At 60.0% G+C, this 112,859-nt stretch carries 104 protein-coding genes, 10 tRNA genes, 9 pseudogenes and 1 riboswitch (1 of these 124 running past the window's edge); of the genes and pseudogenes, 80 read left to right on the forward strand and 43 right to left on the reverse strand.

Annotated features, from left to right (window positions below):
* Positions 1-157: 157 nt before the first annotated feature.
* Both TU82_RS02235 and TU82_RS02240 read left to right on the forward strand, forming a co-directional pair.
* On the forward strand, positions 158-1,021 hold the full coding sequence (locus TU82_RS02235) for a hypothetical protein (RefSeq protein ID WP_057721503.1): 864 nt from the start codon (positions 158-160) through the stop codon (positions 1,019-1,021).
* Between the two features lie 2 nt (positions 1,022-1,023).
* The gene (locus TU82_RS02240; protein WP_057721504.1) at positions 1,024-3,237 is read left to right on the forward strand and encodes a UvrD-helicase domain-containing protein; all 2,214 of its coding nucleotides are present in this window, start codon (positions 1,024-1,026) and stop codon (positions 3,235-3,237) included.
* A gap of 87 nt (positions 3,238-3,324) precedes the next feature.
* On the opposite strand, the pseudogene TU82_RS27515 reads toward TU82_RS02240, so the two are convergent.
* The 5 genes and pseudogenes from TU82_RS27515 to TU82_RS02260 form a co-directional block, all read right to left on the reverse strand.
* Positions 3,325-3,474, reverse strand: a pseudogene (locus TU82_RS27515) (HU family DNA-binding protein); the annotation flags it as partial.
* A 376-nt stretch (positions 3,475-3,850) separates the two neighbouring features.
* Positions 3,851-4,318, reverse strand: coding sequence for a metallophosphoesterase family protein (locus TU82_RS02245; RefSeq protein ID WP_057721505.1), 468 nt, complete (start codon positions 4,316-4,318; stop codon positions 3,851-3,853).
* Positions 4,319-4,634: 316 nt separating this feature from the next.
* A complete protein-coding gene (locus TU82_RS02250; RefSeq protein ID WP_057721506.1) occupies positions 4,635-5,240 on the reverse strand; it encodes a hypothetical protein in 606 nt (201 codons plus the stop codon).
* A 328-nt stretch (positions 5,241-5,568) separates the two neighbouring features.
* The gene (locus TU82_RS02255) at positions 5,569-5,781 is read right to left on the reverse strand and encodes a DUF6124 family protein (protein ID WP_057721507.1); all 213 of its coding nucleotides are present in this window, start codon (positions 5,779-5,781) and stop codon (positions 5,569-5,571) included.
* Between the two features lie 355 nt (positions 5,782-6,136).
* Entirely contained in the window at positions 6,137-6,493 is a 357-nt protein-coding gene (locus TU82_RS02260) for a hypothetical protein (protein WP_057721508.1), read from the reverse strand.
* Positions 6,494-6,616: 123 nt separating this feature from the next.
* Here TU82_RS02260 and TU82_RS02265 point away from each other — a divergent pair, with 123 nt between their 5' ends.
* Positions 6,617-7,180 carry a nucleotidyltransferase family protein gene (locus TU82_RS02265; protein ID WP_057721509.1) on the forward strand — a complete coding sequence of 188 codons (564 nt, stop codon included), beginning with the start codon at positions 6,617-6,619 and terminating at the stop codon, positions 7,178-7,180.
* A 115-nt stretch (positions 7,181-7,295) separates the two neighbouring features.
* Here TU82_RS02265 and chrA read toward each other — a convergent pair whose 3' ends face one another.
* Complete coding sequence (gene chrA, locus TU82_RS02270) at positions 7,296-8,474, reverse strand: chromate efflux transporter (RefSeq protein ID WP_156421626.1); 1,179 nt, start codon at positions 8,472-8,474, stop codon at positions 7,296-7,298.
* A 191-nt stretch (positions 8,475-8,665) separates the two neighbouring features.
* Here chrA and tspO point away from each other — a divergent pair, with 191 nt between their 5' ends.
* The 3 genes from tspO to TU82_RS02285 are packed head-to-tail and all read left to right on the forward strand — an operon-like array spanning position 8,666 to position 10,314.
* A complete protein-coding gene (tspO, locus tag TU82_RS02275) occupies positions 8,666-9,106 on the forward strand; it encodes a tryptophan-rich sensory protein TspO (RefSeq protein ID WP_057721511.1) in 441 nt (146 codons plus the stop codon).
* Positions 9,106-10,059 (forward strand): alpha/beta hydrolase, encoded by a 954-nt coding sequence (locus tag TU82_RS02280; protein WP_057721512.1) that lies wholly within the window; start codon positions 9,106-9,108, stop codon positions 10,057-10,059. The genes tspO and TU82_RS02280 overlap by 1 nt, the downstream gene beginning before the upstream one ends.
* A gap of 30 nt (positions 10,060-10,089) precedes the next feature.
* Positions 10,090-10,314, forward strand: coding sequence for a hypothetical protein (locus TU82_RS02285; protein WP_057721513.1), 225 nt, complete (start codon positions 10,090-10,092; stop codon positions 10,312-10,314).
* Between the two features lie 499 nt (positions 10,315-10,813).
* Here TU82_RS02285 and TU82_RS02290 read toward each other — a convergent pair whose 3' ends face one another.
* The 4 genes from TU82_RS02290 to TU82_RS02305 form a co-directional block, all read right to left on the reverse strand.
* On the reverse strand, positions 10,814-11,578 hold the full coding sequence (locus TU82_RS02290) for an ABC transporter ATP-binding protein (RefSeq protein WP_057721514.1): 765 nt from the start codon (positions 11,576-11,578) through the stop codon (positions 10,814-10,816).
* Entirely contained in the window at positions 11,575-12,579 is a 1,005-nt protein-coding gene (locus tag TU82_RS02295) for a FecCD family ABC transporter permease (RefSeq protein ID WP_057721515.1), read from the reverse strand. Before TU82_RS02295 ends, TU82_RS02290 begins: the two co-directional genes overlap by 4 nt.
* Entirely contained in the window at positions 12,576-13,586 is a 1,011-nt protein-coding gene (locus TU82_RS02300; RefSeq protein ID WP_057721516.1) for an ABC transporter substrate-binding protein, read from the reverse strand. Before TU82_RS02300 ends, TU82_RS02295 begins: the two co-directional genes overlap by 4 nt.
* A gap of 115 nt (positions 13,587-13,701) precedes the next feature.
* Positions 13,702-13,895: riboswitch (cobalamin riboswitch) on the reverse strand.
* A 121-nt stretch (positions 13,896-14,016) separates the two neighbouring features.
* Entirely contained in the window at positions 14,017-14,946 is a 930-nt protein-coding gene (locus TU82_RS02305; protein ID WP_057721517.1) for a DNA/RNA non-specific endonuclease, read from the reverse strand.
* Positions 14,947-15,081: 135 nt separating this feature from the next.
* On the opposite strand from TU82_RS02305, the gene TU82_RS02310 reads away from it, so the two are divergent.
* Positions 15,082-16,143: a M4 family metallopeptidase gene (locus TU82_RS02310; RefSeq protein WP_057721518.1), complete on the forward strand. Its 1,062-nt coding sequence runs from the start codon at positions 15,082-15,084 to the stop codon at positions 16,141-16,143.
* Between the two features lie 28 nt (positions 16,144-16,171).
* Positions 16,172-16,471 carry a protealysin inhibitor emfourin gene (locus tag TU82_RS02315; RefSeq protein WP_057721519.1) on the forward strand — a complete coding sequence of 100 codons (300 nt, stop codon included), beginning with the start codon at positions 16,172-16,174 and terminating at the stop codon, positions 16,469-16,471.
* Positions 16,472-16,631: 160 nt separating this feature from the next.
* On the opposite strand, the gene TU82_RS02320 is transcribed toward TU82_RS02315, so the two are convergent.
* Entirely contained in the window at positions 16,632-18,023 is a 1,392-nt protein-coding gene (locus TU82_RS02320; protein WP_057721520.1) for an aldehyde dehydrogenase family protein, read from the reverse strand.
* A gap of 104 nt (positions 18,024-18,127) precedes the next feature.
* Between TU82_RS02320 and ptrR the strand changes: the two genes are divergently transcribed.
* Positions 18,128-19,000, forward strand: a complete 873-nt coding sequence (gene ptrR, locus TU82_RS02325; RefSeq protein ID WP_057721898.1) for a putrescine utilization regulator PtrR — start codon at positions 18,128-18,130, stop codon at positions 18,998-19,000.
* A gap of 166 nt (positions 19,001-19,166) precedes the next feature.
* Here the strand turns inward: ptrR and TU82_RS02330 are convergent, their stop codons facing one another.
* Both TU82_RS02330 and TU82_RS02335 read right to left on the reverse strand, forming a co-directional pair.
* The gene (locus TU82_RS02330) at positions 19,167-19,376 is read right to left on the reverse strand and encodes a hypothetical protein (protein WP_057721521.1); all 210 of its coding nucleotides are present in this window, start codon (positions 19,374-19,376) and stop codon (positions 19,167-19,169) included.
* A 100-nt stretch (positions 19,377-19,476) separates the two neighbouring features.
* Positions 19,477-20,673, reverse strand: a complete 1,197-nt coding sequence (locus tag TU82_RS02335) for an amino acid aminotransferase (protein ID WP_057721522.1) — start codon at positions 20,671-20,673, stop codon at positions 19,477-19,479.
* Positions 20,674-21,015: 342 nt separating this feature from the next.
* Between TU82_RS02335 and uvrB the strand changes: the two genes are divergently transcribed.
* The 12 genes from uvrB (at position 21,016) to TU82_RS02395 (ending at position 30,830) form a co-directional block, all read left to right on the forward strand.
* Positions 21,016-23,031: an excinuclease ABC subunit UvrB gene (gene uvrB, locus TU82_RS02340; protein ID WP_057721523.1), complete on the forward strand. Its 2,016-nt coding sequence runs from the start codon at positions 21,016-21,018 to the stop codon at positions 23,029-23,031.
* Between the two features lie 206 nt (positions 23,032-23,237).
* Complete coding sequence (gene gltX, locus TU82_RS02345; protein ID WP_046068947.1) at positions 23,238-24,719, forward strand: glutamate--tRNA ligase; 1,482 nt, start codon at positions 23,238-23,240, stop codon at positions 24,717-24,719.
* Positions 24,720-24,866: 147 nt separating this feature from the next.
* Positions 24,867-24,942 (forward strand) — tRNA-Ala (locus TU82_RS02350).
* Positions 24,943-25,020: 78 nt separating this feature from the next.
* A tRNA-Glu gene (locus tag TU82_RS02355) sits at positions 25,021-25,096 on the forward strand.
* 49 nt (positions 25,097-25,145) lie between these two features.
* Positions 25,146-25,221: transfer RNA gene (locus tag TU82_RS02360), tRNA-Ala, on the forward strand.
* Between the two features lie 79 nt (positions 25,222-25,300).
* Positions 25,301-25,376, forward strand: a tRNA-Glu gene (locus tag TU82_RS02365).
* Positions 25,377-25,558: 182 nt separating this feature from the next.
* Positions 25,559-26,098, forward strand: coding sequence for a TetR/AcrR family transcriptional regulator (locus TU82_RS02370; RefSeq protein ID WP_057721524.1), 540 nt, complete (start codon positions 25,559-25,561; stop codon positions 26,096-26,098).
* Positions 26,099-26,113: 15 nt separating this feature from the next.
* Positions 26,114-26,947: an alpha/beta fold hydrolase gene (locus tag TU82_RS02375; RefSeq protein WP_057721525.1), complete on the forward strand. Its 834-nt coding sequence runs from the start codon at positions 26,114-26,116 to the stop codon at positions 26,945-26,947.
* Positions 26,948-26,986: 39 nt separating this feature from the next.
* Positions 26,987-27,421 (forward strand): acyl-CoA thioesterase, encoded by a 435-nt coding sequence (locus TU82_RS02380; protein ID WP_057721526.1) that lies wholly within the window; start codon positions 26,987-26,989, stop codon positions 27,419-27,421.
* 55 nt (positions 27,422-27,476) lie between these two features.
* Positions 27,477-28,436, forward strand: coding sequence for a tRNA dihydrouridine synthase (locus TU82_RS02385; protein WP_057721527.1), 960 nt, complete (start codon positions 27,477-27,479; stop codon positions 28,434-28,436).
* A 383-nt stretch (positions 28,437-28,819) separates the two neighbouring features.
* Complete coding sequence (locus tag TU82_RS02390; protein WP_057721528.1) at positions 28,820-29,791, forward strand: hypothetical protein; 972 nt, start codon at positions 28,820-28,822, stop codon at positions 29,789-29,791.
* A gap of 88 nt (positions 29,792-29,879) precedes the next feature.
* Entirely contained in the window at positions 29,880-30,830 is a 951-nt protein-coding gene (locus TU82_RS02395) for a hypothetical protein (RefSeq protein ID WP_231982764.1), read from the forward strand.
* 65 nt (positions 30,831-30,895) lie between these two features.
* On the opposite strand, the gene TU82_RS02400 is transcribed toward TU82_RS02395, so the two are convergent.
* Positions 30,896-34,174 (reverse strand): PAS domain S-box protein, encoded by a 3,279-nt coding sequence (locus TU82_RS02400; protein ID WP_057721529.1) that lies wholly within the window; start codon positions 34,172-34,174, stop codon positions 30,896-30,898.
* A 66-nt stretch (positions 34,175-34,240) separates the two neighbouring features.
* Complete coding sequence (locus TU82_RS02405) at positions 34,241-35,131, reverse strand: LysR family transcriptional regulator (protein WP_057721530.1); 891 nt, start codon at positions 35,129-35,131, stop codon at positions 34,241-34,243.
* 139 nt (positions 35,132-35,270) lie between these two features.
* Between TU82_RS02405 and leuC the strand changes: the two genes are divergently transcribed.
* From leuC to TU82_RS02500, 19 genes are all read left to right on the forward strand, one after another.
* The gene (gene leuC, locus TU82_RS02410; protein WP_057721531.1) at positions 35,271-36,689 is read left to right on the forward strand and encodes a 3-isopropylmalate dehydratase large subunit; all 1,419 of its coding nucleotides are present in this window, start codon (positions 35,271-35,273) and stop codon (positions 36,687-36,689) included.
* Positions 36,690-36,699: 10 nt separating this feature from the next.
* A complete protein-coding gene (gene leuD, locus TU82_RS02415) occupies positions 36,700-37,341 on the forward strand; it encodes a 3-isopropylmalate dehydratase small subunit (RefSeq protein WP_057721532.1) in 642 nt (213 codons plus the stop codon).
* A gap of 132 nt (positions 37,342-37,473) precedes the next feature.
* Positions 37,474-38,238, forward strand: a complete 765-nt coding sequence (locus tag TU82_RS02420; protein WP_057721533.1) for a class I SAM-dependent methyltransferase — start codon at positions 37,474-37,476, stop codon at positions 38,236-38,238.
* A gap of 52 nt (positions 38,239-38,290) precedes the next feature.
* Entirely contained in the window at positions 38,291-39,373 is a 1,083-nt protein-coding gene (gene leuB, locus TU82_RS02425) for a 3-isopropylmalate dehydrogenase (protein WP_057721534.1), read from the forward strand.
* Between the two features lie 64 nt (positions 39,374-39,437).
* Positions 39,438-40,550, forward strand: coding sequence for an aspartate-semialdehyde dehydrogenase (asd, locus tag TU82_RS02430; protein WP_057721535.1), 1,113 nt, complete (start codon positions 39,438-39,440; stop codon positions 40,548-40,550).
* 246 nt (positions 40,551-40,796) lie between these two features.
* Positions 40,797-41,807 (forward strand): aspartate-semialdehyde dehydrogenase, encoded by a 1,011-nt coding sequence (locus TU82_RS02435; protein ID WP_057721536.1) that lies wholly within the window; start codon positions 40,797-40,799, stop codon positions 41,805-41,807.
* Positions 41,808-41,968: 161 nt separating this feature from the next.
* Positions 41,969-44,503: a FimV/HubP family polar landmark protein gene (locus TU82_RS02440; protein ID WP_057721537.1), complete on the forward strand. Its 2,535-nt coding sequence runs from the start codon at positions 41,969-41,971 to the stop codon at positions 44,501-44,503.
* A gap of 168 nt (positions 44,504-44,671) precedes the next feature.
* The gene (gene truA, locus TU82_RS02445) at positions 44,672-45,496 is read left to right on the forward strand and encodes a tRNA pseudouridine(38-40) synthase TruA (RefSeq protein ID WP_057721538.1); all 825 of its coding nucleotides are present in this window, start codon (positions 44,672-44,674) and stop codon (positions 45,494-45,496) included.
* Between the two features lie 64 nt (positions 45,497-45,560).
* Entirely contained in the window at positions 45,561-46,193 is a 633-nt protein-coding gene (locus TU82_RS02450; protein ID WP_057721539.1) for a phosphoribosylanthranilate isomerase, read from the forward strand.
* A 245-nt stretch (positions 46,194-46,438) separates the two neighbouring features.
* Positions 46,439-47,359, forward strand: coding sequence for an acetyl-CoA carboxylase, carboxyltransferase subunit beta (gene accD, locus TU82_RS02455; RefSeq protein WP_005789754.1), 921 nt, complete (start codon positions 46,439-46,441; stop codon positions 47,357-47,359).
* Entirely contained in the window at positions 47,356-48,663 is a 1,308-nt protein-coding gene (gene folC, locus TU82_RS02460; protein WP_057721540.1) for a bifunctional tetrahydrofolate synthase/dihydrofolate synthase, read from the forward strand. Before accD ends, folC begins: the two co-directional genes overlap by 4 nt.
* Positions 48,647-49,309, forward strand: a complete 663-nt coding sequence (locus tag TU82_RS02465) for an SPOR domain-containing protein (RefSeq protein ID WP_057721541.1) — start codon at positions 48,647-48,649, stop codon at positions 49,307-49,309. Before folC ends, TU82_RS02465 begins: the two co-directional genes overlap by 17 nt.
* 255 nt (positions 49,310-49,564) lie before the next feature.
* Positions 49,565-50,122, forward strand: a complete 558-nt coding sequence (locus tag TU82_RS02470) for a CvpA family protein (protein WP_003234314.1) — start codon at positions 49,565-49,567, stop codon at positions 50,120-50,122.
* A 40-nt stretch (positions 50,123-50,162) separates the two neighbouring features.
* Positions 50,163-51,668 carry an amidophosphoribosyltransferase gene (gene purF / locus TU82_RS02475; RefSeq protein WP_057721542.1) on the forward strand — a complete coding sequence of 502 codons (1,506 nt, stop codon included), beginning with the start codon at positions 50,163-50,165 and terminating at the stop codon, positions 51,666-51,668.
* Between the two features lie 66 nt (positions 51,669-51,734).
* Complete coding sequence (locus TU82_RS02480) at positions 51,735-52,946, forward strand: O-succinylhomoserine sulfhydrylase (RefSeq protein WP_057721543.1); 1,212 nt, start codon at positions 51,735-51,737, stop codon at positions 52,944-52,946.
* An 11-nt stretch (positions 52,947-52,957) separates the two neighbouring features.
* Positions 52,958-53,722, forward strand: coding sequence for an SDR family oxidoreductase (locus TU82_RS02485; protein WP_057721544.1), 765 nt, complete (start codon positions 52,958-52,960; stop codon positions 53,720-53,722).
* 100 nt (positions 53,723-53,822) lie between these two features.
* Positions 53,823-53,898, forward strand: a tRNA-Val gene (locus tag TU82_RS02490).
* Between the two features lie 55 nt (positions 53,899-53,953).
* A tRNA-Asp gene (locus TU82_RS02495) sits at positions 53,954-54,030 on the forward strand.
* A 105-nt stretch (positions 54,031-54,135) separates the two neighbouring features.
* Positions 54,136-54,212: transfer RNA gene (locus TU82_RS02500), tRNA-Asp, on the forward strand.
* 157 nt (positions 54,213-54,369) lie between these two features.
* Here TU82_RS02500 and TU82_RS02505 read toward each other — a convergent pair.
* Positions 54,370-55,653, reverse strand: coding sequence for an NAD(P)/FAD-dependent oxidoreductase (locus TU82_RS02505; RefSeq protein ID WP_057721545.1), 1,284 nt, complete (start codon positions 55,651-55,653; stop codon positions 54,370-54,372).
* Between the two features lie 184 nt (positions 55,654-55,837).
* Here TU82_RS02505 and TU82_RS02510 point away from each other — a divergent pair.
* Positions 55,838-55,914: transfer RNA gene (locus TU82_RS02510), tRNA-Val, on the forward strand.
* Positions 55,915-56,023: 109 nt separating this feature from the next.
* Here the strand turns inward: TU82_RS02510 and TU82_RS02515 are convergent.
* Complete coding sequence (locus TU82_RS02515; protein WP_231982762.1) at positions 56,024-56,377, reverse strand: tyrosine-type recombinase/integrase; 354 nt, start codon at positions 56,375-56,377, stop codon at positions 56,024-56,026.
* Positions 56,350-56,871 (reverse strand): site-specific integrase, encoded by a 522-nt coding sequence (locus TU82_RS02520; protein ID WP_211269733.1) that lies wholly within the window; start codon positions 56,869-56,871, stop codon positions 56,350-56,352. The genes TU82_RS02515 and TU82_RS02520 overlap by 28 nt, the downstream gene beginning before the upstream one ends.
* On the opposite strand from TU82_RS02520, the pseudogene TU82_RS02525 reads away from it, so the two are divergent.
* The 5 genes and pseudogenes from TU82_RS02525 to TU82_RS28570 form a co-directional block, all read left to right on the forward strand.
* A pseudogene (locus TU82_RS02525) lies at positions 56,800-57,129 on the forward strand (DNA adenine methylase); the annotation flags it as partial. The gene TU82_RS02520 and the pseudogene TU82_RS02525 overlap by 72 nt on opposite strands.
* A 91-nt stretch (positions 57,130-57,220) precedes the next feature.
* Positions 57,221-57,367, forward strand: coding sequence for a hypothetical protein (locus TU82_RS28850; protein ID WP_162276143.1), 147 nt, complete (start codon positions 57,221-57,223; stop codon positions 57,365-57,367).
* 572 nt (positions 57,368-57,939) lie between these two features.
* A pseudogene (locus TU82_RS29430) lies at positions 57,940-59,025 on the forward strand (cache domain-containing sensor histidine kinase); the annotation flags it as partial.
* Positions 59,026-59,112: 87 nt separating this feature from the next.
* Positions 59,113-59,880, forward strand: a complete 768-nt coding sequence (locus tag TU82_RS29435; RefSeq protein WP_420893022.1) for a methyl-accepting chemotaxis protein — start codon at positions 59,113-59,115, stop codon at positions 59,878-59,880.
* A gap of 250 nt (positions 59,881-60,130) precedes the next feature.
* Positions 60,131-60,225: transfer RNA gene (locus tag TU82_RS28570), tRNA-Ser, on the forward strand.
* A 205-nt stretch (positions 60,226-60,430) separates the two neighbouring features.
* On the opposite strand, the gene TU82_RS28990 is transcribed toward TU82_RS28570, so the two are convergent.
* Entirely contained in the window at positions 60,431-60,745 is a 315-nt protein-coding gene (locus tag TU82_RS28990) for a hypothetical protein (RefSeq protein ID WP_197678324.1), read from the reverse strand.
* A 155-nt stretch (positions 60,746-60,900) separates the two neighbouring features.
* Here TU82_RS28990 and TU82_RS02540 point away from each other — a divergent pair, with 155 nt between their 5' ends.
* The 4 genes from TU82_RS02540 (at position 60,901) to TU82_RS02555 (ending at position 63,707) form a co-directional block, all read left to right on the forward strand.
* Positions 60,901-61,614, forward strand: coding sequence for a DUF969 domain-containing protein (locus TU82_RS02540; RefSeq protein ID WP_057721549.1), 714 nt, complete (start codon positions 60,901-60,903; stop codon positions 61,612-61,614).
* Positions 61,611-62,561: a DUF979 domain-containing protein gene (locus tag TU82_RS02545; protein ID WP_057721550.1), complete on the forward strand. Its 951-nt coding sequence runs from the start codon at positions 61,611-61,613 to the stop codon at positions 62,559-62,561. The genes TU82_RS02540 and TU82_RS02545 overlap by 4 nt, the downstream gene beginning before the upstream one ends.
* Positions 62,562-62,568: 7 nt before the next feature.
* Positions 62,569-63,198: a pyroglutamyl-peptidase I gene (gene pcp / locus TU82_RS02550; protein WP_057721551.1), complete on the forward strand. Its 630-nt coding sequence runs from the start codon at positions 62,569-62,571 to the stop codon at positions 63,196-63,198.
* A gap of 62 nt (positions 63,199-63,260) precedes the next feature.
* Positions 63,261-63,707: an anti-virulence regulator CigR family protein gene (locus tag TU82_RS02555; protein ID WP_057721552.1), complete on the forward strand. Its 447-nt coding sequence runs from the start codon at positions 63,261-63,263 to the stop codon at positions 63,705-63,707.
* 7 nt (positions 63,708-63,714) lie between these two features.
* Here the strand turns inward: TU82_RS02555 and TU82_RS02560 are convergent, their stop codons facing one another.
* The 3 genes from TU82_RS02560 to TU82_RS02570 are packed head-to-tail and all read right to left on the reverse strand — an operon-like array spanning position 63,715 to position 66,086.
* Positions 63,715-65,115 carry a heavy metal sensor histidine kinase gene (locus TU82_RS02560; RefSeq protein ID WP_057721553.1) on the reverse strand — a complete coding sequence of 467 codons (1,401 nt, stop codon included), beginning with the start codon at positions 65,113-65,115 and terminating at the stop codon, positions 63,715-63,717.
* On the reverse strand, positions 65,112-65,783 hold the full coding sequence (locus TU82_RS02565; protein WP_057721554.1) for a heavy metal response regulator transcription factor: 672 nt from the start codon (positions 65,781-65,783) through the stop codon (positions 65,112-65,114). Before TU82_RS02565 ends, TU82_RS02560 begins: the two co-directional genes overlap by 4 nt.
* A 42-nt stretch (positions 65,784-65,825) precedes the next feature.
* A complete protein-coding gene (locus TU82_RS02570) occupies positions 65,826-66,086 on the reverse strand; it encodes a DUF2790 domain-containing protein (RefSeq protein ID WP_057721555.1) in 261 nt (86 codons plus the stop codon).
* Between the two features lie 204 nt (positions 66,087-66,290).
* Between TU82_RS02570 and TU82_RS02575 the strand changes: the two genes are divergently transcribed.
* Entirely contained in the window at positions 66,291-66,986 is a 696-nt protein-coding gene (locus TU82_RS02575) for an HAD family hydrolase (RefSeq protein ID WP_057721556.1), read from the forward strand.
* On the opposite strand, the gene TU82_RS02580 is transcribed toward TU82_RS02575, so the two are convergent.
* Both TU82_RS02580 and csrA read right to left on the reverse strand, forming a co-directional pair.
* Positions 66,968-67,231: a hypothetical protein gene (locus TU82_RS02580; protein WP_057721557.1), complete on the reverse strand. Its 264-nt coding sequence runs from the start codon at positions 67,229-67,231 to the stop codon at positions 66,968-66,970. The two genes, TU82_RS02575 and TU82_RS02580, sit on opposite strands and share 19 nt — an antisense overlap.
* A gap of 205 nt (positions 67,232-67,436) precedes the next feature.
* Positions 67,437-67,631 carry a carbon storage regulator CsrA gene (csrA, locus tag TU82_RS02585; protein WP_003192511.1) on the reverse strand — a complete coding sequence of 65 codons (195 nt, stop codon included), beginning with the start codon at positions 67,629-67,631 and terminating at the stop codon, positions 67,437-67,439.
* Positions 67,632-67,891: 260 nt separating this feature from the next.
* Between csrA and TU82_RS02590 the strand changes: the two genes are divergently transcribed.
* Positions 67,892-68,257 carry an SPOR domain-containing protein gene (locus TU82_RS02590; protein WP_057721558.1) on the forward strand — a complete coding sequence of 122 codons (366 nt, stop codon included), beginning with the start codon at positions 67,892-67,894 and terminating at the stop codon, positions 68,255-68,257.
* Positions 68,258-68,288: 31 nt separating this feature from the next.
* On the opposite strand, the gene TU82_RS02595 is transcribed toward TU82_RS02590, so the two are convergent.
* The 3 genes from TU82_RS02595 to TU82_RS02605 all read right to left on the reverse strand — a co-directional run bounded on the left by TU82_RS02595 (position 68,289) and on the right by TU82_RS02605 (position 70,519).
* On the reverse strand, positions 68,289-68,978 hold the full coding sequence (locus TU82_RS02595) for an endonuclease (protein ID WP_057721559.1): 690 nt from the start codon (positions 68,976-68,978) through the stop codon (positions 68,289-68,291).
* Positions 68,979-68,982: 4 nt separating this feature from the next.
* Positions 68,983-69,234 (reverse strand): DUF1654 domain-containing protein, encoded by a 252-nt coding sequence (locus tag TU82_RS02600; RefSeq protein ID WP_173667473.1) that lies wholly within the window; start codon positions 69,232-69,234, stop codon positions 68,983-68,985.
* Between the two features lie 196 nt (positions 69,235-69,430).
* A complete protein-coding gene (locus tag TU82_RS02605) occupies positions 69,431-70,519 on the reverse strand; it encodes an asparaginase (protein ID WP_057721561.1) in 1,089 nt (362 codons plus the stop codon).
* Between the two features lie 451 nt (positions 70,520-70,970).
* Here TU82_RS02605 and TU82_RS02610 point away from each other — a divergent pair, with 451 nt between their 5' ends.
* From TU82_RS02610 to TU82_RS02640, 7 genes are read left to right on the forward strand one after another with little or no spacing between them, the layout of a single operon-like run.
* A complete protein-coding gene (locus TU82_RS02610; protein WP_057721562.1) occupies positions 70,971-71,930 on the forward strand; it encodes a sugar ABC transporter substrate-binding protein in 960 nt (319 codons plus the stop codon).
* A 57-nt stretch (positions 71,931-71,987) separates the two neighbouring features.
* Positions 71,988-73,541 carry a sugar ABC transporter ATP-binding protein gene (locus tag TU82_RS02615; protein WP_057721563.1) on the forward strand — a complete coding sequence of 518 codons (1,554 nt, stop codon included), beginning with the start codon at positions 71,988-71,990 and terminating at the stop codon, positions 73,539-73,541.
* The gene (locus TU82_RS02620; protein WP_003174987.1) at positions 73,538-74,515 is read left to right on the forward strand and encodes an ABC transporter permease; all 978 of its coding nucleotides are present in this window, start codon (positions 73,538-73,540) and stop codon (positions 74,513-74,515) included. The genes TU82_RS02615 and TU82_RS02620 overlap by 4 nt, the downstream gene beginning before the upstream one ends.
* 3 nt (positions 74,516-74,518) lie before the next feature.
* The gene (locus TU82_RS02625) at positions 74,519-75,541 is read left to right on the forward strand and encodes a LacI family DNA-binding transcriptional regulator (RefSeq protein ID WP_057721564.1); all 1,023 of its coding nucleotides are present in this window, start codon (positions 74,519-74,521) and stop codon (positions 75,539-75,541) included.
* Positions 75,542-75,564: 23 nt separating this feature from the next.
* Positions 75,565-76,482 carry a ribokinase gene (gene rbsK / locus TU82_RS02630; RefSeq protein WP_057721565.1) on the forward strand — a complete coding sequence of 306 codons (918 nt, stop codon included), beginning with the start codon at positions 75,565-75,567 and terminating at the stop codon, positions 76,480-76,482.
* Entirely contained in the window at positions 76,479-76,883 is a 405-nt protein-coding gene (rbsD, locus tag TU82_RS02635) for a D-ribose pyranase (RefSeq protein ID WP_057721566.1), read from the forward strand. Before rbsK ends, rbsD begins: the two co-directional genes overlap by 4 nt.
* Positions 76,884-76,909: 26 nt before the next feature.
* Positions 76,910-77,938 carry a nucleoside hydrolase gene (locus TU82_RS02640; RefSeq protein WP_057721567.1) on the forward strand — a complete coding sequence of 343 codons (1,029 nt, stop codon included), beginning with the start codon at positions 76,910-76,912 and terminating at the stop codon, positions 77,936-77,938.
* A gap of 31 nt (positions 77,939-77,969) precedes the next feature.
* Here TU82_RS02640 and TU82_RS02645 read toward each other — a convergent pair whose 3' ends face one another.
* Positions 77,970-78,176: a hypothetical protein gene (locus TU82_RS02645; RefSeq protein ID WP_057721568.1), complete on the reverse strand. Its 207-nt coding sequence runs from the start codon at positions 78,174-78,176 to the stop codon at positions 77,970-77,972.
* Between the two features lie 156 nt (positions 78,177-78,332).
* Between TU82_RS02645 and TU82_RS02650 the strand changes: the two genes are divergently transcribed.
* Positions 78,333-78,641: a hypothetical protein gene (locus TU82_RS02650; protein WP_057721569.1), complete on the forward strand. Its 309-nt coding sequence runs from the start codon at positions 78,333-78,335 to the stop codon at positions 78,639-78,641.
* Positions 78,642-78,786: 145 nt separating this feature from the next.
* Positions 78,787-79,107, forward strand: coding sequence for an I78 family peptidase inhibitor (locus TU82_RS02655; RefSeq protein WP_057721570.1), 321 nt, complete (start codon positions 78,787-78,789; stop codon positions 79,105-79,107).
* A gap of 72 nt (positions 79,108-79,179) precedes the next feature.
* On the opposite strand, the gene TU82_RS02660 is transcribed toward TU82_RS02655, so the two are convergent.
* Positions 79,180-79,392, reverse strand: a complete 213-nt coding sequence (locus tag TU82_RS02660; RefSeq protein WP_003234260.1) for a cold-shock protein — start codon at positions 79,390-79,392, stop codon at positions 79,180-79,182.
* A gap of 289 nt (positions 79,393-79,681) precedes the next feature.
* The gene (locus TU82_RS02665) at positions 79,682-79,996 is read right to left on the reverse strand and encodes a hypothetical protein (protein WP_082631949.1); all 315 of its coding nucleotides are present in this window, start codon (positions 79,994-79,996) and stop codon (positions 79,682-79,684) included.
* A gap of 365 nt (positions 79,997-80,361) precedes the next feature.
* On the opposite strand from TU82_RS02665, the gene thrS reads away from it, so the two are divergent.
* The 9 genes from thrS (at position 80,362) to TU82_RS02710 (ending at position 87,816) form a co-directional block, all read left to right on the forward strand.
* Positions 80,362-82,284 carry a threonine--tRNA ligase gene (thrS, locus tag TU82_RS02670; RefSeq protein WP_057721571.1) on the forward strand — a complete coding sequence of 641 codons (1,923 nt, stop codon included), beginning with the start codon at positions 80,362-80,364 and terminating at the stop codon, positions 82,282-82,284.
* On the forward strand, positions 82,284-82,835 hold the full coding sequence (infC, locus tag TU82_RS02675; RefSeq protein ID WP_169960276.1) for a translation initiation factor IF-3: 552 nt from the start codon (positions 82,284-82,286) through the stop codon (positions 82,833-82,835). Before thrS ends, infC begins: the two co-directional genes overlap by 1 nt.
* 59 nt (positions 82,836-82,894) lie before the next feature.
* Positions 82,895-83,089: a 50S ribosomal protein L35 gene (rpmI, locus tag TU82_RS02680; protein ID WP_002553160.1), complete on the forward strand. Its 195-nt coding sequence runs from the start codon at positions 82,895-82,897 to the stop codon at positions 83,087-83,089.
* A 29-nt stretch (positions 83,090-83,118) separates the two neighbouring features.
* Positions 83,119-83,475: a 50S ribosomal protein L20 gene (gene rplT / locus TU82_RS02685; RefSeq protein ID WP_003192488.1), complete on the forward strand. Its 357-nt coding sequence runs from the start codon at positions 83,119-83,121 to the stop codon at positions 83,473-83,475.
* 109 nt (positions 83,476-83,584) lie between these two features.
* Positions 83,585-84,601 carry a phenylalanine--tRNA ligase subunit alpha gene (gene pheS / locus TU82_RS02690; RefSeq protein WP_057721572.1) on the forward strand — a complete coding sequence of 339 codons (1,017 nt, stop codon included), beginning with the start codon at positions 83,585-83,587 and terminating at the stop codon, positions 84,599-84,601.
* A 26-nt stretch (positions 84,602-84,627) separates the two neighbouring features.
* Positions 84,628-87,006, forward strand: a complete 2,379-nt coding sequence (gene pheT, locus TU82_RS02695) for a phenylalanine--tRNA ligase subunit beta (RefSeq protein WP_057721573.1) — start codon at positions 84,628-84,630, stop codon at positions 87,004-87,006.
* Positions 87,007-87,009: 3 nt separating this feature from the next.
* A complete protein-coding gene (gene ihfA / locus TU82_RS02700; protein ID WP_002553164.1) occupies positions 87,010-87,312 on the forward strand; it encodes an integration host factor subunit alpha in 303 nt (100 codons plus the stop codon).
* Positions 87,293-87,649: a MerR family transcriptional regulator gene (locus tag TU82_RS02705; protein WP_003174972.1), complete on the forward strand. Its 357-nt coding sequence runs from the start codon at positions 87,293-87,295 to the stop codon at positions 87,647-87,649. The genes ihfA and TU82_RS02705 overlap by 20 nt, the downstream gene beginning before the upstream one ends.
* 90 nt (positions 87,650-87,739) lie before the next feature.
* A tRNA-Pro gene (locus TU82_RS02710) sits at positions 87,740-87,816 on the forward strand.
* Between the two features lie 232 nt (positions 87,817-88,048).
* On the opposite strand, the gene TU82_RS29440 is transcribed toward TU82_RS02710, so the two are convergent.
* The 4 genes and pseudogenes from TU82_RS29440 to TU82_RS02725 all read right to left on the reverse strand — a co-directional run bounded on the left by TU82_RS29440 (position 88,049) and on the right by TU82_RS02725 (position 93,077).
* Complete coding sequence (locus TU82_RS29440; RefSeq protein ID WP_425540422.1) at positions 88,049-88,930, reverse strand: methyl-accepting chemotaxis protein; 882 nt, start codon at positions 88,928-88,930, stop codon at positions 88,049-88,051.
* A pseudogene (locus TU82_RS29445) lies at positions 88,904-89,677 on the reverse strand (MCP four helix bundle domain-containing protein); the annotation flags it as partial. The pseudogene TU82_RS29445 and the gene TU82_RS29440, both read right to left, overlap by 27 nt.
* Before the next feature lie 382 nt (positions 89,678-90,059).
* Positions 90,060-91,844, reverse strand: coding sequence for an IlvD/Edd family dehydratase (locus tag TU82_RS02720; protein ID WP_057721575.1), 1,785 nt, complete (start codon positions 91,842-91,844; stop codon positions 90,060-90,062).
* A gap of 51 nt (positions 91,845-91,895) precedes the next feature.
* Complete coding sequence (locus TU82_RS02725) at positions 91,896-93,077, reverse strand: fumarylacetoacetate hydrolase family protein (RefSeq protein WP_057721576.1); 1,182 nt, start codon at positions 93,075-93,077, stop codon at positions 91,896-91,898.
* A 114-nt stretch (positions 93,078-93,191) separates the two neighbouring features.
* Between TU82_RS02725 and TU82_RS02730 the strand changes: the two genes are divergently transcribed.
* From TU82_RS02730 to TU82_RS02735, 3 genes and pseudogenes are all read left to right on the forward strand, one after another.
* The gene (locus tag TU82_RS02730; protein WP_057721577.1) at positions 93,192-94,142 is read left to right on the forward strand and encodes a LysR family transcriptional regulator; all 951 of its coding nucleotides are present in this window, start codon (positions 93,192-93,194) and stop codon (positions 94,140-94,142) included.
* Between the two features lie 134 nt (positions 94,143-94,276).
* A pseudogene (locus TU82_RS29065) lies at positions 94,277-94,399 on the forward strand (ketoglutarate semialdehyde dehydrogenase); the annotation flags it as partial.
* Positions 94,400-94,488: 89 nt separating this feature from the next.
* On the forward strand, positions 94,489-95,862 hold the full coding sequence (locus TU82_RS02735) for an MFS transporter (protein ID WP_057721578.1): 1,374 nt from the start codon (positions 94,489-94,491) through the stop codon (positions 95,860-95,862).
* Positions 95,863-95,965: 103 nt separating this feature from the next.
* Here TU82_RS02735 and TU82_RS02740 read toward each other — a convergent pair whose 3' ends face one another.
* The 3 genes from TU82_RS02740 to TU82_RS02750 form a co-directional block, all read right to left on the reverse strand.
* Positions 95,966-96,685 (reverse strand): type 1 glutamine amidotransferase, encoded by a 720-nt coding sequence (locus TU82_RS02740; RefSeq protein WP_057721579.1) that lies wholly within the window; start codon positions 96,683-96,685, stop codon positions 95,966-95,968.
* Positions 96,686-96,781: 96 nt separating this feature from the next.
* Positions 96,782-97,669, reverse strand: a complete 888-nt coding sequence (locus tag TU82_RS02745) for a dihydrodipicolinate synthase family protein (protein ID WP_057721580.1) — start codon at positions 97,667-97,669, stop codon at positions 96,782-96,784.
* Between the two features lie 37 nt (positions 97,670-97,706).
* Positions 97,707-98,489, reverse strand: a complete 783-nt coding sequence (locus TU82_RS02750; protein ID WP_057721581.1) for an aldolase — start codon at positions 98,487-98,489, stop codon at positions 97,707-97,709.
* Positions 98,490-98,624: 135 nt separating this feature from the next.
* Between TU82_RS02750 and TU82_RS02755 the strand changes: the two genes are divergently transcribed.
* Positions 98,625-99,161, forward strand: coding sequence for a helix-turn-helix domain-containing protein (locus TU82_RS02755; RefSeq protein ID WP_057721582.1), 537 nt, complete (start codon positions 98,625-98,627; stop codon positions 99,159-99,161).
* Positions 99,162-99,225: 64 nt separating this feature from the next.
* Here TU82_RS02755 and TU82_RS02760 read toward each other — a convergent pair whose 3' ends face one another.
* The 5 genes from TU82_RS02760 to TU82_RS02780 are packed head-to-tail and all read right to left on the reverse strand — an operon-like array spanning position 99,226 to position 106,942.
* Positions 99,226-100,455, reverse strand: coding sequence for an alginate lyase family protein (locus TU82_RS02760; protein ID WP_057721583.1), 1,230 nt, complete (start codon positions 100,453-100,455; stop codon positions 99,226-99,228).
* Positions 100,452-103,520 carry an efflux RND transporter permease subunit gene (locus tag TU82_RS02765; protein WP_057721584.1) on the reverse strand — a complete coding sequence of 1,023 codons (3,069 nt, stop codon included), beginning with the start codon at positions 103,518-103,520 and terminating at the stop codon, positions 100,452-100,454. The genes TU82_RS02760 and TU82_RS02765 overlap by 4 nt, the downstream gene beginning before the upstream one ends.
* Positions 103,517-104,635 (reverse strand): efflux RND transporter periplasmic adaptor subunit, encoded by a 1,119-nt coding sequence (locus tag TU82_RS02770; RefSeq protein WP_057721585.1) that lies wholly within the window; start codon positions 104,633-104,635, stop codon positions 103,517-103,519. Before TU82_RS02770 ends, TU82_RS02765 begins: the two co-directional genes overlap by 4 nt.
* A gap of 16 nt (positions 104,636-104,651) precedes the next feature.
* Positions 104,652-105,464, reverse strand: coding sequence for a MipA/OmpV family protein (locus TU82_RS02775; protein ID WP_057721586.1), 813 nt, complete (start codon positions 105,462-105,464; stop codon positions 104,652-104,654).
* On the reverse strand, positions 105,461-106,942 hold the full coding sequence (locus TU82_RS02780) for an efflux transporter outer membrane subunit (RefSeq protein ID WP_057721587.1): 1,482 nt from the start codon (positions 106,940-106,942) through the stop codon (positions 105,461-105,463). The genes TU82_RS02775 and TU82_RS02780 overlap by 4 nt, the downstream gene beginning before the upstream one ends.
* A gap of 366 nt (positions 106,943-107,308) precedes the next feature.
* Between TU82_RS02780 and surE the strand changes: the two genes are divergently transcribed.
* The gene (surE, locus tag TU82_RS02785) at positions 107,309-108,133 is read left to right on the forward strand and encodes a 5'/3'-nucleotidase SurE (protein ID WP_057721902.1); all 825 of its coding nucleotides are present in this window, start codon (positions 107,309-107,311) and stop codon (positions 108,131-108,133) included.
* On the opposite strand, the gene TU82_RS02790 is transcribed toward surE, so the two are convergent.
* Positions 108,109-108,540: a MarR family winged helix-turn-helix transcriptional regulator gene (locus TU82_RS02790; RefSeq protein ID WP_057721588.1), complete on the reverse strand. Its 432-nt coding sequence runs from the start codon at positions 108,538-108,540 to the stop codon at positions 108,109-108,111. The genes surE and TU82_RS02790 overlap by 25 nt on opposite strands.
* A gap of 342 nt (positions 108,541-108,882) precedes the next feature.
* On the opposite strand from TU82_RS02790, the pseudogene TU82_RS29450 reads away from it, so the two are divergent.
* The 5 genes and pseudogenes from TU82_RS29450 to TU82_RS02805 all read left to right on the forward strand — a co-directional run.
* Positions 108,883-109,392: pseudogene (locus TU82_RS29450) on the forward strand (MCP four helix bundle domain-containing protein); the annotation flags it as partial.
* A gap of 603 nt (positions 109,393-109,995) precedes the next feature.
* Positions 109,996-110,523 (forward strand): annotated as a pseudogene (locus tag TU82_RS29455) (methyl-accepting chemotaxis protein); the annotation flags it as partial.
* 228 nt (positions 110,524-110,751) lie between these two features.
* A pseudogene (locus TU82_RS29460) lies at positions 110,752-111,438 on the forward strand (PAS domain-containing protein); the annotation flags it as partial.
* Positions 111,439-111,540: 102 nt separating this feature from the next.
* Positions 111,541-111,975, forward strand: a pseudogene (locus tag TU82_RS29465) (methyl-accepting chemotaxis protein); the annotation flags it as partial.
* 97 nt (positions 111,976-112,072) lie between these two features.
* A protein-coding gene (locus tag TU82_RS02805; RefSeq protein ID WP_057721591.1) for a putative bifunctional diguanylate cyclase/phosphodiesterase crosses the window boundary here: on the forward strand, positions 112,073-112,859 show its 5' portion. The gene runs 977 nt beyond the window's last position; the window shows 787 of its 1,764 coding nt (coding positions 1-787); its start codon is at positions 112,073-112,075; its stop codon lies off the right edge, out of view.

A 112,859-nucleotide genomic window follows, 5' to 3' on the forward strand; every position in this document is an offset into this window, starting at 1 on the left:
GCGGCGACCTGATGAAGCGTCAGGACTAGCCGAGCCAATCTCGGCGCGCGGTTTGCCAACTCTTGAGTTCGCAGTCTGGCCGGAATGCAAGGCGATTTGCCAGCATCTAGCATAGCTTGTCAAAATGGATCATTGATGCTTTCGGAGGCGCGTTTACATGCTGGGTTTTTTCACGCAGATCGAAGACACGGAGGAGGTGCGCCAAGGCGACGTCATCCGCAAGGTGAATCCCACGAACGGGGAGACCGAGACGCTGGGGATCGTGATAACGGCCGATTGCGACATTGCTCAGCGCAAGGCGGGTAACCGCTATACGTGGCTGGAAATTGTTCCCATGACAGCCTATGTGGAAGGTCCCTGGGCTCAAGAGCAGCTGCGAAAGCTCTCGGAAAAGCGTTCCAAAGGAGTACTGGAATATCTCAATGGCCAGATCCGCAAGCGGGATCTTGGTCTTACAGCGGTGACGCATGAGAATCTGGTGCTATGGCTGCGCAGTAAGTCGGCCGAAGAAATCTTGGCGAGCGTCACCGGCAAATCCCCTGCCGCAGATGACAAGCAGCTACGCAGCCTACAGGCCTTCGCGCTAACGGTGAACTCCGACGAAACCCAGACCGCTTTCAGCCGGTTGAAAGGCGCCTGGAACCTCTACGGTACAGACGAAAAAACCCAACAGGACAACGTACGAGATGCCTTCAAGGACAGCGGTGGCTTTCAGGATTATTTCGTGCTCCCGGAGCTGCCTCGACAGAGCGGTCTGGGTTTTGTGGTTATGCTTCGTTCTATGTGGTCCATTATGGCCTCAGACTTGTACTTCACCGAGCAGGATGCGCGCATCCATGACCACCCGGACGCATTCCATCGCGTAGGGCGTCTCAACGATGGCATACGTTTCTCGATCACACAAAAGCTCGCATTCCTGTTTTCCCGTATCGGTATGCCTACGACCTTCGAATCCGCCTGCGAGACGGCGACTGAGCTTACGGTCGAAGAATTCTTCAAGAAAAAACTCCAGGAGGCATGACGATGACGACGACCGTATCCGCTCTTGTCGTTGACCAGAGGGCGATCAGCATTCTGGACCGGGCGTTCGTAGAGGATGCTTGGCTGCAAAAGTTCGAAGTACCAGAGAACTCTGATGGGCTTCGCCGTGTGGAGGCGAATGGTATCGTCTACCTGCTTTCGGAAAATGCCGAACTCGAAGACGGCTACCTGGTGATCAACACTGGTGTTTTCGGGCCTGCTGCAGGCCTTGCTAGGCTACGCACCGCCTTTGAGCGAGTGATCCGTGTCGCGTTGCGCCACTTCGATCGCAACATAGCTATCCCTATCCAGTGGCAGCCTTATCACGCAGGGCCTCGACTTTCAGTTTTCGCACAGGCTTCCCGAGCCGCCCTGCAGCGAATTTACTTTGATCAATCGCCGGATGGCACCGGCAATCTCTACGCATTTGCTGTTACTAGCAACCCTGCTGATTTGGATGGAGTGCCAGAGGACGATGCGCTGTATCAGCGCGCAATTGAAGGTATCCCAGATGCCCTACTGGCCGACGCGCCCTCGCCTCCCCAAGTTGGTAACTTCGGGGTCCTACTGTCGGAGACCCTGGGCGTCCGGCTGGCAAGTGCGGGAACACTGGAGGAATGGTATCTGCATCGTTTGAACCGTGAGCAACGCGAATTCGTCGATCGACCGCATGACCGGCCGGTACGATTGCGTGGTGCAGCCGGTACCGGCAAGACACAATCGATGGTGGTGAAGTGCCTGCGCGATCTTTACTCTGACACAGAGGGCAATAAAACCTTCGCTTTCCTGACCCATAGCTCGGCATTGGCCCACACAGTCGTGCGTGGCATGCTCCACGCACTTGACCCCACCGAACGCTGGACATCGTTGAAGTGCTCTTGCGAGCAGCCCAGACTTTGGATCGGTACGATCTACGAGCTTGCACAGGAGAAGTTAGGTTACGAGAAAAAGGGCCTGAGGCCCTTGTCGCTGGACGGTCGTGAAGGGCGCGAATTCCAGCGGATGCTCATTGAGCAGGCCATCGACCAGGTCGTGAAAGATGCTCGTATTGTGTTTGACCTGTTCCCCGGCTGTCCTGACTTCCAGGCGCGTTTGGTGAATCATGCAACCGACGCCACGCTCATTGACGAACTCATGAATGAGTTCGGCTGTGTGCTTGACCTGGAGTCGATCAAGAAGGACACCACCGAAGGCAACCGTTATGCGCGTGGGGGCTCCAGGGAGCTCTGGCAGATGGTTTTGCCCACCGAAGCCCACCGGCGCGTGGTGCTGGAGATTCATGACATCTACCGGGCGCTACTGCGTACTGAGCAGATGCTGAGCATGGACCAGATGATCGCCGACTTCGATCGGTACATTGGTACCCATGAATGGGGGGCGCTGCGGGAGCGCGATGGCTTTGATCTGGTGTTCGTCGACGAATATCACTACTTTACCCGCGCCGAGGCAATGTTGCTGCACAACCTGTTCAAGACGCGGGCGCAGATTTCCGGCCGATGGCCCTTACTCATGGCCTACGACATAAAGCAGGCCACAAACGACATCGCCATCAGTGGTGGAATGGAGAGGTTCCGCAACCCGGGCGTTGGGGAGTCCGTATTGACTGAGCTTAAGCAGGTCTACCGTTCAACGCCGCAGATCACCGCGCTCCTGCGCGACCTGGACGCCGCTTTCCCAGCCATGGATTTGGAGGGCGAGTACGCGACTTACGTGGCCGAGTCGCAGCAGGAAAATGGCGAAACTCCGAGCCTAACCATATACGACACCGATATCAACTTGATTGACGGCGTCCTTGACCAGGCCATCCGCAGAGGGCGTAGCATTGATAGTGGCGGTAGCCAGGTGGCAGTGCTCTGTCTGAATGAGGCGCTATTCGACAAGATTCGTGTTGCCGGGAGGGTACGGGAAAGAGTCGTGGCGATAACCACCCGCGAAGACCTCAAGGAGTTACGCAACGCCAAGAACAAGTGCGTCTTCAGCATGCCAGAATTTGTGGCAGGGTTGCAGTTCGACACTGTATTTCTCATCCATTCGGATAGCGCGGACTATGACGAAGACCAAGGCCAGGGCTCGCGCCGCCGTTACGTTTCACGCGTCTACCTCGGAGCCAGCCGGGCAGCGCGCCAGGTCCTGATATCGAGCTCCAAGGAGCACGGTGGGCCCAGCCAACTTTTAGCTGCCCCGCTGGCCAACGGAACGTTGCAGCGCGTTAACTGACGTTCCTCGGGTCGGTACATCGCTGACAAGCAAAAGGGCCCGCTCGGGCCCTTTTGTTTTTCTCGCGCGGTGTTGCAGTAAGTTCACCTAGTCCTTGAAATTTTTCCGGGCCTGAACGAGGGGGACATTGGCGGCCGGGATCTTGATCGTTTTACCGGTTTGTGGGTTGCGATCGATCCTGGCCGATCGCGCACGCACTGAGAAGATGCCGAAGCCAACCAGCGGAACGTCATTCCCACGCTATCACGCGACCGGCTTCGGACTGACTCATGCTGGTGCGTTCGGCGACGTCGTTAATAACCAACTTTCCGTAAACACCATAGTGGGCTCGCTTGTAAACTATTCCAGAGGCCTGCTTGTCACTCCGTAAGTGGCGGGAAGCGGTCGCTCTTGAACGGCTGCTTCTGGCCGATAGCTGCCAGTCACCCAGCAGCTTCTGCCAACGCTCATTTCCTCTGAGAAATAAATGAGTTCCCTTTTGTGCCCCTTACCGCTTCGAAACCGGGTGGCGCCAGGTGATTAAACACCGCCTCCTACAAAACGCAGCCGCAACTGTTGGCGCTGCAGATCATGCGTGGATTCCCTGTTATGGATCGCGGTAACCGTAGCGATTTCAGGCGGGGGGATCCAGCAGGAAAATCAGGCGCGGCTCGATGCTGTCGGGTTGTATCTCGAGAATTGCCAGCGTGACCGGCAATTTGAAACGCCGAGGGCCGGCGCTACCAGGGTTCACGTATAGACGATCGCCGCGCCATTCTATGCGCGGTTTGTGGGAATGGCCGGTGATGATGAGCTTTATGTCTGGATCTACATCGGCGGGGACGTCGGCGATGTCGTGGATAAGGAGAGTATGCCAGCCGTTAAGAGTGCAGGTCAGAAGGTCGGGGAGGTCTTTGGCCCATGGACTGGTGAGATCATTGTTGCCGCGCACGGCGTGGACGGGAGCAATTTTGGACAACTGGACGAGGATGTCCGGGTTGCCGATGTCGCCGGCGTGGATGATCAGGTCACAGCCTTGGAGCGCGCCGATGGCTTCGGAGCGGAGAAGATTGTGAGTGTCGGATATTAGGGCGGTTTTCATGGGCCAATTCTCCGTGGACGTTTCGGGTAGGAGTGACTGTTTTCGACCCAGAGCAGCCGGTGATGGCATGCATAAAATAACCGAAAGTTACCAGTCAGTAGCTTATCCCGACGGTAGCCGATAATCCCTTCTCATCACATTTGCGATATGAACGGAGCCATCTTGCGGGCTGATGGTGAGCGCGGGACTCAATGTCTTGCGGCCTATTTCATTGTGTCTATCACTGCCGGCGCTCTACACGCCCGGCGCATCGAGCCTGCGTTGAGCTACTTGCGCTGCAACTGCTGCCGGATTGTTTCATTCGAAAGGTCAGGACTTAGGATGCGGTTGAGCGATTCTTTCCCTGAGTACATGGATTAAAAATCTCCCGAATACTCTCGCTTGTGCCTACATAGGCTTTGGTACCTGGTACCGCCACAGCCGAGTAATTCTTGCGATCGGTGACCCGAATAAAATTGCCTTGCGCAGCCGTGAAGCTCTCAGTGCTCGGCGGCACCAACACGCTCAGGAACTGGGCTTTCTTGTCGAGGGCCAAGGCACCTCTTACGGTAATGGGCGCCAGCATGGCTGCCCAATGTTCACTGAACAGGTAGAAGGTATCGGCTGCGTCTCTGCCACTTTGCAGGTGGGCACACTGCACATCACTTGCTTTGATGACTTCAGCTTGCTGGTAAATACCGCCCTTATACAGGGCCAGCACTAGCTTGTTCTTCGTCAGCACACCCAAGCCTTGCGTGGCTCTACACACGTGCAAATCACCATAGGGAAATAAGCACCAGTTGGTTTCGGTGATGGTGACGATTTCGTCTGCGCTGAGCTTCAGGTCGCGTTCAATATTGGCGCGGTCTTGCGGGGTTTCGTAAGGGATGGCGCATGCACTCAATAGCGCTGCGAGAGTCAGGGCGAGTAGTGGGGTTCTCATCAAGCGTCCTTTGCTGCTGGAAATTACATGTCAATGACGAATATTTTTACGGATATACAGATCGCGCTGAGTTTAAAGCGCTGTTGGAGAATCTGCTAAAACTCTTCGTTTGAATTTCTCGATACCTAGCGTGCGAATGAGGTCCTTTTTTTGCCAGATGCCACGTCATGCGTTGGCGTCAAAAAGCAGTTATCGTGAGAATTGCTCTCGGCCGAAAACTGCGCAGTTGCGTCATTCGAACCAGCCATCAAAAGCAAATCGCCAAGTCGTCGTACGTGCGTACAACGACGCGGCGATTAAAGGGGCTTTCGCGTCGGGTGCTTGAAGATCAGCCAGCGCACGGCACTTCGCGGTCAAGCAGTCTGGCGGTGAGCAGTACGCCCAGTTCGCTCAGTTGGTGGATCGCCAGGGCGATGTCGCGGTGTTTGCCGTTGAGGTCTTCGGACAGGTCGAGTAGCAGGGTGCTGACGCTGGTGAAGGTTTCGTAGCTGTTGGTGATGAGGGTTTCGTGGGTGGCGTTGGAGGCGACGGTGAATAGCATGTTTGAATTCCTGAGTGTGGCTACCGCCCTTTAGCTACTAAACAGAAGGGTGGCAGCTGTGCGCAGGTTAGTAGACCGGGGAATCCAAACGAAAGCCGGCGCACCCGAAGGTGCCCTGCGCACAGCCACCATCAAGTACAGACAGGAATGTCTGATTGATGCAGCTCATGCACTTTTGTTTGGATAAACCTTCAGGCTACTAAACCCGATCGCCGAGACATTCAGCGACCGAGCCACCTTAATAACGGCCATCCCAGCGCACAAGCTGGCGGATTCTGACCCATGCGTAGGCAAGGGAGCAAGGCGTTGCAGGGGGTTGGGATTTTTCCTGCGGGCTTCGGCGCGTCTGGTCGGGTCAGTGGCGCGCCAGCCGCGCACGCCAGTCGCCCGCGTGTTGCAGGCGGCAGTCTTCTTCGCAATCAAAGTGCACGCAGCGCTCCATCGGCAGGGGCGGCACGTCCGCTTCGTGCAGAGCCGTGGCGGTCAGTTCGCGCATGCGTTGATCGGCACCGCAACTGAGGGCAAGTGCCTTGTTGGCGCGGGTGTCGAATACCCAGGTCACGCGCAGGCTTTGCGGGAAGGCGCTGTAGTCGACGGTGTGGGTCAGCCAGTCGAAGCCTAAGATTTCGGCTTTGGCGGTTTCGCAGGCGTCGGTGAGGGCGGCGGTCAGTTGGCGTTCGAGGCGGGCGCAGTCGCGTTTGGTCAGCGGCATCGGGGCTCCGGTTGTGCGTGGGGGCTTGCGTGCATCATACCGGCAGTCGCGTTTCGAGCGGTGTCACCGTTCACCGTGCTGTTGTAGAGTCGAGCGCACCGCACTGATTACCCAGGAATCTTCATGACATTGACCGTCAATACCTTCCTCGACCTGGCCATGGCCAACCCCGTCAACGTTGAGATCACCGCGCGCTTGCCGGCCTTGGAGGTGGCGCAGTGCATGCTGACGGCGGGCTGTCTGTTCCAGGCGGTGTGGAATCATCAGGCGCAGCGGCCGGCGGAGGCGGGGGTGAAGGACTATGACGTGTTTTACTTCGATGAGGACCTGTCCTACGCGGCGGAGGATGCGGTGATTCGAAGAGCCGAGGCGTTGTTCAAGGACCTGGGCGTCAGCGTGGAGGTCAAGAACCAGGCGCGCGTTCATCTCTGGTATGGGCAGCGCTTTGGCCGGCCATACCCGCAGTTGCAGTCGGCCCGGCAGGGGGTGGACCGGTATCTGGTGGCGGGTACGTGCATCGCTTTGGACATTGCCACCGGTGAGGTGTACGCGCCCTATGGGTTGGCGGATGTGGAGCAGGGGCTGCTGCGGATCAATCCGCTGCATCCGGAGCCGCAATTGTTTGCTGAAAAGGCCAGAAGTTATCAGGTGCGCTGGCCTTGGCTCAGGATTGTGGAGCCGGACTGAGACCAGGGCGATGCGCGGGCTGCGGTTTGAAGGGCGACCGAGGCGATCCCATCGCAGCCTCGCTGGGGCTCGACAGCTCCCACCTTTGATCTCAGCCGCCTCCCAGGTTCAGCAGCTATCCGATTACGGCACTTGCTGCGACTACCAGCCACGGTGGCAGCTTCCAGACCATCAACGCCGCGAGGGCGAGCAGGGCGAAGGCGAGGTCGTAGAGGGTGAAAATTGCGCTGGTCCACACCGGTTGATACAGCGCCGCCAGTAACAGGCCCACCACCGCTGCGTTCACGCCGGCCAGTGCGGCTTGCGTGCGCGGGCTTCGGCGCAGGCTGGCCCAGAAGGGCAGTGCGCCGAAGATCAGCAGAAACGACGGCGCGAAGATCGCCAGCAGGGCGATCAGGCCGCCCAACCAGCCGGTCGGGGCGTGGCTCATCGAGGCGCCAAGGAACGCGGCGAAGGTGAACAATGGGCCGGGCACGGCTTGGGTGGCGCCGTAGCCGGCGAGGAACAGGTCGTTGCTTACCCAGTGCGTGGGCACCACTTGGGCTTGCAGCAACGGCAACACCACGTGACCGCCGCCGAAGACCAGTGAGCCGGTGCGGTAGAAAGCATCGACCAGGGCGAGCGTGGGGTGGGTGACCCAGTCGGCAAGGATCGGCAAGCCCACCAGCAACAGCAGGAACAGCGCCAGCCACAGCGTTGCGGTGCGGCGGCTGATGGCGATGGGCAGCGCGTCGGGCTCTGGGTGGGTCTCGGGCTTGAACAGCAGCAGGCCGGCCACGCCTGCTGTGGCGATGACCGCGACCTGACTCCAGGCGGACGGTTCCAGCAGCACCAGGGCGGTAGCGCCCAGCATCAGTGTGATCCGCGCCCAGCCGCGACACAGGTTGCGCGCCATGCCCCACACGGCCTGCGCCACCACCGCCACGGCGACCACTTTAAGGCCATGCAGCACGCCATTCGGAAGGGCGGCGCCATAACGCGACAGGCCCAGGGCAAACAGGATCAGGGCGATGGCCGACGGCAAGGTGAACCCGGCCCAGGCTGCCGCCGCGCCAGCATATCCTGCGCGCGACAGGCCCAAAGCGATGCCGACCTGGCTGCTGGCCGGGCCGGGCAGGAATTGGCACAGGGCGACCAGTTCGGCGTAGCTGCGCTCGCTGAGCCAACGCCGGCGGGTGACGAACTCTTCGCGAAAATAGCCCAGGTGCGCAATCGGCCCGCCAAAGGAGGTGAGGCCCAGGCGCAGGAAGATCAGGAACACAGACCAGGGCGTGCTGCGGTGAGTGGAAGCCAAGAGGGGGCGCTCTGATGAGGTGGTTGAACTGGGCAACGTGCGGTGGTGTGGCCACCTTACCCATTTTTCATGACGCGCAGAAGAGATGGCCTGGCTGTCATTTTTGCCGCGTATAGGGAATTTATGCGCGCCCGTTCGAGTCACTGAAAAACACAGTGTTGCTTTCCACCATTGCCCCTCAAGGACCGACCATGACCTTTTTCATCTTCCTGCTCGCCTGCGCCGCCGCCGCCAGTACCGGCGTGATCTTCAAACCCGGCGCCTGGTACGAATCCCTGGTCAAGCCCAGCTTCACCCCGCCCAATTGGCTGTTCCCGGTGGCGTGGACCATTATCTACCTGCTGCTGGCTTGGGCCGGTTACCGCTTGAGCCTGATCCCCGGCAGCGAGCTGGTGCTGGCGCTGTGGGCGGCGCAGATTGCGTTGAACACGCTGTGGACACCGGTGTTCTTCGGCGCGCACCGCTTGCTCGCCGGGATGGTGATCATTGTGTTGTTGTGGCTGACCGTGGCGGCGATGGTGGTGCTGGCGGTGCGCCTGGACCTGATTACCGGCTTGATCCTGTTTCCTTACCTGGCGTGGCTGTGTGTGGCGGCGGCGTTGAATTTCTCGATTCTGCGGAATAACCGTTGATGGCTTACCAACTCTGGCCCGCCAGCGAGGCCGAACTGGCCCAGATGCGCCGTTTCAATCAGAAGCTTTCGTGGATGCCGCGCTTTAAAGTCCGCAACCGCGTCACCCCGCGTGTGATCCAGGCACTGCTGCGCACCGGTCAGCGGTTCAAGAAGGCCCCTGTGGTGGAATGCAGGCTGGTCGGCGGTGTGCCGGTGCGCATCATGCGGCCCGACGGTGCGCCCAAAGGCGTGGTGCTGGATATCCACGGCGGCGGCTGGGTGATCGGCAACGCGCAGATGAATGACGACCTCAACCTGGGCATGGTGCGTGCCTGCGGCGTGGCGGTGGTGTCGGTGGACTACCGGCTGGCGGTCAACACCCCGGTCGAAGGCCTGCTGGAAGACTGCCTGAGCGCTGCGCGCTGGCTGTTGACGGACTGCACGGAGTTTGCCGGGTTGCCGGTGTTTTTTGTCGGCGAGTCGGCCGGCGGGCACCTGGCGGCGGCGACCTTGCTGGCGTTGAAGCAATGGCCGGCGTTGCTCGAACGCGTCGCTGGCGCGGTGTTGTACTACGGGGTCTACGACTTGACCGGCACGCCAAGCGTGCGCGCGGCCGGGCCACAGACGCTGTTGCTGGACGGGCCGGGCATGGTCGCGGCGCTGCGCTTGCTCACGCCGGGCATCAGCGACGAAGCGCGTCGACAGCCGCCGCTGTCACCCTTGTATGGTGACTTTTCCGGCCTGCCGCCGGCGTTGATGTTTGTGGGCGAGTTGGACCCGCTCAAGGACGACACGCTGCTGATGGCCGAGCGATGGGGCGGGGTAGAAGCGCACTTGTTGCCGGAGTCGGCCCATGGGTTCATTCATTTTCCGCTGGCGATGGCGGACAGCGTGTTGGCGTACAGTCGTGCCTGGATCACGCAGCACCTGCATCGAGTGGGAACTACAAAGCTGATCGCTGAGTCAGGTTAATCAGTTGTTTCCCATTACAAGGATGCCCGCATGCCTGTTTACACCTTGAACTACCGGTTCAATGACGAACCGCGCACTCATACATTCGACCTCAAGCAGTCCGGATTGCCTGTGCATGAAGCGGCGATGCATTTGCTGCAGTTGCACTTTGGCGATGCGGAAAACGGCTTGATCCTGCCTGCTGCGGATGCGACGCCGGAGGAAATCCTCGAGCAGGCGCGGGTGGTGGGAATCACCCATATCAAGGTGGTATGAGCCCACCAATCCGGTAGGGCAGGCGACACCGATGCGCTGGCCTCTGGTGTTCCAATGTGGGAGGGGGCTTACCCCCGATAGCGGTGGGTCAGTGACTGATGCTTTTACTGACACGCCCTCATCGGGGGCAAGCCCCCTCCCACAGTTGGATCACTGCGCGCCGTCGAACGGGTCCGTCAGGTAACGTCTCTGCGCGCCCAATCCGGTAGGCTAGACGACACCCATGCACCGGCCTCTGATGATCAAAGGTGGGAGGGGCCCCCTCCCACATTTGGATCACTGCGCGTCGTCGAGCGGGTTCGTCAGGTAAGGTCTCTGCGCGCTCAGTGCGGCGGGACAGACGACACCCATGTACCGGCCTCTGGTGATCAAAGGTGGGAGGGGGCTTGCCCCCGATAGCAGTGGGTCAGTTACTGATGCTTTTGCTGACACGCCCTCATCGGGGGCAAGCCCCCTCCCACATTTTGGATCACTGCCAGCTGTGCCGCCGTCACAGGGTTCAACTGCAGCGCAGGCGCAGGATTTGCGCGCCGTCGAACGGGTCCGTCAGGTAGTGACCCTGCACCCCGAATGTCTCGTGTAACCGCTCCGGTGTCAGTACCTGCAGCGGCGTGCCCAGCGCCACCAGGCGCCCACGGTCCAGCACGGCGAGGCGATCGCAGGTCAGCGCCTGGTTCAGGTCATGCAGGGCGATCAAGGTAGTGACCGGCAAACCCTGCACACCTTTGAGAATTGTCAGTTGATGCTGGATATCCAGGTGATTGGTCGGTTCGTCCAGCAGCAGGATTTGGGGCCGTTGCGCCAATGCGCGGGCGATGTGCACGCGCTGGCGTTCGCCGCCCGAGAGGCTGCGCCAGGCGCGGTGGTTCAGGTGGGTGGCGTCCACGTCGTGCAGGGCCTGGCGCACGATGCGGTCGTCTTCAGCGGACCACGGGCTCAGTGCCGACAGCCACGGCGTGCGGCCCAGGGCCACGGCGTCGAACACGCGGATGGCGTCGTCGGTGTCGGCCTGTTGTTCCACCAAGGCCAATTGCTGCGCGATGGCGCGGCGGGATAACTCACCCAGGCGCTTGCCGCCCAGGCGCACTTCGCCGCTGGCCGGGGCGCGCAAGCCGGCGAGCAACTTGAGCAGGGTGGATTTGCCCGAACCGTTCGGCCCGACGATGCCGAGGGTTTCCCCCAACCGTACGTCCAGATCAATATCGCGCAGCAACTCGGCGTCACGTACCTTGAAGCCCAGGCCGGTGCAACTGAGTACCGTCATCGCGCATTCCTCCGGCCGATCAGGATCAGCGCAAACACCGGCGCACCCACCAGTGCCGTGACCACGCCTACCGGAATCACCTGGCCCTTGATCAAGGTACGCGACAGCACATCCGCCGCAATCAGGAACAAGGCGCCGCCCAGGGCGCTGGCCGGCAACAGGCGCGAGTGTCCGGTGCCGAGCATCAAGCGCACGGCGTGGGGGATCACCAGACCGACAAACCCGATGGAGCCGACAATCGACACCATCACCGCCGTCACCACCGCCGCGCAGCCCACCAGCACAATCTGCACGCGGCGCACCGGGATGCCCAGCGAGGCCGCCGAATCAGTGCCGAAGGTAAACGCATCCAACGCACGTCGGTGCCACAGGCACACCACCAGCCCCGCAATCGCCACCGGCACCGCCAGCCACACCGACGGCCAGCGCACGCCGCTGAGGTTGCCCAACAGCCAGAACATGATGCCGCGGGCCTGTTCGGAACTGGCGGATTTGGTGATCAGGAACGCGGTGAGCGCATTGAACAACTGCGAACCGGCAATGCCGGCGAGGATGATCTGGCCGGTGCCGCTGGACGAACCGCTGGCCCGCGCCAGCAGGATCACCAGTGCGAACGCGGCCATGGCGCCGACAAAAGCGCCGGCCGACAACGAAATCAGACCGCCGCCCACCCCGAGCAAAGCAATCAGCACCGCACCGGTCGAGGCGCCGGCGCTGATGCCCAGCAAATACGGGTCGGCCAACGGGTTGCGCAGCAACGATTGCAGGATCACCCCACAGGTCGCCAGGCCCGCGCCACAGGCACCGGCGACCAGGGCGCGGGTGAGGCGGTAGTTCCACACCACGCCTTCATCGATGGGGTCGAGCACATAGCCGGCCGCCCACAGTTTATTGGCAAGCACTTGGAGCACTACCTGCGGCGAGATAGCGGTTTCGCCGATGGCCACGCCGGCAAGCAGGACGATCAGCAGCAGCGTGAGGGCGAGCAGGGTCCGTATCATTGCGGCAGGTCATAGCCGTCGATGGCGGCCGCCAGTTGTTCCAGGCCGTCGAAGGTGCGCAGGCTGGCCTGCAGCGCCAGGGCGTCGAGGATGATGATACGGTTGTGCTTCACCGCGTCCATGTTGCGCGTCACCGGGTCGCTGCGCAGGAAGGCCAGCTTCTTTTCATGGTCGTCGGCGGGGTAGCGGCGGCGGTCCATGCGCGCGATCACCAGGAAGGTAGGGTTGGCCTTGGCGATGGTCTCCCAGCCGACGGCGGGCCACTCTTCATCGGACTGCACCACGTTGCGCAGGCCGAGGGTTTGCAGCATGAATTGCGGTACACCTTTGTGGCCGGCCACGTAAGGGTCGCTGGCCATTTCGGCGCTGGAGAACCACACCAGCGCGCTGGCCTGCTTCAAGCCTTTGCCCTGCGCGGTGGCGATCGACCTTGCCAGGCGCGCCTTGAGGTCATCGGTCAGTTGCTGGCCGCGCGCTTGCACGTCGAAGATCTCGGCCAGTTGGCTCAGGCCCTTGTAGATCGTCTCGATGCGAAACGGCTCCAGCCGCGTGCCGTCGGCGCCTACCAGGTTGTCCTTGCCTTCGCAGTCGGAGGGCAGCAGGTAGGTGGGGATATTCAGTTCGTGAAACTGCTCGCGGGTGCCCACCACGCCTTGGGGGCCGACCACCCATTCCAGCTCGGCGGCCACCAGTTGCGGGCGCTTGGCGATCACCGCCTCGAAGCTCGGCTCGTTATTGGCCAGGCGTTCGATGCTGGCGTTCTGTGCCTTGTACTGCGCCAGTACATCGTTGAACCACAGCGACGTGCCGACCACTTTATCGCCCACGCCCAGCGCATACAGCATCTCGGTGGCGGCCTGGCCGATGGTCACGCTGCGTGCTGGCGCTTGCGCAAAGGTGAGGTGGCTGCCGCAGTTTTCCAGGGTCAGCGGGTAGTGGGTCGGCGCGGCTTGGGCCAGGGCGCAGACACCCAGGCCGATGATCAGGGCCGTAACGCGTGGCAGCATGGGGCAATCTCCGTTTGAACCGTCGGTGAAGCAGGGCAGGGACGGTTCGGAAATACACCCGCGCGCGCCGCCGGTCGGGCAGCGCAAGGATGGCCTTCCCGGACACCCCGCCGGTTAGTGAGTCACTTGGCCGGCAGGTCTCCTGACTGATGCGTCGTCGCCAGGCTCCGGCCTTCCCGGACAACGTCCAGTGGCAATGGGGAGCAGGCTCGGCACCTACAGTTGCGGGGGCAGTTTCGATTGACGTCGCGGGCGGCGTTTCGAATTCCCTATTAGTCCCGTGGGGGAACCGGCGGCGCTATGGTAGTCGATCACGGCCTGTAGGAGCGAGCTTGCTCGCGAAGCACTTTAGAGCACCGCGGCGTATCAGGTTGCCCGCGTTATCGTTGACGTCTTTCGCGAGCAAGCTCGCTTCTACAGTGGGCCGTGGTCAGAGTCGGATATCCTGCGGCCCCTGGATCAGCGCTTCGATCCGCGTCCCCGTGGCGCGCTCCTCGTTGCTGAAGCCGTCGTAGTCGGCCAGGTTGCCGAAGCGGATGCCGGTCAATTGTTCGATCTGCAACACACTGCGCCGGTAGGTTTTGAGCGGGCCGAAGACCAGGTCCAGTTGGCCCAGTTCGCTGCGCTGGTCGATCATGTAGGCGCTGGCGGAAGGTTTGCCGTCGTCACTGAGGTAGGCCACGACTTTCCAGAACGCCTGGGGGATTTTCACGCCACGGTACAGGCGGTCGTCGTCGGCGAACACCGGGCCGGTGAATACGCTGGCGCGGGCTTTCCAGCGCTGGGTGTTGTCGAGAATGTAGTCCTCCAGTTCCAGCCAGGTCTTCTGGTTGAAGCCGCTCATCTGCGGTGAGCAGTTGGTAAAGTGGAAGGTGTCGAGGTTGGCGGTGTTCGCCTCGTCGCCCCAGTTGGGGTCCTGGCGCCGCACCAGATGGCCACGGTCCAGGCCATTGCCGGCGTAGAGGTCTTCGCCCACTTGGGCGTCGAGGGGCAGGCGGCCGTCGTAGGCCCAGGTGTCGTTGCTGCGCACGATATCCACGTGCTTGTCGCCGTCGATGTTGACGCCGACATACAGCGCCAGTCGTCGGGCGCGCGACATGCTGATGGAAAAGTGCGTGTAGTCCAGGCGCCCGGGCTGGGCATCACCTGCCACGGCCGAGTCAAGGGTGGGCCAGTGCACCGCGAAGCTGCCGAGAAAGTCCTCGGCGAAGCCGCGCCGGTTCTGCAGGTCCTTGGCTGCGGTGACACGCGGCGTCGCGGCCCTGGCCTCCAGCAAGGATGGGCTGGGCGTGATCAATGGACGAAGGTCGGCAAGCCTTGGGCGATAGGACAGGTCGATTTTGACGTGGCGTGCGGGCATGGGGTATTCCTTATGGGGCCTCGGATAAACACGACTGCAACATGATTTCATGACAATTTGGCCCAGGCGGCAAACCCGCGTCTATCCTGAAGTCGTCAACCGGCCGTTCACCACACGCCAAAAAGGAGCCAGCTTATGTGTGTTCGCCAACCGCGAAATCCGATTTTCTGCCTGATCCCGCCGTACATGCTCGACCAGATCGCGCGCCACGGTGACAAAGCCCAACGCGAGGTCGCGTTGCGCACGCGCGCCAAGGACAGCACGTTCCGCTCGTTGCGCATGGTCGCCGTGCCCGCCAAAGGCCCGGCGCGCATGGCGCTGGCGGCGGGCGCCGAGAAACAGCGCTCGATCTACAGCGCCGACAACACCGACAGCCTGCCCGGCAAGCTGATCCGCGGCGAAGGGCAGCCCGCCAGCGGTGATGCCGCGGTGGACGAGGCCTACGACGGCCTGGGCGCGACCTTCGACTTTTTCGACCAGGTGTTCGACCGCAATTCCATCGACGATGCCGGCATGGTGCTGGATGCCACCGTGCACTTCGGCCAGGACTACAACAATGCGTTCTGGAATTCGACCCAGATGGTCTTTGGTGATGGCGACCAGCAGCTGTTCAACCGCTTTACCGTGGCCCTCGACGTGATTGGCCATGAATTGGCCCACGGAGTCACCGAGGATGAAGCCAAATTGATGTACTTCAATCAATCCGGTGCGCTGAACGAATCGCTGTCGGATGTGTTCGGGTCGCTGATCAAGCAGTACGCGTTGAAACAAAAGGCCGAGGACGCCGATTGGCTGATCGGCAAAGGGTTGTTTACCAAAAAGATCAAGGGCACCGCCCTGCGCTCGATGAAGGCCCCCGGCACGGCGTTTGACGATAAATTGCTGGGCAAGGACCCGCAGCCGGGGCATATGGATGATTTTGTGCAAACCTATGACGACAACGGTGGCGTGCACATTAATTCCGGCATTCCCAACCATGCGTTCTATCAGGTCGCCACCCGTATCGGCGGTTTTGCCTGGGAGCGTGCCGGGCGCATCTGGTACGACGCGCTGCGTGACGCGCGGTTGCGGCCGAACTCGGGGTTTCTGCGTTTTGCACGTATCACTTACGATGTTGCCGGGCGTCTGTACGGCGCGAACAAGGATGAGCAGAAGGCCGTCAAGGAAGGTTGGAAAGCGGTGGGTATCAACGTCTGACACGCCGCCTGGGCGGTGAGGAACAGCCATGCGAATCTCGATCAAGGAAAACGGCGGCCCGGCGTATTTTCCGGGCTTGGCCACACCCCGCAGTGTCGAGCTCGATGCACTGCCCGAGCAGGACCAGCAGGAGTTGCGGCAACTGATCGAGCAGTCGAAGTTTTTCCAGTTGCCGCAAAGTACTCGACCCTCCGGCAATCCGGGGCAGGTGCATTACACGCTCACCGTGAAAGAGGGCGAGCGTGAACACACGGTGTGCGTATTGGCGCCGGTGAAGTCGCAGGCACTGGATGGGTTGGTGCAGTGTGTGCGGCGGCATATTCGCTGATTGCTGAAAGGCGGATACGGTCCTCAGGGTTACCTAGGTCCAAATGTGGGAGGGGGCTTGCCCCCGATTGCGGTGTGTCAGTCTCAGTATCTGTAACTGAACCACCGCCATCGGGGGCAAGCCCCCTCCCACATTTGATGTGTATTGAAGCTTGGGCTGTTTATTGACGATCGAGCCATACCGTCTGTGCATTACAGAACTCGCGTACGCCGAAGTGCGACAGCTCACGGCCGAATCCGCTTTTTTTCACGCCACCGAATGCGACGCGCGGGTCGGAGACGCTGTAGGCGTTGACGAAGATCCCACCGGTTTCCAACTGGTCGGCGATGTCCCGCGCTTTGGCCGGGTCGGTGGTGAAAATACTGGCGGTCAGGCCGAATTCGCTGTCGTTGGCCAGCGCCACCGCATGCTCGGCGTCGCGGGCGGTGATGATGGACGCGACGGGACCGAACAGTTCCTGTTTGAACGAGGTCATCTGGTCGGTGACGTCAGCCAGTACGGTGGGCTCGTAATAGTTGCCTGCGCCAGCCACCTTGTTGCCGCCCAGCAGCAGAGTCGCGCCTTCTTCGAGGGTGGCCTGGACCTGGCCATGCAGCTCATCGCGCAAGTCAAAGCGCGCCATGGGCCCGATGTAGGTGGCAGGCGAGGTCGGGTCGCCCACCACCAGGTTGCGGCTGGCTTCGACGAACCTGGCGGTAAAGGCTTCAACCACGCCTTGCTCGATGATCAGGCGCTTGGCGGCGGCGCAAACCTGGCCGCTGTTCTGGAAGCGGCCGATCAGCGCGGCCTGTACGGCGGCGTCGAGGTCAGCGTCGTTGAGCACGATGAATGGGTCGGAGCCGCCCAGTTCCAGCACGCATTTCTTCAGTGCTGCACCGGCCTGGGAACCGATGGCGATACCGGCACGTACGCTGCCGGTGAGGGTGACGGCGGCGATGCGCGGGTCGGCGATGGCGCTGGACACACCCTCGGTGGTGACGTTGATGACTTCGAACAGGCCTTCAGCGAAGCCGGCTTTCTGGAACGCCTGCTGGATCAGGTAGGCGCTGCCCATCACGTTCGGCGCATGTTTAAGCACGTAGGTGTTGCCGGCGAGCATCGTTGGTACGGCGCCGCGCAGCACTTGCCATACCGGGAAGTTCCACGGCATTACCGCAAGGATCGGACCCAGCGGGCGGTATTCGATCCGGGCGCTGCCGTTGTCCACCAGGGTCGGCTCCGGCGCGAGCATGGCGGGACCGTGCTGGGCATACCACTCGCTGAGCTGGGCGCATTTCTCGATTTCGGCGCGGGCCTGGGCGATGGGTTTGCCCATTTCCAGGGTAATCATTTGGGCCATCGCTTCGGCCTGGTCACGCAGGGCATTGGCCAGGGCCACCAGCAATTGCGCGCGCTGGTCGACCGGTTGGCGGCGCCAGGTGCGGAAGGCTGCGGTGGAACGGCTGAGCGCGGCATCCAGCTGCGATTGGCTTTCATACGCGTAGCTGCCAATGGTTTCGCCATTGGCCGGGTTGATCGACAAGGCGTGGGTCTGATGAGCAATAGCGTTCATGGCACCGTCCTGCTGGGGTGATGGGATGGAGGCCAGCGTACGGTGCTGGATCTTTTCTGGAAACTGAATAATATTAAGCAATACATTCACGAATGGAGAATGAATTGGATCTGGTTCAGTTGGAAATCTTCAAGGCTGTTGCCGAACAAGGCAGCATCAGCGCCGCCGCGCAATTGATTCACCGGGTGCCGTCGAACCTGACCACCCGGATCAAACAACTCGAGCAGGATCTGGGCGTGGAGTTGTTTATCCGCGAGAAAAGCCGCTTGCGCCTGTCACCGGCCGGGTGGAATTTCCTTGGCTATGCGCGGCGTATCCTCGATCTGGTCCAGGAAGCCCGCGCCACGGTGGCGGGGGAGGAGCCCCAGGGCGCCTTTGCCCTCGGCTCGCTGGAAAGTACCGCGGCGGTGCGAATTCCTGCGTTGCTGGCGGCGTATAACCAGCAGTACACCAAGGTCGAGCTGGACCTGAGCACGGGACCGTCGGGCACGATGATCGAAGGCGTGCTGTCCGGGCGGTTGACGGCGGCCTTTGTCGATGGCCCGGTGCTGCACTCCACCCTGGAAGGCGTGGCAGTGTTTGAAGAGGAGATGGTGGTGATCGCGCCGCTGCACCACGGGCCGATCACGCGCGGGCAGGATGTGTCTGGCGAGAATATCTATACCTTTCGCTCCAACTGCTCGTATCGGCATCATTTCGAGCGCTGGTTTTCACAGGACGGTGCGGTGCCGGGCAGGATCTTCGAAATCGAGTCCTACCACGGCATGCTGGCGTGCGTCAGCGCCGGGGCAGGGCTGGCCTTGATGCCACGCAGTATGCTGGAAAGCATGCCGGGGGCTGCGGCGGTAAGCGTTTGGCCGTTGAGCGATACGTTTCGGATTCTGCATACCTGGCTGATCTGGCGCCGAGGCACGGTGTCGCAGAGTCTGAACAGCTTCGTAAAACTGCTGGAGGAGCGCGGGCTTGCAGCAGCCTGAATCGAATGTGGGAGGGGACTTGCCCTAATCTTGTAGGAGCGAGCTTGCTCGCGAAAATCGTCAACGATAACGCCGTGTTCCTGGTAGCCCGCGGTGTCTTTGAGTTCTTCGCGAGCAAGCTCGCTCCTACGGTATCGGGGGCAAGCCCCCTCCCACATTTCGCTCATCAGCCACCAAATTGCAGGGTGCCCATGGCCAATTTTGCCATCAGCGCGGTCGCGCCCAATTGCACCAGCCACAACGCCAGGCCACCGAGGAACACCCCCAGCGCCACTTGCAGCACCAGGCTTTTCTGGCGCTTGGCTTGCGGCGCGCGTGGAGCATAGTCGTGCAGTTCGTCGCGGTCGGCGCGCAGGTCCAGGTCGTCGTCTCTCATAGGGCTCTCACAGCAAAGGGGCAGTCGGTGTGCAGTCTAGTGGGTTCGCCAACAAAAAGGGGGAAGCCCTCGGCTTCCCCCTCGTTCAACGCTGGCAGGTTTACAGCACCTGAACGATTGCCTGTGTGACCGCGGCAATGTTCGACTGGTTCAGCGCCGCCACACAGATACGGCCGGTGTCCAGTGCATAGATGCCAAATTCGCTGCGCAGGCGGGTCACTTGCTCAACCGTCAACCCGGAGTAGGAGAACATTCCACGCTGGCGACCGACAAAGCTGAAATCGTGGCCGGGAGCAGCCTTGGTCAGCTGCGCCACCATCTGCTCGCGCATGCCGCGGATGCGCAGGCGCATTTCGGCCAGTTCGGTTTCCCACTGGGCGCGCAGTTCAGGGTTGTTCAGTACCGCCGCAACGATCGCTGCGCCGTGGGTGGGCGGGTTGGAATAGTTGGTACGGATCACACGCTTGACCTGGGACAGGATGCGCGCGCTTTCTTCCTTGGAGTCGCCGACGATGGACAAGGCGCCCACGCGTTCGCCGTACAGGGAGAACGACTTGGAGAACGAGCTGGACACAAAGAAGGTCAGGCCCGACTGCGCGAACAGGCGCACCGCGGCGGCGTCTTCGTGGATGCCGTCGCCGAAGCCCTGGTAGGCCATATCAAGGAACGGCACCAGGTTCTTGGCCTTGATCACGTCCAGTACGTTCTGCCAGTCCGCCGGGCTCAGGTCGACGCCGGTCGGGTTGTGGCAGCAGGCGTGCAACACCACGATGGATTGTGGCGGCAGGGCGTTGAGGTCTTCGAGCAGGCCGCTACGGTTGACGTCGTGGGTGGCGGCGTCGTAGTAGCGGTAGTTCTGCACCGGGAAACCGGCGGTTTCGAACAGTGCGCGGTGGTTTTCCCAGCTTGGGTCGCTGATGGCGACGACGGCGTCGGGCAGCAACTGCTTGAGGAAGTCGGCACCGAGCTTCAGCGCGCCCGTGCCACCCACGGCCTGCACGGTGACCACACGGCCGGCTTCGAGCAGTGGCGACTGATCACCGAACAGCAGGGTTTGCACGGCCTTGTCGTAGGCCGCGATGCCGTCAATCGGCAAGTAGCCACGGGCGGCATGCTGCGCCACGCGAATGGCTTCCGCTTCGGCAACGGCACGCAAGAGCGGAATCTTCCCCTCCTCGTTGCAGTAAACGCCCACGCCAAGGTTGACCTTGGTGGTTCGAGTATCGGCGTTGAATGCTTCGTTGAGGCCCAGGATTGGATCGCGTGGTGCCATTTCGACAGCGGAGAACAGGCTCATTTTTGCGGCAGCTCTATGGGGGAGGGGAGGGACGTGTCGCGCTCCAGCCGGTTGCACTAGAGCGGTGCACAAACGGGGAGCTAGTATAGAGGCCATCACGGCTGAGGGCGACAGCGGAAATGGCTTTTCGGCCAAGTTTTTCGCTTTAATGGCCGACCGTTAGTCTTATTGCAGATTGATCCCGGACCGCAGGTAGGACGATTGCCTTGAAACCCGACACCTTCGTCACCACTACTACGGCTATCATGGTTTTTTCCTGCAACCTGCGATGATTATTCGTGGGTTGCTGAGCTATTTCGTCCCTGGCGGTGTTGAGTCTGGGGTGACCACACGAGGTACGTTATGTCGGATTTCCAGCTCGTCACCCGTTTTGAACCCGCCGGCGACCAACCGGAAGCCATTCGCCAGATGGTCGAAGGCATCGAGGCCGGCCTGGCGCATCAGACGCTGCTCGGGGTGACCGGTTCAGGCAAGACATTCAGCATCGCCAACGTGATCGCACAGATCAATCGCCCGACCCTGGTACTGGCGCCGAACAAAACCCTGGCCGCGCAGCTGTATGGCGAGTTCAAGGCGTTCTTCCCGAACAACGCGGTGGAGTATTTCGTCTCCTACTACGACTACTACCAGCCCGAAGCCTATGTGCCGTCCTCCGACACCTTCATCGAGAAAGATGCCTCGATCAACGACCATATCGAGCAGATGCGGCTGTCGGCGACCAAGGCCCTGTTGGAGCGCAAGGACGCGATCATCGTCACCACGGTGTCGTGCATCTACGGTCTGGGCAGCCCGGAAACCTATTTGAAAATGGTGCTGCACGTTGATCGGGGCGACAAGCTCGACCAGCGCGAACTGCTGCGGCGCCTGACCAGCTTGCAGTACACCCGTAACGACATGGACTTTGCCCGCGCCACCTTCCGCGTGCGCGGCGATGTGATCGATATCTACCCGGCCGAATCCGACTTGGAAGCGATCCGCATCGAGCTGTTCGACGATGAAGTCGAAAGCCTGTCGGCCTTCGACCCCTTGACCGGCGAGGTGATCCGCAAACTGCCGCGCTTCACCTTCTACCCGAAAAGCCACTATGTGACCCCGCGTGAAACCCTGATGGGCGCAATCGAGGGCATCAAGGTCGAACTGGCCGAGCGCCTGGAATACCTGCGCGCCAACAACAAGCTGGTGGAAGCCCAACGCCTGGAACAGCGTACCCGCTTCGACCTGGAGATGATTCTGGAGCTGGGCTATTGCAATGGCATCGAAAACTACTCGCGCTACCTGTCGGGTCGCGAGTCCGGTGCGCCGCCACCGACACTCTATGATTACCTGCCGCCGGACGCGTTGCTGGTGATCGACGAGTCCCACGTCAGCGTGCCGCAAGTGGGCGCGATGTATAAGGGCGACCGTTCACGCAAGGAAACCCTGGTGGAATACGGTTTCCGCCTGCCCTCGGCGCTGGATAACCGGCCGATGCGTTTCGACGAATGGGAAGCCATCAGCCCGCAGACTATCTTCGTCTCCGCCACGCCCGGCAACTACGAGGCCGAACATGCCGGCCGGGTCATTGAGCAGGTCGTGCGACCGACCGGTCTGGTGGACCCGCAGATCGAAATCCGCCCGGCGCTGACCCAGGTCGACGACCTGCTGTCGGAGATCAACAAGCGCGTGGCCCTGGAAGAGCGGGTGCTGGTCACCACCTTGACCAAACGCATGTCCGAAGACTTGACCGATTACTTGGCCGACCACGGCGTGCGCGTGCGTTATCTGCACTCGGACATCGACACCGTGGAGCGTGTGGAAATCATTCGCGATCTGCGCCTGGGCACCTTTGACGTGCTGGTGGGCATCAACCTGCTGCGCGAAGGCTTGGACATGCCCGAGGTGTCGCTGGTGGCGATCCTGGACGCGGACAAGGAGGGCTTCCTGCGCTCCGAGCGTTCGCTGATTCAGACCATCGGCCGTGCGGCGCGTAACCTCAACGGCCGGGCGATCCTGTATGCGGACCGCATCACCGGCTCCATGGAGCGGGCGATCGGCGAGACCGAACGTCGTCGCGAGAAGCAGATTGCGTTCAACCTGGAACACGGCATCACCCCCAAAGGCGTGTTCAAGGATGTGGCCGACATCATGGAAGGCGCCACCGTGCCCGGCTCGCGCAGCAAGAAGCGCAAGGGCATGGCCAAGGCCGCCGAAGAAAGCGCCAAGTACGAGAACGAACTGCGCTCGCCGAGTGAGATCACCAAGCGCATTCGGCAGTTGGAAGAGAAGATGTATCAGTTGGCGCGGGATCTGGAGTTCGAGGCGGCGGCGCAGACGCGCGATGAGATTGGCAAGTTGCGCGAGCGGTTGTTGGCTGTCTGATCTGTGGTGGCTTCACTGGCCTCATTGGGGGCAAGCCCCCTCCCACATTTGACTGTATTCACACATGCAGATGTGTGAACCCCATTCAGTGTGGGAGGAGGCTTGCCCCCGATGGCCGCGCCTCGGTCTCCCGGAATCACCCAAGCTGGTGTTACCATTCGCCCCTTGTTTCAATTTTCAGTTTCATCGCCCATTCGAGACCAGCCATGACCACCGTCCGCACGCGCATTGCGCCATCGCCTACTGGGGATCCCCACGTCGGCACTGCTTACATCGCCCTGTTCAACTACTGCTTTGCCAAGCAGCACGGCGGTGAATTCATCCTGCGGATCGAAGACACCGATCAACTGCGCTCGACCCGTGAGTCGGAACAGCAGATTTTCGATGCCCTGCGCTGGCTGGGCATCACCTGGGCGGAAGGCCCGGACGTCGGCGGCCCCCACGGCCCGTATCGCCAGAGCGAGCGCAGCGATATCTATAAGCAGTACACCCAGCAGTTGGTGGACATGGGTCATGCGTTCCCGTGCTTCTGCACCGCCGAAGAGCTGGACCAGATGCGCGCCGAGCAACAGGCCCGTGGCGAGACACCGCGCTACGATGGCCGCGCGCTGCTGCTGTCCAAGGAAGAAGTGGCCGCGCGCCTGGCCGCCGGCGAGCCCCATGTGATCCGCATGAAAGTGCCGAGCGAAGGCGTGTGCGTGGTGCCGGACATGCTGCGCGGTGATGTCGAGATTCCGTGGGACCGCATGGACATGCAGGTGCTGATGAAGACCGACGGCCTGCCGACGTACTTCCTGGCCAACGTGGTCGACGACCACCTGATGGGCATCACCCATGTGCTGCGTGGCGAAGAATGGCTGCCGTCGGCGCCCAAGCTGATCCTGCTCTACGAATATTTCGGCTGGGAACAGCCGCAGCTGTGCTACATGCCGCTGCTGCGTAACCCGGACAAGAGCAAGCTGTCCAAGCGCAAGAACCCTACGTCGGTGACCTTCTACGAGCGCATGGGCTTTATGCCTGAAGCGATGCTCAACTACCTGGGCCGCATGGGCTGGTCGATGCCGGACGAGCGCGAGAAATTCTCGCTGCAGGAAATGGTCGACAACTTCGACCTGTCCCGCGTGTCCCTGGGCGGGCCGATTTTCGATATCGAGAAACTGTCGTGGCTCAACGGCCAGTGGCTGCGTGATTTGCCGGTGGAAGAGTTCGCCAGCCGTGTGCAGCAGTGGGCGTTGAACCCTGAGTACATGATGAAGATTGCGCCATTGGTGCAGGGCAGGGTAGAGACGTTCAGCCAGGTCGCACCGTTGGCCAGTTTCTTCTTCGCCGGGGGCGTGAACCCGGATGCCAAGCTGTTTGAGTCCAAGAAACTCTCGGCTGATCAGGTTCGCCAGCTGATGCAGTTGATCCTGTGGAAGCTCGAAAGCCTGCGCCAGTGGGAGAAGGATGCGATCACCGCGACGATCCAGGCGGTGGTCGAGTCCCTGGAACTGAAATTGCGCGATGCCATGCCCTTGATGTTTGCCGCGATTACCGGGCAGGCCAGTTCGGTGTCGGTGCTCGATGCGATGGAAATCCTCGGCCCGGACCTCACGCGTTTCCGTCTGCGCCAAGCCCTTGATTTGCTTGGTGGTGTCTCGAAGAAAGAAAACAAGGAGTGGGAAAAGCTGCTGGGCGCTATCGCTTAAGCAGACCCATGTAGAGACGAAACCCCGGTTTTCCGGGGTTTCGTCGGTAAGTGATTGTTATCCCGGCAAAAAATTTTGGAAATTGTTGAAAATAAATTTGACACGTTTCGAAACCGCCATTAAGATTCGCCCCGTCCTCACCGATGAGGGGCTATAGCTCAGCTGGGAGAGCGCTTGCATGGCATGCAAGAGGTCAACGGTTCGATCCCGTTTAGCTCCACCAATTTACAGATTCGAGGTCTGGCCACACCGTCCTTGAATCGATCGGCACTCAGCGCCGATCAGCTGTACAGAAGGTTTTGTCCCCTTCGTCTAGTGGCCTAGGACACCGCCCTTTCACGGCGGTAACAGGGGTTCGAGTCCCCTAGGGGACGCCAGTTTCAACAAGCAGCTCGAAAGGTCTGCTGCGCCGCCAGGCGAAAAATCGGGGCTATAGCTCAGCTGGGAGAGCGCTTGCATGGCATGCAAGAGGTCAACGGTTCGATCCCGTTTAGCTCCACCAATCTACAGGTTCAAGGTCTGGCCACACCGTCCTTGAATCGATCGGCACTCAGCGTCGATCAGTTGTACAGAAGGTTTGTGTCCCCTTCGTCTAGTGGCCTAGGACACCGCCCTTTCACGGCGGTAACAGGGGTTCGAGTCCCCTAGGGGACGCCACGATTACCCGCTCTGCGGGATTTTTAAGGGTCATTCAATTATTGAATGGCCCTTTTGTTTGTCTGGCGTTTGGCCAATTCTCTTTCCACGTCCTTTCTTCTGTTCTGACCAATGGTCGTGTTTGTCGCTTGCGCAATATTATTATGGTAATAATATTCAACCCATGAGAGACGGAGGCTTTGATGAGCGATAAAAAAGCGCAAACACGCGAACGCATCCTGCAGGCGGCCAGCGCGGCATTGATTCAGCGCGGCCCGGCTGAGCCGAGTGTCGGTGAAGTCATGGGCGCGGCAGGGCTGACGGTGGGTGGTTTTTATGCGCACTTTGAAAGCAAGGATGCGCTGATGCTGGAGGCCTTCACTCAGCTGCTGGCCAAGCGTCGCGCGGCGATTGAAGACCTGGACGCCCAACTGACCGGTGAAGAGCGCAGGAGCCTGGTGGCGGCGTTTTACTTGTCACGCAAGCACCGCGATTCCACCGGCCAGGCATGCCCGCTGCCGGCGACCGTCGGCGAGATGGGTCGTTTGCCGGACGAATTCCGTCAGGCATTGAACGAGCATTGCGAGCTGATGACCGCTCAACTGGCGGCCAGCCCGGAAGATACCGACAAGGCCCTGGCCGACATGGCGCTGATGGTCGGTGGCCTGACGCTGGCGCGGGCCCTGGGTCCGGGCGAGCTGTCCGATCGTGTGCTGCGCGCCGCCAAGTCGGCGGTACGCTGAAGAGGGGTTCACAGCATGGGCGGCTTGACCTGGGTGCGTGGCTTCAACGGTACTGTCGGCCGACTGGCGCCGCAAACGGTGGCCAACCGGATGCGCCGCACCTTCATGACGCCCCGCGCGCTGCCGCCGCGGGCGTGGGAGCTGCCGGTGCTGGCGCAGTCGGAGCGCATCACCTTGCGTTTCGGCCTGTCGGCGCTGCGCTGGGGGCAAGGGCCGGCGGTGTTGCTGATGCACGGTTGGGAAGGCCGGCCAACGCAATTCGCCAGCCTGATCACGGCGCTGGTGGAGGGCGGCTATTCGGTGATTGCGCTGGATGGCCCGGCCCATGGGCAGTCGCCGGGGCGTGAAGCACACGTGCTGCTGTTCGCCCGTGCCATGCTTGAGGCTGCGGCTGAGCTGCCCCCGCTGCATGCGGTGGTCGGCCACTCGATGGGCGGTGCCAGCGCGATGCTGGCGGTGCAGTTGGGGCTGCGCACGCGGGCGTTGGTGAGTATTGCGGCACCGTCGCGGTTCCTCGATGCGCTGCGCGGTTTCACACGCATGATGGGTTTGCCGCCGCGCGCGTGTTTGGCGTTTATCCAGACGGTGGAACGGGCTTTCGGCATGCCGCTAAAGCACCTGGATGTCGCCCGCTACCAGATGAACCTTCCCGGCCTGATCGTGCATGCCGAAGACGATACGTTCGTCCCGGTCAAAGCCGCGCAAACTATCCACGAGGCCTGGGTGGGCAGCCGTCTGATGCGGATGGAGCAGGGCGGGCATCAGAAAGTGCTGGCCGATCCACAGGTGATCGAAGGCATACTCGCTCTGTTGGCGGCCTGTCATGTACAGGAGCGCCAGAGCGCCTGATACACTGCGCCGGCCGACATCAATCGACTGGAGCAAGGCATGGGCTGGGATCTGGCAACGCCGTTCATCATCGACCTGCAGGTCGCCGCTGAAGACATCGACGGCCTGGGGCACGCCAATAACGCGGTGTACGTGTCCTGGCTGGAGCGTTGCGCCTGGCGCCATTCCCAGCGCCTGGGGCTGGACCTCACCGAGTACCGGCGCCTGGACCGCGCCATGGCCGTGGTGCGTCATGAGATCGACTACCTGGCGGCCGGCTACGAAGGCGACGAACTGCAACTGGCCACCTGGATCGTCGATTGGGACCAGCGCCTGAAGATGACGCGCCGTTTTCAACTGGTACGCCCGCGGGACGGTGCCACCTTGCTGCGTGCGCACACCACCTTTGTTTGCATCGAGCTGTCCAGCGGCCGGCCCAAACGCATGCCCGCCGAGTTTATCGAAGGATATGGACCTGCGCTGACGGGGGGTTAACGGTTGTTGCGGGAAACCCAGTAAACTGCGCCACGATTTTTGTTGAGTGTTACCCATGCAAATTGCTTTGGCGCCCATGGAGGGGTTGGTCGACAACATCCTGCGGGACGTGTTGACCCGCGTGGGCGGTATCGACTGGTGCGTGACCGAATTCATCCGCGTCAACGACCGCTTGCTCACCCCAGCCTATTTCCACAAGCTCGCTCCGGAACTGCTGCAGGGTGCCCACACCGCAGCGGGCGTGCCGCTGCGCGTGCAATTGCTGGGGTCTGACCCGGTATGCCTGGCGGAAAACGCCGCCCTGGCCTGCGAGTTGGGCTCGCAGGTGATCGACCTCAACTTCGGCTGCCCGGCCAAGACCGTCAACAAGTCCCGTGGCGGCGCGGTGCTGCTCAAGGAGCCGGAGCTGCTCAACCGGATCGTCGAGCATGTGCGTCGCGCGGTTCCGGCCCATATCCCGGTCACCGCCAAAATGCGCCTGGGCTTCGACAGTCCGGATGGCGCATTGGTCTGCGCGACTGCGCTGGCCGAAGGCGGCGCTGCGCATATCGTGGTGCATGCCCGTACCAAGACCGATGGCTACAAGCCGCCGGCCCATTGGGAGTGGATCCCTCGGGTGCAGGAGGTGGTCAAGGTGCCGGTGTTTGCCAATGGCGACATCTGGAGCGTCGAGGACTGGAAACGTTGCCGCGAAGTCAGCGGCGCCGAAGACATCATGCTCGGCCGTGGCCTGGTGGCGCGCCCGGACCTGGCGCGGCAGATTGCGGCGGCGCGTGCAGGGCAAGAGGTGATGGAGATGACATGGGCGCAGATGCAGCCGATGCTCCAGGATTTCTGGACCCAGTCGGTGGCGCAATTGACTGAGCGCCAGGCGCCTGGCCGCTTGAAGCAGTGGCTGGCGATGCTGACGCGCAACTACCCCGAAGCGGTGGAGCTGTTTACCGCCCTGCGCCGTGAGACCGGCCTGGAGCAGGTCAGTCGCCTGCTGGAGATGCCTCATCCGGTGGCTGGCTGAGCCCAGGCAATCGAGTTCTTGCATCCGACTTCCATAAAGGCGCCACCGCAGGCGCCTTTTTTACGCGTGCGAGTTAACACAAACCATGGGCGAGTAATTACGTGGAATGTTGTCGACGAGTGACATTCCTACAGAGTATTAACGCGTGTGACCACACCGGCGTATCGAAAAAGCCATAAATCAAGGCTTGGCGGAAATTGTCCATGAGGCAAAGTCTGATAATGCGCTTTGGTTTCCTTATATGAACTGCGATTTGCGGAACTCGATAGCTCAACTTCCCACGAATGGAGGGACTGAAACAGCGCTGTTGTTTTTCAGTCAATAAAACTATCACTCTTTCTGACCCTTAATCGGTCGGTTGTATGAAATAAAGGAACGTGCGTATGTCTATGTCGATTAACACTCCGCCGCTGGTAAAAGTCGATACCTCCGCTTTGGAGCAACAAACGGTTTCGAACAATAAAGTTACTCTCAAACCGACCACTCTATCTCTAGGCACGACACCTCTTCAGACGTCACTGCGTCCCGATAATACGGCAGTTACCCCCGAGACCGCTCTGAGGCAGTTGTTCGATATGCTTGAAGGTATCTTCAGGGCCATGCGCGATATATTTTCGGGCAAGACACCGGTCAAGCCCGACTCAGGCAAATTGCCTGTTGCACCGGATACCAGCAAAGAGCTGGTTCAGCCGGATATGGGCAAGCTGCCGGTGAAACCGGATAGCAGCAAAGAGCTGGTCAAGCCGGATATGGGCAAGCTGCCGGTGAAACCGGATAGCGGCAAAGAGTTGGTCAAGCCGGATGCAGGCAAGCTGCCAGTGCTGCCGGATACCGGCAAAGAGCTTGTGAAGCCGGATGCAGGCGGGCTACGGGTGCTGCCACAACCCAATGATCCTTCGGTCAACCTGCCTGGCGGGAATAAACCGCACCCCATGCCGCTCTCCCCAACGGTGCCCAGGCCCGAGATAAGCGTAAACAACGACCCCAAGACAAACGTAAACGTGAATGTGGTGGTCGGTCATTGCCACTGCCCTGATGGAAAACTCTCGCCGGACCGCCTGCCAACGCCAAAGGTTTCCACGGATACCAAGCCCCAGCTACCTGTGCAGTTGGATACCAAACCCCAACTGCCTGTGGGGCCGGATACCAAACCTCAGCCACCCGTGCTTCCGAGCAACTTCCCAAGGCCCAATGTGCCAACGGATACCAAACCGCAGCCCCCTGTGTTGCCGGACGCCAAGCCAACACCATTGCCCGACGCTCCCACTCCGGATCTGACCAGTCCGGGCCCTGCTGACGACCGATCTTCTGGCAGGCATGGGCGCTTTAATCATCGGCTAAGTTCCAGGTTCTAAAGACAGTCATCGCGTTTCAGTCTTTTTATAAGTGCAGGCATTTTTTCGAAATTATATGTCGAAGAGATGCCTGTGCACGGAGAACTCTATGTCACTCTTTGCAATTAATAACATTGCGCGGGTCATCGATGTAAGGCAGTCATTATCGGTCGATGCACTCAGCGCAAGTAATGAGCCCACTGTTCAATCAAGTGTCAGTCATGCATCGGTCGGGGCGACGCCTGAGATAAGGTTTGGTGATATATCGCAGCGTTCGGCGGCTGTCGGCAATGAGGCGCAGGCGATCAATGCAGTTGTGGCTCTATTCGCTTCTTTTTTTACTCAGTTACTCGCGCTGGTCGCTGATAAAAAACAAAAGAATATGCCTGACGCTATTCCTTCACCTGTTGTTCCGCAGGTAACCCCCCAACCGGTATTGCCAAAACCGGATGCCGCAGCAAGCATTCCGGGTTTGTCGAACAAGCGCGGCGGCGTGAAGCCCGACAATATCTGGAGTGGCTTTCGCCAGGGCCCGGATGGCAACTGCGTGACGGTATCGGCCATCAAGGCTGCGATGCACCGATTCGGACAAAGCCCCACGGATATTTTCCAGGAAGTGGCCAAAACCAATGACGGATACCATGTCCTCATGCGCGACGGCTTTCGGCTCACATTGTCCGATCGCGAATTGGTCGAGGGCAGCCGGGGCGCCAAATTCCATGGGCCCGACAAAGGCATGCTCAAGGATGCGCAGTTCCTGTTTTCCGTCAGCGCCAAGCGTGCGCAGATGGAAAACAACGATCGGACGGCCGGTCGCAGTTATCAGGCTGCGATTCGTAGCCTGAACAACGGGGAGGACGAAACCGGTCCGGGCGAAGGCTTTCTGCGCCTTGGGTTGAGAAAACACATGAAACGAGTGCGGGTGCGTGATCTGGCCCAGGGACAATTGGGTATGGTGAACCGTACCGGGCATTCGGTGGCGGTCATCAACGGCCGCGAGGAGTTATGGGGAAAACAGGGGCGAGCCCCCACGCATGGTCAGGCCGTTGCACTGATTTGACCATGATGCACCTGGGCAGGGATAACCCAGGGTGCATTTGTTTCCACGCGGCGTTTCAAAAACGCCTATTCCAGTAACTGCCTGAACCCCTCCATCGGCAATGGCCGGCTATGCAAGTACCCCTGATACACATGACAGCCGAGCTTTTGCAGGAACGCCAGTTGCTCCACGGTTTCCACGCCTTCGGCAATCACTTCCAGATTCAGGCTGCGGGCCATGGCGATAATGGCGCGGATGATTTCAGCGTCATTGGGATCGTGAGTCGCGTCGCGCACAAACGACTGGTCGATTTTCAGCGCATCCACCGGCAAGCGCTTGAGGTAGGTCAGGGATGAGTAACCGGTGCCAAAGTCATCCATTGCAAAGCTCACGCCGAGTTTTTTCAGGCGACGCATCTTCATTACCGTGTCGTCCAGGTTCTGGATCACGATACCTTCGGTAATTTCCAGCTTCAGCAAACTGTAGGGCAGCTGATGGTGCGTGAGGCTGCGCTCGACCCGTTCCACAAAGTCGTTCTGGCGAAACTGCTGCGGACTGATATTTACGCACAGGCTGAAATTCAGCGGGTCCACCAGGCCCTCGGCAATCAACCGCGCAAATGCGCCGCACGCTTGATCGAGGATCCAGGTGCCCACCTCCAGGATCAAGCCGCTGTCCTCCAGCACCTTGATGAATTCGGCGGGCGACTGCGCTCCCAGTTGCGGGTGCTGCCAGCGCACCAGGGCCTCGGCGCCGACGATCCTGTTGCCACGCGCATCCACCTGAGGCTGGTAGTGCACGCTGAACTCACCGCGTGACAGGGCCAGGCGCAGGTCGGTTTCCATGCGCAGGCGCTCGCTGGCGGTTTTCTGCATGCTGTTGTGAAACATCTGGGTGGTGTTGCGCCCGGAATCCTTGGCGCGGTACAGGGCGATGTCGGCGCGCTTGAGCAGGTCGGCGGGGGTGGTGCCATGGTCGGGAATCAGCGCCACGCCGATGCTGGGCGTCACCTGCAAGCGGTGGCCGTCGAGGAACATGGGTTCAGAGAGCAGTTCGCGCAGGGTATCGGCCAGCGTCTGCACCTGGCCGCTGACTTGCGTGCGTGAGCCTTCCAGGCCGCTGAGCAGCACCACGAACTCATCGCCGCCCAGGCGCGCCACCGTATCTTCCGTGCGCACACTGGCTTCCAGGCGTGCGGTGACGATTTTCAACACGGTATCGCCCACCGGGTGACCCAGGGAGTCGTTGATATGCTTGAAGTGGTCGAGGTCGAGAAACAGCAGGGCGCCGCGCAGGTTGTGGCGCTTGAGCAGGGCGATCTGCTGGCTCAGACGGTCCATCAGCAGCGCACGATTGGGCAGGTTGGTCAGCGGGTCGTGATAGGCCAAGTGGCGGATCTGTGCCTGGGCATTCTTCAGCAGGCTCACGTCACGTGCGGTCAATAGCAGGCATGGCGTTTCATTCAAGGTAATCGGTTCGACCGACACCTCCACCGCCAGCACCTCGCCCCGCTTGTTGTGCCAAAGCATCTCAAGGTGATGGATGCGTCCCTTGATCTGCAGTTCGGCCAACAGCGCGGTGCGCTGGTTTTCATCGGCCCAGATGCCAATCTGGTACAGGGTGAGGCCGATGGCTTCTTCGGCGCGATAGCCGGTCAGGCGACAAAACCCATCATTGACCTCCACGTATCGACCCGTGTCGCGCTCGGTGATCGAAATGGCGTCGGGGCTGGAATGGAAGGCCTTGGCGAACTTCTCTTCGCTGGCCTTGAGCGCCGCCTCCGAGCGTTGCTGCTGGGTGATATCGCGCAGGGTCGTGACGATGCATGGCTGCCCGTTGACCTTGATCAGGCGGCTGGAAATCACGCAGGTCAGGCTCTGGCCGTTCCTGGCATGCACCACGATGGCCACATTGCTCAATGACTGTTCGCGAATCACCTGCTGGATGCGTTGCAGGCGCTTGCTTGATTCATCCCACAGGCCGATCTGCTCGGCGCTTTTGTCGATCACTTCGGCGGCCGTCCAGCCAAAGGTCTGGGTGAACGCCGGATTGATCTCGATAAACTCGCCGCTGTCCTGGCAAGTGACGCAGATAGGGTCGGGGCTGGCCTGGAACAGGCTGGCGAATTTTTCTTCGGAAGCGCTCAGGCGTTGCTCGCGCTCCACCTGATCGGTGATGTCGAGCAAGGTGCCGGCCATGCGCAGGGGCTTGCCGGATTCGTCGCGATACAAACGTGCGCGGCTTTCAAGGTAGCGCACGCTGCCGTCCTCGGCGGGTACGCGGTAGGTCAACTGGTAGTTGCCGTCCGGGCCTTCGCGCAAGCTGCGGTAGGCGTGGCGCATGCCCTCGCGGTCTTTATCGGACATGCCTTCAAAAAATGCATCGAAGGATTCATGGAACGGTTCGCTCGGCAGGCCATGGAGCTGGGCGGCACGGGCCGAGCCGTAGAGCATGCCGGTAGGGATGTGCCAGTCCCAGGTGCCCAGTTGCGCCGAGTCCAGCGCCAGGTCCAGGCGCTCCTGGCTGTCCTTGAGCGCTTGCTCGGCGTTTTTGCGCTCGGTGGTGTCAAGGAAGGTGCTGATCAGATAGGCCTCGCCGTCCAGTTCGACCTTTTGCGCACTGAGCGTGCCGTCGTGGATCTGGCCGTTGCTGGCGCAGAACTGCACTTCCATGGTGATGGATTCACCTTTGCGCTGGGTGGCCAGGACCAGGTGCGTGCGCTGCTCCGGATGACGCCACAGGCCCAGTTCCAGGGTGGTACGGCCAATGACTTGCGCCACCGGCCAGCCGAACAGCAGTTCGAAATGATGGTTGGCTTCGCTGATCCGGCCGTCGGCCTGGCGCGTCAGCAGCACCATGTTCGGGCACAGGTGGAAGAGGGTGGCGAAGCGTTTTTCGGAGTGGCTGAGGGCGTGTTCCCGCTCGCGCTGGTGGGTGATCTCGCGGATCACCCCGATCATTCGGCGCCTGCCGTTTTTGTCCGGCACCAGGCTGCCATTGATTTCCAGCCAGTGCAGGCTGCCATCGGGCCATTGGATACGGTGATGCATGGCCTGTTCGACCGGCTCGCCGGCCAGCACTGCATGAAACGCCCGCACTACGCGGGCGCGGTCTTCCGGCGCCAGCAGGTCGAGGTAATTGAGGTCGTTGGGCAGGGGCTGGCGCGGATCGTAGCCAAACAATGCCTGGGTGCCCCGAGACCAGCTGATTCTTCCCGTGTCGATTTCCCAGCACCATGCGCCCAGCCGCGCGGCATTGAGCGCCGACAGCAGTTGCGGTGCACTGTCCCAGCGTTGTTCCGCCTCTTGTGGGTCCAGGGCGTAGATGCGGGGCAGTGGAGGCACGGAATCAACGGGGTTGGGCATTATTCAAAGGGCCTCGGCTCGATGGGAAGACAGCGCGGTTTGCTTGAAACCCGAGGCCGCACGAGGTCATGCCGGTGTCCCTGGCGGATCGACCTGGGCATCCAACAGGCTCATGAAAGCCCGCGCAGCGTTCGACAGCGTCCTTTCGGTGTGCACGATATAGCCTAGCTGGCGACGCAGCTGTATGCCCGGCAAAGCGATACTTGCCACCTGATCATCCAGCATGGTGCGTGGCAACACACTCCACGCCAGACCAATGGACACCATCATCTTGATGGTTTCCAGGTAGTTGGTGCTCATCGCGATGTTCGGCGTCAGGCCCTGGGCCTCGAACAGGCGGCTGACAATATGGTGGGTAAAGGTGTTGCCGCCGGGAAACACCGCAGGGTGCCCGGCGATATCGGCCAGGCTGACGGAGCCGTGGCTGATCAGGCTGTGTTCGGGGGCCACCACGAAATCCAGCGGATCGTCCCACACCGGCGTCGCGCGCACCAGGTTGTGCGGCTCGGGCGCCAGGGTGATCACCGCCACTTCGGCGCGGCCGTGGAGGATTTCTTCGTAGGCCACTTCCGAATCGAGGAATTGAATATCCAGCGCCACGCTCGGGTATTGCCGAGTGAAGGTACGCAGGATCGGCGGTAGGCGATGCAGGCCGATATGGTGGCTGGTAGCCAGCGTGAGGCGCCCGCTGACTTCTCCGGTCAGGTTGGTCAGGGCGCGACGGGTGTCATCCAGTACATTCAGGATCTGATAGGCACGCGGCAGCAGGGCCCGCCCGGCTTCGGTCAGGCCCACTTCACGGCCCAGGCGATCGAACAGGCGCACCTTCAATTGTTGCTCAAGGCCGGCAATGCGTTTGCTGATGGCCGGTTGGGTCAGGTGCAGGCGTTCACCGGCGCCGGAGAAGCTGCCGGTCTCGGCGATGGCAATAAAGGCATTGAGGTTGGCCAGGTCCATGGTGCTATTCCAGTTGGTAATCCAAAGCATAAAAAATATGAATTTGAGTTATTTAATGTAGCGCCATACCATCAGCCTCACAAGCCAAAGGGTTATTGAAAGCCCGGCGCATAGAAACACCGCTGATGAGGACCGACTGATGGCCGGCAAAACGCTGTACGACAAGCTTTGGGATTCCCATGAAGTGAAACGTCGCGATGATGGATCGTCGCTGATCTACATCGACCGTCACATCATCCATGAAGTGACCTCGCCCCAAGCGTTCGAAGGCCTGCGGCTGGCCGGGCGCAAGCCATGGCGCGTCGACTCGATCATCGCCACCCCGGACCACAATGTGCCGACCACCCCGGAGCGCAAGGGCGGGATTGATGCCATTGTCGACACCGTGTCGCGTCTGCAGGTGCAAACCCTTGACGACTATTGCGACGAGTACGGCATCACTGAATTCAAGATGAATGACGTGCGCCAGGGCATCGTCCACGTGATCGGCCCGGAGCAGGGCGCGACCTTGCCGGGCATGACCGTGGTATGCGGCGACTCCCATACCTCCACTCACGGCGCGTTCGGCGCCCTGGCCCATGGCATCGGCACTTCAGAGGTGGAGCATGTGTTCGCCACCCAGTGCCTGGTCGCCAAGAAAATGAAGAACATGCTGGTACGCGTCGAAGGCCAGTTGCCATTTGGCGTGACTGCCAAGGACATCGTGCTCGCGGTGATCGGCAAGATCGGCACCGCCGGCGGTAACGGCCATGCCATCGAGTTCGCCGGCAGCGCCATTCGCGACCTGTCCATCGAAGGCCGCATGACCATCTGCAACATGTCCATTGAAGCCGGTGCCCGCGTAGGCATGGTCGCGGCGGACGAGAAAACCGTCGAATACGTCAAAGGTCGTCCTTTCGCACCGGCTGGTGCTGACTGGGACGCCGCCGTCGAAGCCTGGAAAGATCTGGTGTCCGACGCCGACGCGGTGTTCGACACCGTGGTCGAACTCGACGCTGCCCAGATCAAGCCGCAAGTCAGTTGGGGTACGTCGCCGGAGATGGTATTGGCCGTCGACCAGAACGTGCCGGACCCGGCCCGGGAAACCGACCTGGTCAAGCGCGGTTCCATCGAGCGCGCTCTCAAGTACATGGGTTTGAAAGCCAACCAGGCAATCACCGATATCCAACTGGATCGCGTGTTCATCGGCTCCTGCACCAACTCGCGGATCGAAGACCTGCGCGCGGCCGCCGTGATCGCCAAGGGCCGCAAGGTGGCGTCGACCATCAAACAAGCCATCGTGGTGCCGGGTTCGGGCCTGGTCAAGGCGCAAGCCGAGGCGGAAGGCCTGGACAAGATCTTCCTCGAAGCCGGTTTTGAATGGCGCGAGCCGGGCTGCTCCATGTGCCTGGCGATGAACCCGGACCGTTTGGAGAGCGGCGAGCATTGCGCGTCGACGTCCAACCGTAACTTTGAGGGCCGTCAGGGCGCCGGTGGCCGTACCCACCTGGTCAGCCCGGCCATGGCCGCCGCCGCCGCCGTCAACGGTCGTTTCATCGACGTTCGCGAATTGATCTGAGGAATACCCGATGCGTGCTTTTACACAACACACAGGTTTGGTTGCGCCGTTGGACCGTGCCAACGTGGACACCGACCAGATCATCCCCAAGCAGTTCCTGAAGTCGATCAAGCGCACCGGTTTCGGCCCGAACCTGTTCGACGAATGGCGCTACCTGGACGTGGGCTACGCCTACCAGGACAACTCCAAGCGCCCGCTGAACAAGGACTTCGTGCTCAACGCCGAACGTTACCAGGGCGCCAGCGTGTTGCTGGCCCGGGAAAACTTCGGTTGCGGTTCCAGCCGTGAACACGCGCCGTGGGCCCTGGAAGAATATGGCTTTCGCAGCATCATCGCGCCGAGCTACGCCGACATCTTCTTCAACAACAGCTTCAAGAACGGCCTGTTGCCGATCATCCTGAGCGACGCCGAAGTGGATGAGCTGTTCCAGCAAGTGGAAGCGAATGTGGGCTACCAGTTGACGGTGGACCTGGCCGCACAGACCGTGACCCGCCCGGATGGCAAGGTGTATCACTTCGAAGTGGACGCCTTTCGCAAGCACTGCTTGATCAATGGCCTGGACGATATCGGCCTGACCTTGCAGGACGGCGATGCGATTGCGGCGTTCGAAAGCAAGCACCGGGCGAGCCAGCCGTGGTTGTTTCGCGATTGATGTAAGCAGGACCGCCGCTATCGGGGGCAAGCCCCCTCCCACCTTTTGATCTGTGAATACATTCAAATGTGGGAGGGGGCTTGCCCCCGATGAGGCCAGAACAAACACCACAAGGTCCATTGAGGAAACCCCATGACCACCACCGCCCACACCCAAGTCGTGCAAAAACAATTCGGCGAACAGGCTGCCGCCTACCTGAGCAGCACCGTTCACGCCCAAGGCACCGAATTCGCACTGCTCCAGGCCGAACTGGCCGGGCAGGGCAGTGCACGACTGCTGGACCTGGGCTGCGGTGCCGGTCATGTCAGCTTCCATGTGGCGCCGTTGGTGAAAGAAGTGGTGGCCTACGACTTGTCCCAGCAAATGCTCGATGTGGTGGCCGCCGCTGCGCAAGATCGCGGTTTCACCAATATCAGCACCGTGAACGGCGCCGCCGAGCGCCTGCCCTTCGCCGACGGCGAGTTCGACTTCGTGTTCAGCCGCTACTCGGCCCACCACTGGAGCGACCTCGGCCTGGCCTTGCGCGAAGTGCGCCGGGTACTCAAGCCGGGCGGCGTGGCGGCGTTCGTGGATGTGTTGTCACCGGGCAGCCCGTTGCTTGACACTTACCTGCAAACCGTCGAAGTGCTGCGCGATACCAGCCATGTGCGCGATTACTCTGCCGCAGAGTGGATGCAGCAACTGAGCGAGTCCGGTCTGCATGTGCGTAACAGCCTGCGCCAGCGCCTGCGCCTGGAATACACGTCGTGGGTCGAGCGCATGCGGACCCCGCCGGCGTTGCGCGCAGCCATCCTTGAACTGCAACAGGCAATGGGCCAGGAAGTGCGCGACTATTACGAAATCCAGGCCGACGGCACCTTCAGCACCGACGTGCTGGTGGTCTTCGCCCAACGCTGATGAATTTTCCCGACCTGCCCATGGGCAGGTCGCTTGATGAAATGAGGAACCCATGAGCAAGCAGATTCTGATTCTCCCTGGCGACGGTATTGGTCCGGAAATCATGGCCGAAGCGGTCAAGGTGCTGGAGCTCGCCAACAGCAAGTACAGCCTGGACTTCGAACTGAGCCACGACGTGATCGGCGGCGCCGCCATCGACAAGCACGGCGTGCCCCTGGCCGACGAAACCCTGGACCGCGCCCGCGCCGCCGACGCCGTGCTGCTCGGCGCCGTGGGCGGGCCGAAGTGGGACAAGATCGAACGTGATATCCGCCCTGAGCGTGGTCTGCTGAAAATCCGCGCGCAACTGGGCCTGTTCGGCAACCTGCGCCCGGCCATCCTCTACCCGCAACTGGCCGACGCCTCGAGCCTCAAGCCGGAAGTGGTGGCGGGGCTGGATATCCTGATCGTGCGTGAACTGACCGGCGGTATCTACTTCGGCTCGCCACGCGGTGTGCGGGAGTTGGAAAATGGCGAGCGCCAGGCCTACGACACCCTGCCGTACAGCGAAAGCGAAATCCGGCGTATCGCCCGTGTCGGTTTCGACATGGCCCGCGTGCGCGGCAAGAAGGTTTGCTCGGTGGACAAGGCCAACGTACTGGCGTCCAGCCAATTGTGGCGCGAAATCGTCGAAGAAGTCGCCAAGGACTACCCGGACGTCGAGCTGAGCCACATGTACGTCGACAATGCTGCCATGCAACTGGTGCGTGCGCCCAAGCAATTCGACGTGATCGTCACCGACAACCTGTTCGGCGACATCCTGTCCGATCAGGCATCGATGCTCACCGGTTCCATCGGTATGCTGCCGTCGGCCTCCCTGGACACAAACAACAAGGGCATGTACGAGCCGTGCCACGGTTCGGCGCCGGACATCGCAGGCCAGGGCATTGCCAACCCGCTGGCGACCATTTTGTCGGTGTCGATGATGCTGCGTTACAGCTTCAACCTGGGCGATGCGGCCGATGCGATCGAGAAGGCCGTGAGCCTGGTGCTGGACCAGGGCTTGCGCACCGGCGACATCTGGTCGCAGGGCTGCACCAGGGTCGGTACGCAAGAAATGGGCGATGCTGTAGTCGCCGCGCTACGGAATCTGTAATCTCTCGGGCCCGCTTGCAGTTGTCGCTGCAAGGCGGCCCACTTTTTAACAAGGTGTAGTTGCGATGAAACGTGTAGGTCTGATCGGTTGGCGCGGTATGGTCGGTTCCGTGCTCATGCAGCGGATGCTGGAAGAGCAGGATTTCGATCTTATTGAGCCGGTGTTTTTCACCACGTCGAACGTGGGTGGCCAAGGGCCGTCCGTGGGCAAGGATATTGCGCCGCTCAAGGATGCCTACAGCATTGAAGAGCTCAAGACCCTCGATGTGATTCTGACCTGCCAGGGTGGCGACTACACCAGCGAAGTCTTCCCCAAGCTGCGCGAAGCCGGCTGGCAGGGTTACTGGATCGATGCCGCATCGAGCCTGCGCATGCAGGATGACGCGGTGATCATTCTTGACCCGGTCAACCGCAAGGTTATCGACCAGCAGCTGGACGCCGGTACCCGCAACTACGTCGGTGGCAATTGCACCGTCAGCCTGATGCTGATGGGCCTGGGCGGCCTGTTCGAAGCCGGCCTGGTCGAGTGGATGAGTGCCATGACCTATCAGGCCGCCTCCGGTGCCGGCGCGCAGAACATGCGCGAGCTGATCAAGCAGATGGGTGCGACTCACGCGGCGGTTGCCGATCAACTCGCCGACCCGGCCAGCGCGATCCTCGATATCGACCGCCGTGTGGCCGACGCCATGCGCAGCGAAGCCTACCCGACCGAAAACTTCGGTGTGCCATTGGCCGGCAGCCTGATTCCGTGGATCGACAAGGAACTGCCGAACGGCCAGAGCCGCGAAGAGTGGAAGGCCCAGGCCGAGACCAACAAGATTCTCGGTCGCTTCAAGAACCCGATCCCGGTGGACGGCATCTGCGTACGTATCGGTGCCATGCGCTGCCACAGCCAGGCGCTGACCATCAAGCTGAACAAAGATGTGCCGATCGCCGATATCGAAGGGCTGATCAGCCAGCACAACCCCTGGGTCAAGCTGGTGCCGAACAACCGTGATATCAGCATGCAGGAGCTGAGCCCGACCAAGGTCACCGGCACCCTGAATGTACCGGTGGGCCGTCTGCGCAAGCTGAACATGGGCAGCCAGTTCCTTGGCGCGTTCACCGTTGGCGACCAGCTGTTGTGGGGTGCGGCTGAGCCGTTGCGCCGCATGCTGCGGATTTTGCTCGAGCGGTGATTGCTGCTTGTTCCGGGAAACCCGCGCTCTGGTGACAGGCGCGGGTTTTTTATTGCCTGCCAGGGCCTCATCGGGGGCAAGCCCCCTCCCACATTTGCCCTCATTTCAAGGTTGGAACTCGGTCAACTGTGGGAGGGGGCTTGCCCCCGATGAGGCCCTCAGCCACACCACAGCCCCCAGGCCAATTGCCTCACCCCCTGCCACCCGGTAAAGTGCCGCTCCCCCGCAATGCCCGAGGCAACCTCCATGACCCAGACCTTTGAAATTGCCGTGATCGGCGCCACCGGCACCGTTGGCGAAACCCTGGTGCAGATTCTCGAAGAGCTGGACTTCCCGGTAGGCACCCTCTATTTGCTGGCGGGCAACAATTCCGCCGGTGCCTCGGTGCCGTTCCGGGGCAAGAACGTGCGGGTGAAGGAGGTCGACGAGTTCGATTTCAGCAAGGCGCAACTGGCCTTCTTCGCGGCCGGCCCGGCGGTGACCCTGAGCTTCGCTCCCCGCGCCATCGCCGCCGGTTGTTCGGTGATCGACCTGTCTGGCGCGTTGCCTGCCGAACAGGCGCCGCACGTAGTGCCGCAAGCCAATGCCCACGTGCTCAACGGCCTGAAAAAGCCGTTTCAAATCGCCAGCCCGAGCCCGTCCGCCACACACCTGGCTGTGGTGCTTGCGCCACTGCGCGGCCTGCTGGACATCCAGCGTGTGAGCGTCACCGCCAACCTGGCCGTGTCTGCCCTGGGCCGCGAGGCGGTCAGTGAGTTGGCCCGCCAGACGGCCGAGCTGTTGAATGTGCGCCCGCTGGAGCCGACCTTCTTTGATCGGCAAGTGGCCTTCAACCTGCTGGCGCAAGTCGGCACCCCAGACGCCCAAGGTCACACAGCCCTGGAGAAACGTCTCGTACAAGAGCTACGGGCTGTGCTGGAAACACCATTGCTGAAGATTTCTGCGACGTGCGTTCAAGCCCCGGTGTTTTTCGGCGATAGCCTGACTGTGTCGCTGCAGTTGGGTGGGCCGGTCGATTTGCAGGCGGTGAACGGCGCACTCGAGGCGGCGCCGGGTATCGAGCTGGTCGAGGCGGGCGACTACCCGACGGCGGTAGGCGATGCGGTGGGCCAGGACGTTGTTTATGTAGGACGAGTACGCGCGGGTGTCGACGACCCGGCTGAACTAAATCTGTGGCTGACGTCAGATAACGTACGCAAAGGCGCGGCGCTTAACGCCGTGCAAGTGGCGCAGTTGTTGATAAAAGGCCTTGCGTAAAAGATACTTGGCGTCAATTTGTAGATTGATTCTCACCAAGCGCTATGCTTGGCCCAAAGCGGAACACAAGCGCGTCGGTGACCTATCGGCTCGCCATGCCTTATGGCAGCGGTTACCAACCTTCTCGCAAGTCGGGGAGTGTTCAGACAAAGGATGAGGCTATGGTTCAAGTTCGCAAACTGGTGTTAGCAATAGCGGCCGCCTCGGCGCTGTCCTCCGGTATGGCGCAGGCGCTGCAACTTGGGGAGATGACCCTCAAGTCGAAGTTGAACCAGCCGCTGTCGGTGGAAATCGAATTACTCGACGTCGGCGGCCTCACGGCGTCCGAGATTACCCCGAGCCTGGCGTCGTCCCAGGCGTTCGTCGATGCCGGTGTCGATCGCCAGGCCTTTCTCGACCAGCTTACCTTTACGCCGGTGGTCAATCCCAATGGCCGCAGCGTGGTGCGTGTCACCTCCGACAAGCCGCTGCCCGATTCCTATGTGCGCTTTCTGCTGCAGGTGCAATGGCCCAATGGCCGCCTGATGCGTGACTACAGCGTGCTGCTCGATCCTGCCAAATTCGACCAGTCCACGCCGGCCGCCAGCGCACCGGCACCGCGCCTGAGTGCGCCGACAGGAACCGCGTCCGCCGTCAGCAAGCCTGCGCAACATACCACCACGGCTCGCGACACCTTGTGGGAAATTGCCGAGAAAAACCGCAATGGTGGCTCTGTGCAGCAGACCATGCTGGCCATTCAGGCGCTCAACCCGGACGCCTTTGTCGACGGCAATATCAATCGCCTGAAAACCGGCCAGGTCCTGCGCCTGCCGGACACCGTGCAAAGCACCGCGCTGGCGCAACCCCAGGCGATCGCCGAAGTGGCTGCGCAGAACGCCGCCTGGCGCCAGGGCCGCCGTACCGCCAACCAGAAGGTGGCGGGCAAGGCCCAGTTGGACGCCACCAAGCGCACCGAGACGGGCAATGCGCCGTCGAGCACCAACGCCAAGGATAACTTGAGCCTGGTGTCGGCCGAGGCAGCCAAAAAAGGTGCCGACGGCAAGGCGGGTGACAGCCGGGCGTTGAGCGACAAGCTGGCAATGACTCAAGAGCAATTGGACACCACCCGTCGCGATAACGAAGAGCTCAAAAGCCGCGCGGCAGATTTGCAAAGCCAGTTGGACAAGCTGCAAAAGCTGATTCAACTGAAAAACGATCAACTGGCCCGGCTGCAGGCCGAGAAGGGCGATGCAGCACTGCCCGCGACAGCGACGGCGGCGGTGCCTGCGCCGGTGGCCGATGAACCGGCGCCTGCCACGCAAGACCCGGTTGCCGCTCCCGCTCCCGCTCCCGAGCCGATCAAGCCCGTTGCCGCGCCTGCAACCACCGAAGGCAAATTCAATGAGCTGTTGACCAACCCTATCGTGCTCGGTGTGCTCGGTGGTGCGGCCGTCATTCTGGCGTTGTTGCTCCTGCTGTTGTGGGCGCGCCATCGCAACGCCCGTCTTGAAGAAGAGAAGCACCTGCGCATGGCGCGAGCGCTGGCTGAAGAGCCGGAGTTCACCTCGAGTCTGGAGCGCGACCTGCCCTCCGACAGTTTCGAAGGCCTGGAAGTGCCACCTCCGGCCGTCCCACGGGCGCCCGCGCCTGCGCCCGCTCCGGTGGTTGAACCGGTCGTGCCGACCGTGGCCTCCGTGCTGGCGCCGCTGGCGGTTGCGGTCGCCCCGCAGAACGCCAGCGATGCGTTGGCCCAGGCCCAGTCCCATATTGACCGTGGTCACCTGAACCAGGCGGCCGATGTGCTTGAGCAAGCGATCAAGCACGAGCCCAAGCGCAGCGACCTGCGTTTGAAACTGATGGAAGTGTACGGCCTGCAAAATGACAAGGACGGTTTCGTCAACCAGGAGCGTCAACTGGTGGCCAACGGTGAAAACCATGCCCAGGTCGAGCAGCTCAAACGCCGTTTCCCGGCCATGGCGGTGTTGGCGGCAGGCGTGAGTGCCGCCGTGGCCGCGGCAGCCCTGGACGCCCAGTACGTCAAGGACTTGCTGGAAGACAAGCCGGCTGCGCCTGCGCCGGAGCCTTTGGATACCGATTTCGATCTGAGCCTGGACGAGCTGGAAGCGGCATCGCCGGCTGAGCTCAAGGACGATCAGCAGTCGTTCGAGGCGCTGCTTCAGCAGCAGACGGCCGCCAATACAAGTGCCGACGACCTGTCGGACTTCGATCTGGATCTGCAACTGGATGCGCCGGCGTCCGCGCAATCGGATGATGACTTCCTGTCCGGGCTCGAAGAGCCGACGAAGGACGTGCCGGCCGTCGAGCCGCCGACCCTGACCCCGGGTGCTCTGGACGACTTCGATTTGCCGGAAGATTTCGACCTTTCCCTGGCGGACGAGCCCGAATCGGCGCCCAAACCGGATGCCTTCACGTCGGAACTGGATGACGTCAACGCCGAGTTGGATCGTCTGTCCCAGAGCCTGGAGCATCCTTCCATCGAGCCGTCCTTCACCGCTGAAGATGCCGCGCTCGGTGACGATGAGCCTGAGTTCGACTTCCTGTCGGGCTCCGATGAAGTTGCCACCAAGCTGGACCTGGCCCAGGCCTATATCGATATGGGCGATGCCGATGGCGCCAGGGACATCCTGTCCGAAGTGCTGACCGAGGGCAACGAGACCCAGCGCGGCGAAGCCAAGGAAATGCTCGGCCGAATCTGAAGGCTGATAGACGTCCACTGTGGGGAGGGCTTGCTCCCTCCCATAGTTGACGCGGCATCCTCCCCAACAAAAGCGCCCGCCGCGCAGCCGTCGCCTTTATAATCCCCGCCTTCGCGCAACTCATCAGGCTCTCAGTTCTTGGCAAATATAGATAACGCGGCCGCCGAAATGGCGGCCGCAGGTTTTTACCGCATCGCTCTGGGCGTGGAATACAAAGGCTCGCGCTATCGCGGCTGGCAGCGCCAGGCATCCGGTGTGCTGACGGTGCAGGAAACCCTGGAAAACGCTTTATCGAAAGTCGCCGACTCGCCGGTGTCGCTGATGTGTGCCGGGCGTACCGACGCCGGCGTGCATGCCTGCGGCCAGGTGGTACACTTTGATACCCAGGCCGAACGCTCGATGAAAGCGTGGGTGATGGGCGCCAATATCAACCTGCCCCATGACGTCAGTGTCACCTGGGCCAAGGTCATGCCGGCGCATTTTCATGCGCGCTTCAAGGCCATCGCCCGGCGCTACCGCTACGTGATCTACAACGACCAGATCCGCCCGGCGCACCTTAACCAGGAAATTACCTGGAACCACCGCCCGCTGGATGCCGAGCGCATGGCCGAGGCTGCGCAGCATCTTGTGGGTGTGCATGATTTCAGCGCGTTCCGTGCCGGCCAATGCCAGGCCAAGTCGCCGATCAAGGAAGTCCACCATTTGCGCGTAACCCGTCATGGCAAGATGATTGTGCTGGATATCCGTGCCGGGGCATTCCTGCATCACATGGTGCGCAACATCGCGGGCGTGCTGATGACCATCGGTACCGGCGAGCGTCCGGTGGAATGGGCCCGGGAAGTGCTGGAAAGCCGCGTGCGCCGTACGGGCGGGGTGACGGCGCATCCGTTCGGCCTGTACCTGGTGGAGGTGGAGTACAGAGACGAGTTCGAACTGCCCCAGCGTTTCATCGGGCCACACTTCCTCACTGGTTTCAGCGAACTTGGCGGCTGACGCCCGGAAAAGCTTTTGTTACCATCCGGGACTTTCTCGGTTCAATCCCTGAGGTTTCTACGATATGTCAGCCGTTCGCAGCAAGATTTGCGGGATTACCCGCATCGAAGACGCGTTGGCGGCGGTCGAGGCGGGGGCGGATGCCATTGGTCTGGTGTTTTACGCCAGGAGCCCGCGCGCGGTGAATGTGTTGCAGGCGCGGGCCATCATCGCCGCGCTGCCACCGTTCGTGACCACCGTGGGCTTGTTCGTCAACGCCAGTCGGTGTGAACTCAACGAAACCCTGGATGCCGTGCCGCTGGACATGCTGCAGTTTCATGGCGACGAAACCCCGGACGAGTGCGACAGCTATCAGCGCCCCTATATCAAGGCGCTGCGCGTCAAGGCCGGCGACGATATCGCCGCAGCCTGCGCTGCCTATGCCGGGGCGCGCGGGATTCTGCTGGACACCTATGTCGAAGGCGTCCCCGGCGGTACGGGTGAAGCGTTCGACTGGTCGCTGATCCCGGCGGGCTTGAGCAAACCGGTGATTCTGGCCGGTGGTCTCACGCCCTCGAATGTCGGCGCGGCCATCGAGCAGGTGCGGCCGTATGCCGTGGATGTCAGCGGCGGGGTGGAGCAGGGCAAGGGCATCAAGGATCACGCCAGGATTCGCGCATTTGTGCAGGCCGTGCGCAACAGCAGCGGTGCGATGTGACGGCTGGCAGTCTGCCGCCGTCCATAACTACCACTGTGTAAAACAGCACCGGCGCCGCCCGCGGGAGGCCCGGAAACGAAGTGGCAACGCTGCGCTGGCAGGTTGTCTGGAAGGCTGAGGATGCAGGCGGGAAATGGCTGGTCGAACCCCTGACCCCGTCCCACCGGTATCATCGCCACATATGAATTTAGCTCAAGGGCATACGCGGGGCTGTGTTCAAGCCACCGGTACTGGAGAAAGAAAGCATGAGCAACTGGTTAGTAGACAAACTGATCCCTTCGATCATGCGTTCCGAGGTGAAGAAAAGCTCGGTTCCTGAAGGTCTGTGGCACAAGTGCCCGTCCTGCGACGCGGTGCTGTACCGCCCGGAGCTGGAAAAGACCCTGGACGTTTGCCCCAAGTGCAACCACCACATGCGTATTGGCGCGCGCGCGCGTATCGACATCTTCCTCGACGCCGACGGCCGCAACGAGCTGGGCGCTGACCTGGAGCCGGTCGACCGTCTCAAGTTCCGCGACAGCAAGAAGTACAAGGACCGTCTGGTCGGTGCACAGAAGCAGACCGGCGAGAAAGACGCGCTGATCTCCGTCAGCGGCAAGCTGCTGGGTATGCCGGTGGTGGTTTCGGCGTTCGAGTTCTCCTTCATGGGCGGCTCCATGGGTGCCATCGTCGGCGAGCGTTTCGTGCGCGCCGCCAACTATGCCCTGGAAAACCGTTGCCCGATGATCTGCTTCGCCGCCTCCGGTGGCGCGCGTATGCAGGAAGCGCTGATTTCCCTGATGCAAATGGCCAAGACCTCGGCGGTATTGGCGCGTCTGCGCGAAGAAGGCATTCCGTTCATCTCGGTATTGACCGACCCGGTGTACGGCGGTGTTTCCGCCAGCCTGGCGATGCTGGGCGATGTGATCGTCGGCGAGCCGAAGGCCCTGATCGGCTTTGCCGGCCCGCGCGTGATCGAGCAGACCGTGCGGGAAAAACTGCCGGAAGGTTTCCAGCGCAGCGAGTTCCTGCTGGAGCACGGCGCCATCGACCTGATCATCCCGCGCGGTGAGCTGCGACCACGCCTGGGTAACCTGCTGGCGCAAATGATGGGCCTGCCGACGCCTGTCTACGTCGCGCCTAAAGTCGAGCCGATCGTCGTGCCGCCGGTACCGGCCAACCTATGACCCAACGTACCCTGGGCGAATGGCTCGCCTACCTTGAGCAGTTGCATCCGTCCGCCATCGACATGGGCCTGGAGCGCTCGCAACAGGTAGCGGCCCGCCTGGGGTTGGGGCGCCCGGCACCGCGTGTGATCACGGTGACCGGCACCAACGGCAAGGGCTCGACCTGTGCTTTTGTCGCCGCGCTGCTGCAAGCCCAGGGGCTGAACGTCGGCGTATACAGTTCGCCGCACCTGCTGCGCTATAACGAGCGGGTGCAGCTCAATGGCGTCGAGGCGAGCGACGAACAACTCTGCGAAGCCTTCGCCGCCCTCGATGCAGGGCGTGGCGATATTTCCCTGACCTATTTCGAGATGGGCACTCTGGCGGCGTTGTGGCTGTTCGAACGTGCGCAGCTCGATATCGTTGTGCTGGAGGTGGGCCTGGGTGGGCGTCTGGACACGGTCAATGTGGTGGATGCCGACCTGGCGCTGGTCACCAGCATCGGCGTCGACCATGTCGATTACCTGGGCGATACCCGCGAATCCGTGGCTTACGAAAAGGCCGGGATCTTTCGCCCGGGCAAACCTGCGTTGTGCGGTGATCTTGACCCGCCGCAGCCCTTGCTGGACAAGGTGCGTGAGCTCGATTGCCCGTTCTTCCTGCGCGGACGCGAATTCCAGCTGGAAATCGGCGATCAGCATTGGCAGTGGTCCGGGCGCGATGCGCGAGGCGAGGAGGTAGCATTGCGCGATTTGCCGCTGCTGAACCTGCCGATGGAAAATGCCGCGCTTGCGCTGCAAGCCTATCTGCTGCTGGATCTGCCGTGGGATGCCGGGCAGATTGCCGCCACCCTGCTGGCGACGCGGGTGGTGGGGCGTCTGGATCGGCGTACCGTCGAGTGGCAGGGCAAGCGTCTTAACCTGTTGCTGGATGTGGGTCATAACCCTCACGCCGCCGAATATCTGGCGCAGCGGCTCAAGCGCGCGCCCTTGTCCGGCCGGCGCCTGGCGGTGTTCGGCTTGCTGGCCGACAAGGATCTTGACGGCGTGGTTGCGCCGCTGCTCGGCAGCGTACAGTCGTGGGCCGTCGCGCCGCTGGATACGCCGCGTAGCCGTGCGGCGGCTGAACTGCAAATCGCGTTGCAGAACCTTGGTGCGCCGGTGACGTCGTATGCAAGCGTCACCGCAGCCCTCGAGGCGCACTGTGCGGTGGCAACGGCCGACGACGAGATTCTGTTGTTCGGATCATTTTATTGTGTTGCCGAGGCGCTCGAGTGGCTGACCCGGCGCTCCACGGAGGAAGCTGCACATGGCATTACTCGATAGCGCATACAAGCAGCGAATGGTGGGAGCCCTGGTGTTGGTGGCATTGGCGGTGATTTTCCTGCCGATGCTGTTCTCCCGTCAGGACGAACAGCGCCAGGTGGTGGTTGAAGCCCCCGCTGCGCCCCAGGCGCCGGTGGTGCCTCAGGTTCAGGTGGAACCGGTGGTGGTGCCTGAACCGCAGGCGCTGCCTGAGCAGGAGCCCGTGCCGACTGATGCCGAGGTCGCCGCACAGCAGGCGCCGTCCATGCCGGTGCAGCCGAGTGTTCCGGTGATCAAGCCGGCTCCGGCCGCGCCTGTCGCAGCCGCCAAGCCTGCCGCGCCGACGCCTGCGCCCAAGCCGGTCGCGCCACAGCCTGCCGCGCCAGGCAAGCCGGACGTAGGGCAGAGCCGTATTGACCCGAACGGGTTGCCGATCAGTTGGTCGATTCAGGTGGCCAGTCTGGGCAACCGCGAAGGCGCCGATGCCTTGCAGAAAAAGCTGCGTGCCCAGGGTTACAACGCTTATATCCGCAGCGCCGATGGCAAGAATCGGGTGTTTATCGGGCCGCTGATCGAGCGTGCCGAAGCGGATCGCCTGCGGGATTTGCTGGATCGTCAGCAGAATCTGAAGGGGTTCGTGACAAGGTTCCAGCCTGAGCGCGGCTAAGTTCCCTCGGTTTCAGTCTGAAATGCAGTCAAATGTGGGAGGGGGCTTGCTCCCGATAGCGGTGGATCAGTCAGTACATCTGTCACTGACCCACTGCTATCGGGGGCAAGCCCCCTCCCACATTGGTTTCCAGTGGTCTTGAAATTGTGTTCACACTGCCCAATTTATTGATTTGCAAAGCGCCCGCAATCACCGCTTACCGATAGCCCGGCGCTCTGCTAAAATGCGCCGCCTTATCCGTACGTAGGCTGCACTGTGCCATTTACCTGGGTTGATTGGGCGATCGTTGCAATCGTCGCCATCTCCGCTTTGATCAGTCTGAGCCGCGGCTTCGTCAAAGAAGCACTGTCGTTGCTGACCTGGATCATCGCAGGAGTCGTCGCCTGGATGTTCGGTGGTTCACTGTCGGTCTACCTGGCCGGGTACATAGAGACACCTTCGGCCCGCGTCATCGCGGGCTGCGCCATCATGTTCATCGCCACGCTGCTGGTGGGGGCAATGGTCAATTATCTTATTGGCGAGTTGATACGTGTCACCGGCCTTTCCGGGACCGATCGATTTCTCGGCATGGCCTTCGGTGCCGCGCGTGGCGCGTTGCTGGTGGTCGTGGCGGTCGGGCTGTTGAGCCTGGGGCCGGTACAGCAGGATGCGTGGTGGCAGGAGTCGGTACTCGTGCCAAAATTTCTATTGGTTGCAGATTGGTCCAAGAACCTCATATTGGGGTGGAGCAGTCAGTGGCTGGCCAGCGGAATCAGCGTACCCGCTGATCTTCCGTTCAAGGAACACCTCTTGCCGGCCAAAACGCCTCAGTAAGAGTGTTCAGTCAAGATTCATTAAGTAGGGGTTGCGTCGCATGTGTGGCATCGTCGGTATCGTCGGTAAGTCGAACGTCAATCAGGCGCTGTATGACGCGCTAACCGTCCTCCAGCACCGCGGCCAGGATGCTGCCGGTATTGTGACCAGCCACGACGGCCGGTTATTCCTGCGCAAGGACAATGGCCTGGTGCGTGACGTGTTCCACCAGCGTCATATGCAGCGCCTGGTCGGGCACATGGGCATTGGCCATGTGCGTTACCCGACGGCCGGTAGCTCGACCTCGGCCGAAGCTCAACCGTTCTACGTCAACTCGCCTTACGGCATTACCCTGGCGCACAACGGCAACCTGACCAACGTCGAACAGTTGGCCAAGGAGATTTACGAATCCGACCTGCGCCACGTCAACACCAGTTCCGACTCGGAAGTGCTGCTCAACGTGTTCGCCCATGAGCTGGCCCAGCGCGGCAAGCTGCAGCCTACCGAAGAAGACGTGTTTGCCGCCGTGATCGACGTGCACAACCGTTGCGTCGGTGGTTATGCCGTGGTGGCGATGATCACCGGTTACGGCATCGTCGGTTTCCGCGACCCCCACGGCATCCGCCCGATCGTGTTCGGCCAGCGTCACACCGACGAAGGCGTCGAGTACATGATCGCCTCTGAAAGCGTGTCCCTGGACGTACTGGGCTTCACGTTGATCCGCGATCTGGCACCGGGCGAAGCGGTCTACATCACCGAAGACGGCAAGCTGCATACCCGTCAGTGCGCCGTGGCGCCGAAACTCACTCCGTGCATCTTCGAACACGTCTACCTGGCGCGTCCGGACTCGATCATCGACGGCGTGTCGGTCTACAAGGCACGCCTGCGCATGGGTGAGAAGCTGGCCGAGAAGATCCTGCGCGAGCGCCCCGAGCACGACATCGACGTGGTCATCCCGATTCCGGATACCAGCCGTACCGCTGCGCTGGAACTGGCCAACCACCTGGGCGTCAAGTTCCGCGAAGGTTTCGTCAAGAACCGCTACATAGGCCGTACCTTCATCATGCCCGGCCAGGCGGCGCGCAAGAAGTCGGTGCGCCAGAAGCTCAACGCCATCGAGCTGGAATTCCGTGGCAAGAACGTGATGCTGGTGGATGACTCGATCGTGCGCGGTACTACCTGCAAGCAGATCATCCAGATGGCCCGTGAAGCCGGCGCGAAGAACGTGTACTTCTGTTCTGCTGCGCCTGCCGTGCGTTACCCGAACGTGTACGGTATCGACATGCCGAGCGCCCACGAGCTGATCGCCCATAATCGTTCCACGCAAGACGTGGCCGACCTGATCGGTGCCGACTGGCTGATCTATCAGGACCTGCCTGACCTGATCGAAGCGGTCGGTGGCGGCAAGATCAAGATCGCCGAGTTCGACTGCGCCGTGTTCGATGGCAAGTACGTGACCGGTGATATCGATGACGCCTATCTGAACAAGATCGAGCAGGCGCGCAACGACTCGTCCAAGATCAAGACCCAGGCGGTCAGTGCGATCATCGATCTGTACAACAACTGAGTAAGCACCGGCCCTGAGGGGCCGGTTTTGTATGTTAAATAAAGCATTTGAGTAAGGAGTCGCAGCATGAGTCAGGAATGGGATGCCGGTCGGTTGGACAGCGACCTCGATGGCGTAGCTTTCGATACCCTGGCTGTGCGCGCCGGCCAGCACCGTACCCCGGAAGGGGAGCACGGTGACCCGATGTTCTTCACCTCAAGTTATGTGTTCCGCACGGCGGCCGACGCCGCCGCGCGCTTTGCCGGTGAAGTGCCGGGCAACGTCTACTCGCGCTATACCAACCCGACCGTACGTGCGTTCGAAGAGCGTATCGCCGCCCTGGAAGGTGCTGAGCAGGCGGTGGCCACGGCGACCGGCATGGCCGCGATCCTGGCGGTGGTGATGAGCCTGTGCAGCGCCGGCGACCATGTGCTGGTGTCGCGCAGCGTGTTCGGCTCGACCATCAGCCTGTTCGAGAAGTATTTCAAGCGCTTTGGTATCGAAGTGGACTACGTGCCCCTGGCGGATTTGTCCGGTTGGGATGCGGCGATCAAGGCCAATACGAAGCTGCTGTTCGTTGAGTCGCCGTCCAATCCGCTGGCCGAGCTGGTGGATATCGCCGCGTTGTCCGAAGTGGCGCATGCCAAGGGCGCGATGCTGGTGGTCGACAACTGCTTCTGTACCCCGGCCCTGCAACAGCCGTTGAAGCTGGGCGCGGACATCGTGGTGCATTCGGCCACCAAGTTCATCGACGGCCAGGGTCGTTGCATGGGCGGTGTGGTGGCCGGTCGCGGCGAGCAGATGAAAGAAGTGGTGGGCTTTCTGCGCACCGCAGGCCCGACCCTGAGCCCGTTCAACGCCTGGATCTTCCTCAAAGGCCTGGAGACGCTCAGCCTGCGCATGAAGGCCCACTGCGCCAATGCCCAGGCGCTGGCCGAGTGGCTGGAGCAGCAGGACGGCATCGAGAAAGTGCATTACGCCGGTCTCAAGAGTCATCCACAACATGCATTGGCTCAGCGCCAGCAGCGCGGTTTCGGTGCAGTGGTGAGTTTTGAAGTGAAGGGCGGTAAAGAGGGCGCCTGGCGCTTTATCGATGCCACGCGCCTGATCTCGATCACCGCCAACCTGGGTGACAGCAAAACCACCATCACCCACCCGAGCACCACCTCCCACGGGCGCCTGGCGCCGCAGGAGCGTGAAGCCGCGGGTATCCGTGACAGCCTGATTCGCATCGCGGTCGGGTTGGAAGACGTGGCTGACTTGCAGGCTGACCTGGCCCGCGGGCTGGCGGCCTTGTGATCGAGTGGTCCATGGAGGCCGCTGCAGCCAGTAACGGGCGCGTTGCGCTGGTGACCGGCGCGGCGCGCGGCATTGGCCTTGGGATCGCGGCGTGGCTGATCAGCGAAGGCTGGCAGGTGGTGTTGACCGACCTGGACCGCGAGCGCGGTTCCAAAGTATCCAAGGTGCTGGGCGAGAATGCCTGGTTTATCACCATGGACGTAGCTGACGAGAAGCAAGTGGCCCAAGGTGTCGCCGAGGTGCTGGGGCAGTTTGGGCGTCTGGATGCGTTGGTGTGCAATGCAGCGGTGGCCGATCCGCACAATATCACCCTCGAAAGCCTCGACCTGGCTTACTGGAACCGCGTACTGGCGGTAAACCTCAGTGGGCCGATGCTGCTGGCCAAGCACTGCGCGCCGTACCTGCGCGCCCATGGCGGCGCTATCGTCAACCTGGCCTCGACACGGGCCCGCCAATCGGAGCCGGACACCGAAGCCTATGCGGCGAGCAAGGGTGGCCTGCTGGCGCTGACGCACGCCCTGGCGATGAGCCTGGGGCCGGAAGTGCGGGTCAATGCGGTCAGCCCGGGCTGGATCGATGCGCGTGATCCGGCTGCGCGGCGTGCCGAGCCGCTCACCGATGCCGATCATGCCCAGCATCCGGCGGGCCGGGTGGGGACAGTGGAGGACGTCGCGGCCATGGTGGCGTGGCTGCTGTCGCGCCAGGCCGGGTTTGTCACCGGGCAGGAGTTCGTGGTGGACGGCGGCATGAGCAAGAAGATGATCTACAGCGAGTAGGGCGGTCTTGAAGCATTTTTGTCTTTTTCAGAAAAACTTCAAGCAGGCTATTGACTTAGGTCCGCTACCTGCGTAAATTTCGCGGCCTCAACGAAGCAAAGGGTGATTAGCTCAGCTGGGAGAGCATCTGCCTTACAAGCAGAGGGTCGGCGGTTCGATCCCGTCATCACCCACCACTTCTTGAGAGTTTTGCACATGTGCAAGACGCAACGTTAAAGGTTGCACCGACGCGCAGCGGTAGTTCAGTCGGTTAGAATACCGGCCTGTCACGCCGGGGGTCGCGGGTTCGAGTCCCGTCCGCTGCGCCATATTTTCCAGGTTCGATGTGTCGGACTTGAGGTTGAACAACCCAGGTTGATCGATCAGATGTTTAAAGGTGATTGAGGGTTCATGCTCAGTCAGCCAAGCGATACGCAGCGGTAGTTCAGTCGGTTAGAATACCGGCCTGTCACGCCGGGGGTCGCGGGTTCGAGTCCCGTCCGCTGCGCCATATCAGCTTCAAGGCCCGCTGAACGCCTTGAAGCACAAGCGAAGCCATTGGCTGACCTTGATTCGATAGCAAAGACCCTGGTCGAAAGACCGGGGTTTTTTGTGTCTGCGATTTGTCTATCCAAACGAGGAGCCGGCGAACCGGCTCCCCTTGTTCATCAAAAACCCAGTTTATCCCGCAGGCCGTAATACCACGCGCCCATCGCGGCAAACGGTGTGCGCAACAGCTGTCCGCCTGGGAACGGGTAATGGGGCAGGTCGGCAAACGCGTCAAAGCGCTCGGCCTGACCTCTCAAGGCTTCTGCCAGCACCTTGCCCGCCAGGTGCGTATACGTCACACCATGGCCACTGCAGCCCTGTGAGTAATAGATGTTGTCACCGAGGCGGCCCACCTGTGGCAAGCGCGACAGGGTCAGCAGGAAATTGCCGGTCCAGGCGTAGTCGATCTTCACATCCTTGAGCTGTGGGAACGCCTTGAGCATCTTTGGCCGAATGATCGCTTCAATATTCGCCGGGTCTCGCGCGCCATACACCACGCCGCCGCCGAAAATCAGGCGCTTGTCGCGGGTGAGGCGGTAGTAGTCGAGCAGGTAGTTGCAGTCTTCGACACAGTAATCCTGCGGCAATAACGTCCTGGCCAATTCGTCGCCCAGTGGCGCGGTGGTGATCACCTGGGTGCCGCACGGCATTGATTTCGCCGCCAGCTCCGGCACCAGGTTTCCCAGGTAGGCATTGCCCGCAACAATGATGAACTTGGCCCTGACCTTGCCTTCTGCGGTATGCACCACCGGATTGGCGCCACGTTCGATGCGCACGGCAGCCGACTGCTCGTAGATAATGCCGCCCAGGGACTCGACAGCCGCCGCTTCGCCCAAGGCCAGGTTGAGTGGATGGATATGCCCGCCGCTCATGTCCAGCAGGCCGCCTACATAGTTGTCACACGCCACCACTTCGCGGATACGTCGCTCGTCCAGCAATTCCAGTTGCGTATGGCCGTAGCGCTCCCACAGGCGCTTCTGCGATTCCAGATGGCCCATGTGCTTGCTGTTGAGGGCGGCGAACACACCGCCGTCCTTCAGATCGCACTGGATCTGATATTTGGCCACGCGCTCACGAATGATCCTGCCGCCCTCGAAGGCCATCTCGCCCAGCAACTGCGCCTGCCCGGGCCCGACGCTGCGCTCGATGACGTCGATGTCGCGGCTGTAGCTGTTGACGATCTGCCCGCCATTACGACCGGACGCACCAAAACCTACCTTGGCGGCTTCCAGGACCGTTACGCGAAAGCCGTTCTCGAGCAGAAACAGCGCGCTGGAAAGCCCGGTATAACCGGCACCAATCACACACACATCGGTTTCGACCTCACCTTGCAACACCGGGCGCGGCGGAGCCGCGTTCGCGGAGGCGGCGTAATACGACTGGGGGTAGGGGGTGTTCGCCATCCTGGAACCTCTGTTTTATATTTTTTACGAGTGCGGCGATCCTACCTGAGTTGAAAATTGCCTGCCAGCCACCCGTAATTCGCGGGCGTATCGCCCGCGAATAAATAATTCGCATATTCATAGGGTTAGCTGCAAAAAAGATGTTGACACCCCTACGGAATTCCGTAGAATGCCGCCTCACAGCAGGCACGTAGCTCAGTTGGTTAGAGCACCACCTTGACATGGTGGGGGTCGTTGGTTCGAGTCCAATCGCGCCTACCAAACAAAATCCGCTCTGCTGGGCGGTCTAGAGGGGTCATCGGAAACGGTGACCCCTTTTTGCTTTCCGCGATTTGCAAAACTTTTGCAAAGCTTTTGCAAAACTCCCATCTCAAAACGCCAACTCGGCGCCCACCTCGACATACTCGATCTTCTTTTCGTCGTGCCCCTCCTGGTAGTGCTTCGTCATCTTCTCGTCCGCATGGCCCATGAGCGCCTGGATGTACTCCTGTGGAAATTTCTGTTGCCCGTATAGCCAGGCCCCCAATGCGCGGATCTCATGAAAAGTGGGGCGCTCACCGGCCGGCACCTGGTCATAGGCGTGAGCCGCGTCCCTGGCCTTGCTGAACTGCTTGGTCAAGTAGTCCGGCGTCACGGATGTCCAGTGATCCTTGGCGTCTATCTGTTCCCGCCGGCGGGCCTTGGGCTTGTAGTGGGTCAGGTAGGGCGAGGCGAGCGCAGGCACTCCCCGACTACCTCCCGCAGCGTTGCGCCCATGGTGATCTTCAGGTGTACCGGGTTCTCGTATCCCTGTGTTTTATCTGGCGACACCGTGAGGGTGTTCTTTTCCATATCAGCTGCAGACTTCAGCCAAGTCACGATGTCGTCCCGTCGCTGAAGGCTGGCCAGGGCCAGGCGGATTGCCCGCTTCAGCCATGGCGGCGTTGTCGCGGCATCGATGATCAGCTTCAATCCATCCAGCGTGTGGCGCTGGCGCTTTTTCTCGGCCTCTTTCTTCACCAGGGTGAGTTCGGCGTTGTTTCGTTCGGCCAGGCCCTTGGCCACCGCGAAGGCGAAGATCTGCACCCACAGCCCGTGGTGCTTCGTGTAGGCGTTGTTGCTGAAGCTATCCAAGTATTCGGCCATTGCCAGCACATCCAGTTGCCTCAGCGCCTCTCCGGGACCTATGTCGAGAATCTGCCGTAGCTGAAGTGCGCTGAAAAGTACGATCGACCACACACCTTCCACTATATGGACCCTCCGTACTGGAAAACAGAGGGTTACGGCGCCGAGTTCGGCTTTGACCAATACGAGCGAATGGCCGAATTCATGCGCTCTTGCCAGGGCAAGGTAATGGTCAGTATCAATGACCGTCCTGAAATCCGTCGAGTTTTTGAAGGTTTCGGGTTGGAGACGATGGACATTCGCTACAGCACAGCGAATCCGCGGAAGGGTGTAGCCCAAAAAACAGGCGAGTTGGCGATTATGAGCTGGTAGGGGCCGCTATTAGCGCTTCGACATATCTGGCCGCATTCGTCTGCGGCCATTTCGCTAACTGAATATCAAGAATCAGATGAGGGGGATCATCATGGATATCACGACGACACCTGAAGAACGCTACGATATGCAGCCTGTTGTTGCCAACGGCCTCAAGCAACAAGGCATGATTGACGATGAGGAATGGCTTGAGCTAACGGTGGGAGATGTATTGGACTACGCTGATGAGCTTGGTTGACTTGATTACCTCATATAAATCATTAGCATTAAACAAGTGCTGCAACTTCCCGCAGCTTGAAACTATCTATGCAACCTGAGCATTTTACGAACTGAGTTGACAAAATAAGTAAGCGGGCCCTCCGATACGATGCAAAGATGCGAGTTCTCAGCAATGTTTGCGAGCAATCAGACAACATTCTATGGAGCAAAAAGCTCATTATTGACAGGCTATAGGCTGCTATAACACTCAGATGAATTTTCGGGCTACGTTAAAAAGTTAAAAAAAGCGGATTACTTTTAACCTTTCAGTGACAGTTCGACTCCGAAACGCATCGGAATCTCAACTTGGCGTTACCTGTACGTACATGTGCCTTCGAGTAGATATAGAAAAACGCTACGGAAATTATTGCAATGTGCCGGATGGTTAATGATCTGATTTTATTAGGTTTTTTCAGTTCTCAAGGTGGCAATTTATTCTGCGAAAATATTTATTGGTGCACACGTAAAGTTATATTTAATGCAGCCGATGCATTGTTAGCGAATGTCTGCGGCGCCTGGCAACGCGTGTTATCAACCTAATGGTTATCTCAAATGAATATAAAGAAAAAGCTCATTTTGGCATTTATTTCGGTCGCATTCATACCCGTTGCGATAGTCGCGGTGATAGCCATCCAGAACACACGAACTCAGGCTTACGAACAATTTGTAGACGGCAGCACTCGAGAAATTCGTCAAATTGACGGGAGCGTAAGGCAGTTTTTTGATGATACCGCCCAAAACGTTGATCTGATGGCGACAGACCCAGCCTACCGATCTGTCGATACCTTAAAGGATTTTAGGTCACCCACCGCCGCAAATGATCCACTCCCTCCATCAGCACAGCGAGTCATTGAACTTTTTTCACGTTATGGAGCGACTCATCCTGCCGCAGCCATCATTTCAATTGGCTTGGAAGATGGTACCTATGCAAAGTGGCCAGACGATCCGCAGCTGGCCAGCTATGATCCTCGTTCACGCCCATGGTACAAAGCCGCTATGTCTACACCTGGTAAAAGTGTCAGAACACCTGCCTACTACTATGCCAAAGATGACGTAGCGCTAGTGGGCACCGCACGTACCTTGCTTGACGATGCTGGAAAAACTAAAGGGGCCTTGGTAGTAAGCGTTTCTCTGAAAAACCTTACTGAGCTCATCAAAAGTATCAAGCTTGGAAAAAGTGGTTTTGTGATGCTGGTAGAGGACGGCGTAATGCTTGTGGATCCGCTTGATGGAGCTCACAGCTTCAAGCCAATGAAGGAACTTGGTACTTCCTATGGTGAGCTTGCAAAAACTGATCAAGGCGCCACTGAGGTAGAGATTAACGGCATCTTGTATATGGCGAACGTGTGGACTTCGCCAGTCCTGGGCTGGCGATACATTGGGCTGATTGAGCGTGACGAAGTTATGGCCGGCGCGACTCGCATGACTTACCTGACAGTAATTATTGTTGCCGTGCTAGTTTTTGTCTTCGCATTTGTGGCGGCTGGCTTTTCTCGCCTAATTGTTAGACCAATAAGTCAAGTAAGCACTGGCTTACAGTCTATCGCAGAAGGTGAGGGCGATTTGCGGCATGAGCTTACAGTACAAGGTAAAGACGAAACCGGCGAGCTGGCAGGCTGGTTCAACAAATTCCTAGGCGCGATTCGCCAACTGATTCAGAGCATCGGTGCTGCGTCATCCAACCTTCAGTCTGCCTCTCAAGTGAATAGTGGGGTGGCCACCAACATGAACGAAGCCGCAGGCCGGCAACGTGAGGCGGTCGAGCTAGTTTCCACTGCTTTCAATGAGATGGTTGCTACGGCTAACGAAGTCGCGCGAGCCTGCAGCGGCGCTGCTGGGTCAGCGGAGAATGGCCATCAACGTGTCGCTGAGGGTAAACGACAAATCGAAACGACGACTGAAAATGTCAATCGACTAGGCCAGCGCTTAACGGAGTCCTCGCAGGCGATGCTAGAGCTCGAGGCTGGCAGCCGCAGTATTAACCAGATCATTGGCACTATTCGCGCGATCGCGGAACAAACAAATTTGCTGGCGCTGAATGCTGCGATCGAAGCCGCTCGGGCCGGGGATCAAGGCCGAGGCTTTGCAGTCGTAGCAGATGAAGTCCGCGCTTTAGCAAAACGAACATCAGATTCTACAGGCGAAATCGAACAGTTATTGGGTACTTTGAGCAGTAAAACAGAAGAGGTTACCCAGAAAATGGGAAGTTGTGTAGACCTCTCCCGCGCAAGCGTTTCATCTATTAACGACGCTAAGGAAAGTTTCGAAGGAATACAGACTTCGGTTAACGAGATACGTGACCAAAATTTGCAAATTTCTGCCGCAGCTGAAGAGCAGCACAGTGTCGCTGAAGAGATCAACCGCCACATTCAGCAGATCTACGACGAAGCCAGACTTGTTGAAAGTTTGGCAAGCTCGGCCCAGATCGATTCTGGACGCTTGTCAGTTATGGCTGACGAGCTAAGTCAACTGGTGGGGAGATTTAAGTCATAAACGGTCCGCTGAGATCGATATTCCTGCGGTGAGGAGGGTATTCAAAGTTACGGAATCAGTCACTGCGTTGGACGACGCGCTGGTAGCGCTTACGAGCTGCTGATTAAAGGTGGCGTTATGACGAGGTTTTTAGGATCTGGGAGTGATGTTCGTAGGCAGGGCGTCGGGGGAGGGAATCACTGTAGCAATATACAACGCTAAGTTATTGATTTTTATAGGAAAATACGCCTGTTTTATGAGCGTCTGAAACAGGGCGTATTTCTACAGATATCAAATGGTTACAGTCGTTCCGTAGTCACCTTGACATGATGGGGGTCGTTGGTTCGAGTCCAATCGCGCCTACCAAACAAAATCCGCTCTGCTGGGCGGTCTGGAAGGGCTCACCGAAAGGTGGGCTCTTTTTTGTTGTCTGGCGTTTGATCGTTCCCTCGCTCCGCGTGGGAATGCATCGAGTGACGCTCCGCGTCACCCTTGCGCAGGTCTGAATGTTGCGCTGAAAGCGGGACGCGGAGCGTCCAGTGAGGCATTCCCATGCAGAGCATGGGAACGATCAGGTCAACAGCGTCTTGCCGCGCTTTTGGGGCGATGGCGTCTCGGTCAACAGAAAAGCGTCGCCACCGACAGCAGACAAATGATCTGGACCACCATCTGGCAGCGTATCTCGCCAATTGCTGTCGCCATACTGCTCATTTGACCGGCATACATAGCTGGAGCCCTCATTGTCGGCAATAGCACCGTGGATGCTGCGCAGGAGCATCACTGCTGAGTATAGGGCGAATCCCGAATCCCTCCAGTTGCCGATTTCAACCGCGCCAATCTCGACAAAATTTATTGGTCTGCAGCAACAGTTTTTCTTGTTGGACACCTCCCGCCTCAAGGCAGCAAAGTTGCCGCCACTGCTCGACCTTCCGGGTCAACAATAAAAAACCGAGCCGACTGCACGCCACTTTCATGCTGTGAGCCCTTTGCTCACATCCTGCTGTAATGGCGCCGCAGCGCGCACTAAAGGACCTCTTCGCCATGCAAACTGTTGTGAATTTATGGCCGTTGATCGGCGTACTTGTCATCGTGGTCGGCTTTGTATTGCGCTTCAATCCGTTGCTGGTGGTCACCGCCGCCGCTATCGCCACCGGGCTCGCCGCCCAGTTTCCGTTGGAGAAAATTCTCGCCACCATGGGTGATGGTTTCCTCCAGACCCGTGCGCTGCAATTGATCCTGTTATTACCGCTGGCTGTGATTGGCCTGTTGGAGCGCCATGGCCTGCGCCTGCATGCACAGAACTGGATCGCCCGTTTCGAGCGCGCGACGGTCGGACGTTTGCTGATCATCTATCTGTTTGTGCGTGAATCCACCGCAGCCATGGGGCTGACCAGCCTGGGCGGGCATCCGCAGATGGTGCGGCCATTGCTGGCGCCGATGGCCGAAGGTGCGGCGGAAAAACGCTATGGCAAGCTGCCGGACAAGTTGCGTCACAAGGTATTGGCCATGTGCGCTGCTACCGACAACGTGGGGCTGTTTTTCGGTGAGGACATTTTCGTCGCCTTTGGTGCGATAGCCTTGATGCACACCTTTCTGCTGGGCTCGGGGATCGATGTGGAACCGCTGCATATCGCGGTGTGGGGCATCCCGACAGCGATCTGTGCCTTTATCATTCATGCCATCCGGCTGCATCGGTTCGATCGGAGGTTGACCCGTGAGATGAGCGCCGCCCCTTCGGTGGAGGCCGTGCAATGATTATTTCCATTCAATACCTGTACTGGCTGGCCGGTGTGCTGTTGCTGATCACCGCCGGCATGATCCTGCTGGATCGCACCCATCCCAAGCGTTGGTCGAGCGCGCTGTTCTGGCTGCTGTTTGCCATTCCGTTCCTCATGGGAGAGCGTCTGCCTTCAGTGGTCATTGGTGTCGGCGTCGTGGTAATGGCGGTGATCGCCGGCCTGGGCGGGGTGGGGCGTGGGCAGCATGCCGAACTGCATGACAAGGCATCCCGCGCCAGTGCCGGTCGCCTGGGACACAAGCTGTTTATCCCTGCGCTGGCCATTCCGCTGACCACGGTAATCGGCTCGGTCTTGCTCAAGCACACCGAAATCGGCGGTGTGCCCCTGCTCGATCCGAAGAACACCACGTTCGTCTCTCTCGGCATCGGCTGCCTGATCGCCCTTGGTCTGGCCTGCTGGCTGACTCGCGATACACCGGTGCAGGCCTTGCGCGAATCGCGTCGCCTGACCGAAGCCCTGGGCTGGGCCATGGTGCTGCCGCAGATGCTGGCGATGCTCGGGCTGTTGTTCAACGAGGCCGGGGTGGGCACGGCTGTGGCCCACGTGACCACCACGTATATCAACCTGGATTTCAAGTTGGTGGCGGTGATGGTCTATGTGCTGGGCATGGCGTTGTTTACGGTGATTATGGGCAACGGCTTCGCGGCGTTCCCGGTGATGACCGGCGGCGTCGGCGTACCGGTGCTGGTGGGCATCTACGGCGGCAATCCGGCGGTAATGGCGGCGATCGGCATGTTCTCCGGCTACTGCGGTACGCTGATGACACCGATGGCGGCCAACTTCAATATCGTGCCCGCAGCACTGCTGGAACTGCCGGACAAGAACGCGGTGATCAAGGCTCAATTGCCGACTGCGTTGATGATGCTGGTGGTCAATATCGCGCTGCTTTATCTGTTGATGTGAGGCCAGGATGAAAACCCTATTGCTGACCGGCTTCGAGCCTTTCGACCACGACGTGGTGAATCCATCCTGGGAAGCGGTGCGCCTGCTGGAGGGGGTGGAGCTGAGTGAGGATGTGCGGATTGTCGCGCGCCAACTGCCCTGTGCTTTTGCCACCGCTGCAGAGATCTTGATTCAACTGATCGAGGAATTGAAACCGGTCATGGTCATCGCCACTGGCTTGGGTCCCGGGCGCAGCGATATCTCCATCGAGCGTGTCGCAATCAACGTCAATGATGCACGCATCCCGGACAACCTCGGCGCCCAGCCGATTGACACGGCGGTGGTGGAGGGTGGGCCGGCCGCTTACTTCTCGACGTTGCCGATCAAGAGCATGGTCAGGGCGGTGCGTGAGGCGGGTATTGCGGCCTCGGTTTCGCAGACGGCCGGGACTTTCGTATGCAATCAGGTGTTTTATCGATTGCAGCATGCGCTGGTGGGCTCGGCAGTGCGCAGTGGGTTTATCCATGTGCCGGGCCTGCCTGAGTCCGGTCAGCCGTCGATGGCGCTGACGATCTTGGTGGAGGGCTTGCGCGTCGCGGTTTCGACGGCCTGGCACACCCGGGCGGATATCGTGGAAACGGGCGGTCGGGTGAGCTGACCCAGTACGAAAAGCTATAACCTCGACTACAGTTAACCAGGCATCCAACCGGGAAATACACCATGATCAAATCCTCGAAGTTCGTCTCTGTCGCGTTGTTGCTCGCAGTCTTTGCAGGCAGCGGTATGGCCCTGGCTGATCCCGGTAATGGCAAGGGCCAGGGAAACAGCAAAGGTAATAACTCGGCGGGGCAGGGCCACGACAAACCTAAAGGCAAAGGTTCGTCCGGTAACCACGGACCCAGCGTTGATCGAGACAGCGTGCTGAGCCTGTTGGGCGGTAACCGCGATTACTGGAGTCCGGGGCCTGCGTTGCCGCCGGGTATCCAGAAAAAACTGGCGCGCGGCAAGCCGCTGCCGCCCGGTATCGCGAAGAAACTCGATGGACGCCTGGCGGGGCGCCTGCCTCGTTACGATGGGTATGAGTGGCAGCAGGCGGGCACCGACCTGATATTGGTGACCATCGCCACCGGTATCATTTACGAGGTGCTCAACGGGGCGTTTGATTGAAGGGTTTTCACGCTTCCCGTGCGGGGAAAAACAACTCGAACGTCGTCACGCCGTCTTCACTGCTGACGCCATACCGCCCGTTGTGCAGTTGCATGATGGTTGCCACGATCGACAGTCCCAGTCCGTTGGATTGGGACGACCGCTCGCGGGACTCATCCACTCGGTAAAACCGTTCGAACAGCCGCGGTAGATGCTCGGCGGGAATGGTTTCACCCTGGTTACCGACCCTCACGTTGACGCCCTCGTCGGTTGCAATCGCCTGAATGCTCAGCTGCGAGCCCGGCGCTCCATACTTGATGGCGTTGGCGCACAGGTTCGCCAGGGCGCGGCGCAGCAGCATCGGCTCAGCCCAGATCACGCCTCTACCCTGGACAACAATGTGCATGCCCACGTCAGCGGCCAACCCTTCGAAATAATCCCCGATGCGCTCCACTTCATCCGCCGCGTCCAGCGTCTGGCGTTGGCGCAACGCGCTGGCCGGTTCGGTGCGCGCCAGGAACAGCATGTTGTCGAGCATCCGCGCCAGGCGTTCGAGTTCTTCGACATTGGACGCCAACAGTTGCTGGTAGCTTTCGATACTGCGCTGCTGGTGCAGGGCAACCTGGGTTTCGCCAAGCAGGTTATTGATCGGCGTGCGCAGTTCGTGAGCCATGTCGGTCGAGACCTGGCCCAGTTGCACAAAGCCCTTGGACAAACGCTCAAGCATGGTGTTGAACGACTCGATCATCGGCAGCAGTTCTTTCGGCGCGCCCTGGCTGTCGAGGCGCTCGGCCAGGTTGCCGACGCCGATCCCTTGCGCGTGCCGGGCCAGACGGCGCAAGGGCAGCAAGCCGCGATGCACCAGCAGGTAACCGGCCAGTGCCAGGATGATCGCAGCGATGCTCGCCAGGATATAAACGCTCAGCCGATAGCTGGCGAGTACGGCGGTGCGCTCGGTCATCAGGCGGCCGCTGGTGACTTGCAAGCTGCCCAGGTCGCCGGAGTTGATCGTCGCGGCTACGGTCGAGAAGGGAATGCCGTTGAGCCCCGGCAAGTGCTGCACATCGCTCAGCGCCAGTACGTGATTCCTCGGCACCGGCTCTATTGCAGGCAGTTCGATATTCGCCGGGTTCACCAACAGCAAGGGTTGTTGACCGGGGGCGGCGATGCTCAATACCGATTCACGGTTGCCGAGCATGTTCTGGAACAACTCGGGCTTGGTCTTGATCAGGTCCAGGGTGTTGCTGTCGCTGAGCAGGTTGCGCAGTTGATCCACTCGGGAGATCAGCGCGGTGTCGTCGCGGCGGATCAGTTCGCGTTCCAGCTCGCGGTACAGTGCCACGCCCAGGGTGGCTAGCAACGCGAACGCGAGCAGGGCGAAGATCAGCGCCAGGCGCAGGGTCAGCGAGTAATGACGGCTGCGGCTCATGGCTGGGTATCGAAGCGGTAGCCGATGCCACGCACGCTGTGGATCAACTTGAGTTGGAACGGGTCGTCGATTTTCAAGCGCAGGCGCCGCACGGCCACGTCGACCACATTGGTGTCGCTGTCAAAATTCATGTCCCATACCCGCGAGGCAATCAGCGAGCGTGACAGCACCTGGTCCTGGTGAGTGGCAAACAGGTGCAGCAGGGCGAACTCTTTATTGGTCAGGGTAATGCGCGTGCCGGCGCGGGTGACGCGGCGCTTGAGCACATCGATGTGCAGGTCGGCGATGTGCAGGTGCTCTTCCTCCCGTGTCGGGCCGCGCCGGGTCAGGGTGCGCAGGCGCGCGACCAGTTCGGCGAAGGAGAAGGGCTTGATCAGATAGTCGTCGGCGCCCAGCTCCAGCCCCTTGATGCGGTCGGCGATATCATCGCGGGCGGTGAGGAACAGGACCGGCGTATCGGCCTCCTTGCGCAGACGGCGCAGCACTTCCCAGCCATCCATTTTCGGCATCATCACATCGAGCACGATCACGTCGAACGGCGTCTCCAGGGCCTGGTGCAGACCGTCCACGCCATCGCGGGCCAGGCTCACGCTGTAGCCCAGTTCCTGCAAGCCATTGAGCAGATAGTTGCCGGCCTTGGGTTCGTCTTCGACTACGAGGATGTTCATGGGAAATGCCCTGATTCAATGGGTTGCGCCAGTGTAGCCTGATCAATTGTCACTGGCGCAACCGGTGCCTTGTACCTGGTAGTCCAGCACGTGCTCACGTTCCTGATGATCCAGATAGCGCAGTTGCGCCGGGACGATACCGCATTGGCCATAGGTGTCGGTACTGGACAGGACTTTGGCGACATCCAGATGGACGTAGAAACCGGTCTTATCATGGATCACGGGAGCGGCTGGAGCGGTGTCGGCAGCGAATACCGAGCCGGTGGCGAGCAAGGCAGCTAAGGCGAGGGCAAAGCGTTTCATGACGAAATCTCACTGTGAAGGCTGGCTGCCGGGGCCGGCAGTGAGTTCACAGTAACCAGTCGACCCGAACAGCCAGCCAACAGGATGATGACAAGTTCGTCATTCAAGGTTTGCGCCGGGTACCTTGCAGCGTTTACAAGTGGCGGGGTGAACCGTAGATTGCATGGCATTGATCATTGCTTGAATACTTGGGGAAGCCGCGTCGTGTCCAGTCGAAATCCAGCCGTATTTACCCGGCATTACCGGGCCTTTCTGTTCGATATGGACGGGACCCTGCTCAACTCCATTGCCGCCGCCGAGCGGGTATGGAGCCGTTGGGCTGAACGCCATGGCCTGGATGTGGAGGCATTCCTGACCACCATCCATGGCGCCCGCGCGATTGATACGATCACACGCCAGGCGTTGCCGGGTGTGGACGCTCAGGCCGAAGCGGCGTGGATTACCGAAGCTGAAGTGAACGATGTCGAGGGCATCGTGGCGATTGGCGGCGCGGTTGAGTTTCTTAAACGCTTGCCTGCCGAGCGGTGGGCGCTGGTCACATCTGCGCCCAAGGCACTGGCATTGCGCCGAATGGAAGCTGCGGGTATTCCCGTGCCGGCCGTGATGGTGACCGCCGAAGATGTCGCCAGCGGCAAGCCCGATCCGGCGTGTTACGTGCTCGGTGCCCGGCGCTTGGGCGTGCCGGTGCAGGAGTGCCTGGTGTTCGAGGATGCGATGGTAGGCATTCGAGCCGCAGAAGCGGCGGGGGCGGATGTGATGGTGGTGACCTCGACGCACTTGGCTCCGATGCCGACTGAACATGCCTGTATCGATGGGTATGAAGGGCTGCAGGTCCTGCAGGAAGCTGATGGCCTGCTGGCTGTGCGGGAGCGGGAAGAAGGTCAGCGTGTCGCTTTTTGATGGGTGCGATGGGCCTCGCGCTGGCACAGCTTGCGCAGGATTGTCTTCTGGATCGGCTTGAGGCAGAACGCAAACAGGTAGGCGCACAGGAGTAACGCCAGGTCCAGCCAGGAGTGGTCAGCGGCGTCGACGACCCCCTCGACTTCCAAGCGCAGTCCATACCCGAGCGCCAGAAAGACCAGCCCTATCAGCAAGGTGATCGTCCAGGACAGGGAAACCATGGGCTGTGTAACGGTTGGCCTCATCGGCGTGCTCCTGAATGCACTCGGACCGCAGGATGACGTGGGATTTGGCTGCAAATGATGCAACAAGTTCCTGGCATCATGGCAGTTTCATCTTGCAGCACGGGGGCATGTACGAGGCGTAGAGCTTGGTAAAGAAGGCGAAGCGGGCCGATCGGGTTTTCGCCAGCCGTCACGGTGAAGCAAAAGGCTGGCTACTGGAGGTGCTTCAAGGCGTCTGGTTTTTGTCCGGCGCAGTGAGGCCAGCCTGGATGCGCTGATAAATTTCCTCGCGATGCACGGCAACGTCCTTGGGGGCGTTGATGCCGATTCGTACTTGCTGGCCGCTAACGCCCAGGATGGTGATCGTGATGTCATCACCGATGTTTATGCTTTCACCAACTTTGCGGGTGAGTATAAGCATGGACTTCTCCTTGATTACTTTTAAGGACACATGTTCAGACAGGGCAGGTGTCGGATGTGCGTAGCTTACTGCGAAGCGCTTCCCTGTGACTGCCTCTTTTAGGACGCATAGAGGCGACATTAATTCCCATGGCGGCATCATACAGGTCGCGATACATGATTCGCATTGTTTAAGCCAACGTTTATGACGGCCAGAATAGACAGTGGATGGTAAAGTCGCCTCTTTATCTTCAAAGGAGCAGGGCAGTGCGTAAAGTAGCGATGGCAATTGCGGTGTTGGCATTGGCCGGATGCGGCGAAGGTAAACCTGTCGATGCCCCCAAGGCCAAGCCTGTCGTGACCGAAAGCCAGCCGCAGACCGGTACGATTGCCGCGCAGGAATGGGATGTATGGGTGGGGTCGCCGGATCACAAGCTGCAGGCGATCACTGACTTGACCGCCTGGTTGCTGGAGCATGGTTTCAATTTTTATATCGCGAAGGCAGACGGCAAGGATCAGGTACTGCTTGGCCCGTTTGCCACCAAGGCCGAGGCCGAGGCCAAGCAGGCACTGCTCAACGAAAAAATGGCACGGGCCAAGAAAAACGACACCGTGTCAGAGGTCATCGAACACAAGGCCGTGCAGTAACGGGCCGGGTGGGCGTCAGTTGCGCCCACCATCAGCCGCAGGCTTTCAGATTCACCGGGCCGACAAACTCATTGCCGCGTCCCATCACACAACCCACCGTCTGGTTGCGCTGGCGCTCCCAGGCTTGCACCGGGTAGGTCTTGTTCCAGGCTTCATACAGTTGGCGATCCTGTTTGGACAGGCGCAGGCCGTATTGCTTGCTCATATAAAAATAGGTGCGTGCGATCATTCCGCGAATCGACGGACGCGGCATGACCTTCTTGGCCTTGAAGTCCACCTGGGTCAGGCATGAACCGTATTGCCCGCTTTGCACCGGCAGCCAGCCGAAGCTGAAGTTGTTACGGTCGCCATTCACCTCGCCGATGCTCGGCACCAGGTTGTGCAGGTCTGCTTCGGCACGCTTGAACACGTCGTCATGGCGCGTGCAGTTCTTACGCCCGCCATTTTGCCAACACTGACGCTGATGGCCGATCTGCCAGGCAGGCACAATATGTTCCCATTCGATACGCGCGGCGCGGTTGGCGTTCTTGCGCGGGATGTAGCCGCAGGCTTTCAGGTCTATGCGGTTGCCGGTGTATTTGCAGCCGCAATAAAACTCGGTGGATTGGGGCGCGTAGAGCTTCCAGGCAATTTTTTTGGCTTCACTGAAGGTTCGCGGGGCTTGGGCGTTGGCGGTGACGGCAAAAAACAGGCAGCACACAGCGAAAAAACGGACACTCATTCAATCAATCTTCCTTCGGCACAACCCAGAAAATCTGCACGCCGCCGTCGTCCCTGTAGGCGAGGGTGACGTTGTCGTTTTCCGCAATTTCTTCAAGCAGGCGCGCCCACTCGTCCTCGGGCTCATCCGGCAAGCGGAAGATCAACGCCGCCTTGGCTTTCTGGGCATTGGTCGAATTGATGATTTTTTGTACGCGAATGGCCAAGCGTTGGTAGGCGTCAGGCGTTGCAGGTGCTGCGGAGGAGGGCTTTGCCACGGAGTATTCCTTAGTAAGCTGTACGCACATACAGTATTTAACTGTAGGTGTTTTCGCAACTGCTTAAATTCAAAGACATCCGTCTGACAGCGAATTTGGAAATTTGCTGTGATTTGCTGCGAGAAAAATTTTTAAGCGTGAACCTGATGTGGCGAGGAAGCACGTTACCTCGCCACAATTTCAGGTAGGTCTGGAATCAGTATTCCCAGAACATCCGTTGCAGCTCTTTGCTGTCCTGAGTCTTGGTCAGGGCGACCATTGCCAGGATGCGGGCCTTCTGCGGGTTCAGGTCAAGGGCAGCCACCCAGTCGTATTTGTCGTCTGGTTGTTCAGCGTTACGCAGCACCATGCCACCGGCGTTGACGTGCGAAGAGCGAATGATCTGCACACCTTGTTTACGCAATTCCACCAGCGCCGGAACGACCTTGGACGACACCGAGCCATTGCCGGTGCCGGCATGGATGATCGCTTTTGCGCCCGCTTGGGCCAGGGCTTTGTAGGCGGTGTCGCTCACGTTGCCGTAGCCGTAGGCAATTTCAACGTCAGGCAGGCTCTTGATGGTCTTGATGTCGAATTCCGAATCCATGGTGTGACGCTTGGCAGGCAGGCGGAACCAGTAGGATTTGCCTTCGACGACCATGCCCAATGGGCCCCATGGGCTCTTGAACGCCTCGGTCTTGATATTGATCATCTTGCTCACGTCGCGACCCGACTGGATCTCGTCGTTCATGGTCACCAGCACGCCTTTGCCGCGCGCGTCCTTGCTGCCCGCGACAGCAACGGCGTTGTACAGGTTGAGCATGCCGTCCGCCGACATGGCGGTGCCTGGACGCATGGAGCCGACCACCACGATAGGTTTGTCAGTTTTTTCAACCAGGTTGAGGAAGTAGGCGGTTTCTTCAAGGGTGTCGGTACCGTGGGTGATCACGATGCCATCGACGTCCTTGCTGTCGGCCAATTCGGCGACGCGGCGCCCCAGTTGCAGCAGGTTCTCGTTATTGATGCTTTCCGACGCAATTTGCATCACTTGTTCGCCGCGTACATTGGCGATCTGGCTAAGCTCAGGAACACCGGCGATCAATTGTTCGATGCCGACCTTGGCTGCCTGGTAGGTAGCGCTATTGGCCGCACTGGCGCCCGCGCCGGCAATGGTGCCGCCAGTGGCGAGGATCACCACGTTGGCGAGCTTGGTCTTGCTTTCGACTTCTTTTGCCTGAGCGGCGACAGGGAACAGCAGCAGAAGGGCTAGCGCCCCTGGAACAAAGGATTTCAATGCAGATTTCATTATTTTTCTCTCTGGTTTTTAACGAGTGCGGTAGCAGATTTATCCAGAACACCCGGGCGACTCTGAACGCCTCGAGGTGCTGAGAAAGAGCAGGATTTGTACCAAGCCGATGATGAACCAGTAGATAAATTAACTTGTTGATTTGAAACAACTTTAGTTGCCGGTTCGGGCTGGTCTGACAGGGTGCTGTCCGGCTTTCCGAACGCAGGAGGCGTTGGCGTTCGGTTGTCCGAAAATGTCGGGAGTATTTACAGGGGCCATGTGTGAAATCGTCGCGGCTGCTGTCGTTTCAAGCAGCGTTAGCGTGAAGGGTATTTTTCAGAATGAAAGGTGAGCGACGACCGTTGACAAATCTCAACAAGGTTCTCATAGTTCTGGCAACGCAAACGTTTGCGAGATGTTTCTTCGGTGCAAGCGTTGCTCACAATAATCATAAGATCGGAGTACACCCATGAAGCTGCCATTTGCAGGACGTCTTCTCGCTGTCGCCGTGCTTGCCGCCGCATCCGCTGCCCTGCCTCTCTCTTGCGCATTCGCTGACGACGCCGCCGCCAAACCCAAAGTCGGCCTGGTGATGAAGTCCCTTGCCAACGAATTTTTCGTGACCATGCAAGAGGGCGCCAAGGACTACCAGAAGTCCCACGCCGCCGACTTCGACATGATCACCAACGGCATCAAGAACGAAACCGACACCAGCGCGCAGATCGATATCGTCAATCAGATGATCCTGGCCAAGGTCAACGCCATCGTCATCGCACCCGCCGACTCCAAGGCGCTGGTCACCGTGCTGAAAAAGGCCTCGGATGCCGGCATCAAGGTGGTCAACATCGACAATCGCCTTGACCCGGACGTGCTGAAAAGCAAAAAACTCGATATTCCCTTCGTAGGCCCGGACAACCGCAAAGGCTCCAAGCTGGTCGGTGACTACCTGGCCAAGCAACTGGCCGCGGGCGACAAGGTCGGTATCATCGAAGGCGTTCCGACCACCACCAACGCCCAGCAGCGCACCGCAGGCTTCAAGGATGCGATGGATGCGGCGGGCATGAAGATCGTCTCCACCCAATCCGGTAACTGGGAAATCGACCAGGGCCAGAAAGTCGCCTCGGCGATGCTGAGCGAATACCCGGACCTCAAGGCATTGTTGGCCGGTAACGACAACATGGCCCTGGGCGCCGTCTCCGCCGTACGTGCGGCAGGCAAGGCCGGTAAAGTGCTGGTGGTGGGCTACGACAACATCGAAGCCATCAAGCCGATGCTGCAGGACGGTCGCGTGCTGGCAACCGCCGACCAGGCCGCGGCCCAGCAAGCCGTGTTCGGCATCCAGAATGCGCTGAAGCTGGTCAAGGGCGAGAAGGTCGAGGCCACCGATGGCGTGATCGAAACCCCGGTCGAACTCGTCCTCAAGAAGTAATCCCGGCAGTAGCCAACAGCGCCCGTTCGTCCTGAGCGGGCGCCTGGAGATTTTCCTATGTCATCTTCCGCCCCGAACGCTGTCCTCTCGGTCAGCGGTATCGGCAAGACCTATGCCCAACCGGTACTGTCCGACGTCACGCTCACGCTCAATCGTGGCGAAGTGTTGGCGCTGACCGGTGAAAACGGCGCAGGCAAAAGTACCTTGTCGAAGATCATCGGCGGGCTGGTCACGCCGACCACCGGCAACATGCAGTTCAACGGTCAGGATTATCAACCCGCCAGCCGCACCCAGGCCGAAGCGCTGGGGGTGCGCATGGTCATGCAGGAACTCAACCTGCTACCGACGCTGACGGTGGCTGAAAACCTGTTCCTGCATAACCTGCCCAGCCGTGGTGGCTGGATCAGCCGCAAACAGTTGCGCATTGCCGCGACCGAAGCCATGGCCCAGGTGGGCCTGGACGCAATCGACCCGGACACCCTGGTGGGCAGCCTGGGCATTGGCCATCAGCAAATGGTCGAGATTGCCCGCAATCTGATCGGTGATTGCCACGTACTGATTCTCGACGAACCGACGGCGATGCTCACTGCCCGTGAAGTCGAGATGCTGTTCGAACAAATCACCCGCCTGCAGGCCCGAGGCGTGGCGATCATCTATATTTCGCACCGGCTGGAAGAACTGGCCCGCGTGGCCCAGCGCATTGCCGTATTGCGCGACGGCAAGCTGGTCTGTGTCGAGCCGATGGCCAATTACAACAGTGAACAGCTGGTGACCCTGATGGTAGGGCGCGAGTTGGGCGAGCACATCGACCTGGGCCCGCGCACCATCGGTGAGCCGGCCTTGACGGTCAAAGGCCTGACGCGCTCGGACAAGGTGCGCGACGTGTCTTTCCAGGTGCGTGCCGGCGAAATCTACGGTATTTCCGGGCTGATCGGCGCCGGTCGTACCGAGTTGCTGCGCCTGATTTTCGGTGCCGACCCGGCCGACAGCGGTACGGTGGCGCTGGGGCCGCAGGCCGACGTAGTCAGCATTCGCTCCCCGGTCGACGCGGTCGCTCATGGCATTGCCCTGATCACCGAAGACCGCAAGGGTGAAGGCCTGCTGCTGACCCAGTCCATCAGCGCCAACATCGCCTTGGGCAACATGCCGGAAATCTCTGCTGGCGGGCTGGTCAACCGCCGCGATGAAACCGCCCTGGCCAAGCGCCAGATCGACGCCATGCGCATCCGCAGTTCCAGCCCGGCGCAATTGGTGTCCGAGCTGTCGGGCGGCAACCAGCAGAAAGTGGTGATTGGCCGCTGGCTCGAGCGCGATTGTTCGGTGATGCTGTTTGATGAGCCTACGCGCGGCATTGATGTCGGCGCCAAGTTCGACATTTATGCCTTGCTCGGCGAGTTGACGCGCCAGGGCAAAGCGCTGGTGGTGGTCTCCAGCGATCTGCGCGAGCTGATGCTGATCTGTGACCGCATCGGCGTACTGTCTGCCGGACGCCTGATCGAGACATTCGAGCGCGACCGCTGGACCCAGGACGAATTGCTCGCCGCCGCGTTTGCCGGCTATCAGAAACGTGACGCGCTGCTCAATGAGGCAGCGCCTAGGAATACCCCATGAAAACAACCACTTCCCCCGGTAAAACCGGCGGCAACTTCTACGGCCTGGGCACTTACCTGGGGCTGGCGGGCGCGTTGCTGGCGATGATTGCGCTGTTCTCGGTACTCAGCGATCACTTCCTGTCCTACGACACGTTCAGCACCCTGGCCAACCAGATCCCGGACCTGATGGTGCTGGCGGTGGGCATGACCTTCATCCTGATCATCGGCGGCATCGACCTCTCGGTAGGTTCGGTACTGGCGTTGGCGGCGTCGGCGGTCAGCGTGGCGATTCTGAGCTGGGGCTGGAGCGTATTGCCGGCTGCCGTGCTGGGCATGGGCTGCGCCGCATTGGCCGGCACGCTTACCGGTTCCATCACTGTGGCCTGGCGTATTCCCTCGTTTATCGTGTCCCTTGGCGTGCTGGAGATGGCCCGGGGGGTGGCTTACCAGATGACCGGCTCGCGCACCGCTTACATCGGTGACTCGTTTGCCTGGCTGTCCAACCCGATCGCGTTCGGGATCTCTCCGTCGTTCATCATTGCGTTGCTGGTGATCATCGCCGCCCAACTGGTACTGACCCGCACCGTGTTCGGTCGCTACCTGATCGGCATCGGTACCAACGAAGAAGCGGTGCGCCTGGCCGGCATCAACCCCAAGCCCTACAAGATCCTGGTGTTCAGCCTGATGGGCCTGCTCGCAGGTGTGGCCGCGCTGTTCCAGATCTCGCGCCTGGAAGCGGCGGACCCGAATGCCGGCTCAGGCCTGGAATTGCAAGTGATCGCCGCCGTGGTGATCGGCGGTACCAGCCTGATGGGCGGGCGCGGCTCGGTCATCAGCACGTTCTTTGGTGTGCTGATTATTTCGGTACTGGCGGCGGGCCTGGCGCAGATCGGCGCGACGGAACCCACGAAACGCATCATTACCGGTGCGGTGATCGTGATTGCCGTCGTCCTTGATACTTACCGCAGCCAGCGCGCCAGTCGGCGGGGCTGAACCATGGCAACGATCAAGGATGTGGCGGCGCTCGCGGGCATTTCCTACACCACGGTGTCCCATGTGGTGAACAAGACGCGGCCGGTCAGCGAGCCGGTGCGCGTCAAGGTCGAGGCGGCGATCAAGCAGTTGGACTATGTGCCCAGTGCGGTAGCCCGCTCACTCAAGGCCAAGACCACGGCGACGATCGGGCTGCTGGTGCCCAACAGCCTCAACCCGTATTTCGCCGAATTGGCCCGGGGCATTGAGGATTACTGCGAGCGCAATGGCTATTGCGTGATCCTGTGCAACTCCGACGACAACGCCGAAAAGCAGCGCAGCTATTTACGCGTGCTGCTGGAGAAACGCGTCGACGGCTTGATCGTGACCTCGGTGGGCGGCGATGACAGCGGCCTTGCCGCTGGCTTGAGTGCGGTGCGCACCCCGATGGTGATCGTCGACCGGGCACTGGACGGTATCAATGTCGATCTGGTGCGCATCGATCATGAAGAGGGGGCTTACCTGGCCACCCGGCACTTGCTTGAGCTGGGCCATCGAGACATCGCCTGCATCGCCGGCCCCGCCCATACCCGCGTGGCGCAGATGCGCCTGGCAGGCTATCGGCGTGCGCTGCGCGAGGCGGGTGTTGAAACAGCGGCCGAGCGCATCCGGGAAAGTGATTTCACCAGCACCGGCGGTTATGCCGCTGCCGTGCATTTGCTTGCGCAGCAACCACCCAGTGCGATTTTTGCTTGCAACGACATGATCGGTTTTGGCGTGCTTCGCGCCGCAGCAGAGCGCAATATCCGCGTGCCGGGCGAGCTGTCGGTGATTGGTTTCGATGACATTCAAATGGGTCGCTACGTCTATCCGGCGCTGACCACGGTCGGGCAGTCGATCGTACAACTGGGCGAGACAGCGGCCGAATTATTACTGCGACGTATAGCGACACCCCAACTGCCGGTCGATCAACGCATCGTGACGCCAAGTATTGTCTTGCGTGAGTCGACGGCGCCGTTGGCGGGTGTTTTTGCCCAATACCGCTGAACCGAATTGATGAGTACTGATGTATGCCAGCAAAAGTAGTGGTAGTAGGCAGCTTGAACATGGACCTGGTCACCCGCGCCAGTCGCTTGCCGCGTGCCGGTGAAACGCTGATCGGCCAGACGTTTTCCACCGTGCCCGGTGGCAAGGGCGCCAATCAGGCCGTCGCCCTGGCGCGCCTCGGGGCGGATGTGGCGATGATCGGCTGCGTCGGCAGCGATGCCTATGGCGGCCAATTGCGCGATGCGCTCTTGGTCGAAGGTATCGATTGCCACGCCATCAGCACGGTGGAAGGCTCCAGTGGTGTCGCGCTGATCGTGGTGGATGACAGCAGCCAGAACGCGATTGTGATTGTGGCGGGCAGTAACGGCCAGTTGACGCCCCAATCGCTGACGGCCTGCGATGCCGTATTGCAGGCTGGCGACGTGATCATTTGCCAGCTTGAAGTGCCGATGGACACCGTCGGGCATACGCTCAAGCGCGGCCGCGAGCTGGGCAAAACGGTGATCCTCAACCCGGCGCCGGCCAGCGGGCCCTTGCCGGCCGAGTGGTATGCCTCGATCGACTACCTGATTCCCAACGAAAGTGAAGCCAGCGCCTTGAGCGGCGTGGCGGTCGATTCGCTCGACAGCGCCAAGCTCGCCGCGACGGCGCTGATCAAGGCCGGCGCCGGTAAAGTCATCATCACCCTTGGCGCTCAGGGGGCACTGTTTGCTGACGGCAACAGCTTCGAGCACCTGGCCGCACCCAAGGTGCGGGCAGTGGACACCACCGCTGCCGGCGATACCTTCGTGGGTGGCTTTGCCGCCGCGCTGGCGGCCGGCAAGAGCGAAGCCGAGGCCATCCGTTTTGGCCAGGTCGCTGCAGCGTTGTCGGTGACCCGTGCCGGCGCCCAGCCTTCCATTCCTACACTGCACGACGTACAAGGTTTTGTGCCCTCATGAAAAAGACACCTCTGCTCAATATCGCCCTGTCCCGCGTGATCGCGTCATTGGGGCACGGCGACGTCCTGGTCATCGGGGATGCCGGCCTGCCGGTGCCTCCCGGCGTGGAATTGATCGACCTGGCGCTGACCCAGGGCATTCCGGATTTCATCAGCACCCTGCGCGTCGTGCTCAGCGAAATGCAGGTGGAAAGCCACGTGCTGGCTGAAGAAATCCTGCTCAAGCAGCCTCCCGCGCTGGTCGCGCTCAACGCGCTGGCAGAGCAGGCTGCGCTGGGCGAGCGACGCCTGCTCAGTCATGAGGCGTTCAAGCAATTAAGCGGCAGGGCGCGCGCGATCGTGCGCACCGGCGAATGTCAGCCTTACTGCAATATCGCGCTGGTATCCGGCGTAACCTTCTAGAGTCTCCCTACGACAAGGAGTGTTTTATGCAACGTGGTCTTCCCTCTCTGAAAAATCTGTTCCGGAGTGTTCTGCTTTTGTCCGCGCTCACTGCTGCAAGCGCCCAGGCGGCGGAAAAAATCGACCTGATCATCGATACCGACCCAGGTGCTGACGATGTGGTTGCCTTGCTGTTCGCCATGGCTTCCCCGGAAGAACTGAACATTCGCGCACTGACAACGGTGGCCGGTAACGTGCGCCTGGACAAAACCTCCCGCAACGCCCGCCTGGCGCGCGAGTGGGCAGGGCGCGAGGACATTCCGGTTTACGCGGGGGCGCCAGCGCCGCTGCTGCGCAAGCCGATTTATGCCGAGAATATCCACGGCAAGGAAGGTATCTCCGGCGTCACCGTGCATGAGCCGAAACAAGGCCTGGCTGAAGGCAATGCCGTGGATTACCTGATCAAGACCCTGACGAGCGCCAAACCCCACAGCATCACCATCGCCATGCTCGGCCCGCAGACCAACCTGGCCCTGGCGTTGACCCAGGCGCCGGAAATCACCCAGGGCATCAAGGAAGTGGTGGTGATGGGCGGTGCGCACTTCAATGGCGGCAATATCACGCCAGTGGCCGAGTTCAACCTGTTCGCCGACCCGGTGGCTGCAGAAATTGTGCTTAAAAGTGGCGTGAAGTTGACCTACCTGCCGTTGGACGTCACTCACAAGGTGCTGACCAGCGAAGCGCGTCTGAAGAAGATTGCAGACCTGAACAACAACGCGAGCAAGGTCGTCAGCAATATCCTGAACGAGTACGTCAAGGGCGACATGGAACACTACGGCATTCCTGGCGGCCCGGTGCATGACGCCACGGTGGTCGCCTACTTGCTCAAGCCATCGCTGTTCAGTGGTCGCCAGGTCAACGTGGTCGTCGACAGCCGGGAAGGCCCGACCTTCGGCCAGACCATTGTCGATTGGTATGACGGCCTGAAGCAGGAGAAGAACGCGTTCTGGGTCGAAAACGGCGATGCCCAGGGCTTCTTCGATCTGCTGACCGAACGCCTGGCGCGCTTGAAGTAAACCGCTTGCCGGTCGGCGTTCGCCGGCCGGTTCATTCGCGCTCTTGTGCGCCCATGTGGTCGGCCGGGTATTTCTCGAATACCTGGCCAATGAAGGCTTGAGCGCCCTGGGTGCCGAGCTCCTTGACCAGCAGGTCGATCCCAATGATCGCCAACTCCTCCGCACTACCGGGGCTGTAGGAGCTTTGCCCCTGGGGCCATTTGGCTTTGATATCGGCTTGGAGCGTTACGGTGGTCATGGGGGATCTCGCGGGCTGTAAGTACTGGGCAATGCGCTGGCGTGCGGCTGCAGCGGGCGCAGTTAAGCATTTTGCGCGGGGTTTGGCACTGCTACTTAGGCATGAGGGAAGGGGTGTGCGACACTGTCGGCCTGTTTATTGGCCGGGAAATACCGCGTGCAGATCGATTTGAATAAGCCTGAGAGCCTTACGCTGGCAGCCGTGCGCCAACTGATTGCCAGTGCCAGTGACGATGAGCATACCCAACTGCGGGTCACCAAGGCCGGCATCGCCTATATCTCTTCAGGGAAGGTTGTAGGCGGTGTAGATATCGACGGGCTGCTGTTTCGCTTGGAAACCTGGGCGAAGGGATCCGGGTATGTAGGAAATGTGGCTGCCAGTGACGAGGTCTGGGTGACGCAGATTTTCAACGCGCTGAAGCAGAACTGGCCTGAGCCGTCGTCCGACTACATCGATATCTACTGAACATGTTCATATCTGGTCACGATTGACTGGACGCTTGCCTGGCGTGACTCAGGCAGACTTGTCTATGAGGCGTTAACGTCTTGAAACCAATCGGTTCAATCGCTGTCGCACGATCTCTGTTCACTTTTTTATCATAGGAGGCTTCATGCCTTGGAAGCTCGCATCATTCGGTACTTTGTTGGCGGCGCTCGCGTTGGCGGGTTGCAGCACCCCGGGTGCCTCTGAGCCAGGCAAAGATGCCACCGTGACCGATGCCGGTCATAGCCGCTGTGAGTCGAAGGCCGCCGAGTACACCGTCGGCCAGAAAGCCTCGCCTCAACTGCTGGAGCAGGCGCGTACCCGTGCCGGTGCGCAGAATGCGCGCATCCTCAAGCCTAACGATATGATCACGCTGGAGTATCGCTCCGACCGCCTGAACCTGAACACCGACGATAATCTGGTGATCACGCGGGTCAATTGCGGCTGATAGCCTGCGGCTTTTGCAGCGTCCATAAAAAACCCCGTCACATGGACGGGGTTTTTTTAGCTCAGCGGAGAATTACTCGCCGCGAACCTGTGCAGCTTGCATACCCTTTTGGCCTTTCTCAGCCACGAAGGAAACGGTTTGGCCTTCTTTCAGGCTTTTGAAACCGTCGCTTTCGATAGCTTTGAAGTGTACGAACAGGTCGTCACCGCCACCTTGAGGAGTGATGAAGCCGAAGCCTTTTTCATCGTTGAACCATTTAACGGTGCCGGTTTGGCGATTAGACATGGTGTATCTCCAAGAAACATATATTTTCAGTAGTGCTGTGCTGCTCAGGCCAACTGGGCACACAGGGCTATCATAGTCGAAATGTTCGACTTGGGAGCCCCCCCAAGGCACTGTTTGCTTATCAATAGCGTTGCCTTGAGTCTCGATTCCAGCTGAGAGCCCCGATTTACGGGGCTTTGCTGCGAAATATCAGCTATTAAAAAAAGCCGTAAAAGCTACGTAATTTGTGAGAAATAGCAGTTTTCAGGCTGTTTTTTTGGCAAAACAGATGTCCGATCTGCAGGCGTTCTTACTTTTTCTTGACGACCTTGCAGGACGAAATAGCTGCGACCGCTTTGTTCTTGAGCTCCGCGCTGGCGTTCTGATTGGTCATCAATTCCTTGATTTCCGCAGTGCTCAATTCGGCGTTGATCTTGTCGGCGCCACATTCGCAGTGGGCTTTGGCAGTTTTGACGTCCACATTCTGGCTGGCCGCAGTGCTGCAGTCTTGGACGAAGGCGTCACGGGCGCCGGCCGGCCAGTTCGATGGCGCAGCGGCTTGCGCGCCGAGCGAAAGGAATGCCAGGGAAGCGGCGAGGGCGAGGGTCGAGGTAAAACGCATCATGGGATGCTCCTTTGGGTCGAGGACGAACGGCGATTCTCGGGGTGTTTGAGGCGTGACGTACAGCTCAAGTTCACTTTCGCGGCCATAAAGCCTGGAATTTGCCTTTACCCCGGTCGTGTCGGCGCGATGACCGTTCATCTGTGTTAGCATCGTGAGCTTGGCTCTTTCCAGGTGTGCCATTTGCCACCTTGCCAGGGCTATTTTTGTTCACTCCAGTCACTCTGGTTCGATTATCGGTTGGCCGAAAGGCTCCTGCCGCTGTAAGGCAGGCGTTCAGCATTGAACGGCCTGGTGTTGGATCTTGTACTGGCTCATCCCAACCCACGTGACCTTTGGTAGGGGTCACCACTAGGAGAGGAGGCGCCATGCCAACTATTACTCTACCCGACGGCAGTCAACGTTCATTCGATCATCCGGTTTCCGTAGCCGAGGTCGCCGCATCCATTGGTGCCGGCCTGGCCAAGGCCACCGTGGCCGGCAAGGTCGACGGCAAGCTGGTCGACGCCAGTGACCTGATCATCTCCGATGCCAGCCTGCAGATCATCACGCCCAAGGACCAAGAGGGGCTGGAGATTATTCGCCACTCTTGCGCGCACTTGATCGGCCATGCGGTCAAGCAGCTGTATCCCACCGCGAAAATGGTGATCGGGCCGGTTATCGATGAAGGCTTCTATTACGACATCGCCTACGAGCGTCCTTTCACTCCGGACGACCTGGCCGCCATTGAACAGCGCATGCACGCGCTGATCGAAAAAGATTACGACGTGATCAAGAAGGTCACGCCGCGCGCCGAAGTGATCGACGTGTTTACCGCCCGTGGTGAAGACTACAAGCTGCGCCTGGTGGAAGACATGCCGGACGAGCAGGCCATGGGCCTGTACTACCACGAAGAATACGTGGACATGTGCCGTGGCCCGCACGTGCCGAACACGCGCTTTCTCAAGTCGTTCAAGTTGACCAAGTTGTCCGGCGCCTACTGGCGCGGCGACGCGAAGAATGAGCAACTGCAACGCATCTATGGCACCGCCTGGGCCGACAAGAAGCAGCTGGCCGCCTATATCCAGCGTATCGAAGAAGCCGAGAAGCGCGACCATCGCAAGATCGGCAAGCGCCTGAACCTGTTCCACCTTCAGGAAGAGGCGCCGGGCATGGTGTTCTGGCACCCGAACGGCTGGACCCTGTACCAGGTGCTCGAGCAATACATGCGCAAGGTTCAGCGTGACAACGGTTACCTCGAGATCAAGACCCCGCAGGTCGTCGATCGCAGCCTGTGGGAGAAATCCGGGCACTGGGCCAACTACGCCGACAACATGTTCACCACCCAGTCGGAAAACCGCGACTATGCCATCAAGCCGATGAACTGCCCTTGCCACGTGCAGGTGTTCAATCAAGGCCTGAAGAGCTACCGCGAGTTGCCGATGCGCCTGGCCGAGTTCGGTGCCTGCCACCGCAACGAGCCATCGGGTGCACTGCACGGCATCATGCGCGTGCGCGGCTTTACCCAGGACGACGCCCATATCTTCTGCACCGAAGAGCAGATGCAGGCTGAGTCCGCCGCGTTCATCAAGCTGACCATGGACGTTTACCGCGATTTCGGCTTCACCGAAGTCGAGATGAAGCTGTCCACTCGTCCGGAAAAACGCGTCGGCTCCGACGAACTCTGGGATCGAGCCGAAGCTGCACTGGCCGCAGCACTCGACAGCGCGGGCCTTGCTTACGATCTGCAGCCGGGAGAGGGCGCGTTCTACGGTCCCAAGATCGAGTTCTCGCTGAAAGATTGCCTTGGCCGCGACTGGCAGTGTGGTACCCTGCAGCTCGATTTTAACCTGCCGATCCGTCTGGGGGCCGAATACGTCTCCGAAGACAACAGCCGTAAACACCCGGTTATGCTGCACCGGGCGATCCTCGGCTCGTTCGAGCGGTTCGTCGGCATCCTGATCGAGCACTACGAGGGCGCGTTCCCTGCGTGGCTGGCTCCGACCCAGGCAGTGATCATGAATATCACTGATAAACAGGCAGATTTTGCCGCCGAGGTTGAAAAAACCCTCAACGAAAGCGGATTTCGTGCCAAGTCCGACTTGAGAAATGAAAAGATCGGCTTTAAAATCCGTGAGCATACTTTGCTCAAGGTTCCCTATCTCTTGGTTATCGGAGATCGGGAAGTCGAGATGCAGACTGTCGCTGTGCGTACTCGTGAAGGTGCTGACCTGGGCTCGATGCCCGTCGCCCAGTTCGCTGAGTTCCTCGCGCAAGCGGTTTCCCGGCGTGGTCGCCCAGATTCGGAGTAATTACTATTAAGCGTGAAATGAGACAAGATAAACGAGCTGCACCGAAAGCCCCGATCAACGAGAATATCTCGGCACGCGAGGTTCGGTTAATTGGGGCTGAGGGTGAGCAGCTTGGGATTGTGTCAATTGAAGACGCGCTTCTTAAGGCTGAAGAAGCCAAGCTCGATTTGGTGGAAATTTCCGCCGATGCTGTACCACCTGTCTGCAAGCTGATGGACTACGGCAAATCGATCTTCGAGAAGAAGAAGCAGATTGCCGCAGCCAAGAAAAACCAGAAGCAGATCCAGGTTAAAGAAATCAAGTTTCGTCCAGGGACGGAGGAAGGGGATTACCAGGTAAAACTGCGCAACCTGGTACGTTTCCTGAGTGATGGGGACAGGGCCAAGGTATCCTTGCGATTCCGCGGCCGTGAGATGGCCCACCAGGAGCTGGGGATGGAACTCCTCAAGCGGGTTGAAGCTGACCTGCTCGAGTACGGTTCGGTCGAACAGCATCCTAAGATGGAAGGACGCCAGCTGATCATGGTCATCGCCCCGAAAAAGAAGAAGTAATCAACAGGGCACGGCAGGCCTTCTGATTATGTTTATCAACTGAATGCGGAGTACCGAACATGCCAAAGATGAAAACTAAAAGTGGTGCTGCTAAGCGGTTTCTGAAAACTGCTAACGGCATCAAGCACAAGCACGCTTTCAAGAGCCACATCCTGACCAAAATGTCGACCAAGCGTAAGCGTCAACTGCGCGGTAGCAGCTTGCTGCATCCGTCTGACGTGGCAAAAGTCGAGCGCATGCTGCGCCTTCGTTAATTTTGGTTCAAGAATAGAGGAAGTAACTCATGGCTCGTGTTAAGCGTGGCGTCATGGCCCGTAAGCGTCACAAAAAAATTCTGAAACTTGCTAAAGGCTACTACGGCGCGCGTTCACGCGTATTCCGTGTTGCCAAGCAAGCGGTAATCAAGGCAGGCCAATACGCCTACCGTGACCGTCGTCAGAAAAAACGTCAGTTCCGCGCTCTGTGGATCGCTCGTATCAACGCTGGTGCACGTGTTAACGGTCTGTCCTACAGCCGTTTCATCGCTGGCCTGAAGAAAGCGTCCATCGAAATCGACCGTAAGGTTCTGGCTGAACTGGCCGTGAACGAAAAAGCGGTGTTTGCTGCGATTGTCGAGAAAGCTAAAGCCTCCTTGGCTTAAGTACCCCCGACAGTCACCTTGGGTTACTCCTGTAGCCCAGGGTGGTAAACGTCATAAATAGGGGAAGAGCCTTCAAGCTCTTCCCCTATTTTGTATCTGGAGTCTGTACATGGAAAACCTGGACGCGCTCGTCGCCCAAGCCCTTGAGGCTGTGCAAAGCGCTGAAGATGTAAACGCCCTGGAGCAAATCCGGGTTCACTACCTTGGCAAAAAAGGTGAATTGACTCAGGTGATGAAGACCCTGGGGAATTTGCCGGCTGAAGAGCGTCCGCAAGTCGGCGCGCTGATCAACGTTGCCAAGGAGCGCGTCACCGAGGTTCTCAATGCGCGCAAGGCGTCGCTCGAGGAGGCCGATCTTGCGGCCAAGCTCGCCGCCGAGTCCATTGACGTGACCTTGCCTGGCCGTGGCCAGGCCTCGGGCGGTCTGCATCCGATCACCCGGACCCTGGAACGTATCGAGCAGTTCTTTACCCATATCGGCTACGGCATTGCCGAAGGCCCTGAGGTCGAAGACGACTATCACAACTTCGAGGCGCTCAACATCCCAGGCCACCACCCGGCCCGGTCGATGCACGACACCTTCTATTTCAACGCGAACATGTTGTTGCGCACCCATACCTCGCCGGTACAGGTCCGCACCATGGAAGCGACCAAGCCGCCGATCCGCATCGTCTGCCCAGGCCGTGTGTACCGTAGCGACTCCGATATCACTCATTCGCCGATGTTCCACCAGGTCGAAGGCCTGCTGGTTGATCGCGACATCAATTTTGCCGACCTCAAAGGCACCATCGAAGAATTCCTGCGGGTGTTCTTCGAGAAAGAGCTGGCGGTGCGTTTCCGTCCATCCTTCTTCCCGTTCACCGAGCCATCCGCTGAAGTCGACATGGAATGCGTGATGTGCAGCGGTAAAGGCTGCCGCGTCTGCAAGCAGACCGGCTGGCTGGAAGTGATGGGTTGCGGCATGGTCCACCCCAACGTGCTGCGTATGTCCGGGATCGACCCGGAAGAGTTTTCGGGCTTTGCCTTCGGCATGGGCGTTGAGCGTCTGGCCATGCTGCGTTACGGCGTGAACGACTTGCGTCTGTTCTTCGACAACGACTTGCGGTTCCTCGCGCAATTTCGCTAGTCGTAACGAATCTTTAGGAGAGCAGGATGAAATTCAGTGAACAATGGCTGCGTGGCTGGGTAAGCCCGCAGGTGGATCGCGACGCGCTGGTTGCGCGTCTGTCGATGGCCGGTCTTGAGGTCGATAGTGTTACCCCGGCCGCTGGTGTATTCAGTGGCGTGGTGGTGGGCGAGGTGCTGAGCACCGAGCAGCACCCGGATGCCGACAAATTGCGTGTGTGCCAGGTCAGTAACGGCGCAGAGACCTTCCAGGTCGTGTGCGGAGCGCCCAACGTGCGCCCGGGCCTGAAGATCCCGTTTGCCATGATCGGTGCCGAGCTGCCGGGCGACTTCAAGATCAAGAAGGCCAAGCTGCGCGGCGTCGAGTCCAACGGCATGCTGTGCTCCCAGGCTGAGCTGCAGGTGGGCGAAGGCAACGACGGCTTGATGGAGCTGCCGGCCGATGCGCCGGTGGGCCAGGACATTCGTGTTTATCTGGAACTGGAAGACGCCAGCATCGAGGTCGACCTGACCCCGAACCGTGGCGACTGCCTGTCCCTGGCCGGTCTGGCTCGTGAAGTAGGGGCGCTGTACAACGTGCCCGTCACACGCCCAGTGGTTGCCGGCGTGCCTGCCGTGCACGACGAAGTGCGCTCGATTGAAGTGTTGGCGCCAAGCGCTTGCCCACGTTACCTGGGACGCGTCATCCGTAACGTCGACCTGTCCCGGCCAACCCCTTTGTGGATGGTTGAACGCCTGCGCCGCGCCGACGTGCGCAGCATCGACGCTGCTGTGGATATCACCAACTATGTGATGTTGGAGCTGGGCCAGCCGCTGCACGCGTTTGACCTTGCCGAAATCAATGGCGGCATCCGCGTGCGTATGGCCGAGGAAGGCGAGAAGCTGGTACTGCTCGACGGCCAGGAAGTCAGCCTGCGCGCCGACACCCTGGTCATTGCCGACCATTCCCGTGCCTTGGCGATTGCCGGCGTGATGGGTGGCGAGCACAGCGGCGTATCGGCAACCACTCGCGACGTGTTCCTTGAAAGCGCATTCTTCGATCAGATCGCCATTGCCGGCAAGGCCCGTTCCTACGGCCTGCACACCGATGCGTCGCACCGCTACGAGCGTGGCGTGGACTGGAAGCTGGCCCGTGAAGCCATGGAGCGCGCCACTGGCTTGCTGCTGGATATCACCGGTGGCGATGCCGGCCCGATCACCGAGACGGTCAACGAACAGTACCTGCCGTCCATTGCACCCATCACCCTGCGTGCCAAAAGCGTCGAGCAAATGCTCGGCCTGGTGATCGAGCCTGCCGAGATCGAGCAACTGCTGTCGGCCCTCGGCCTTGCCATCTCTGCGGGCGGGGAAGGGCAGTGGCACGTTGAAGTGCCAAGCCATCGCTTCGATATCAGCCTGGAAGTCGACCTGATCGAAGAACTGGCTCGCCTGTACGGCTACAACCGTCTGCCGGTTCGCTACCCGCAAGCGCGTCTGGCGCCGCAACCCAAGGCCGAAGCGCGCGCGCACCTGCCTGAATTGCGTCGTCTGCTGGTCGCTCGTGGCTATCAGGAAGCGGTGACCTACAGCTTCATCGATCCCAAGCAATTCGAACTGTTCAACCCTGGCGTTGAGCCGCTGTTGCTGGCCAATCCGATTTCCAATGACATGGCGGCCATGCGTTCGTCGCTATGGCCAGGCTTGGTCAAGGCGCTGTCTCACAACCTGAACCGCCAGCAGGATCGCGTGCGCATGTTCGAAAGCGGCCTGCGTTTCGTCGGCCAACTCGATGACTTGAAGCAAGAGCCAATGCTGGCCGGTGTGGTCTGCGGTAGCCGCCTGCCGGAAGGCTGGGCACAGGGCCGCGACGCCGTGGACTTCTTTGACGTCAAAGCCGACGTGGAAGCGGTGCTGGGCTTTGCCGGAGCGCTGGACGCCTTCACTTTCGTGCCAGGCAAACACCCGGCGCTGCATCCAGGTCAGACGGCGCGCATCGAACGCGAAGGGCGTTTGGTCGGCTTCGTCGGTGCCATTCACCCGGAACTGTCGAAAACCCTGGGTCTGGACCGTCCAGTCTTCGTTTTCGAGCTGGTTCTGGCTGAAGTTGCATCGGGCAAGATGCCTAAATTCAGCGAGTTGTCGCGCTTCCCTGAAGTACGTCGTGACCTGGCCCTGATCGCCGACCGTGAAGTGGCCGCCACTGCCGTTCTGGAGGTAATCCGTGAAAATGCAGGGGAATGGCTGACGGACCTCAGGCTATTTGACGTCTATCAGGGTAAAGGCATTGATCCGCATAGAAAAAGCCTTGCAGTTGGCTTGACCTGGCAGCATCCATCGCGCACTCTTAATGACGATGAGGTGAATACCACGACACAAAATATCCTCACCTCGCTCGAACAAAGGTTGAACGCCACGTTAAGGAAGTGACGTATGGGGGCTTTGACGAAAGCTGAGATGGCGGAACGTCTGTACGAAGAGTTGGGTCTGAACAAGCGCGAGGCCAAGGAATTGGTCGAGCTGTTTTTTGAAGAGATCAGGCACGCTCTGGAAGACAACGAACAGGTCAAATTGTCCGGTTTCGGCAATTTTGACCTGCGGGACAAACGCCAGCGGCCTGGCCGCAATCCAAAAACGGGAGAAGAAATCCCGATCACGGCTCGCCGTGTGGTCACCTTTCGTCCAGGGCAGAAGTTGAAGGCCCGAGTTGAGGCTTATGCTGGAACCAAGTCATAACGACGAACTACCCGTCATCCCGGGCAAACGCTACTTCACCATCGGTGAAGTCAGCGAGCTGTGTGCGGTAAAACCGCATGTGCTGCGCTATTGGGAGCAGGAGTTTCCTCAACTCAACCCCGTCAAACGCACCGGGAACCGTCGGTATTATCAGCGCCAGGATGTGCTGATGATCCGACAGATCCGTGCGTTGCTGTACGACCAGGGGTTCACCATCAGCGGCGCGCGCCAGCGTATGTCCGGTGATGAGGCCAAAGACGATACCACCCAATACAAGCAACTGATCCGCCAGATGATCTCCGAACTTGAAGATGTGCTGGTGGTGTTGAAGAAATGATTCAAGCTTTAAAAATACTTCCACATTTCAAAAGCTTGCGGTATATTCCGGTTCGCTTCGTCAAGAAGCAAACCCAGTAACACGCCTAGTCGGGGCGTAGCGCAGTCCGGTAGCGCACTAGCATGGGGTGCTAGGGGTCGAGTGTTCGAATCACTCCGTCCCGACCATTATTCCTGAGTAAAATCAGACACTTAAGCCGATCAGATAGATCGGCTTTTTTGTGCCTGCGCAAAACTATCCGGTGATTTCGTGTAGCGACAGGGCACGCACTTCATGAGGCTTGGCATCTCTTTCTCCCTCCACGTAGCAATAACGGACCCGCAGCGCCATACCCTCGGCAAAAAAGGAAGTGACTGATGCCGACGAGTGTCAGGCAGGGCTTTTTTATGCAGCGATTAGCTATAGACGAAATTGGTTAACCATCCGGTTCAGTTCAACCGCCAGCTTCGACAATTCCGAACTGGCTAACGCGGTCTGGTTTGACCCTTCAGACGCCTGGCTCGACAAATCTCTGATACTGACCAGGCTCCGATCCACTTCCCGGGCCACCTGCGCTTGCTCCTCGGACGCTGTCGCAATCAGCACATTGCGCTCGGTGATGTCGTCAATGGTTTGGGTAATTTCCACCAACGCCGACCCAGCACCTCGCGCCGTGTCGAGTGTTTTTTGCGCTTGCGTGTTGGTGTTGCTCATTGCAGAAACGGCGGCTCCAGTACCTTTTTGAATGGACGTGATCATTTGTTCGATCTCGCTGGTCGAAGTTTGCGTTCTATGCGCCAGCGCTCGGACTTCATCGGCGACCACAGCGAACCCGCGACCTGCTTCTCCTGCCCGTGCGGCTTCGATTGCAGCGTTGAGTGCAAGCAAATTAGTCTGTTCGGCGATAGCCCTGATGACGTCTAACACCTTGCTGATGTCGGTAGCCATCACTGCGAGCCCTTGAACTTCATTTGACGCATCTCCCACACTTGAGACCATCAGGCTAATTGCCTCGACGGTCTCGTCCACCCGTGCGCGGCCGGCTATAGCCGCCGAATTGGACCGTGTAGCGGCCTCAGATGCCGCGCAGGCATTGCGGGCGACTTCGTCAACGGCTGCGCTCATCTCGTTGACGGCCGTAGCGGCCATTTCCACTTCGTGGCTTTGTTGCTGCATGCCGGCATTCGCATTTTCGGTTACGGCATGCATTTCCTCGGAGGTGGACGCCAGTTGGTTGGATGAGTCGGATATAGACAGGAGCGTGGTTCGCAAGTTGGCCTGCATCGCTTTCAAAGCATGCATCAGCCGCGCTACTTCGTCGGTGCCCTGCACCTCTAACACTTCACTAAGATCGTTTTTCGCGATCCGCTCAGCGATGGCCAACGACCGACTCATCGGGGTGGTGAGACTCCGGGTGTACATGAAAGCCAGGATGATTGCAGCCAGCGTACTCACGAAAATGAAACCGCCGACGATCAGTTTGCTTTGTTCGTAAATACGCGTTGCCTCTTTGCCGGCATTAATTGCTTTATTGTTATTGAGCTCTATCAGGTTCTGGAGAACCGTGTTTACGCCATCCGCCCCGGATTTCATTACCTCGGTGGACAGCTTGACTGCATCCTCGAATTTTCCAGCGCCTGTAAGGGCCAGGTATTGGTCCTGAGCGCCCTCATAGGTGCTGTATTCTTTCGCCACTTCCCCGATAAGCTGTTTGCCCTTCGCTGTCACGATGAGAGGCCGGAGTTGCTGGATAAGGTCCTCAAAATTTCCGCGCGATTTTTTGACCTCTACAAGCGCTTGAGCTCTGCGATCGGCAGGCTCAATGGGGTTACGCAATCTTGAATTATTATTTCGGAGGCTTAAAAACTCTCGATCCATCTTGGCGAGTATCGAAATGCTGGGCACCACGTTGTTTTCTACAAACTTCTCAGCGTCGTTCAAGCTTGATGCCTGGATGAGAGCTACCACTCCCAACCCAATGATCATCAAGCAAAAAAAGCCAAAGCTAAGTGCGGAGCGTGGGGCGATATTGAGTTTGCGCAGAATCATACTGACACCTCTTCATGATTCCACTCTATCGGCAGCAAACTGAGCAGCAGCACCCCGTTCATCGCTGCTACGCATTCTATTGCTACGGGCACCCACGAAAAAAGCCAAGACCGATCGTCGACAGCGCTGTATTGATGGCTGGCGCCCTCGCGTATGAATATGGCGTGCGCGGCTCGGTAAGGCGTATCTGCAGGCTGACAAACATGGTTCAGTAAAAGTACGCTATCCGCTTCTTGCCTTCGAATTCCTTTCGAGCTGCACTAAAAATATCTCCCCAAAATCACCCCCAGGCCTGTCCCTTTTTTTTTACCTCTGTCCCGTCCTGAATAAGGTTTACACCTTCTGATCTGTTTTTCAGGAGGACGTAAATTGTGGGTCGTTGTCAATGCGAATGCCGCGGCTCACCGCTGCGGGCAATCACGCGCAGATGCAGAGTCGCAGGCTCCAGGCACCCACCTGTAGAAAGCTGTCCCACCAGTTGGCGGTACAGTTCCTGCCAGGGTGTCTGGGAAGGTGGGATGTTCGGCGTCCACTCGCGTCGACGCCGGCTCATCTCGGCCTCGTCTATCAGCAGATTCACCGTGCGCGTGTTCAGGTCGACCTTCAGGCGGTCGTTGGTTTTCAGCAACGCCAGGCCGCCGCCTACCGCTGCTTCGGGGGACATGTTGAGAATTGACGGGCTTGCCGACGTGCCGCTTTGACGCCCATCGCCCAGGCAGGGCAGGGAGTCGATGCCTTGTTTGATCAGCGCGGCCGGAGGGGCCATGTTCACCACTTCTGCGCTGCCGGGGTAGCCCACGGTGCCTACACCGCGGATGACCAGGATGCAGCGCTCGTCGATGTCCAGCGCCGGGTCGTCGATGCGGGCGTGATAGTCCTCTGGCCCTTCGAACACGATCGCCCGGGCCTCGAAGCTGTTTTCTGCGCCGGGTTCGGACAGGTAGGTTTTGCGAAACGCTTCGCCTACCACCGACATTTTCATGATGGCGCTGTCGAAGAAGTTGCCGCTGAGCACGATAAAGCCGGCACGGTGCTTGAGCGGGGTTTCAAAGGGGTAGATCACGTCGACGTTGCTGGTCAGGGCGCTGCTGACGATTTCGCCGATGGTCTTGCCGCTGACCGTTGCGCAGTCTTGATGCAGGCGCCCGGCTTTTTGCAGTTCGTGCATCACGGCCGGCACGCCGCCGGCGCGGTGGAAGCCTTCGCCGAGGTACTTGCCCGCCGGCATGCAATTGACCAGCAGTGGCACGTCCTCGCCAATCCGTTGCCAGTCATCCAGGCTCAGTTCGACGCCCATGTGCCGGGCAATTGCGATCAGGTGCGGAGGGCAATTGCTGGATGCGCCGAGTGCCGAGGCGACGGCGATCGCGTTCTCGAATGCTTCGCGCGTCATGATCTGCGACGGGCGTATATCCTGCAGGACCAGCTCGCAAATGCGCTTGCCGGTGGCATAGGCCATTTGCCCGCGCTCACGGTAGGGCGCCGGGATGCTCGCACAGCCGGGCAATGACATCCCCAGGGCTTCGGCCAACGCATTCATCGACAGGGCGGTGCCCATGGTGTTGCAGTGCCCAACGGACGGCGAGGCCGCCGTGGTCATCTCCATGAAGCCTTCGTAATCAATTTCGCCGGCGGCCATCAGGTTGCGTGCATGCCAGAGCACGGTGCCGGAGCCGATCAGTTCCCCCTTGTGGTGGCCGTCGAGCATCGGGCCGCCGGACAGGACAATGGCCGGCAGATCGATGGTTGCGGCAGCCATCAGGCAGGCGGGGGTGGTTTTGTCGCAACCGGTGGTGAGGACGACGCCGTCCAACGGGTAGCCGTGGAGGATCTCCACCAACCCCAGATACGCCAGGTTACGGTCCAATGCCGCGGTGGGCCGACGCGATTGCTCGGCGATCGGATGCACCGGGAACTCCATGGGAATGCCACCGGCATCCCGAATACCGGCCTTGACGCGTTGCGCCAATTCCAGGTGATGACGGTTGCAGGGGGTCAGGTCGCTGCCGGTCTGGGCGATGCCGATGATCGGTCGGCCCGATTGCAGTTCTTCGCGGGTCATCCCGTAGTTCATGTAGCGTTCGACATACAGGGCGGTCATGTCCGCGTGGGCAGGGTCGTTGAACCAATGCTCGCTGCGCAGGCGACGTTTTAGCGTTTCACTCATGATGCTTTTCTCTCTTGTCGTTATTGGATGAGTCGACAAATCGCTGGGGATTCAGCGGGCGAGCAGGCCACGGGATGCCAGATTGCGCAGCAAGGCGCCCACCCCGAACGTCCAGGGGGTGGCGGCGCAGCTGTGGGTCACCTGGTTATGCAGGCTACCGAGCAACGGGCTGCTGATGCGGACGTGGTCACCCAGCTTGTGGGTGAAACCGCTGCCGGCCTGATCGCGGTCTTCAGTGGGGGCGAACAGCGTGCCGAGAAACAGCAAGAAACCATCGGGATATTGGTGATTGGCGTTGAGCGTCTGACCCACCAGGTCCTGTGGGTCGCGGCTGATCTGACTCATGGAGCTAGAGCCTTGCAGGCGATAACCGTCTTCGCCTCGTACCTCCAGATCGACCACGCAGGCCCGCACATCATCCAGGCTGAAGTGTTCGTCGAACAGGCGAATAAACGGCCCGATGGCGCAGGAGGCGTTGTTGTCCTTGGCCTTGCTCAGCAACAGCGCGCTGCGGCCTTCGAAATCGCGCAGGTTGACGTCGTTGCCCAGGGTGGCGCCGTGGATCTGGCCATGGCTGTTCACCGCCAGCACCACTTCGGGCTCCGGGTTGTTCCATTGCGAACCGGGATGAATGCCGATGTGGCTGGCGCTTCCCACCGCCGCGAGGACAGGCGCCTTGGTGAAGATCTCCGCATCCGGGCCAATGCCGACTTCCAGGTATTGCGACCACATCCCTCGCTCAATGAGCAAAGCCTTGAGGCGCATGGCTTGCTCCGAGCCCGGCACGATAGAGCGCAGGTTGTCGCCAATTACGCTGCGGACGGTGGCGCGCACCGCCTCGGCTTTCGCCATGTCACCGCCGGCCTGCTCCTCGATCACACGCTCGATCATGCTGGCGGCGAACGTGACCCCGGCGGCCTTGATCACTTGCAAGTCCAGGGGCGGCAGCAAATAGGGTCTGGACGGATCGCAAGCGGGGCCAGTGTTGGCCAGGAGCGCCTCGACGCTGGCGATAAAGGTGCCGGGCGTCTGCCTTACGGCCGCCAGTGGAGATTGCGTTTCCAGCAGCTCGCTCAGGGTCGCAAAACGCTCCGACAGATCAAACACACCGTCGCTGCGCAGCACGATCGGCGAGGGCCCCGCGATCCTGCCTGGCACCCAGGCACGGCCGATCAGGGTGGCGGCCATACCATCGACCGGCAGGGTGTTTTCGGGAGTCAGCAATAATGGCATGGCGAGTTTTCCTGGTTCTTAAAGCCTTCACGCTAGGGCGGCGAGCCGATAAACTCCAATGAGATATATTCAGTATTTGATAACGTCAGGTTATTGGTGGCCAAGGGAATCTCCATGTCCGATCTGTCCTTCTCCAGCTTCTGCGGCTGGCTGAAATTCCGTCATCTGGTGTTGATCGATACGTTGGGACGCACGCGCAACATGCACTTGGCGGCGCAACAGATGAACCTCAGTCAGCCGGCCATCAGCAAGATGCTCAAGGAAATCGAAAGCCTGCTCGGCTTTGCCCTGTTCGAACGATTGCCGCGCAGCATGCCGCCGACCGCCTTGGGTGAGCACGTGCTGCGTTACGCGCAGATTGCCTTGAACGACGCGCGTTCGTTTGTCGAGCAAATCAGCAGCCTGCGGGAGGGCGGCCATGGCTCCCTGAAGGTCGGCGGGATTTTTGCCGCAACGGCGGCGGCTTTGCCCGATGCGGTCCTGCAGATCAAGCAGCGCTGGCCGCTGCTCTCGATTGAAGTGGTGGAGCAGACCAGCAATCGCCTCATGGAGATGCTCGAAGAGAAGCAACTGGATCTGGTGGTGGCCCGGTTTACCGATCAAAGCCAGCAGCGACGCTATGACTTCGAGCCCTTGGCCCCTGAACCGTTCTCGATCGTGGTCAACGGTCGTCACCCGCTGGCGGACGCGGGCCGCCTCTCGTTGCAACAATTGGTGGACTTGCCGTGGATTCTCTATCCGGTCGGCACGCCGATTCGTGGCCGCATGGAACAGGCCTTTGCCGAAGCCGGGGTCGGGATGCCGCGCAACACCGTCGACACCATTTCCATGCAGACCTTCCTTCAGGTCCTGCAGCGCGGGCCGATGATCGGAATGCTGCCCAGCGCCATGGTCAACCCGCTGCTCGAAAGCGGCCAATTGAAGACCCTTGATACTCCGCTGCATTTGGTGCCGCAGGACTACGGCATCCTCACGCGCAAGGGCGAACCATTGATAGGGGCGGCGCTGGAGTTCGCCGAGATACTCAAGGAAAACGCGCGCCTGGCCAAGGATCAGCCGGGTTAAGGGCGGAAAACTGACGGTTGCTGCGATAACGGATCGTTATCGGATAATCAATAAATGCCATTGGGAAAGGATCGATTCGCGACAGTAGAGTACCGACCAGATTCCCATCTGGGTCAGGAGACCGTCATGCCGAGTTCCTGCGGCCGGTGTGCTACCAGAACGTCCCCGATGGCTTGCTTCCCGATGCCTTGAAGAACAGCAATCCCTTGGAGCTGATGCGCCTGGTCAACGGAGAACACACGGCCCAGCCACTGTAATGACGGCAGCACTGCCGGATGAGTGCTCATTCGGCTTGACCCATTTCATAAAAATAATCAGGCATCTCCATATGCCCAGGGGTTACCTCATGCAAACCATCTCCGGGCCTCTGCCCGCGCAGGCGCCATCTCGCGAACTCGACTTTGAAAACCAGACCTACCGCAAAGTCATCTGGCGCATCCTTCCCGTCCTGCTCTTGTGTTACATGGCGGCCTACCTGGACCGGGTCAACATCGGCTTTGCCAAGCTGGATATGCTCAATGAGCTGCAGTTCAGCAACACGGTCTATGCGTTGGGCGCCAGTATGTTTTTCTGGGGGTATTTTCTTTTCGAAGTTCCCAGCAACCTGCTGCTGCATCGCTTCGGGGCGCGGTTCTGGATCGCTCGGATCATGCTCAGTTGGGCAGTGATCTCCATGGCGGTGGCCTACACCGTGCCGCTGGCGGGGTTCTTCGGTATCCAGTCAAGCAGCATGTTTTATGTGTTGCGCTTCCTCCTGGGGGTGTGTGAAGCCGGCTTCTTCCCCGGCGTGATTCTGTACCTCAATTATTGGTTTCCAACGCACCGGCAAAGCCGCGTAATGTCCGGCTTTCTGATGGCCATGCCGATCAGCCTGACACTGGGCGGCATGTTGTCCGGTTGGCTGATGAACAGCATGCAGGGCGTGCACGGCCTGTCGGGCTGGCAGTGGATGCTGATCATCGAGGGTGTCCCGTCGATCATCATGGCCGTTGTCGTGATCGTTTGTCTGGCCGACAACATCGACAAGGCCACGTGGCTTTCAGCGGCGCAAAAGAGCCTGCTCAAGGCCAATCTGCAAACCGATAATCACGGCAAGGCAACGCGCTTGAGCGAGGTGTTCTTCAACCCCAAGGTGTGGTTACTGGTGCTGATTTTGCTGACCTTCAACACCGGCTTCTACGGCTTGGCATTCTGGATGCCCTCGATTATCAAGAGCAGCGGTATCACCAACAATTTGCACATTGGCTTCCTGACCGCCATACCCTATGCGGTCGCCACGGTGGTGATGCTGCTCAACGCACGACACTCCAACCGTACCGGCGAGCGGCGCCTGCACGCGGCCATTCCAGCCTTTATCGGTGGGGTCGGCTTGATCTTCAGTGCCTTCTTCGCCGACAACCTGGTGTTGTCCGTACTCTTCTTGAGCGTCGCCGCCTCCGGGATCCTCAGCCTGATGCCGATTTTCTGGACTCTGCCGGGGACCTTGTTGTCGGGCGTAGCGGCCGCAGCCGGCATCGGCATGATCAACGCCATCGGCAACCTGTCCGGATTCACCGGGGCGATGATCACTGCCGTGGCTGAGAACCTCACCGGCAACATCAACAACGGCACCTATGTGCTGGCCCTGTGTCTGTTCGTCAGTGGTGGGCTGATCCTGGCTATCCCGGTGTCTATGCTCGGCAAAGTGCCCAAAGCGGCAGGCACCTCAGCGGGAAAGTGAACTGCGTACAGCCCAAGAGTGCCTTTCGCGAGCTGCCTGGAGGCTATGAGGTCGCCGTTGAAGGGGGCCACGGCGGTACGAGTAGTATTGAGGCGGGCTGTCGCTAATTGGCCAGGTAATCGGCAACAAGCTTGTCCAAAAATATGAATAGCGTCTGGTTCATCTCATCGTAGTTGTTCTGCCGCAATGCGGCGGGCTGCTGAACAAACCTGCGGTCAGTCAATGTCGCCAGTTCCGTTTCCGAGGCTTGGATCAACAGTTCCACGACATCGTTGGTGAGCTCCATATGGCACTGAAAGCCATACACCAGGTTGCTGTACTCGACGATCTGACGCGGACAGCCTTCACTGTACGCAATGATCCTGGCGTTTCCAGAGAGGCCAGGCATGTCGTTGTGCCAATGCCCGACATCGAGCGTCTTGCCGAAATGGGAGAACTTTGGATTCGCCAAACCTTCCTCGGTCAGGTGAATGGGGAATTTGCCGATTTCTTTCTCCGGGCTGTGGGCGAAAGTCGCATTCAGCGCTTCACCGATCAGCTGTGACCCCAGGCACACACCGACGACAGCGCGACCTCTGGTGATGGCTTTGTTTATGAGTTCACACTCGGCCGATGCGTTGAAATGGGGGCATTGCTCAAGCGATGTGCCAGGGTCCTGGGGGCCGCCTAGTACGACCAAAAGGTCGAATGAGGCGGCGTCTTCCGGGAGGGCGGCGTATTCGTATACGCGTGAATAGGTGGCTTGATAACCTCGGGCATTTACCCAGTCCTCAAACGCACCAGGTGCTTCGAAGGACTCGTGTATCACAAAATGGACTTTCAACGTTTTACCCTCGGATTCCGGATAGATTGAAGGTGACCGCCTTCGCAATCACCCATATGAACGTGCGCTGCGTAGCGGGTAGCGAACGCTCACGAATTATGCCGCCAACTCGTCCAACAGCTTTTTCAGGTAGGCGCTGGCTGACGCATCGAGCGGTTGAAGTGGAAGGCGGGGGGCGCCGACGTCAAGGCCCTGCATCCTCAAACCTGCCTTGACAGTGGTCGGCAGGCCGCGACGAGTGATGTATTCCAATAGTTCGTACTGGCGATAGAACAGCGTGCGGGCTTCTTCCAGTTTTCCACTCTGCACCGCATCCCACAGCGCCAGATTCAGTGCCGGAATAAGGTTGGGCGCAGCGGTACACCACCCGCTCGCACCGGCAACCAATGCCTCGAGGGTCAATGGATTGCAGCCGTTGTAGAAGGCCACCTGGCCATCGGTGGCCTTGAACAGTCGGTGCATGCGTTGAATGTCGCCAGTGCTCTCCTTGACCATGGTGACGTTCTTCACTTCGCTCAGAATGCGCAGGATCAGATCGACCGACAGGTCCGTGCCGCTGGTGCCTGGGTTGTTGTAGAGCATGATCGGAATGCTGATGGCCGCGCCGACTGCTTGGTAATGATCGACGATTTCCGTGTCGGTCAACTTCCAGTAAGAGACCGGAAGCACCATCACAGCTGTCGCCCCACACGACTCAGCCAATCGGGCACGCTGTACGGTGCGTGCCGTGGTCAGGTCCGAAACGCTGACGATTGTGGGCACTCGGCCGGCGATTTTCTCTTGGCTGAAGCGGACCACCGCCTCCCATTCCTGATCGCAAAGATAGGCGCCTTCCCCGGTACTTCCCAGTGGTGCAATGGCATGCACGCCGGAGGCGATCAGCTTGTCGATCGATTGGCCCAAGGCAACCAGGTTCAGTGAGCCGTCAACCGCGAATGGGGTGATGGTATAGCCGATAACGCCACGAATTATAGAGGTAGACATACAAGGCACCTTTGCAGTTTCTATGATGTAGGAGGGATCAGGCCAGGCAGTCGCCGTGGGCGCGCAGTGCCCGTCGGGCGTAGTAACTGAATGCGGCGCCGTGGCGTTTCGGGGTGCAGATCCAGTCGTGAGCTTCTTTGCCCAGCGCTTCGGGAATGGGGCGGATTTCCCCCGCGCTCATAGCAAGCAACTGCATCCTGGCCGCCCGTTCAAAAAGCAGCGCGAGCACGCAAGCTTCTTCGATTGAGCTGCCTGCAATCAGCAAACCATGGTGAGAAAGCAGGATGGCGCGCTTGTCGCCGATTGCCTTTGCAATGATCTCGCCTTCTTCATTGCCCACCGGAACACCCGGCCAATCCTTGAGAAAGGCGCAGTCGTCGTACAGCGGGCAGATGTCCATATGGGAAACCGCGAGCGGCACTTCCAGCATCGACAGCGTGGCGCTGTGCAGAGGGTGTGTATGGATGATGCAGTTCACATCCGGGCGAGCCCGGTAGAGCCAGCTGTGGAAGCGATTGGCCGGGTTTGCCATGCCTTGACCCTTGAGTACCTTGAGGTCTTCATCGACCACCAGCAGGTTCGAGCCGCTGATCTCGTCAAAACCCAGGCCCAGGCGCTGCGTATAATACGTACCCGGCACTTCGGCGCGGGCGGTGATCTGCCCGGCAAGTCCCGAATCATGTCCGCCGTCAAAAAGTATTCGGCAAGTCAGTGCAAGCTTCTGTCTCGGGGTATATTCGTTATCGATCAGTGCCGTCGCCATTTGCTTCTCGGCAAGGGTGACGAGCTGATCCTTCGGGGTCTGCAGGGTCGTGGTCATGGTCAGTACCTGGTTTAAAACAGCTCAAATTGCCAAAGAGTCGCTGCAACGGCTCTCCAGGACACATTGAGATCGTAATGACACAATGTGTCATTTGCAACCCGCGTGTCATTATTTTTCAAGGAATAGCGTTCGATGGCGGTACAGCTGAGAATTTTGCGCAAGAAGATGGGAATAACCCTGGAGCAACTGGCCGGGCAAACCGGATTGACCAAGAGCTACCTGTCGAAAGTGGAGCGGGGTGTAAGTTCGCCGTCTATTGCAGTGGCGCTCAAACTGGCGAAGGCCTTGAATGCACAAGCCGAAGAACTGTTCAGCACCGAAGCGGTGCCCGCCGAAGGCTACAGTCTGGTGCGACGTCAGCCGCGCGAAGCCATTGATGGCGGTCTACCCGCAGCTCACGTGCCGCTGGCGCGGCATATCGGGCATCGGGCTTTGCTGCCATTTCTGGTCTACCCGCCGCGCTCATTCGGCCACTCTGCCTTCAAGGAGCACCTGGGAGAGGAATTCATCTATGTGATCCGTGGTCGTGTCGAAGTCGATTTCGGAAACGAGCGCCAGACGCTGGATGAAGGCGACGCCCTGCATTTCAATGCCCAGAAATCTCACCGGCTACGCTCCGTTTCCGACGAGCAAGCCGAGTTGCTGGTCGTCGTACATAGCTCGGACTAGCCGCAGCACTCGAGATGTATGGATGCCTGGAGCGTGGTTGCCGTGAAGGCGCATTGACGGATTTTCAGGGCGCCAGTTCGCTTCCTGACAAAACCTGTTCGCCCAACGAATACAGCAAGGTTCCATACCCCAACTGATCGTAGCCCCCGCTGTTCGGCCCGTAATCGCCGCCACCGCCTTCCACCTGGACCTTATGCGCGAAGGCTTTCACGTTCGGCGCCTTGAGGCCTTTAAGCACCACGTAGTGGTTGTAGAGCAGTTCCCAGATCGGCCGGATGTCGCCGCGATGCTCTGCCGAGATAATGGTTTGCTTGAAACCGCTGTTGATAAAGGGGGTGAAAGGCACGTCCTGGCCAAGGTTGTACCTGGCCACATACTCGGCGCCTTGCAGCACGCGGTTGTTCTGGTACCCGAACAGGTCGTCGCCCTGGCTCCAGGCCATTTGGCAGAAACTGCCGAGCAAAGCGATGTCGAGCAGGGTGTGCGCCTGGTCACGCCCGCTCTCCTGGACCTGGCCCAGGCCATTGCCGTAGAGCTTCCACACCACGTGTTCAATGGAACCGTTGCCGGCGCCGTGTTTGAAATAGTTGACCGCTTCCTCATAGATATCGCGGCGGTCGGTCAGTACGCCAATTGCCAGCATCGCGTTCATATTGGCCAGGTCCCAGTTCGCCCAATAGTGGTCGACCGGCGCGTTATTGTGACGCACCAGGAAATCATGGTTCATCGGGTAGAACACCGTGAGCATCATGCTCTGGAACCGATGAAAGTCCGCCGCCTTCCACTTTGGATAACCGCGCAGTATTTCGGCGGCATTGGCGAGTTGGTAACCGTACAGGCCTGATGCCAGGAAACGGTCCGATGTGCCTTCAATCGCCGTCAGGGTGGTGGACCATTGGTTCAACATCGCTACGGCTTTGTCGGCATACGCGGGATCGCCCGAGAGCTGCCAGCGCAGGGCCAAGGCATACGCGGCGGCGGCGTCGTTGAATAACCTGGCGTAGTTTTCCGGATGCTGGCCATCCGCACCCCGATACACCACCGCGACCGGGCTCGGGTTCCAGGCCAGTGAGGCATGACGGTTGGCGATCAGCTTCTGCCAACCGGCCAGCCACGGCTGGTTGTGGTTGGCCAATTTTTCGCGGATGCGTATGAAGTCCTGCTCGGTCTGCAACAGGCCAGGGTGGACGAACGCGGAGGCTTGAGCACCGATACTCGGCGACAGCGCGCCAAGCAGCGCGGCCCCGAGAATTACGCGCTTGAGGTTGCGCTTTGCCTTCAACGAAAAATTCATGGTGTGTTCGCCTTGATGTGTGAATGTTTACGCGGTGTGAACAGCAATACGTACAGCACGGGGATCAACCCCAGGGTGACCAACGTGCCCAGCGCCAGGCCACCCATCAGCGTGATCGCCATGCCTTCCCACAATGGCCCGGCGAACAGCATCAGCGGCACCAGTCCGATAATGCAGGTCAGTTTGGTCATGACGATGGGGCGCAGGCGTTTCACGGCGGCATTCACCACCGCCTCGTACACCGGCAGGCCCTCGTGCAGTTCCGCCTCGATACGCTCCAGCAACAGCACGGCGTTGTTGACGATAATCCCCGCCAGTGACAACAGGCCGAAGGTGGCCATGAAGCCGAACGGGTAACCGGTAATTAATAGCGCAACGGCCACGCCGATCAGTACGAAGGGAATGGCGGAGACGACGATCAGCAGCTTGCGGAACGAATTGAACTGCCAGACGAACAGCAACAGCATGGCGATCAGCGCGTGGGGAAGGTATTGCAGCAATGCCTGGTTGGCGTCCGCCGAGTCTTCGATTTCGCCGCCCAGCTCGATGCGGTAACCCGGCGGCAGGGCCAGTGCCGCCACCTGCGGCGCCAACCGTTCGACGATGGAGGTCGCCGTCAACGACGGGTTATGCCCGACCACAGTGATGGCGCGTTCCTGATTGCGCCGCATCAGGGTGGAAGGTTCGCTTGACGCGACGATGCGGGCAACGGCCGCCAACGGCACGGGTGTCGAGCCGTCGGCGGGGTAGACCAGGATGCCGCGCAGAGCCGGCGAGACATCGGTTGTCGTCGCCGGCTCGCGCACCACCAGCGGGACGCGGGTCTGGTTGTCCTGCAATGACGAAACCTGAATGCCGCCGAAGTGCAGCTGCAAGGCCTGGGCAATGGCTTGGGTGTCGACACCGGCGCGGCGCGCACTGTGCTGATCGACCTCGACGGTATAACGCGCCAGACGTGTGCTCCAGTCATCGCGCACATCCAGTGTCCCCGGCACTTCCCGCAGGGCCTTTTCGATCTGGCCGGCCAGGCTGCGCAATACCTGCTCGTCCGGGCCCAGCACGCGATAGATCGCGACACCGGCCTCGGTGGTGCCCAGGGAAAAACGCTTGGGCTCGGCGCGCAGTTCCGGGTGGTGCTTGAGCAGATAGCGACGCGTATTGGCGATGACTGCATCGATATCCGTACCGGCCTTGACGCTGACAGTGAAGTAAGCGGTTTCCGGTGCCGGCAACGGCGGGTTGAGGCCCAGCACGATACGCGGCCCGCCGTCGCCGACGTAGCCGATACTGTCGGCCACCTGGGGTTCCTTGCTCAGCCACAGGCTGATCTCGCGCACGCTTTGCAAGGTCTTGCGCGAGCCGCTGCCGGGTTCCAGGCTGATGGGCACCTGAAACTGCAAGCGGTCCGACTGAGGCAGAAAGTCATAGGGCACGCGCATCAGTTCGAAGATCGCGGCGGCGAGTAACACCAGCATGGCCATCAGAAACAGCGCTTTGTGTTGCAGCACGCGGCCGATGACCGCCCGGTAGCCTCGGTAAAAACCGCTGTCATAGCTGTCCTCTGCCGTGTCCTGGGGGGCAGCTTTGGCAAAATACAGACACAGCAGCGGCGTGACCGTGATGCTCAACAACCACGAGCCGAGCAGGGTCAGCGCCAGCACGACAGCCAATGAGCGCAGGTATTCATTGGTGCTGGTCTGGCCGAGAAAGAATGGCGAGAACGCCAGCACAATCACCAGGGACGAGGTCAACAACGGAATCGCCAGGGTGCGTCCGGCGTCCTCGCAGGCCTGACGTCGGTCCTCGCCGGCGTGGAGCCGGCGCTCGATGTCCTCGGCGATCACGATGCCGTTGTCCACCAGCAAGCCGAGCGCGAGGATGATTGCGGCAATCGACACGGTTTGCAGCTCGACCCCGAGCATGCGCATGGCGATCAACGTACCGAGGATGGTCAGCGGCACAATGGCGCCCACCACCAGCCCGGTGCGCCAGCCCAGGAACAGCATGACCACGGCCATGACGATGACCACCGTCTCGATCATCACATGCTTCATCTTGGCCATCTGCTGGTCGACCACATCCGCCTGGAACGTCACCATATGGGCGCTGAAGCCCAACGGCAGCTGCTGTTCCAGCTGGGCCAAACGCTCGCGCAAGGCCACGCCGAATTGATGCACGTTTTGTCCGGGCGCCATGGATACCGCCAGCACCACCGCGTCCTGGCCTTGATAGACCGCAGCGGTCTGCGGCGGGTCGGCCGCCATCACCGAAATCTGCGCAATGGCGCCGAGGGCCACCGACTGCGCGGTGCCGTCGGCGCCGGGCAGCTGGATCGGCAACTGGCGCAGTTGCTCCAGGCTGAGCACTTCGCCGGTTACGGTTAGCGTGGTGATTTGCCCGCCAATGTCGGCAATACCGCCAGGCGCCAATACGTTCTGTTGCTGCAGTTGTTGGAACAGCTGCTGGGGGGACAAGCCCAGCCCCGCCAGGCGCTGTGGGTTGATGTCGATCGACAGTTGCTGGTCTTGCAGGCCGTGCAACGTCACCTGGCCGATACCGGGCAAGCCGCCCAACTGGTCACGCAGGCGCTTCAACGGTCCGCGCATCTCGCTCATGCTGTAGCCGGGCGCGGTGACAGCGATGGACGCGACGGCGACGCGTCCGAAATTATCGTCGACAAACGGCCCCTGGGTGCCCGGTGGAAAGCTGGCACCGGCCTCGGCGACTTTATTGCGTACCTGCTGCCACAGCACGCCCAGGTCCTTGATCTCATCGCGGGCCGTCACCTGGATGATCACGCTGCCGGGGTGGACGGTGGTCACGATGTTTTTGATCTGCGACAGCTCGCGCAGTTTTTCTTCGGTAGGCCGGGCCAGCAACTCTTCGGCGCGTTCGCTGGGCAGGCCGGGGAATTGGATGCTCACCAGCGCATCGCGAATCGTCACCGAGGGCTCTTCCTGGGTCGGAAAGCTCAGGAATGTGGCCACGCCTGCGAGCAGGATCAGCAGGGCAGTAAACAACGTCAGGCGGCTCGCGCCCAGGGCGTGACGGGTCAGGTTGATCATTCGGGCGTGCTCAAACGGCTGGAGGGCGAGAGCAGGTTGACGGGCTGGCCGTCGGTGAGAAACGCCACACCGGTGACGACCACTTGCTCGCCGTCCTTGAGGCCGTTGTCGATGGCGACACGGCCCTGGTCGATCAGGCCGATCGTAATATCACGCAGGGCGACCTTGCCCTGGGCAGGGTCATAGACGAACACCTGCACCTGGCTGGCGTCGCCGCCCATACGCAGCGCCTGGGTCGGAATCGACAGCGCGCGCGCGGCAGGCGCCGCCAATCGCACGTTGAGGTTCACGCCGCTGGGGAGCGCGAGGGCGCGGGCGTCCAGGCGAAAACGCGCGCTTTGCAACAGGCCGTTCTGCGCGCGCGTCGACAAGCCTTCGAGCACCAGCGGCAGGGTTGAGCCGGGCGCTGCCGGGTCGTTGGCGGCGGCGTGGTCGCCAGGCTTGAGGCCGGCGGCCTGTTCCACCGGAATTTGCACGATGACCTGCAGCGCGCCGCCGGCCTCCAGTTCCATCACCCCTTGGCCGGGCGACAACTCGCTGTACAACTGCGCGGGTCTGGCCACGACGCGGCCGTCAAACGGCGCAATCAGTTGGCCCTGGCGTTGATCGCGGCGTACCAGGTCCAGCGCCGCCTCATCGGCGGCCTGCTGTGCAACGGCGGCTTGCCACGCGGCTTCGGCTTGCTCCACGGCGCTGGCCGCAACGCTGCCCTGGGCGTAAAGCTGTTGCTGGCGCAGCTTGTTGCGCTTGCGCTCGCCGGTTTGCGCCACGCTGGCGAACAAGGCCGCCTGCGCTTGTTTCAGGCGTAACTGCACGGCCGACGTGTCCAGGCTCGCCAGCACCTGGCCTTGTTTTACGGCATCGCCGACGTCGACGTTCAACGCCACTAATCGGCCCGCGCCTTCGAAGGCCAGGGCCGCGCGTTGGCGTTGGCGCACCACACCGGTCAACGGCGCAGCGTCGACCTCTGTAGCATGCACGGTGGCGACTTTGACGGACCTTACCGCCGGCTCCGGCACCGCTTCCTCGCGCGAACAGGCCGCCACCATCAGGCAGACAACGCCGAACATCAGGGGACGGTCCCAAGGACGGAACAACTGAGCAAAACCCTGCATGCCTGGCGCCTCGTTATCAGAAGGTGTAGTTGATGGCGAACATGCCCAGACCTGCGCTTTCACGCCGGATCAGCGGGCTGTTGCGCGCCTGGTCGGCGTACTGGGTCAGCGTCAGGCTGGCCAGCGTCGACCAGTGCGCGTTCAGGCTGTGCTGCCAGTTCAAGGCGGCGGAGTAGGCATAGATCCCGGCATCGGCGTTGTATTTGCCATAGAGCGAACGCTGGCTCTGCGCCTGGGTGACGCCGAAGAAGGTCTGGTTGTAGCGGCCGTCGCCGGCATGGGCGTCGATGTCCAGGGCCAGGGTGTCGCTGTCGGTATGCAACAGGATGCCTTCCAGGCCAAAGCGGTAGCGGTTGCCACGGTGTTCGCCGGCCATGCGCAGTTCGGCTTCGCCGCTGACCGACAGCCAGTCAAACAGCTGCTGGCTGAGGGTGAAGTCGGCGACGGTGGCGCCGTTGATATCGCCCATGCCGTTCAGCTCGCGGTCGCCCGGGCGGCTGGTGCTGTCCTTCTCCTTACGGCCCAGGTCGTAGTTGATCGCCGCGCTGGCGCCAAAGCCGCTGTCGGATTGAAATTGCACGCCGAGGCCTCGGGTGGTGTCGGCGAACAGCGCGCCGCGCTGGATGCTGAACATCGGCAGCACGAGCGCGCGGTAGCGGTCGGCGCCCATGTAGCGCGGCGTGACCCCCATGCCAAGGCCCAGGGTGGCGGTGGTCTTGTCGGCTGCCGGGCTGGCGTCGGCCGCCTGTGCCGGGATCGCGAGCGTGCAGGCCATCAAGGCGGCGGCGCCCCACAGCACGGTACGGGTACGGGGAGTGGTCAAGTTCATGGTGAAACCCTTTCAGCGGAGGAAAATAGCGGTGCGCCGGACAGCGCGCGATACAGCGCCAGGCGGTTGAACAACAACTGGTAGGTGGCCTTGCGCAATTCAATGTGCGATTCAGCCAGGCGAATTGCCGCGGCCAAGTGCTCCGAACGCGCGGCCGCACCCGCGGCAATCTGCTGGTCGAGACGCTTGGCCTTTAATGCGGTCAACGACGCCAGATCGATCTGCGTGGTGGCGTTGGCCAGCGCTTGTTGGCGTTGGCTCAACAGGTCGGCGATTTCACGGAAGGCGTCCTGCACGGTCTTTTCGTATTGGGCGACGGCGGACTGTTGGCGAGCGGTGGCCAGGTCCAGGTTGGCCTGGTTGCGGCCACCGTCGAACAGCGGCAGGTTCAGTTGCGGGGTGAACAGCCAGGCGCCGCTGCCGGATGAAAACAAGTTGCTCAAGCGCGGGCTGGCGATGCCCGCGCCGGTGCTCAAGGTGATGGAGGGAAAGAACGCCGCACGGGCGGCACCGATGTTGGCGTTCGCGGCGCGCAGGGCTTGTTCGCACTGGCGCACATCGAAGCGTTGCAACAGTCGTTGGGACGAGAGTTCGATCAGCCAGGGCGGGGTATCCAGATCAATTACCGGGCCTGTCGTGGCAACGGTCGAAGGCGCGGCCTGATAGCCGGTCACCCATGCCAGCGCCTGCTGTGCACTGGCGTGGTCGGCGCTTGCATCCTGCCATTGCTGGGCGGCACGCCGAACCTCCATGCGCTGGGTGTCGACCGTGTCCTGGGCGACGAGGCCTTCCTTTTGCTGGCCGTCGAGTACGCTCAGCAGCAGGTTCTGGTTGTCGAGAATGGACTGCGTGTCGGACTGCACACCTGCCTGCAAGCGCTCTTGCAAATACAGGCGTGCCACTTCAACGATCAGCGCCTTGCGCACGGCCAAAGCCCCGTAGCGTGTAGCCAGGTAGTCATGCTGCGCCGCCTCCGACAGGCTGCGCACTCGGCCGAAAAAATCCAGCTCGAAGTCCGATACGCCGACGGACGCCACCGCAATGTCTTGTCCATAACGTTCGTCGGCGGCCTTGTCGTGCAAGTGCTGGCGGTTGCGTTGCAGGCCCAGGGCCACGGTGGGCATGCGATCGGCGCTGGAAATGCCGTACTGGGCACGGGCTTGCTCGACACGCAGCAATGCCAGGCGCAGGTCGCGATTGTAGTTCAGGGCTTGTTCAACCCGATGCGGCAACTGCGCCGATGAATCCAGGCCGGCCAGCAATTGTCGCTCCTCCTCGGAAAGCCCCTCGACCTCACCGGTCACGGAGGAGGGCGTGCCCGTCGAAGGTTCGCCTTGCAGGGTCTGCGGCACCGGCAGCACGGGCGCCTGGTACTCCGGTGCCAACGAGCAGCCGGCCAGCGTGCCGACCAGCAGCAAAACCGCGCCGAGGCGTTCAGTCAGCTTGACAGGCTTGGACAGCAGTACGGTGGTCGGCATGGGGTCGGTTCGCGAAAGTCGGGCGTAGGGCAATACTGGCAGCGGACTTTCAATAAACCGTGTGTGAATTATCAAGGTTTCATCAAGGGACTTCTTTGTGTGAAGAAAACCTGTCTTCATTGTCGAAAACGACGCCGACAGCGCCCGCGCAATCAACCCGGAAAAATGGGTGGATGACTGCACCTGGCGCCGGTGGCCAGTGCGAGCGGCCGGTTCTGAAACCAGTGACTTTTCCCGTAAGCCTTGGTGAGCGAAGGCAGGCCTGTTTTCATACCTATGGGTAGATAACTATTTAAATATAGGTAATTATGCCTTCGAAGGCGTCAATCCGAACGCCTCCTGCGGCAGCATCGACGGGGCATGACCATGGCGAAGAGTCATCGATTTGAGCGAATCCTTCTCACCAACGACGATGGTATTGATGCCCCAGGGCTCAAGGTACTTGAACGTATTGCCTGCCAATTAGCGAATGAGGTGTGGGTCGTCGCACCGTTACTTGATCAAAGCGGCACGTCACATTCATTGAGTCTGCATGCTCCCTTGCGGCTGAGTTACCAGGGAACACGCAGGTTTGCGGTTACCGGAACCCCCGCTGACTGCATAGCCCTGGCACTTGGGCATCTGCTCAGTCACGACAAGCCCGACCTGATTTTATCCGGCGTGAATCGCGGGGCGAACCTGGGAACGGAAACGGTATTCTCGGGTACCGTCGGAGCGGCGATGACGGGGTTACTCTTCGGTATCCCATCCATCGCACTGAGCCAGGCGTTTACGGATCGCAGCGCGGTGCCCTGGGAAAACGCACTCAACCACGGCGCCCCCGTGATTGAACAACTGATGGCCCAGCAGTGGCCGCAAGACGTTTGCTTGAACGTCAATTTCCCGAGCTGCGCACCCGGTGCCGTGTTGCCACTGAAAATAACGCGGCAAGGCAGAGGCCGCCTGGAGGGGGTGTCGGTTCGTTCGGAAAATGACCCGCGTGGGCTGGAATACCATTGGCTGCAATTGCGCAGGCACCCGTGCACGGACGAACCTGGGACGGAAACGGCTGAAAGTCTTGGCGGACATATCACCGCAACGCCGTTGCAGTTCGAGCGTACCTACGCGTCGGCGAGCATGACGTGCGAAAACAGGATCTTCCCCTTGGGCGCATTCGACAGCGAGCTTCAGCGCCAGTCGGAGCTTCCATAGCTGCTGAGTTTGTCCATGAGCAATCCAGCTGCTTCCAGTCGCTTGCGTTCACTGGCCGTCAGACAGGCGTCTACCGCTTCAGCAAGCCATTCATCACGGCGCTGACGACTTGCCTGCAACACGCATCGGCCTTGCTCCGAAAGGCCGATCCAGGTGCGTCTGCGGTCTTCGGTATCTGGTGTGCGGGTAATCAAGTCTCGCGCCTCCAGGTCCTTCAACAGGGAGGCAAGGTTGGACGAGCGGATATTTTCCGCCTCGGCAATTTTCGAAGGCGTTGCCATGCCGTCCATTTGATCGATTGCGCTCAATACCAGCATCTGCGACCAAGTATCGGGGTGATTTTGCGCCTCTTGGCGCAGGCGTTTGTTCAGGCGCGTAAAGCGCTCGCGAAATAACGAAATATGCATGTGCCCCAGACCCTGAAAATGCCTATAGGATTGTAACCAAATCGGGTGACGAGGAGGCAAGCGTTCACGCGGAACATTCGACTCGACAACAGAGCATCAGAGGTCAAGGAAGAGCCAGGATCAGGTCCATACCGAAAATAAATTCATTTGTTTATTGGAAGCCCGCTCTTTTCCAACCTGACCCCGTGATAGCACCGAGCTATCAATGCAGTGCGTAATACTCAATGGATTCGCTATCCGGCATCGACGTATCTTCAAGGCACCCAGCGTGATTGGCTCACCGCGCCCCTCGCGTCATCCGCATCAATCCAGTCCCATGACGGGCATATTCCAGAGTAAGCCATGAAGAAAACGCTTTCGTTGGCCACACGCATAGGGCTGAGTTTCGCAGCCATCCTGGCGCTTCTGATAATGATCACTGCCATCGGCATCCAGCGCGTTGGGTTCATCGATGCCACGTTGGGCGACGTCAGTGAAAACGCAGCAAAGGTGCAGCGCTACGCCATCAATTTCCGTGGCAGCGTGCATAACCGCGCCATCGCTATCCGGGATGCGGTGCTGGTGACGAGCGACCCTGATCTGGACACCTACTTGTCGCAGATTAAAGCTCTGGAAAAAGCCTACGCCGACTCGGCGGCGCCAATGGATCAGTTGTTCGAACGCGCAAGCGTTACGGGCGAAGAGCTTCGACTGCTGACCGCCATTAAGGATATTGAACAACAAACCCTGAAATCCACCCAAGCGGTCATCTCACTGCGCCGAGCGGGGGACATTCCGGGAGCCCAGGCGCTTTTGATGCGTCAAACGTCTTCGGATTACAGTGAGTGGTTAAAGCGCGTGAATGCGCTGATTGACTATGAAGAGGCATCCATCAAGGCCAAGCTCGGCGCGGTTCAGGAAACGGCCAGCCAGTTCAGTACCCTGATGTTGATTGCGACCGGTATTGCCCTGCTGCTGAGCGTCACGCTATCGGCGGTGATTATTCGCTTCGTTAAATCGACATTGGGCGCGGAGCCCACTGAGGTGGCATTAGCCATTGAGCGTCTGGCGGCGGGTGATCTGAACCAGACGATTTCCACCGATTACCCCAAGAGCGTGATGGGTGTGCTCAAAGACGCTCTTGTGCACTTGGCAGAGACTATTCAGCAAGTGCGCAGGGCAGCCCATGAGGTCAATCATTCCTCCATTCAATTGTCTGCCAGCTCGTCGACCAACAATGACCATATCAACCTGCAAACCCACGAAGCCGAGCAGGTAGCCGCAGCCATCACGCAAATGGCCGCTACGGTCAGCGAAGTATCCGGGTATGCCGCGCAGGCAGCCGATGCTTCCCGCTTGGCTGACATCGAAGTGGAAAACGGTAATCGATTGGTTGCGAGTACTGCTGTTTCCATCGAGCAATTGGCAATAACGCTGGAGCAAACCACGGGTACCGTAAATCAGGTATCCCAATACAGCGAAAATATCGAGTCGGTGATCGATGTCATCAACTCCATCGCCGCTCAAACCAACTTGCTGGCGCTGAACGCTGCTATTGAAGCGGCAAGGGCTGGGGAACATGGGCGTGGATTTGCGGTGGTCGCCGATGAAGTGCGCTCGCTGGCCAACCGTACCCAGCAGTCAACCGAGGAGATTCGGCAGATGATCAGCACGCTGCAATCGGGGACAGAAGCCGCCTCGCAAACCATGCGCAACAGTTGCGAACTGGCGAGTCAAACCGTCACACAAACCCGCAGCGCGCAGAGTGCACTGGCCAGGATCAGCGAGCAGGTGGGCGCCATCAGTCATATGAACGCGCAGATTGCCAGCGCTTCTGTACAGCAGAGTGGCGTGGCTGACGATGTCGCTCAGAACATCAACCGTATTCACGGCTCCACCGTGCAATCAGCCACCGGCTCCCATCAAATTGCAACCGCTAGCATGGAACTCTCGCAGTTAGCGGATCGCCTTGCAGCGAAAGTGGCTTTTTTCACGGCGGCTTAGGATGTCAGTTGGTGCAGGACGGCTTCTTTGACATATAGGAGGGCTGAGGTCGGTACTTTAATTTTATCTGCGTCGAACGGCCTCAATATCATGCAGGGGGTGCCGATAGACTTGCTATGACCCTATAGGCGGTTTTCCATGTTCAATACCAAACTCAAGAACCAGCTTCACGCCCAGACGGCAGAGCTGTTGGAACTGCGCCAACTGCGCGATGGCCTGAACCGCGAAATGCTGACGTTGAGTATTGATCCGGCGTTCAAAATTATCGCATGCAACGAAAATTTCGCAGGTGCCTTGGGCTATAACCAGGATCGGCTCGTGGGTCGTGCCATGGCTGATGTTGTTCCGCAGTACGTATCCAAGCTCCCGTGCTTCCATAACTTTCGAGCAGCGGTAGCGGCGGGTAAGTCCATCTCTGATGAATACAGATACCTGCACGCTGACGGTTCCCTGGTGTGGCTTCACGCGCATTGGCAACCGGTAAAGGATGAAAATGGCAGGTTGAGCCATGTGACCTGCCATGCCACGAACATCACGTCGCGAGTGGAAGAAGCGTCGGAAAACACATCCTTCATCGATGCATTACTTCGTTCGACGGCAGTGATCGAGTTCGATCTTTCCGGGCACGTACTCATGGCCAATGAGCAGTTCTTGAAAGCGATGGGCTACAGCCTGAACCAGGCAAAGGGCAGTCACCACCGTATTTTCTGCAGGCCGGAAGAAGCGTCATCGCAGAAATACAAGGAGTTCTGGTCTACCTTGAACAAGGGTGAGTTTGTCGCCGGGCGATTTGAGCGTGTTGACAGCAGCGGTAGGACGGTATGGCTGGAAGCGACGTATAACCCGGTTTATGACACCGAAGGAACGCTCTGCAAGGTCGTCAAGTTTGCGACGGTTATCACCGACCAGGTTGCGCGTGAGCAGGAAGTCAGTGAAGCAGCCCAAACTGCATTTGAGATCTCCCGGCAGACGGATGTGACTGCTCAGCGCGGGGCCGTTGTAGTCAACGATACGATGCACACGATGCGTAAAGTCGCTGGTGATATGCAGGCTGCCTCTGGCGGGGTAGAGGCGCTCGGGAAGCAGTCGCTGTTGATCAGCTCGATCATTCAGACGATCAGCAGTATTGCTCAGCAAACCAACTTGTTGGCATTGAATGCTGCGATTGAAGCTGCTCGCGCAGGTGAGCAGGGGCGAGGCTTCGCCGTGGTAGCGGATGAGGTCCGACAATTAGCCGGCCGCACCAGTACCGCCACTGAAGAAATCGCATCGGTTGTGTTGCAGAACCAGAAGCTGGTGGAACAAACCGTCGCTGAGATGGCAAACAGTAAGTCCCAGGCGGAGCAAGGCCTTGAACTTGCCACGCAGGCAGGCCAGGTCATTGTTGAAATTCAGGATGGCGCCAAGCGAGTAGTCGAAGCGGTGGGCAGGTTCGCGACTCAAGTGGCTTAGGGCAGGAACCGTTGGCCGCACTGTTCCCGCCGCTCGAAGCCTCTGCCCGCGACGTCAAAGAAACCTCCTCTATCTCATTACCTTCGTTGAGAGTTTGATGGAACACGCTGAAGATCTGTCACCCATTGAACAACGTCGTTTTCTGCGAATTCGAGAGCTGTGTCTGCTCGACGATCAGCGCGACGATACGTTTGATCAAATCGTTGCGCTCTGTGCTGAATACTTCCGAGCACCCATCGTGCTTATTTCAATTGTGGATGAACACAAACAGTGGTTCCGTGCCAAGGTCGGAGTGAGTATCAATGAAACGCCCCGCAGCGAATCGTTCTGTGCCCATACCTTGTACTCGCACGAGTTTCTCGAAGTGCCGGACGCGACGCTCGATCTGCGTTTTCAAGACAACCCCCTGGTCACCGGGCTTCCAGGTATCCGCTATTACGCGGGTGCGCCCCTGACCACTGACGACGGTTTGGGTCTTGGCGCGCTCTGCGTGATTGATACCGTAGCCAGGCCAAGGATGAGCGAACAAGATGCCTCGATGCTGAGGCATTTGGCCGCACTGGTGATGAGTAGAATCATTGCGCTGAGATCAGAAAACTATGTTGACCCTGCCACAGGCTTATACAACCGCGCTCGGCTTGAGAGCGACATCGGCAAGGCTCAGAATCGCGCAGACGTCTGTAGCATCGTAGCGATTGATGTGATTTCTCCCGACTTTTTGAACGAGGTCGTCAAGACGTTGGGCTATGAGTTTTCCCTGGAGTTGATGTTGGCTATCAAGGAGCGCCTGTTAAGCATTGTTCCACCCGAATCCCCGCTTTACAAAATCAGCCCTACACGGTTCGGCCTTGTTTTGCCTTACCCAATTGCAGAAGCGGTCAGCA

This window comes from Pseudomonas orientalis (assembly GCF_001439815.1).
Classification (GTDB): Bacteria; Pseudomonadota; Gammaproteobacteria; order Pseudomonadales; family Pseudomonadaceae; genus Aquipseudomonas; species Aquipseudomonas orientalis.

Bases quoted from the DNA above. Each gene is read 5' to 3' on its own strand.
- TU82_RS02235 (WP_057721503.1), top strand. From the start codon at position 158: ATGCTGGGTTTTTTCACGCAGATCGAAGACACGGAGGAGGTGCGCCAA.
- TU82_RS02240 (WP_057721504.1), top strand. From the start codon at position 1,024: ATGACGACGACCGTATCCGCTCTTGTCGTTGACCAGAGGGCGATCAGC.
- TU82_RS02245 (WP_057721505.1), bottom strand. From the start codon at position 4,318: ATGAAAACCGCCCTAATATCCGACACTCACAATCTTCTCCGCTCCGAA.
- TU82_RS02250 (WP_057721506.1), bottom strand. From the start codon at position 5,240: ATGAGAACCCCACTACTCGCCCTGACTCTCGCAGCGCTATTGAGTGCA.
- TU82_RS02255 (WP_057721507.1), bottom strand. From the start codon at position 5,781: ATGCTATTCACCGTCGCCTCCAACGCCACCCACGAAACCCTCATCACC.
- TU82_RS02260 (WP_057721508.1), bottom strand. From the start codon at position 6,493: ATGCCGCTGACCAAACGCGACTGCGCCCGCCTCGAACGCCAACTGACC.
- TU82_RS02265 (WP_057721509.1), top strand. From the start codon at position 6,617: ATGACATTGACCGTCAATACCTTCCTCGACCTGGCCATGGCCAACCCC.
- tspO (WP_057721511.1), top strand. From the start codon at position 8,666: ATGACCTTTTTCATCTTCCTGCTCGCCTGCGCCGCCGCCGCCAGTACC.
- TU82_RS02280 (WP_057721512.1), top strand. From the start codon at position 9,106: ATGGCTTACCAACTCTGGCCCGCCAGCGAGGCCGAACTGGCCCAGATG.
- TU82_RS02285 (WP_057721513.1), top strand. From the start codon at position 10,090: ATGCCTGTTTACACCTTGAACTACCGGTTCAATGACGAACCGCGCACT.
- TU82_RS02290 (WP_057721514.1), bottom strand. From the start codon at position 11,578: ATGACGGTACTCAGTTGCACCGGCCTGGGCTTCAAGGTACGTGACGCC.
- TU82_RS02295 (WP_057721515.1), bottom strand. From the start codon at position 12,579: ATGATACGGACCCTGCTCGCCCTCACGCTGCTGCTGATCGTCCTGCTT.
- TU82_RS02300 (WP_057721516.1), bottom strand. From the start codon at position 13,586: ATGCTGCCACGCGTTACGGCCCTGATCATCGGCCTGGGTGTCTGCGCC.
- TU82_RS02305 (WP_057721517.1), bottom strand. From the start codon at position 14,946: ATGCCCGCACGCCACGTCAAAATCGACCTGTCCTATCGCCCAAGGCTT.
- TU82_RS02310 (WP_057721518.1), top strand. From the start codon at position 15,082: ATGTGTGTTCGCCAACCGCGAAATCCGATTTTCTGCCTGATCCCGCCG.
- TU82_RS02315 (WP_057721519.1), top strand. From the start codon at position 16,172: ATGCGAATCTCGATCAAGGAAAACGGCGGCCCGGCGTATTTTCCGGGC.
- TU82_RS02320 (WP_057721520.1), bottom strand. From the start codon at position 18,023: ATGAACGCTATTGCTCATCAGACCCACGCCTTGTCGATCAACCCGGCC.
- TU82_RS02330 (WP_057721521.1), bottom strand. From the start codon at position 19,376: ATGAGAGACGACGACCTGGACCTGCGCGCCGACCGCGACGAACTGCAC.
- TU82_RS02335 (WP_057721522.1), bottom strand. From the start codon at position 20,673: ATGAGCCTGTTCTCCGCTGTCGAAATGGCACCACGCGATCCAATCCTG.
- uvrB (WP_057721523.1), top strand. From the start codon at position 21,016: ATGTCGGATTTCCAGCTCGTCACCCGTTTTGAACCCGCCGGCGACCAA.
- gltX (WP_046068947.1), top strand. From the start codon at position 23,238: ATGACCACCGTCCGCACGCGCATTGCGCCATCGCCTACTGGGGATCCC.
- TU82_RS02370 (WP_057721524.1), top strand. From the start codon at position 25,559: ATGAGCGATAAAAAAGCGCAAACACGCGAACGCATCCTGCAGGCGGCC.
- TU82_RS02375 (WP_057721525.1), top strand. From the start codon at position 26,114: ATGGGCGGCTTGACCTGGGTGCGTGGCTTCAACGGTACTGTCGGCCGA.
- TU82_RS02380 (WP_057721526.1), top strand. From the start codon at position 26,987: ATGGGCTGGGATCTGGCAACGCCGTTCATCATCGACCTGCAGGTCGCC.
- TU82_RS02385 (WP_057721527.1), top strand. From the start codon at position 27,477: ATGCAAATTGCTTTGGCGCCCATGGAGGGGTTGGTCGACAACATCCTG.
- TU82_RS02390 (WP_057721528.1), top strand. From the start codon at position 28,820: ATGTCTATGTCGATTAACACTCCGCCGCTGGTAAAAGTCGATACCTCC.
- TU82_RS02395 (WP_231982764.1), top strand. From the start codon at position 29,880: ATGTCACTCTTTGCAATTAATAACATTGCGCGGGTCATCGATGTAAGG.
- TU82_RS02400 (WP_057721529.1), bottom strand. From the start codon at position 34,174: ATGCCCAACCCCGTTGATTCCGTGCCTCCACTGCCCCGCATCTACGCC.
- TU82_RS02405 (WP_057721530.1), bottom strand. From the start codon at position 35,131: ATGGACCTGGCCAACCTCAATGCCTTTATTGCCATCGCCGAGACCGGC.
- leuC (WP_057721531.1), top strand. From the start codon at position 35,271: ATGGCCGGCAAAACGCTGTACGACAAGCTTTGGGATTCCCATGAAGTG.
- leuD (WP_057721532.1), top strand. From the start codon at position 36,700: ATGCGTGCTTTTACACAACACACAGGTTTGGTTGCGCCGTTGGACCGT.
- TU82_RS02420 (WP_057721533.1), top strand. From the start codon at position 37,474: ATGACCACCACCGCCCACACCCAAGTCGTGCAAAAACAATTCGGCGAA.
- leuB (WP_057721534.1), top strand. From the start codon at position 38,291: ATGAGCAAGCAGATTCTGATTCTCCCTGGCGACGGTATTGGTCCGGAA.
- asd (WP_057721535.1), top strand. From the start codon at position 39,438: ATGAAACGTGTAGGTCTGATCGGTTGGCGCGGTATGGTCGGTTCCGTG.
- TU82_RS02435 (WP_057721536.1), top strand. From the start codon at position 40,797: ATGACCCAGACCTTTGAAATTGCCGTGATCGGCGCCACCGGCACCGTT.
- TU82_RS02440 (WP_057721537.1), top strand. From the start codon at position 41,969: ATGGTTCAAGTTCGCAAACTGGTGTTAGCAATAGCGGCCGCCTCGGCG.
- truA (WP_057721538.1), top strand. From the start codon at position 44,672: ATGGCGGCCGCAGGTTTTTACCGCATCGCTCTGGGCGTGGAATACAAA.
- TU82_RS02450 (WP_057721539.1), top strand. From the start codon at position 45,561: ATGTCAGCCGTTCGCAGCAAGATTTGCGGGATTACCCGCATCGAAGAC.
- accD (WP_005789754.1), top strand. From the start codon at position 46,439: ATGAGCAACTGGTTAGTAGACAAACTGATCCCTTCGATCATGCGTTCC.
- folC (WP_057721540.1), top strand. From the start codon at position 47,356: ATGACCCAACGTACCCTGGGCGAATGGCTCGCCTACCTTGAGCAGTTG.
- TU82_RS02465 (WP_057721541.1), top strand. From the start codon at position 48,647: ATGGCATTACTCGATAGCGCATACAAGCAGCGAATGGTGGGAGCCCTG.
- purF (WP_057721542.1), top strand. From the start codon at position 50,163: ATGTGTGGCATCGTCGGTATCGTCGGTAAGTCGAACGTCAATCAGGCG.
- TU82_RS02480 (WP_057721543.1), top strand. From the start codon at position 51,735: ATGAGTCAGGAATGGGATGCCGGTCGGTTGGACAGCGACCTCGATGGC.
- TU82_RS02485 (WP_057721544.1), top strand. From the start codon at position 52,958: ATGGAGGCCGCTGCAGCCAGTAACGGGCGCGTTGCGCTGGTGACCGGC.
- TU82_RS02505 (WP_057721545.1), bottom strand. From the start codon at position 55,653: ATGGCGAACACCCCCTACCCCCAGTCGTATTACGCCGCCTCCGCGAAC.
- TU82_RS28850 (WP_162276143.1), top strand. From the start codon at position 57,221: ATGGATATCACGACGACACCTGAAGAACGCTACGATATGCAGCCTGTT.
- TU82_RS29435 (WP_420893022.1), top strand. From the start codon at position 59,113: ATGAACGAAGCCGCAGGCCGGCAACGTGAGGCGGTCGAGCTAGTTTCC.
- TU82_RS02540 (WP_057721549.1), top strand. From the start codon at position 60,901: ATGCAAACTGTTGTGAATTTATGGCCGTTGATCGGCGTACTTGTCATC.
- TU82_RS02545 (WP_057721550.1), top strand. From the start codon at position 61,611: ATGATTATTTCCATTCAATACCTGTACTGGCTGGCCGGTGTGCTGTTG.
- pcp (WP_057721551.1), top strand. From the start codon at position 62,569: ATGAAAACCCTATTGCTGACCGGCTTCGAGCCTTTCGACCACGACGTG.
- TU82_RS02555 (WP_057721552.1), top strand. From the start codon at position 63,261: ATGATCAAATCCTCGAAGTTCGTCTCTGTCGCGTTGTTGCTCGCAGTC.
- TU82_RS02560 (WP_057721553.1), bottom strand. From the start codon at position 65,115: ATGAGCCGCAGCCGTCATTACTCGCTGACCCTGCGCCTGGCGCTGATC.
- TU82_RS02565 (WP_057721554.1), bottom strand. From the start codon at position 65,783: ATGAACATCCTCGTAGTCGAAGACGAACCCAAGGCCGGCAACTATCTG.
- TU82_RS02570 (WP_057721555.1), bottom strand. From the start codon at position 66,086: ATGAAACGCTTTGCCCTCGCCTTAGCTGCCTTGCTCGCCACCGGCTCG.
- TU82_RS02580 (WP_057721557.1), bottom strand. From the start codon at position 67,231: ATGAGGCCAACCGTTACACAGCCCATGGTTTCCCTGTCCTGGACGATC.
- csrA (WP_003192511.1), bottom strand. From the start codon at position 67,631: ATGCTTATACTCACCCGCAAAGTTGGTGAAAGCATAAACATCGGTGAT.
- TU82_RS02590 (WP_057721558.1), top strand. From the start codon at position 67,892: ATGGCAATTGCGGTGTTGGCATTGGCCGGATGCGGCGAAGGTAAACCT.
- TU82_RS02595 (WP_057721559.1), bottom strand. From the start codon at position 68,978: ATGAGTGTCCGTTTTTTCGCTGTGTGCTGCCTGTTTTTTGCCGTCACC.
- TU82_RS02605 (WP_057721561.1), bottom strand. From the start codon at position 70,519: ATGAAATCTGCATTGAAATCCTTTGTTCCAGGGGCGCTAGCCCTTCTG.
- TU82_RS02610 (WP_057721562.1), top strand. From the start codon at position 70,971: ATGAAGCTGCCATTTGCAGGACGTCTTCTCGCTGTCGCCGTGCTTGCC.
- TU82_RS02615 (WP_057721563.1), top strand. From the start codon at position 71,988: ATGTCATCTTCCGCCCCGAACGCTGTCCTCTCGGTCAGCGGTATCGGC.
- TU82_RS02620 (WP_003174987.1), top strand. From the start codon at position 73,538: ATGAAAACAACCACTTCCCCCGGTAAAACCGGCGGCAACTTCTACGGC.
- TU82_RS02625 (WP_057721564.1), top strand. From the start codon at position 74,519: ATGGCAACGATCAAGGATGTGGCGGCGCTCGCGGGCATTTCCTACACC.
- rbsK (WP_057721565.1), top strand. From the start codon at position 75,565: ATGCCAGCAAAAGTAGTGGTAGTAGGCAGCTTGAACATGGACCTGGTC.
- rbsD (WP_057721566.1), top strand. From the start codon at position 76,479: ATGAAAAAGACACCTCTGCTCAATATCGCCCTGTCCCGCGTGATCGCG.
- TU82_RS02640 (WP_057721567.1), top strand. From the start codon at position 76,910: ATGCAACGTGGTCTTCCCTCTCTGAAAAATCTGTTCCGGAGTGTTCTG.
- TU82_RS02645 (WP_057721568.1), bottom strand. From the start codon at position 78,176: ATGACCACCGTAACGCTCCAAGCCGATATCAAAGCCAAATGGCCCCAG.
- TU82_RS02655 (WP_057721570.1), top strand. From the start codon at position 78,787: ATGCCTTGGAAGCTCGCATCATTCGGTACTTTGTTGGCGGCGCTCGCG.
- TU82_RS02660 (WP_003234260.1), bottom strand. From the start codon at position 79,392: ATGTCTAATCGCCAAACCGGCACCGTTAAATGGTTCAACGATGAAAAA.
- TU82_RS02665 (WP_082631949.1), bottom strand. From the start codon at position 79,996: ATGATGCGTTTTACCTCGACCCTCGCCCTCGCCGCTTCCCTGGCATTC.
- thrS (WP_057721571.1), top strand. From the start codon at position 80,362: ATGCCAACTATTACTCTACCCGACGGCAGTCAACGTTCATTCGATCAT.
- rpmI (WP_002553160.1), top strand. From the start codon at position 82,895: ATGCCAAAGATGAAAACTAAAAGTGGTGCTGCTAAGCGGTTTCTGAAA.
- rplT (WP_003192488.1), top strand. From the start codon at position 83,119: ATGGCTCGTGTTAAGCGTGGCGTCATGGCCCGTAAGCGTCACAAAAAA.
- pheS (WP_057721572.1), top strand. From the start codon at position 83,585: ATGGAAAACCTGGACGCGCTCGTCGCCCAAGCCCTTGAGGCTGTGCAA.
- pheT (WP_057721573.1), top strand. From the start codon at position 84,628: ATGAAATTCAGTGAACAATGGCTGCGTGGCTGGGTAAGCCCGCAGGTG.
- ihfA (WP_002553164.1), top strand. From the start codon at position 87,010: ATGGGGGCTTTGACGAAAGCTGAGATGGCGGAACGTCTGTACGAAGAG.
- TU82_RS02705 (WP_003174972.1), top strand. From the start codon at position 87,293: ATGCTGGAACCAAGTCATAACGACGAACTACCCGTCATCCCGGGCAAA.
- TU82_RS29440 (WP_425540422.1), bottom strand. From the start codon at position 88,930: ATGCATGCTTTGAAAGCGATGCAGGCCAACTTGCGAACCACGCTCCTG.
- TU82_RS02720 (WP_057721575.1), bottom strand. From the start codon at position 91,844: ATGAGTGAAACGCTAAAACGTCGCCTGCGCAGCGAGCATTGGTTCAAC.
- TU82_RS02725 (WP_057721576.1), bottom strand. From the start codon at position 93,077: ATGCCATTATTGCTGACTCCCGAAAACACCCTGCCGGTCGATGGTATG.
- TU82_RS02730 (WP_057721577.1), top strand. From the start codon at position 93,192: ATGTCCGATCTGTCCTTCTCCAGCTTCTGCGGCTGGCTGAAATTCCGT.
- TU82_RS02735 (WP_057721578.1), top strand. From the start codon at position 94,489: ATGCAAACCATCTCCGGGCCTCTGCCCGCGCAGGCGCCATCTCGCGAA.
- TU82_RS02745 (WP_057721580.1), bottom strand. From the start codon at position 97,669: ATGTCTACCTCTATAATTCGTGGCGTTATCGGCTATACCATCACCCCA.
- TU82_RS02750 (WP_057721581.1), bottom strand. From the start codon at position 98,489: ATGACCACGACCCTGCAGACCCCGAAGGATCAGCTCGTCACCCTTGCC.
- TU82_RS02755 (WP_057721582.1), top strand. From the start codon at position 98,625: ATGGCGGTACAGCTGAGAATTTTGCGCAAGAAGATGGGAATAACCCTG.
- TU82_RS02760 (WP_057721583.1), bottom strand. From the start codon at position 100,455: ATGAATTTTTCGTTGAAGGCAAAGCGCAACCTCAAGCGCGTAATTCTC.
- TU82_RS02765 (WP_057721584.1), bottom strand. From the start codon at position 103,520: ATGATCAACCTGACCCGTCACGCCCTGGGCGCGAGCCGCCTGACGTTG.
- TU82_RS02770 (WP_057721585.1), bottom strand. From the start codon at position 104,635: ATGCAGGGTTTTGCTCAGTTGTTCCGTCCTTGGGACCGTCCCCTGATG.
- TU82_RS02775 (WP_057721586.1), bottom strand. From the start codon at position 105,464: ATGAACTTGACCACTCCCCGTACCCGTACCGTGCTGTGGGGCGCCGCC.
- TU82_RS02780 (WP_057721587.1), bottom strand. From the start codon at position 106,942: ATGCCGACCACCGTACTGCTGTCCAAGCCTGTCAAGCTGACTGAACGC.
- surE (WP_057721902.1), top strand. From the start codon at position 107,309: ATGGCGAAGAGTCATCGATTTGAGCGAATCCTTCTCACCAACGACGAT.
- TU82_RS02790 (WP_057721588.1), bottom strand. From the start codon at position 108,540: ATGCATATTTCGTTATTTCGCGAGCGCTTTACGCGCCTGAACAAACGC.